This window comes from Flavobacterium glycines (genome assembly GCF_900100165.1).
Taxonomy (GTDB): Bacteria; Bacteroidota; Bacteroidia; order Flavobacteriales; family Flavobacteriaceae; genus Flavobacterium; species Flavobacterium glycines.
Window position 1 is genome coordinate 115343 of sequence record NZ_FNEO01000002.1, and the last position, 115343, is coordinate 230685.

The window sequence follows — 115343 nt, forward strand, 5'->3', positions numbered from 1 at the left end:
TGTTACAACTGGTGACTTTTGCATCATAATCGAAGAATTTTTACAACTTGCCAACGCAAGAAACAGGATACTACAAGATATCGGCAATAGATGTTTTTTTGATTTCATTTTTATCAATATTTTTATTAGTCAAATTTTCACTCAATGTTTCTAAAGAAATTCCTTTGGTTTCCGGCATTAAAAACATTACAAACAACAATTGTAAAACCATCATTAAAGTAAAAATCAAAAACACTACTGATGGACCAATTTCTGAAAACAACATTGGTATTAAAGAAGGAATTATTGCGGCTAAAACCCAGTGAACAGAACTTCCAAATGCCTGTCCTGCTGCACGAATATGATTTGGAAAAATCTCTGAAATAAAAACCCAGATAACTGCTCCCTGACCAATAGCATGAGAAGCTATAAACAAGAAAAGAAAAACCGGTACCGATAAACCACCCCAATTAAAATAGAAAGATGCAGAAACCAATCCTAACGAAATAATATAGCCCAGAGAACCAATATACATCAATACTTTTCTTCCTAATTTGTCAATTAAAGAAACACCTACTAAAGTAAAAATGAGATTAGTAATACCTATTCCTATGCTACTCAATAGTGCGGTATTTTGTCCCAAACCTGCTTCTTCAAAAATTCTGGGAGCATAATATAAAAAAGCATTAATACCGGAGAACTGATTAAAAAAGGCCATTAAAAAAGCCAGCATTAACGGAAAACGATATTTTTTCATGAAAATATTTTCATGCTTTGTTACCCCGTTTTCTCTTGAATCATCTATCAAATCTTCAATACTTGCTAAAGGATCAATTTCAAATAAAACTTTACCAGCTTCGGTATCACGATTTCTGGACAATAGCCATCTTGGACTTTCCGGAATTGTTATAATAAAAAGTATATAAATCAATGATGGTATAGCCTGTACACCGATCATCCATCGCCAGGCATTTTCTCCAATATCTTTTAAAAAATAATTGGATATAAAAGCAATCAAAATCCCTAAAACAATATTGAATTGGTACAAAGCAACCAATCGCCCACGCTTATCAGCCGGAGCAATTTCTGAAACATAAGCCGGAGCAGCAATTGTAGAAGCTCCTACTCCTAAACCTCCAATAAATCTAAATGCGGCAAATACATAAGGATCATTTGCGAAAGCGGCTCCAATGGCTGAAACAAAATATAAAATACCTATCCAAAACAGTGTTTTTTTACGGCCTAACTTATTAGTGGGAATAGCTCCAAAAATAGCTCCTATAACAGTGCCCCAAAGTGCCATTGCCATAACAATCAAACCATGAAATGCATCCGAAGAATGCCAAAGAAGCTGTAATTGTTTATCAGCTCCAGAAATAACAACGGTATCAAAACCGAATAAAAAACCTGCCAGGGCAGCAGTAACAGACCAAAGTAATATCTTATTCATTGTACATGTATTAAAAACGCATTGCTAAGATATTCGCAAAAAAAGCAACTTATTTTTGATGATGTTACAATTAAATTCGAAGATTAACTCTTGTTTGACTGTTTCACTCCTAAGCCTTTGTTTTCAAAGGATTAATATTTTTTAATTATAATTATGTAACCCTGATAGTTTCGATTATTTTACTTTACGTATGAAAATGTTACCTAAAATAAACTCGTTTTTCAAATTACTTACAGGGAAGATTTGAATTCTTTTGGTGAAATTCCAAATTTATTCTTAAAAGCCGTAGAAAAATAGTTTGGTGAAGAAAATCCAAGTGAATAAGCAATCTCCGAAATATTCATTTTATTAGACTTTAAAAGTTCGGCTGCTTTCTCTAATTTGACATTATTTATATGATCACTTATATTAATTCCTATAATTGCTTTTACTTTTCGATATAATTGTACTCTGGATACACTTAGTTTATCCGCTAAATCTTCAACAGAAAATTTAGGGTCTTCAATATTCATTTTAATGATATTATTCATTTTTGTAATGAACAATTGCTCCTGATTTCCAAACCTGGATTCAGGTTCTACCCGATAAATGTTATTGGTATAATAATATCGGAGTTTTTCTCTATTGAAAAGCAAACTGGATATAGATTGTTTTAAAATCGAAAGACTAAAAGGTTTTGTCAGGTATTGATCTACACCACTCTGTAAACCTTTTAACATTGATTCTTTATTACTTTGAGCGGTTAATATAATTATAGGAATATGTGAGGTACGTAAATCCTTTTTTAATACTTTGCTAATTTCATAGCCATCTTTATCTACTAAATTAATATCACAAATAATTATATCGGGAACAATTTCCAGTGCTTTTTCAATAGCATCACTACCATCTGAAGTATACATCATGTATTCATTGGATAATTTAGCCTGCAAAAAGAAAACTAAATCATTATTATCTTCAATAAGTAAAACAGAATGTTTTTCTGAATCTGTTACTAAATTGAAGTCTTTAAAATCGGATTCAAGTTCTAAACTATCAGTAATTATATTTTGAGCTATGTTTTTATTTTCTACATTTTCAACAATTTCAGATGCATCTAAATGATCATTTCCTTTCATTAAAGTAATAACAAATTCAGTACCCTGTTTTGATTTTAAATCTATGGTACCATGATGTAACAAAACAAATTCTTTCGATAAATGCAATCCTATTCCTGAGCTGTTTTTATTATTATTCGAAGCTCTAAAAAAGGGTTTAAACACATTAGATAATTCTTTATCCGGTATTCCAATTCCTGAATCTTTAAAACTAATGTTAACTGTATTATCTTGATTTTCGGCTATAGAAATATTTATTTTACCATTATCAGGTGTAAATTTAAAGGCATTTGAAAGCAAATTGAAATAAACTTTATCCATCAAACTTCTATCAATAAACAACTCCAAATTTTTATTTTTACAACTAAGTTGAAAATCAATATTTCGACGTATTGCTTCTCCTTTGAAATTACTCATTACATCATTAGTAAAATCATAGATTTTAATTTTTGATGCTCTTAAAGTAAATTTTTGCTCTTCAACTTTTCTAAAATCCAGTAATTGATTGATTAATCGCAATAATCGGTTAGAATTTTTATAAATCAGTTTCACTTCTTCAATGAGTTTTGTTTCTTTAATCTTATCATTTTCAATTAAAGATTCTGTTGAACTCATAATTAAAGTTAGTGGTGTTTTAAACTCATGCGAAAGACCTGTGAAAAAATTGAGTCTTACTTCATTAATTCGTTTTATTTCCTCTGCAAATTTTTCAATTTCATTTCTTTGACTAATAATCTTAGCGTTTGTTATTTCAAGTTCTTTCTTTTTTCTACTTATTATTATTCGGGAATAAATGCTATGTACCGCAAATAAAAATATAATGAGACTCAAAATAATTAAAGCTTTTAAAAGATTGCTTTGACTACTATATTTTTCTAATTGTTCCTTAATAAAGTGCTGTTGATTTTCTATATCTGATTGTTGCAACGATATTTTATCAAATTGGCTACTCATTATTTCTGCATTAAGAGTATCAATTAATGTCGTATTAAGTTTATTGAGCTTAGGAACTATTTCTTTATTTTTTATTTTTAATGCTAATTTTATTGCTTCAGCTCCACCTGTTGGATACAGTATTGTACCAGCCAAAACACCTTCTTTGACAAGTTCTAAACCTCCATTAGGACCATTTAGCCCATCAACGCCTATGAACTTAATTTTATTATTGGGTTTTTTCTTTTTAGAAATTCCCCAAGCATTGTAAGCGATAAAATCATTAAATGCAAATACATAATCAATGTTAGGCAAACTATCTAAAATCTTAACAAACTTACTTTGGGGAGAATTAAAATCATCTGCGTCTACGCTTATTTTATGTATACCTGGGAACTTATCTAAAATCTGTTTGAATCCTTTACTCCTTTCTAAACCTGGCGTAGTTATCGATTCTCCTCTAATTTCTACAACAGTAGCATGTCCTTTAGATAATGAAACGATCTGTTTTCCAGCAATCTTGCCTACTTCAACATTGTCGGCTCCTAAAAAGGCCGAATAATTTAATGTATTTACTTTTCTATCTACAATAATAAGTGGGATTCCTTTTCTATTTGCTTTTTCAATTACCGGAATAATTGAGTCTGATTCATAAGGTGCAACTATAATTACATCCATATTTTGCTCAATCATTTTTTCGATATCCTGAATCTGTTGTTTTACTTTTCGATCGGCATTATAAATAGTTAACTTAACATTTGGATGAAGTGAAGCCTCAACTTCCATAGCATGATCCATTGATTTTCTCCATAAATCATTATTAATAATTTGTGAAAAACCAATGGATATAGTTTCTTCATTTTCTTTTGACGAATTGCATGAGTTTAACAAATACAAAAAAAATAATATTGCTACAATAGTATATATTCTTGACATAGTTTTGATGATTTTTTTTAAAAGAATATTAGATAATTAATTTAGATGCATATCTAAACAGAAAGATTTAATCCTCCTGAATTCAAATTACTTAATATGAAACTAATAATACTATTTTAAGTAATTGAATCTTGAAGTAACTGTTATTTTGAATTAAAATAACTATTTAGAAACTCTGGTGATAATGACAAATGTATAAAAAAATACAAATTTTTAATATGTATGTACTTTTAATATCATGACAAAATAATTTTTTCCTCATCAACTTAACATGACGCGATTATTTATATAGATATCCTTAAAAAAAACTACTCTTTTAAATCATAAAGAAACTTATTTAAAAACTATATAGTAAGAACTAAAAACACAAAATGCCAAACCGTAAAGTTTGGCATTTTGGGTTTTTTCAAATATTTAGATTATTTTAAAAATTATTACCAAAAAACAGAATAAAGGGCTACTAATACTCCACAAATAATCATTGTACCCACTGCAAAACCTCTGCTTACATTAAACATTTTACTATCAATTTCTAAACCTTTAGCTTTGCTGCCATTTTTTTCATCGATTAAACTAATCATAATCATCAGTAATACACAAATCACAAATACAAATCCCATTCTGTCCAAAAATGGAATTTCATAAACCATCGATTTGTCTTCCTGTTCTACTAATGTTGCAAATCCAGTGCTGCTTAGAAACTCCAGATTCATAATATTAGGCAGGAATTTAAAAATTACCGACAATACAAATCCTCCTATCGTTGCAAATAAAGCGGCATTAGAACTTGTTTTTTTCCAAAAGAAACCTAAAATAAACATGGCAAAAATCCCCGGACTCACAAAACCGGTATATTCCTGAATAAACTCAAAACCTCCTTTTTTATCTATCCCTAACATTGGCGCAATAAGCACAGCAATAAGCATTGAAACTAAAACCGTTATTTTACCTATCTGAACTAATTTCTTTTCAGTAGCATTTACATTTAACTTGTTTTTATAGATATCTAATGTAAAAATGGTTGAAATACTATTTACTTTACCAGCTAATGAAGCCACTACTGCTGCAGTTAAGGCAGCAAAAGACAATCCTTTTAATCCTACAGGCAACAAATTTAATAACACAGGATAAGATCTGTCCGGATTCATAACACCATCAGGACCTAACATTTCTGTTTGTAAACCTCCTTTAGCATAAATAACATATGCTGCTATACCCGGCAATACCACGATAACAGGCATTAATAATTTTAAAAATGCAGCAAATAAAATCCCGCTTCTGGCAGTTTTTAAATCTGCTCCTAAAGCTCTCTGAGTGATGTACTGATTACAACCCCAATAATTTAGATTTACAATCCACATTCCTCCTAATAAAACTGTCAATCCCGGTAAACTTGGGAAATTAGGATTGTCTTTTTTGAAAATCATATGAAAATGATCACCGGATTGATTCATCATATAATTGAAACCTTGAACGATACCATTTTGTCCATTTAATTCGGCTACTTTATCTAAGGCCAAATAAGTAGTTACTAATCCTCCAAAAATCAGGAATACTACCTGAACTACATCGGTATATCCTATTACTTTCATTCCTCCTAATGCAATAACGATGGCAAAAAAAGCCAGACCGTACATACAAAGCGTTAAGTCAATCCCCGAAATACCATTAATTGCCAATGCACCTAAATAAAGAATAGAGGTTAAATTCACAATAACATACAGCAACAGCCAAAATACAGCCATAATCATTGCCACATTTTCATTGTATCTTTCGCTCAAAAACTGGGGCATTGTATAAATTTTATTCTTTAAATAGACCGGAATAAAAAATACGGCTACTATAATTAAGGTCAATGCCGCCATCCATTCGTAAGTAGCAATAGCTAACCCCATTTTAAAACCGTTACCTGACATAGCAATAAATTGCTCTGATGAAATATTAGAAGCGATTAATGACGTACCGATAGCCCACCAGGTTAAAGAACCCTCTGCTAAAAAATAATCGTGAGATGCCGAAATTGATTGTGTTTTTTTTCGAATATAAACCGAATAACCGTATCCTGCTACAATAAAAAAGTAAACAAGAAACACCATGTAATCGGCTAATTGAAGTGAATTCATAAAATTATTGAGTTAAATTGTTTATGGTTTATAAATTTTGAATATAAAAAAGGCATCAGGATTACTATCCTCCTGATACCTTTTTAGGAATTTTGATTCTGACCGTTATTACTATCAAATATATTAGGGTTTCATGCAGCCAGATATTTTTTCGGATGCATCATTCTTACTAATAAAATCCTATAATTCCAGTCTGAATTGATTGTAAATATTTTAAGAGTTTTTATTATTAATTAAAAAGAACAGTATGAGCTTTTGCTACTCTTTCCTTTGAGTTCACTTTTTTAGCAGTAGTATACTCCACGCCGGCATATATCTTTACATTCCCGGTATAGTTCATTGAAAAATCAACATTCTCCTGAGTTGTTGTTAGTACCCCATTTGCAAACGTATTAGCAGTTCCTTTTCCTGAAAAATTCACCTTGTATTGCTTGCCATTTTCGGTTACTGTAAAAACACCTTCAGTAGGTTTTATACTTATACCATTCGCAACACGCAAACCTTTATCCGTTGAAGTGATATTAAGCCCCAACAACGATTCGCCCCAAGGCGTATAGGTAAAAGCCGTTGCTGATGAGTAATCACCAAGCATATAATCCCCTTTTGCAAGTTTCTTATCTACAGAAGAAAACAATTCAAAATAAACCACTGCTGCATCGGTATTTGTACCTGAAAGCGTCTCGGAACGGGCAGAAAAATCAACATTGTAAGCATTTCCTCTTTTGCCGTAATTTTCCAAATACGCTTGTGACAATACGATGGTTTTATCGCCTATGGTTAATGCGCCTCCGTTTGTAGTGCTTTGTGAATCGACTGAATCACTTGAACAAGAAAAGAAAGAGCAAATTAAAACCAGCGAAAATAATTTTACTATAGTATTCATAATAATTCGATTTTTTAAAATCCTTATTTATAAAGCAAAGGAGGCAAAGACAAAAAGCTTCGCCTCCTTACATTATACTTATTTAATGATAAATTTAGTAGACATTCCCGTTGTAGCACTTTGGATTAAATAATAACCTGAAGGCAAATCACCAACTGAAATCTCAGTTTCATACTGTGATGTATTTATTTGTTTTAAAACAGCTCCTGTCATTGAAACAATACTTACATTATCTTTTTCAACTGAAGATTTTAGTGTCACACTATTTTTTGTAACTGTTGGGAAAGCATAAAATTCCTGCAATTTTTTCCAACGTGCATAAACCGACACATTAGTTGTCTGAGTTGCATCAAAACCAGTGATTTCAAACATATGCTCGGCATCAGTAAACCAACCCATGAAACGATATCCTCTACATTGTGGATCTAACAACTTGTAAGTTGTTCCGATTTCAATTGTTTTCAAATTAGAATTAATTGCCAATTTAGGCATATTTAAGTATGATACCGTATAAGTTGTAGGCGCCGCATTGATTGGTCTATTATTACCGCCATCACCCCAAAAAGCATACAAGGTTTGTGTTCCTGTAGCAGTTGCTGCAATCGATTTTATTACTCCAGGTACTGTTGGCGAATTTGACCAACCAAAGAAGATATAGCCATCTAATACCGGAGTTGGCAATAATGTTACACCACCTTGTCTGTATTCTACCGGTACAAGACCTGTTATAGGCTGCCCATCAATTGAATTTAAATAGGTAATTGGAGAAAATGTAGCCGTTGTTTTTAACCATCTTGGATCTCCAATAGCTCCAGCTGTTGAAGAAGCCGTTGCAAGAGGTGAATTTTTAGAAAAACTAAAATCTCCTAAAGCTGGATTTGGAAACACCAATGCAGTAAGTCCTAATCCACTAACTGTTTTCACATTAGTTTCTGATTTAGTAAGAGTCCCTTTTACTAGAACAGAGGTAACCCCATCCACTAAATTATTATCCAAAGTAGCTGTTCCTGCCCCACTAGCATGGTTTGAATAGAACATATAAGTTGCTTTTGGACTATCCAACTTTTGTTGCATCACATTATTCTTGAAATTATAGACAGAAGCCGAAGCATAAGGATTATTCACATACACTAAAGCATTCGTATCCATACTACCTACATTGTAAATGGTATTACTTTCTACCTGAACATTGATTGCTTGAGCTGTATTGGTACTGTTTTGCAATACAATGAAGTTCAATGCTTTATCAAAATTGTAAATCGTTGAATTTTTCACTGTGATTGCTTTTACCAAATGTGCATCCGGTTGGATAAAATTATACCCATTTACAGCCAATCCGTCAATAATACAATTGTCAATAGTTACAGCATCAATTACATTTTCGCTATTCCCTTCGGTTACTAACAAACTTTGCTTAATTCCTTTGATTGTAGCATTTTTGATTTCAAAAGAAGAAAGACTGGCACCGTTCTTAAACTGTAAGAAATTCGAATTGGCATTAGTCAAATCGATCGCTACCCCATCAAAACTAAATCCAGCTTTTGTTATAGTTGCATTGTCTGTATAGAATGTAGTTGCTAAAATTGGCTTAGCACTTCCATCTGGTACAAAACGATATTTATTATTTGTAATAACCAATGGCGTTGTCGAAGTATAAGTCCCTGCTGCCATAATAAATTTACTACCATCTTCAGCTTTATTGTATTTCTCAACAAAGTCAGTTGGATTAACATAAACATCTAAACTACCGTTTTGATTATCTGTTATAGTTTTTACAATTCCGTTTAAATACACTTCTAAATTAGTATATTTTCCATCAAGGGTTGTTAAATTACCATCTACAGCACTGTTTGGATTTAAACCTTTTTCGGTTTCCCAGCTATCAGGCATCCCATCCCCATCAGTATCCACAGGTGCAGGTGCCGTAGGTAAAACCGGCCATCCGCCCGCTGCTGATGGTGTATCGATATAACCATTAGTACTACCGTTACCACCATTCATAATAGTTGCATTTCCATTACGGGTATCATTTACAGCTCTTTGATCAACCTCATCTCTATATAAGCTTGCTCCAACATAATTTAAAACTAATTCATAGGCCTTAGTTGCACTATGAGTCGTTACCTCACCTGGTGCATGAGGAGTATCAGTACGCATAGCTGCTTTATCAGCATCACTAACTGGTAATTGACTACCGTGAAACTGATTATACACTCCATAAGTCCAGTTATCCTGAGTAGCCCTTTGTGAACCTACTACATAATTACCATCAACATAAAATTTACCCCAAATACCATACAAAGGAGATGTAGGATCTAAACTTCTACCGGTAGACAAAATACGTTCAGTAGTTGAACTGGAAGTACCTGGTCCCGGTTTCCAATAATTATTTACCAAATTCACATTCATTGCATCACCACCATAACAGCTATTCAATCCCCAGTTGTAAATAACATTATTACGCACATCTAATAAACCTTCCAGCGGCACTGTTCTTCCGGCATATTCTCCTAACCTAGGATTACGGCTATCGTGGTGTGCTAATAAATTATGATGGAAGGACGCTTTTAAACCTCCCCAAATTCCACCATATCCATGAGCTCCCTTAAAGTGAACTGAATTACGCAAACTTTCAGAAATCACACACCATTGCATCGTGAAATTTTTATTTTCATAAAATGATGCCGCTTCATCAGTAGACCAGCTCACCGAACAGTGATCAATCATAATATTCTCTTGGAAACGACCACCAAAGGCATCATTTTCTACAGCGTGAGTATCTCCCATTCTAAAGCGCATGTAGCGCACAATGATATTATTACCACGAATTTTAACATTGTAATCCTGCAAACAGATACCTCCACCAGGTGCTTGTTGTCCTGCAATAGTAGTATTGTCGTAAATACTCAATTCACTTAGTAATTTAATATTTCCGGAAACTTTGAATAAAATAATTTTTGGACCACTTGTATTAATCGCTGCACGTAAAGAACCAGCACCAGAGTCATTCAAATTAGTTACATAAATCACTTTACCGCCACGACCTCCGGTTACATATTTCCCATAACCTTCTGCTCCCGGGAAAGCAGGAATTGTTCCAACAACACCACCTGTGTAAGCTGACGTAATTTCAATTTTTCCATCACCAGCGAAGTATTCCGGATTAGTTGTTTTGTCAAAAGAACCCGAAGTATAATCCACTCCATTAAGTGTCAACTTTTGAACATTCAAGATCGTATTTAATACTGCTTTACCATTAATTATATTTAATTTTAAATTAGCTCCAGCAGCTCTTTCATTACTAAAAATCACATAATTCCCTTTGTCAATATTAATAGTTCCCGAACCAAAAGCATTAACTGATGATCCTTCAATTACACTAATATAATCAAGAGCTGGATTAGAAGTATTCTTTTTAGTTAAATCCCAAGTACCATTAAATTCAGAGTTATCTCCTTTTAAAAATAATACACCTGTATTTGGAATTGTACCTTGTCCCGTATTCAAACATATCACATTACCATTTCCGGAAACAGGCCCCATCAAAGTCATTGTTGTTTGATCAGGAGCACTAGACATCATTTCGAATTTCACATTTCCTGAAGTCACAATAGGAGCTTCTAAAGACATTCCCGTAGTACCACTGTAATAATAAACGCGAGTACCTTCTTTAAAAATTAATTTACCCGTTGCCTTATGAGACCCTCTTAGACGTAAAGTTCCTGAACCAGAGAAAGTAATATCCCCTAAGAAAATAGTAGGAGTCGTTTCAATTTCTTTAGTCACAGATACCTGTTTCCCTGCTTCCGGGAAAACAGCTGGATTAAAATTGGTAGCTACATCCCAGCTTTTACTTGTTGTAGCTGTATATACATAATCAAAATTTGTTGGAGGAGTAACAGGATCTGCCTGATTGTTACCACCTACTCCCCAAAAAGCATAAAAAGTTTGCGCACCTTTAGTAGTAGTTGCAATTTCTTTGATTGTATTTGGTACAGTCGCAGAAGTTGACCATCCATAGAAAGTATATCCTTGCATAGCCGGGGTTGGTAGTGTTACCGCTACACCTTCTGTATAAGATACAGGAGATAAATTAGCGATTGCTACATTTCCAACTGAATTCATATACGTAATAGTTGATGTCACTGGGCCACCAACAGTAACTTTAGATAAAGCACTTAAACCACCATATGCATTGGCTGCCTGAACCGTATATTCATGAGAACCTGTAAGTGTTTCAGTATCTGTATAAGTAGCATCTGTTGTAATAGCTAAGAATTTTCCATCTCTACAAACCACATAACAAATTGCATATTGATTAGCATTCCAAGTCAGTGTGTTATTTTGTCCGATTACCAAATTTACAGGAGCAGCAATTTGTTCTACTATTTCAAGCGGATTCCATTTATCAGTACCACTTAACACATTTTCAATCGTGTAAACATCGGCTTGCTCTTTTGTCAAAACGGGATTATAATTTCCTGTTGTTGGAACTCCATTTACAGTAAATACATTGGTTCTGTTATCGGTATTTACCTTTACTCCACTTCCATTAACACTATTGTATTCGGCAAAAATAGCAGGAACTGTACCCATACTTGCCCAACCAGCTGTATTTGGTTCTACTAACATCTTTGTATTTAAATACACAGCTCTTGGTGAATTTTGCCAAGGACGCCCTAAATAATAACTGGTTGCTGCCGAAATAGTACAATTATTAAAAATATAACCATATTTTGTATTTGCATCGTGATTTGGAGCTACCAGATAACCTGCAGCTACCGAAACCAAATTACATTGCTCATACCAATGTGTTCCTCCTCCACAAATAAAATCAACATCTCCTTCAATGGTCGAATTATAATAGAACGTTCTGTTACCACCTGTAACTTCTGTATCCTGCTTACTTCTTAATCGTACACCATTATAAACATTACGGTCACCCGCTGGATTTATTGCAGGACGTTGCCCTGATGTAGTAATACCATCTTTGTGTTCGATGGTTACATTTTCCATGTATAAATCGTTAGCCTCAATTGCCAAAACTGCATTTTTAATTCCCCATCCCGGATTCCCCTGAAGAATAACCTTATCTTTTGACTGTGCAATTAAGGAAACATTATTTTTACCAGAAGGCAGTGTTAATAACACGCTTTGCGGATTGGTTCCGTCACCACCTAAGTTATAAGTCCCATTAGTAATAAAAACCAGATATCTGGTTGCGGAATTACTCGGAGCTTTAGTAAAAGCTTCTGCTATAGTTTTTACATATTTTCCTGAAGCTACCTGATCATCAGTTGCATTAGCATCTACAATTAAATCAAAGTTACGCTTAGCAGGGATTGGTTTCTGCATCGTTGTAAAAGATAGATTTACAGCTGCTGCATTGTTAGCTGATAAATCCTTAACAAATCCCGCAGGTAAACTAAAAGTATATTGTTTGTTATATTCTAATCCGAAATAACTAAACTTTACCGTTTTGTTTACAAACTCAGCGGTCAGATTTTTTCCATTTAAAGTTGCTTGTCCAGTACCTAACTGAACTGATTCGTCATAATTTAATATAATTGTTCCACTGGCACTAGCTGTTGTAGCACCTTCAACAGGAATACTCGATTGTAATACCGGAGCAGTAGTATCCACTACTAAAACCTCATCGGCTTTTACTATAATGTTAGAAATAACTGTAGCTGTTACATCTACTGCACTACCATGAGTTGGTCCATTAACATTAGGAAACCATCTCAAATAAATTTTTTCTTTTCCTTCAGCTTCAGCTGGAAGTACACCCCCTATAGAAGTAATAGAATTGGTATTGATAGTTGTCAAACTGGAAACATTGACAAAATTTGTACCATCCAATGAATATTGAAAAGTCCATTGATCTGCACCATAATAATAACCTATTAAACCAGAAGACACATTAATATTTTTATAGCCTACTGTAGATAATGTAGTCATAAAATAAAAAAACTGTCCACGGTCAGAATTCCAAACTGAAAAACCATTTTTTCCACCTCTGTTTTGTAATCTCACATTAGCTGCTAAAGTGTTATCAGAAACATGGTAACCAAAAAGTTGTGGTCTGTTTTCCACCTTAGAATACAATTCAGCAACCCTTGGATGTGCGTATTGATCATCTTTAAATGTCCAACCCGCAATAAAAGGCACATTAGCATAATTAGCCGTAACTGTTGAATTGTTATTCATGGTTACTACTTTACTCGTAGTAGTGGATCCATCATCCCAATTACTGAATTTTATCACATCATTTTCTACCGCTGTAATTGTTACATCTGTTCCTTTTTCATAGACAGCAAAAGCGCCGTCTTTTCCTGCAGGGCTAATGGTATAATCTCCTAAGCCATAAGCTCCTGCTTTATTTACAGTTAATGTAAAAGTCTCTAAAGTTTCATATTCGGCCACTAAAGTAGTGTTTGCCGTCATAGTAAATGTATATGGATTAGCTGTCGAAATTGTAGTCCCGTTAGCATCTTTCCATCTTGTAAATTTATAACCAAAGTTTTTGTTAGCTGTTAATGTTACTGCTGTACCCTGATTAATTTGAGTTCCCCCAGGGTTTGCTGTAATTGAACCTCCCGCAGTTGGACTCACTGATGTTGTAAGAGTATAAAGTACTGCATTAGGGTCACTTGTTACTTTTTCAAAATAATCTACATTAAATAAATACCCCGTACTAGTAGGGTGTTTAAACACAAGATACAAATCATGAGTACCTGTCGTAGAAGTGATACTGGTCGAAAAAATTTTATAATCACTAAAAGAGGTACTTCCGGATACGGTAGCCGTTCCTATTAAAGTTCCATCTACGGCATCCAATCTAAATTCGATTGTACCACCAGTAGCACCTGCCGCTTTTACATCAAAACGGCTATCGTATTGATTAAAAACATGCCCGGTAAACTTAATCCAGGTGTTATTTTTAATATAACCCACATTTCCGGTTCCGGAAAGCGTTGCATTAGTTTCTGCCCTTGCTCCCGAAGCCTGATTAAAAGTCTCGGCTTCAATACGCTGAACAGTCTGCGAAAATCCCATTACTGAAAACAGTATCAGTAATAGGGAGATAAAGTATTTTCTTTTCATTTTTTGGTTTAGTTTAGTTAAATAGTTTTTATTTCCTCCTTAATTAAAAATTTGAATGATTTCAAACTGATACTAAAGGTTCATTAACTTAGTTTAAGAGTTTTTTTTAGTTCATATATTTAAGTTTTTAAGAGTTAGTAATTTTTTTTATTATAAAAACCTTCTAAAGCAATCCAACAGGACTGTTTTACTGGATTATTTTCACCTGGTTTTTAACGGATTCTTCTAATTTTACTTTATCAAAAACAATTTTATTAGCAGTTGATTGCAACGAAATGGCTTTTGTTTCAGCTCCTCCTACCCAGAATAATTGGTTTTCTCCGCTGGCTTTAAAACTTTCAATTTTTACATTTTGACTATTAGAAATACTAGCTGCAATTCCCGGTTTGTCTAATCTTAAATCGATATTTTCAAAATCAATTTTATTGGTATAATTCATTTGGATACCAATATCTGAGCGAATAATCATATTTTTAAATTGCAGATTTTCAACAGGCATTTCCGGAATTCCCATAATTTTCAAAGCTTGTTTGGCTCCGTTGACATAAATGTTTTTGAAGTACATATTTCTAAATGCCGGAGTAGTTTCTGAAACTGGCATTTTTTCAACAGTCACTTCGCCTGTTTGCGGGTCTTCGTCAATGGCTTTTCCAAAATAGTACAGATTGAAATTGATAGCATCGGTTGGGATATTGTTCATTCGGATGTCTTCCATCCAAATATTTTCAACCACGCCTCCTCTGCCTCTGACGGACTTAAAGCGCAAGCCACAATCAGTACCGTTAAACGTTAGATTTTTAACAAAGAGGTTTTTAACTCCTCCTGACATTTCACTGCCAATTACAAAACCACCATGGGCATGATAGACTACACAATCCTTAATGACAAATAACTCAGATGGTTTTCCTCGTTCCCTGCCTTCTTTATCTTTTCCTGATTTGATGCAAATGGCATCGTCACCAACATCGAATCGACAATTAGTTACTGTTCCTACTCGACAGGATTCTATATCCAGTCCGTCACCATTTTGCGAATACCAGGGATTACGGATCGTTAGATTGCTTAAAGTCAAATTTTCACACATCAGCGGATTGACATTCCAGGCCGGGGAATTTTGAAAAGTTACACCATCCAACAACAGCTTTTTGCAATTAACAAGACTTACCATTACGGGACGCAATGATTGTTTATACGGTTGCATATTTTCAACAGTAGGCATTTTAGGCAATTTATTTTTTTCTTCATTGCCGATATATGCACCTTCTGATGGATACCAAATTTTACCGTCCTTAGACAAAACACCTCCAGATTTGATCAATTCTTCCCATTGGCCTGCGGTCATTTTACCAATTTTAACCGGACGCCAGGCAGAACCATTTCCATCAAAAATACCCTGACCGGTAATGGCTATATTCTCTAAATCAATTCCCATGATAGGAGATTCACAACGAAGCACCTTATTTCCCTCAAAATAAGATTCTATTAGTTGGTACTGATTTAAATCACTGGTAAATGAAATGAATGCACCGTTTTGGGTATGCAGATTCACATTGCTTTTCATTTTTATAGGACCGGTAGTCCATAAACCGGCAGGAATAACAACTACTCCACCACCGGACTCCGAGCATTTTTGGATGGCGTTATTAATCGCTTTGGTGCAAAGTTCTTCGGTGTTTGGAATTGCCCCAAAATCAACAATATTCAAAGTATCCGCTTTGAACCTTGGAATCTGTACCTCAGGCATTTCAAAAGGAAGCTTCGTGGCTACAATTGACAGAGTACTTTTGGGCTTAGCTGTATTTTGTGCAAACATCTTATTGCTACCGGAAATAGCCGAAAACAGTACTGTACCAATAAGAATTGTTGTTTTAATTTTTTTCATATATAAAAGTTATTTTCCAGCAGTCAAATTGGTTTTTGCTTTGTTATTTATTGCTTTTTGCTCACGCAAATTTGTTGACAATGCTGTTTTCTTAACTTCATTATCACTTTCTACCCTAAACCAATCATAATCAGCATAACTGCTATCGTTAATAGCTTTAGTTCCCGTGGCAAACAGCCCTATTTTTGCTCCTACCCAACGCCCTGCACGTGGCGTAAATGTTTTTCCAAATGCTTTGAAAGTCTTACCATCAGTACTGTAATAAAAAGTGACTTTTCCATCAAATGGTTCTGTATTTTGCAGCATTTCAACCTGAGTACGGAAATAAATATTTTTTTGGTCAATAGCAACAGAAGCTATTTCGGTTTCCAAATCTTTAGAAGTACGGGCATCTTTCAATAAACGCTGCACCAATTTCAATTTACCGGCTGCATCCTGTTCAATAGCGATATAGGCGTAATCTTCACCAAAAACAATCAACCCTGTACCGCATTCTTTTGCATCGGGATTGTTTTCAAATGTTAATTTGGCTGTAGCTGTAAAATTATCCCCGGGAAACTTTTGCAATAACAAGTTGGGCATATTCCACATCGTTTTCATATTCTCCTGACGCGGAATACAATTCAAACGCATGAATCCCAAATTAGCCGACAGCCATCCCCATTGTTCACTTGGATTTTGATTAGCCTGCCATTGCCATTGCAAACCGTATCGATGTCCGTTGAATTCATCAGAAGATACTAAAGGCGTAGCCGGATAATTTTTGCCAACATTGGGTTTTGTCCATTCAGCAACCGGCTCGCCGATACCGTCTTTATTTTTATCGGTTCCCATAATAGGCCACCCCCCTTTCCAAGTAACGGGTTGTAGATTAACAATACGGCCAAATGCCCATCGATCCTGAAAATGGATGAACCATCCATCCCCATTTGGCGTTTCAATATAGCCCCCTTGATGTGGCCCGTTCATAGAGGTATCGCCCTGATGTAAAACTATTTTAGACTCATAAGGCCCCCATACATTTTTAGAACGCATCGCTAATTGCCACCCCGGTTTTACACCTCCCGCAGGAGCCATAACCCAATAGTAACCATCACGCTTGTACATTTTAGAACCTTCAACAGTAGTATGACCATTATGTCCATCAAAAACCATCGCCGGATTACCAATTAGTTTAGTACCATCTGGCGCAAGTTCTGACAACATCAAAACGGTTTTCACATTGGCGCGACTGCCTGCAAAAGCGTAAGACAAATAAGCCTTACCGTCTTGATCCCAAAACGGACAGGTATCAATATAGCCCTTACCACCTTTGACTAATACCGGTTCATCCCAAATACCCGCAGGATTTTTAGTTTTTACCATATAAATTCCAAAATCAGGATCGCCCCAATAGATATAATATTCACCATTATGGTATCTAATTGATGGAGCCCAAACCCCATCACCATGTCGTACAGCACGATAATGTTCTACCGGAACCTGATTTTGTAATGCGTATCCAATTAATTCCCAATTGACCAAATCTTTAGAATGAAGAATAGGCAACCCGGGAGAGCTATTAAAACTGGAAGCAGTCATGTAATAACCATCCTCGCCTGCACATACATCCGGATCAGAATAATCAACATGCAGAATAGGATTTTTGTACTTCCCATTTCCTAAATCGGCATTCCATCCCTGAGCATTTGCCCCTAGCGTACAAACTGTCAAACCTAATAACAGTAGTAAGTGTCTTAATCTCATTTTAAAAGTTTTTTAATCAAATAGGCTTAAAGGAGTATCCATTACGGATACTCCTTTTTAAACCTATTCTATTTAGAAATTGTTAATCGTTCATTTTAAGGCAGCCATCTGGTATCTCCTACTCTGTTTGTAACAATTGGAGAATTCGCATCCTTAATCATTAAATTTCCTTGGGTTGGATTTACAAATAAATCCTGCGCACTAATTCCCAATTCTGTTCCCTGAATAGCTGAAGCACCCAATAAATAATCGGTTGTAGTATAATTATTTCCGTACGTGGTAGTTGTATTTGCTGCAATAGCCTGAATGACCTTACCGCAGGCAGAAGCCAACAATACATTCTTAAAAATCAAAGTTGAACCTACGGCTGCCGGAATATTAATTAACGACCTGTTATAAGCATAATCATAAATGGTAATATTTTGGTATTCCAGATGAATTGGGTAGGCCGAAGTACCGTAATCAAATAAGTTTTTGAAATTTCGATTTTTATCAGTGGTTCCATAATAATCTCTCATGAAAGTACAATTAGAGAAAACGGCACTTTTAATATTATCAGCTCCGGCTGAACCACAAACAAAAGTACCATAAGGTCCGCTATGTCCTCCTACCTGATCTAAAGTTGTATAGCTCATCTCAAAACTACCAATTTCTTTGTATTTACCACTTCCCTGATGTCTCCAGAAACCTCGTTTAAAATAATTGAATACACAATTGTAAATAGAGATTTCACCTACGGTCCATGAATTTCCACTATTGAAGAAATAACTGGCATCGATGGTTTGATAAAAACGAATATTTTCAAAAGAAATACTAGAAATCACTGATCCTTGTGCAATATTCCATGCTCCATTAAGTTCAATTTGTGGTTTTTCTCCTTGAGTCCCTCCTGTTAATTTAAATCCTTTAAGAATTTCAAAAGGAGTCACCTTAAACAATGAACCTGCTTCTAAAAAATATTCCGTTCCTTCCGGGATAGCAGGATCTGAATTATTTTTACGCAAAAGAGCATCTAAATCCATATCCGCAGTTACAATAATTGTTTCAGCCGAAGGACCAGCTGTACGGAAACTTACCTGGTTATAAGGTTTATCGTAACGTCTTGGCTTATTATTATCAAAAACATTCAAATTGTATAGCGTATTTTTTTCTAAACCTGTCAACGTAGCCTCACCAGTCAATTTTTCTTCTGCGGTCAAATATCGTCCTATTGCCGGTATATCTTTATTTATAGCCGGTTCTACAGAAATACTATCCACAGGATTCTGAGCATCAATTTTCCAACTTACTTTTACTGAATTCTCAGTAATATTAATTTTTTCAACTTTGTTTAAAATTTCTGCAAAAGGCGGACGTGGTTCTGTTAAAGCACTGGTATAAGCCCATTGTGAATTATGCGCCGCATCGGCATGATTAGCTCTGACACGGATATAAAATTGGGTTTTATACGGAATATCATCCATAAAAACCTGAGTATCTGTAACTGTATAGGATTTATACAAACTTTTATAATAATTATCTGTGTGTAATTCTACCGTATAAGATTCGGCATCGTTTATTTTATACCAAACCAAAGCAATGGAATTACTTTTCACCAAAGGAGCTGCTAACACAAATTTTGGTGAAAATAAATCGTCCTGATTATTGTAGATTAAATTATCTGCCTGACAGGATTTTAACATTACCCCCATTAGCAATAAGCTAATGAAGGATAAAATTTTAGTTGCTATTTTTGAACTTTTCATAATCTATAGGATTTAATAGTTAAAACCATAATAATTCTTAATGGCACCACGATGGTCCGTAATCACTTTGGATGGATAAGGACATAAATAACGAAGTGGCTCATTAGGAGATATACTCGAAGCATTATTGAAGTTTATGAAACCTCTAAAACTCCATTTAATATCATTTCGTGGTTCATAGGATGCGGTTTCATTATTGAGTGCATACCAGCTTGTAGCAAATACCAACTCGGTATAACCTGCCGGACGGGCTTGTAAGATTGGGTCAATTCCCTGAATATCTAAAATTGTTCGGGATGCATTATTAGGATCCGGAATATTTTTCCAGTAAACACTTCCCGGAACCTGATCAATACCTGGCACATAAGCACCATTGGCTACACGTCCCCAATTCAATAATTTGTAATATTGATTATAAATTACTTCACCAAATTTATTCCAACGAGCCAAGTCAAATTTACGTTTGCTTTCCCCTCCAAATTCCCATGCGCGCTCATCCATAATAGCTTTGAAAAAAGCTTCTTTGGTAGTTTTAGAACTCACATAATTTTCTACTTTTTCAGACCAATTAGTTTGTGCAAAAGCCCTGCGTCTAACACGTTTTAAACATTCCTGAGCATCATTGCGAGGCCCAAAACGTTCATTTACTGCTTCGGCATACATCAACAATACATCTGCAAAACGCATCCATGGATAATTCACACCGGTTCCTTTGCTACTGGTACTTCCCAATGGATCGTCCATATAGAGTTTAGACCATTTTGCCACAGCTACGCGTGCCAAATCCAAACGAATTACCTGGTTTAAATTTTCATTATAAGAAAAAGGCGCACAAGTCATATCACGTCTTAAATCGGTTTTATCAAATGAAAACAAATAGGTTCCGCACAAACTAAGATTTCCTGAAGCACCTCCGTAAGAATGATTCCCTTCAGTAATAGGAATACCAATACTATAACCATATTCTCCCGTAGAATTTTTCAAAAGCGGTAATGAAAACAGCACATCATCATCAACAGGTGTTACCCAGTTGTTCTGCTTTATCCAAAAATCACGATAACCCAATTTTAAATCATGATGTTGTTCCTGGATAACTTTGCCTAAATAAGTAATCGCAGTGTCATAATATAGTTCATAATTGTCTCCTCTTACCATTTGACCAATACTTGCCGGATTATCTGTATCCGGACGTAAACTCCATCCACCACGAGTTAGGGCAAGTAATCCTATTAATCCCTGGTTGAAACTTCTTGAAGCTCTTTCTACACCATAATCTAATTGATTAGCATATTGCATTAACGGCTCCACCGATTTCAAATCATCAATCAAAAATTCAAGAATATCATTTCTGTCTGTTACCCCTACAGCAAAATTTTCATCTCCGGTAGAAGATTTAGTTCTAAATACTACATCACCCCAAATACGAATCATGTCCAAATACACCATGGCACGAATAGTTTTTACTTCTCCATAAAGTTGAGTGACTGCTGAAGGTGTGTCTTTACTTGCCGATTTATACAAGTCTGATTGTTCTATTCCTTCAATCACATCATTAGACAGGTTGATAATCTTGTACATCGCATTCCAGGTAGAATTCAATGTTGTCCAATAAGGTTTTGGTTCATAACAAGCCAAATCCGAACCGTTCACATTGACTGTGTTTGTGGTCACCCCTGACATTTCCACATCAGTATTCATATTAAAAACAAAAGCAAGACGATTAGAATAAGCATCATCAGTAAGCATTAGTGTATAAACTCCTGCAACTGCCGATTGGATATCTTTCTCTGTTTTAAAAACTTCCGCCGTAGTAAAACCAGTATCTGGTTGCACATCTAAATAATTTTCGCAAGCTGTAAAGAACATTGCAAAACTTAACAGAAGACTGTATAATATCTTTTTGTTCATCTTTTTATAATTTAATTTCATTAAAATGATAACTGTGCTCCAAAAGTGTAATTTCTGGTTCTTGGATAGGCGTTATAATCGATATTAGGCGTTAAACCGGTTTCTAAATTAACTTCCGGATCATAACCTGAATAATTAGTCCAAACGAATAAATTAGAACCTGTTGTATAAAAACGAGCTCTGCTGATTCCAATTTTCTTAGTCCATTTTTGAGGAAGAGTATAGCCAATTGTAAGCGTATTTAATCGTAAAAATGTCCCTTTCTCAATTGCATAAGACATAGCGATAGGACGACCAATTGAAGTAGGATTCCACATGGTTGCATTCTCATTAAATTTAGCCAAAACTTCAGGTTGGTAACGGATTTCATTTCCCATATCGTCATAGTTTCTCCAACGCTTATCTAAACCTACTTCCATTCCTAAATTGTTTTGGTTATTTTGATACCAGGAAGTCATCATAATTTTATTGGCGTTGTACACATCAAAACCAACTATAAAATTGAAAAAGGTTGAAAAGTCAAAATTTTTCCAAGTAGCGTTCAAACCAAAACCTCCTGAATATTTTGGATTGGTGTTACCAATAACTTTTCGGTCTTTATCACCTATTACGAAAGTATTCGGATCTGTTAAATCAATAGGAGTCAATTTTTTGAACTTAGCATTCCCCGGACGAGGGTCTCCCGAAAGATTTTTCGAATTCACAATTCCTTCTTTCAATTTCCAGCTTTTGGTAAGTGGATCAAATGATTCAAAATCATCCATAGTATAGAATCCATCATTCACAAAACCATAGATTAAACCTTTTTGTCCACCTACATAAGCGCGATAATCATCATCATTCAACAATTGTGTTCCTGCCCATCCTGAACTTAAAATCCATTCTTCTTCTCCACTGGCCAGTTTATCAATTTTGTTTTTGTTAAATCCAATATTGAAATTCAAATCCAATTGAAAATCTTTTTTCTGAATTACATTAGCATTGACAGCAAACTCCAATCCTTTGTTAGATGTTTGACCAACGTTTTTCATGATTTTTGTAAATCCTGAAGCACCTGGAATATCAGAAGGAACTAATAAATCTTTAACTGTATTTTTATACAACTCTAAATTTCCACTAATACGTCCTTTAAAGAATCCAAAATCAAAACCTAAGTTTCTGGTATAAGTAGTTTCCCATTTTACATCCGGATTATTTAAGAAATTAGTGTTATAAAAATTATAATAATAATGATTCTCTTCTCCCCAACCTACAGAACGATCACGTGAAACACCATAATATTTAGCATACAAATCACCATTAATTCTATCGTTACCGGAAACTCCGTAACTCAAACGAACTTTCAAATTTGAAATCACCTTACTGTCTTTCAAAAAGTCTTCATTAGAAACTCTCCAGGCCAAAGCTGCTGCCGGGAATACACCCCAACGATTTCCGGGACCGAACTTTGTCGAACCATCTGTACGAGCTGTAAAAGAGGCTAAGTATTTATCATTATAACCGTAATTTACACGACCAAAAAATGACGATATACGGTTTGGAGATCCTGCTGAAGAACCATTTTCAAATGGTGTTCCTAATGCTAAATTATTTAAAGCTTTAGCTCCTGAGATGTCTTCCGGGAAATAACGAGTACGATAATACTTGCCATAGCTTTCCTGATTTTTCATCTCCTGCCCTAACATCATTTGAAAATCATGAACCTCTTTCCATTTAAAACTATAATTCAATACATTATTTAATTGCCATCTTGGGCTTTGAGCCATCGACCAGTAGGTAACAGGAAGATTATTATTAGCATTTGCAGTACCAGTATCTGTTCCCCAAAAACGACCGTCTTCACTGTATTTGTATTCATATCCGAACATACTACGAAGACTTAAGCCATTGATAATATTCCATGTTAAAGCTCCTGTAGTATTGAATGTACGGGTATTACGCTTACGATAATTTTTTTGAGCCTCTTGTATAGGATTGAAACGTACTGTTGGCTGATAATCTTCCGGATCAAAATAGGTATCATCTTCCGGTAAAGTCATGTATTCTTCTAAACCTAAAGTTGGTGCCTGACGTAGCGCATTTAATAAACTAACACTTTCTGTACCTGAACCATCAATAGTTTGATTGATTAAACGAGTTTGAAATTCAAATGAAAATTTATCAGATAGTTTAGTAGTCATCATGAAGTTTAAGTTGGTTTGTCTTAAAGCACTTCCAATTAATACTCCCGGCTGATCCTGATTAACCAGCGCAAATTTGTACTTAGTACTTTCATTCCCCCCACTTAAGCTTAGATCAGTATATTTAGCAACCGGATTGGTTCCAAAAATTTCATCCTGCCAATCGATTCCTTTATTTCCCTGATAAATATATAATTCGTTTGCACGACCGTAACGATTAAAGAAAGCCGTTGGATTTGAATTACGCTGACGCTCATATTCGTACTGCATCATTACAAATTCATAAGGATCCATAACATCCAAACGATTTGCCAAAGTTTTCATTTGCATATAGCTGTTCAGATTCACTGAAATTCTTCCTGCTTTTGGTTTCTTAGTGGTTACTAAAACTACTCCGTTAGCTCCACGGGCACCATAAATAGCAGTAGATGCGGCATCCTTTAAAACCTCAACCGATTCGATGTCTGTTGGAGGAATATCATTTAAATTGGCTACCTCAAAACCATCCACTAAAATTAAAGGGGAATTATCCTGAGTAACAGAACCACCACCACGAATACGAATCATGATTTCGGCACCAGGAGAACCGTCGGAAGATGTTACCTGAACCCCCGGCAATTTCCCTACTAAAGCTTCTGCCACAGAGGCAGTAGGTACTTTTGCCAATTCAGAACCTTTTATACTCGAAATAGCTCCGGTAAGGTTTCCGCGTTTTTGGGTACCATATCCAATTACTACCACTTCATTTAATTCGCTGGTAGATTCTTTCATTTGAATATCAATTCCTGAAGTACGTCCTTTCAAAGGTAACGTAACATCATTCATCCCAATAAATTTAACTAATAAAACAGCAGTTTTAGGATCGTTCACTTTTATGGAAAATTTTCCATCGATATCAGTAGTAGTATTAGTATTTTGATTCAATACAATAACTGTGGCCGATGGTATAGAGCCTGTTTTATCTCTTACCACACCAGTTACAGTTACCTTTTCCTGAGCATAGCTGTTAAAGGCTAAAAGCAAAACAGCTAAAATGCTCACGATATGTTTTTTTATCGTCATAACTACAATATTTATTTAAATTTGTTTTTAAGTCTGTTTGTTATTGTTTCTGATTGATTTTTTTTGCTGTATAAGCTTCACCATTAACAGTCGCCACATAATTTTGTATCACCGGCGTATCAGGATCATTCAAATTGAGGTTAATCTGAGTCACTCCGTTAGCTAAAATTGGAAAAGAACCTGAAATTTCTTTTGTACTAACCACCTCCATATTATCCTTCAAAAACTGAATCCGAATACTTACTTTATTAGCGGCTTCATCTGTTTGAAACAGAATAAAATCATCGGTATAATTGATTCCTCCTGTGGTTGTTTTTTTAGTCCTTGAAACCTCCATATCCTGCTGAACAAAAGTTTCGTCAGCCACTTTATATCCGTTGCGTTTTACTTTAACAATAGTTTTAATATAAGTATAAGCCGGATCAGCTGTTTTATCCATTGCTTTTAATCGTAAGATTCCTGATCTGGTCAAAATGTTCATTGTAAGCGTATCTTTAAATGGCGACACATAAGGCATTGCTGCTGAAATTTTGACCGGCTGATCAGCATTAACTGCCTGAGGAATAATCAAATCATTCAAATTTACCGGAGATGGGACCATTTGTTCCGGGATATCGGTAGCAATAAACTTATATGCGCCATTATCAAGAGCAAAACGATAATGAGAACTGTAGTTTGCAAAAAATTCACCATCATTTTTATAAATAAAAATTGGTTTTGTAGAGATTCCTGTATTCAAACTCCAGGGCTCACCATTTAACTGAATTTGAAAATCTTTAACAACCGCGGTATCGTATTTCACCTCATCATTACTACAAGCATTTATTAACATAAGTAGTGCTCCATATCCCAGAATCCTATTTAGTATCTTTTTCATCATAATACAATTTTAAAATTGAAATTGGTTAAAGAAGACAACAGCGGCTACATAAACATTAGCCACAGGTATCAATAGATTAGTGACTGTTGCAGTTGCGAATTTTAAATTGAGATTTCGCTTTCCTCCACATTCTAATGAAGGAATCAATTGCCTCAGTTCATTACTTTGACAGCAATACACTATAAACATCCCTGGCAGGATGAAAGTGCCCATTTGTTTCATAAGCTTAATTTTTTAGTTAGTTAAATAGTTTTATAATCCCAGGAGATTATTTTGGTTCGGATGTAAAACTAGATATCGTAAATTGCAAACCGGTAGATAAATTACTTTTCAAATAGGGTGAAATTGCTAATAAAACAAATAAGGCTTTCCAGTAACTTAAAGAGGTAGAAAAATTAATAAACAACAGGGGGTATTTGTCTAAACCGACAGAAAAACACATTGATTTTTAACTTCAAAACAAATTTAAAAACACTAAAAACCAAACACTTAACACTTTAAAACCATCCTCCTTGTCGGACACGACTTTAAAATATCAGAAACTTACTAATGTCCTTTTATAATTCTCTAAAAAACGTCTTATTAGAATATTTAACAAATGAAAAATGGATGAAAAAGAGTATCAAAAAAGCAATATTAGTTTTTGAAAAATAAAAAGGTCAATAAACAAGACGAACAATAATTTCTTCTTGCTTATTGACCAAATAAGGTATTTCTATTTGAATATTTATCTAACGATACAAACGACGGTATTCGGCAGGAGTGTAATTGAATTTTGCTTTAAAACATTTTCCAAAATATTTCAGATCACTAAAACCTACCTCAAAGCAAATTTCCTTTATAAGCATATCTTCATTTTTAAGCATCTCGGCAGCCTCATTCAATCGTATATCACGAATGAAAACTACAGGTGATACTCCGGTCAAATCCTTTAATTTATTAAAAAAACTGGCACGCGACATGTACATTAGTTTTCCTAATTCTTCCACCGAAAAGTCGGTTTTAGACACATTGTCCTTGACTAATTTAATGACCTGAAACATAAATTTATGATCCTGATTTGAAATTTGTAAAGGTTCTTCGACCGAAATCTCAGCTATATTTCCACTGGAATAAAGGAGTTGCAGTCGTTTGCGCTGTTCCAAAACATTTTTTACACGGGCTCTTAAATAACTCACATTAAAAGGCTTAACCATGTACTCATCGGCGCCATATTCCATTCCTTCTAATTTATTTTCTATTGCAGTTTTAGCACTTAGCAAAATGACCGGAATGTGGCTTGTTGCAATGTTTTTCCGGATTAACTTAAGCATTTCAATACCATCCATTTGTGGCATCATAATATCGCTAATAATAAAATCAGGACACAATCTGGCGGTTTTTAAATGACCTTCAATACCGTTCTCAGCAACATGAATGGTATAATCCTCTTCTAAAACCGATACTATAAAATTCCTTAATTCAGGATCATCCTCCACGACTAAACCCAGCTGTTTTCCTTTGCTGTCCGTTTCCGTTTTTTGTATAACAGCTTCATTTTCATTTTCTGTATCAACTGTTACATCTTCATCGGATTCCTCAAATACAATATCCACATCTTCATTAAAATGATGAAAACCTTTTAAGAAACAAAGCTGGAAACTACTCCCTTTACCCGCCACACTATCTACCAGTATAGTTGCCCCATGTTTATCGGCTAAATCCTTCACTATCGAAAGTCCGATTCCCGTACTCGGATTATTTGGGTTTTCGTTATAATTAGTAAAACGTACGAACAATCGCTTTTGAATTACCGGATTAATTCCCGGACCATTATCGCTCACTTTTACCAAAACTTGTCTTTCTGTTTCCTCTACAACTACTTCCACTGTATCACCTTTATGGCAATACTTAAAAGCATTTGAAATTAAATTAACCAAAATTTTATCCATACTATCGGCATCGGCCCAAACAATAGGAGTTGCAGCATTTACTTTTAGCTCCAAACGTATCTTGCTCTGTAAACTTATTTCTCTGAAGTTTTCACATACTTTAGCAGCAAATTCACCTAAATTAATAGCTCTAACTTCTAATTTTCTATTTTGAATTTTCCTTAAATCTAAAATCTGATTGACCAAATTCAACAAACGATTACTGTTTCTCTCAATTCCCTGAAGTTGCATTTTTACTGATTCCGGTATATTGTTATCCGATAACATTTTCTCAACCGGAGCGGTAATCATGGTAAGCGGCGTTCGAATTTCATGTGAAATATCAGTAAAAAACTTCATCTTTAATTCAGATACCTGTTTCTCAATCTGAACATCGTTTCGCAATTTCAGGATAGTAGAAAAAGTACGTCTGATAAAACTAAAAAGAGCGATTGCTAACAAAATATAGCAGATTATTGCCAAATTAGTCCACCAAATTGAAGGCAGAATTGTGATTTTAATTTTTCGCTCATTATTCACCCATAAATTATGATCGTTAGTAGATGCTATCAATAGGGTATAGTTTCCCCTACTCAAATTAGTATAATTAATAGACTGCCCTCCTTTGATATAATTCCACTGATTATCGACCCCTTCTAATTTATAACGATATAAGATATTTTCATTTTTCACATAATCCAATGCCGAAAATTGAACCCTGAAAAAATTCTGGTCGTGTTCCAGCCTGACTTCCTGTAATAAATCAGGATTAGCAGGCGTTTCAGGATTTATTTCATGCAACTCCTTATTATTGACGGTGAAATTACTAATTGCCAAATAAGGTCTGAATCTATAAGGTTGAATATTCTCAGGTTTAAAAACCACGGCTCCACTGGAATAACCCGATACAATTTCTCCATTGGGAAGACGGCATTTAGTAGCTTCGGAGAATATTTCGTTGCCAATAAGGGATTTTATTTCAGGAAAAGTTTCCGAAGAATTATTCTTTGGATCAAATCGCACAATCTGATTGCTTCCCATAAGCCATATTTTCCCCAATCGGTCCTCCTGCATCGACACAACACCATCAATAGGAAATCCAATGGTTTCTTCACCAAAAGATTGCACTTTCAACTTCCCTTGTTGATTCAAATCGGCCAACAGCATCCCTTTTCCATTAGTGGCTAATGCTAACTTATTTTCTGAAGTTACCAGCATATCCAGGATATCATTTCCTGAAACTTGTGGGTATTCCTGAAATTGTAATGTCTTTAGGGATTTATTTTTTCCTGAAAAAGAAAACAGCTTATAAGAAGAAATAAAAAACAGCTGATGATTTTTACTTTCAACAATAGAGCGAACTCTGTCGGCCGATTTTATCGGGTAATTTTTCAATTCATTTCGATAATTAATAAAATAAATTTTAGAATTGGACTCCCTGATTAAATTGACACCTCCGCCCCAGGTAGCCAAATAAATCTGCCCTGAACCAGCCTGAAAAATTCTATAAATATCATCCGAACTAATACTGTAACGATTAGCCTCATTGTACTTATAATGAATTACTTTATAATTGAATGCTTTTGCTGTTGGTAGCAAACAATACAATCCGTTACCTCTGGTACCTACCCAAATTCTGCCTTTATTATCCTGCAACATGTGGTAAATATCAGCTCCCCAGCCAGGACCTCCCGGAGACAAAGTTCCATCGGCTCCCAAAACGCCTATCTTTATTTTTTTAGAATCAAATAATGTAATTTTATCCGTACGACTAGCCACCCAAAGATTGCCTTTTCTGTCTGACATTAAACCTCTGACATTATTTTTTTTACTGCCTTGAGGCAAATTCAATTTTAAAGTTGAAAAACGCTTATTGTCAAAAATCATTAAATCCAGTCCTTGCCGATAAGAACAAAACCATAAATTCCCCAGTCTGTCAAATGTGGCTGCGTGCATAACATCTGAAACTAGCTCTGCTGACTCTTTCATAGCATGCGATATCGACAACAACTTATCTCTTTTTTTATCCCAATAAGCCAATGCTCCCCCATTGGGCTGAACCCAAATACTTCCATCAGGAGCCTTAATCAAAAATGTTTTTCTTGGTACATTTACTGCCGCAGGATCACTGGAATCAACTTGCAAATATTTTAATTTTCTGCTAATTAAATCAAATCGATAGACTCCTGGTCCTGTTGTGGTTTCAAACCAAAAATATCTCGAATGCGTCAATCCCAAATACTTAATATTAGCATCCGGAAAACCTACTGTGAACTTACTGTTATATAAATCCAGTTTAGCCGTTTTTATATCATAATAACCAATTCCATGAGTCTTGGTTATGATAATCACCTTACCTCCAGACACATATTTCATTTTGTCAATATCAGCGTTTATTCCTAATTGAACATCGAAAAAAGTACTGGACTGTTTAGAATAACGGGTTAGCCTACCAGCAGTTCCTGCAAACCATAACTCGTCTTTAGTTTCCATAACCGAATTATAGGAATACGATTTCCCCGAAGGTCTCGTCATATTAAAAAAGAAATATTCAGGAACCTCAGCTGTCTTTTTTAACCTGCAAATACCTTTGCTTGTTAAAAACCAGGTAGTCCCCATGCCATCTTCATATACTTCCTGAATTCCTCCTCCCTTCAATTTAGCCCGGTCAAAATAAATAGGTTTGATTTCCTTATTCGTTTCAAAAGCAACTGCTTCGTTTTTATTATCCGAAAACAACCAAACTCTGCCCGAAGACATCAGCCTATATTGCTTGAATGAATTATTGGAATATTTTTTAGAATAAGCTTCTAAAGGAGAATGATAATTTAGATTCTTAATGTCAAAATAATAAATTTCGTCCTGCTCTGATTTGATCCAAATGCGTCCGTTTTTATCAAATTTAAAACTTGAAACCCTATTGGATAACAGATTTAATTTTCCTCTTTGTTGTACTTCAAAATTTTGAAAAGTATTACCATCATACCTAATTAAGCCAATATAAGTCCCTAACCAAATAAATCCTTTTTCATCTTGTTGAATATCTAAAATACGCGACTGACTTAACTTGGCATCAGCAGTAAAACGTTTCAAAACCCCAAATGGCTGAGCCAAAGAGAATCCTGAAATCAGACAGAAAAGGGCAACAATACTATTTCTTTTTAAAATCTTCATAGTTACAAAAGTATCAAAATTCCGGTCCGAACCTAAAACGACTACTCTTCCTAGCTAAACACCCCTTCTTAAATAGCAATTTGTCTACCATTTAGGTATTCTCCAAAATTTAAAAAAACAGCTTCTAGCTTTACGACATCCCTCAAATAGCGATTTACCCCAACAGAATAAAACACAATCATCTAATTTTGTTTTACTTGTGTTTAAGTAAGCAAAAACATTTCTATATTAGAAAAACAATTATTGAAAATTAAAGAACCTAAATATTAATCTCTAAAAAAAATGATATGAAATCGCCATTAACAAAAGATATACAAAGGCGACACCATATTACGACCACTAAAAAAACAAATTGTACATCTATGAAAAAAATAAACTCTTTAGTGTTTATTATTAGTCTCACAACAATAACCACATTTGCACAGCAGGACTTCAAGTTTACCAATACTGCCCTGCCCATAGAAGAACGGGTAAATGATTTAGTATCCAGAATGACTGTTGATGAAAAAATCAATCAATTAATGGATTCCTCACCTGCTATAGAACGCCTTGGTGTACCCGAATACAACTGGTGGAACGAATCTTTACACGGGGTTGCCCGTGCCGGATATGCCACTGTTTTTCCGCAATCTATTTCGATAGCCTCTTCCTGGGATCGACAATTAATTTTTGACGTAGCCAATGCCATTTCCGATGAAGCCCGAGCCAAACATCACGAATATTTGAGACGAGGACAACACGGCATGTACCAGGGATTGACATTTTGGTCGCCTAATGTCAATATTTTCCGTGATCCGCGTTGGGGTCGTGGTCATGAAACCTATGGTGAAGATCCTTTTCTTACCTCACAATTAGGACTTAATTACGTGAATGGCCTTCAGGGAACGGATAAAAAATACCTGAAAGTTATTGCTACCGCTAAACATTATGCAGTACATTCAGGTCCGGAACCATCACGCCATCAATTTAATGCCCAAACCAGTGACAGGGATCTTTACGAAACCTATCTTCCTGCTTTCCGAACTTTGGTCAAAGAAGGTCATGTTTACTCGGTAATGGGAGCCTATAACCGTTTCAGAGGAGAATCTGCCAGTGCCAGTCCTTTTTTATTTGATATTCTTAGAAACAAATGGGGATTTAATGGTTATATCGTATCCGATTGTGGAGCGGTAACCGATATTTGGAAATGGCACAAAATTACTCCTGATGCAGCAACAGCCTCAGCTTTAGCTGTAAAAACAGGACTTGATTTAGAATGCGGTAGCAGTTATAAATCATTAAAGGAAGCCCTTGACCGCAAATTGCTGACAGAAGCCGACATTGATATTACCTTAAAACGTTTGTTTACAGCCCGTTTTAAACTGGGAATGTTTGACCCTGAAGAAATTGTTCCTTATGCGCAGATTCCTTTTTCAGTAAATAACAACGATGCTCATAACTATCTGGCCAGGGTAGCTTCGCAAAAAAGTATTGTTCTTTTAAAAAACCAGAATCAGACACTTCCGCTTTCAAAAAACATCAAAACGGTTGCTGTAATTGGGCCAAATGCCAATGATGTGCAATCCTTATGGGGAAATTACAGTGGTATACCAAGCAACCCAATAACTGTATTAAAAGGAATCCAAAACAAATTAGAGCCCAATACAAAAGTCTTGTATGCCAAAGGTACCGATCTTGCTAAAGGAGTCCCTGAAATGAATGTTATTCCGTCCGTTTATTTTCAAAATGAAAACGGCACTCAGGGTTTAACAGCGGAATATTTTAACAATAGCAAATGGGAAGGAAAACCTTTATTTACAAGAACAGACGATAATATTGATTTTCATTGGGACATTGACACTCCTGATTCCCGTTTAAAAATGGGAAATTACAGCGTGCGATGGTCTGGTTATCTTGTTGCTCCAAAAACAGGAACTTACTCCATTTCGGAATGGTCAAAACCCTTTATGACTGTTGAAATTGAAGGTGGAAAAAGTACCGGCGGAAAAAACAATCATAGCCCGCGAATTCGTTCACAAAAAATACAATTAGAAGCTGGAAAAAAATACAGAATAGAGGTAAAATACCAAAACTTCTATGGCGATGCAATAGCCCAACTTTTATGGGCCGAACCACAAGAAAATGTATTACAGCAGGCTGTTCAGGTGGCTAATCAGGCGGATGCTGTAGTTCTTGTATTGGGATTAAATGAGCGCCTGGAAGGCGAAGAAATGAAAGTAGAAGCTGATGGTTTTGATGGCGGAGACCGCACCAGTCTTGATTTGCCGTCCAATCAGGAAGAATTAATGAAGGCTATGGTAGCAACAGGAAAACCCGTAGCTTTAGTTTTAATCAATGGTAGTGCGCTTTCTATCAATTGGGCTAATGACAATGTCCCTGCTATTTTAACTGCCGGATATCCAGGACAACAAGGTGGTAATGCCATTGCCGATGTACTTTTTGGCGACTACAATCCTGCAGGCCGACTACCGGTTACCTATTACAAATCTGTCGACCAACTTCCTTCATTTGAAAATTATGACATGAAAGGGAGAACTTATCGTTATTTCGATAAAAAACCTTTATATCCTTTTGGATTTGGTTTGAGTTATACCCAATTCAAATACAGTAATTTGCAAATTCCTGCCAATATAAATGCTGAAAAAGATTTTGAGGTATCAGTTGATGTAACTAATATAGGCGACCATGATGGAGATGAAGTAGTTGAATTGTATCTAAAAGACGAAAAGGCATCCACACCACGACCTATTGTTCAATTAGAAGGTTTTGAGCGCATTCATCTTAAAAAAGGTGAAACTAAAACGGTTCATTTTACAATTACACCAAGACAACTTTCTTTAATTGATAAAAAAAGACAACGTATTATAGAACCGGGATGGTTTACTATTTCAATTGGAGGAAAACTACCCGATAATTCTCATGATAATCAAAATGCACGATTTAAAATTAATAGCAAATCTTTATTACTTGAAAAATAGGTATTCCTTTTTGTTTTTCCTCTGCTTATTCCTAATAAAAATGCTTTGAACACTATTATTGTAATAGACAAAATGCCAAACTTTACAGTTTGGCATTTTGTATTCTGTATATTTTCTAAATTAAAAATGCATTAATCAGAATCTTAATATTTGATTTTTCTATTAACATTCAGTTGTTCTCCCAATCCTAAAATACTTTCTATTTATAACCACTTAGCTGAATAATTTTTAGCAAAGTAGCCAATTTAATTACCAAAAAACAGTATATAATGCTACTAATACACTACAGATAATAAATGACCCAATTATAAATTCTGAAGAAACTTTAAACATTGTTGTATCTACTTCTATCTTGTGTTTTTCATGTTCAAGAACTGGCTCTGGTCTTAAAAGACTGACTCCAATCATAATTGCTACTATCATAACAAAAGTGATACTCATTCTGTCCAGGAAAGGAAAATCGGGAAAAGCGCCGTTTGTCCATACTGGTAAAAACTTTAACACCGTAGCAATAGGCACCGTTAACAAAGCACCTGCAAGTCCCGCATTAGCAGTGGTTTTCTTCCAGAACATTCCTAACATAAAAATCGCCAATACACCTGGTGAAAAGAAACCTACGTATTCCTGAATGAACTGATAAGCCTGATCTAAAGATTTTAACGAAGGAGCAACAATTGCACCAATAAACATAGCCACTACGACAGCCAATCTTCCTACACGCACCAATTTTTTTTCAGATGTCGTTTTATCGAAATATTTTCTGTAAATATCCAAAGAAAAAATCGTCGAAATACTATTGGCTTTACCCGCTAAAGAAGCCACAATTGCAGCCGTTAAAGCAGCCAAAGCAATTCCTTTTAAACCTGCTGGTAATAAATTCATCAAGGTAGGATAAGCGCGATCCGGTTTTAAAACTCCTGCGGCATCCAGCATTTCGTGCTGAAACATACCATTTTGATGCATCACATACATGGCAATACCCGGTAAAACGGCAATAACCGGAACTAATAATTTTAAAAAGGCAGCAAACAAAATTCCTTTTCGTGCTGTTTTTAAATCGGCTCCCAAAGCTCTTTGAACGATATACTGATTGCATCCCCAATAAGCCAGATTATTAATTAGCATCCCTCCTACAATTACCGACATCCCTGGTAACTCTGTATAATGTGGGTTTGATTTATCAAATATCATTTGTAAATGTCCCGGTGCTTTATCAGCTATGATTGACAATCCTTTAAAAATATCTTTCCCAAATCCGAACTGTTCTGAAAGTAAGGTTAATGCTAAATAAGTAGTTACCAAACCACCCAATATCAATACAATTACCTGAAACATATCGGTATATCCAATTACTTTCATTCCTCCCAAAGTAACGATAACCGAAAACAAACTTAATCCTATAACACAAAATTCAAAACTAACCGGTGCTATCGAAGAAATGGCTAAAGCTCCTAAATAAATAATCGAAGTAAGATTTACAAAAATATAAATCAAGAGCCAGATCACCGCCATAATTGCGCTTACGGTATCATTATATCGTTTTGCCAAAAATTGTGGCATGGTAAAAATCTTGTTCTTAAGATATACCGGAAGAATAAACATAGCCACTATAATCAATGTCGCTGCCGACATCCATTCGTAAGAAGAAATTGCTAATCCAAGTGCAAAACCTGAACCACTCATTCCAATAAAATGCTCCGCTGAAATATTAGAAGCAATTAGTGAAGCACCAATGGCCCACCAGGTAAGTGATCCTTCTGCTAAAAAATAATCATTTGAACTTGTAACTGCATTTTTCTTACTTCGGTAAATATACATTCCATAAGAAGTGACAATAACAAAATAAATAAGAAAAACAATGTAATCTGCGGTTTGTAATGCATTCATAATTTTGAGTTGGTTTGGTTTATTATAGCCAATAGCAAGACTATCTACACAAAAATAGAATCTAAACGAAAACCAAATATGGATTATTTATGCTAATGCATGGATTGTTTTTACAGAAATAGCTAATAATCAATTTAATTAGCCTGAAAATCTGCTTCGCCTGAATATTTATTATAACACGGTCTTACTTTTAACCCTAAATAAAAAATGCCTCCCGAATTGAGAAGCATTTTTTTATTTACAATAACTCTTTATGATAATATTATTCTTTGAGTGAAACCATATCAATTACAAAACGGTATTTGACATCGCCTTTTTCCAAACGCTCAAAGGCATTGTTTACATCTTGAACTTGAATCAATTCGATATCAGCGGTAATGTTATGTTCAGCACAGAAGTCAAGCATTTCTTGGGTCTCGACAATCCCTCCGATATTGGAACCAGCAAAACTTTTTCGACCCATTACCACATTGAAAGCACCAATTTCTAATTGTTCCGGTGGCAAACCAACTAAAACAAGGGCACCGTCGTGCTTCAAGAGATTCAGATACGAATTAATATCGTGTTTAGCAGAAACGGTGTCAATAATAAAATTTAGTTTCCCCGTATATTGGCTCATTTGGTCTGGGTCAGTAGATAAGACGGCATTATGCGCACCAAGACGTTTGGCATCTTCTACTTTGGATTGCGAAGTGGTAAATACTGTTACTTCAGCCCCCATGGCTTTTGCTATTTTGATGGCCAAATGACCTAATCCACCAATTCCCAAAACACCCACTTTTTTCCCCGGTCCGGCATTCCAATGTCTTAAAGGCGAATATACCGTAATTCCCGCACATAATAAAGGTGCTGCTGCAGCCAAATCTAAATTTTCAGGAACATGTAACACGTACTTGTCTTCGCAAACATAAGTTTCGGCAAAACCACCATAAGTGACTCCACCCAAATATTTGTCAGGAGAATTAAAAGAAAAAGTTGGGAATTGGTCACAAAATTGCTCCAAACCTTCGTGGCAGCTCTCACATTCCTGACAAGAATCGACAATACAACCCACTGCGGATAAATCCCCAACTTTAAATTTTTTAACATGGCTACCCACTCTGGTAACTCTTCCCACAATTTCGTGTCCGGGAACAATTGGGTAAGCTGTCATTCCGAAATCATTCTTGATTTGATGTAAGTCGGAGTGGCAAATTCCACAATACAGGATTTCCATCTCAACATCGTGAGCCTGCAGTTCCCTGCGATTGATATTTATTGTTTCTAAAGGCTGGTCGGAAGCCTTAGCTCCAAAGGCTTTTACTGTTGTTGTTTCCATAATATTTTTTACTTTATTTTTTTAATGGTAAGACTTCATTCAAACAAGTAATTGCATTCAATGTTCGTGGATACCCCACATATGGAATGAGTTGTGTCATCAAATTAATAATGGTTTGTCTGTCGTTGCCAACATTGGCATTGCCTTGAATGTGTCCTTTAATTTGACTTTCGGTTCCCCCCATAGCAATTAGAAATGAAAGCGTAACCATTTCCCTTGTTTTAACATCCAAACCATTTCTGGTAATATAATCCCCAAAACAATTGGCAGACAAATACTGTTGAATATGTAATAAATCTTTGGGAGCGTTTTTGTACATATCCTCCACTCTATTACCTATAATTTCCTTTTGTTTTGCCAAACCTTTTTCCATTCTGGTTTCAGCGGTGGTGGTAGATTGACTTTCTAAAGGCAAGGAAATATTTCTTTCAATAAAAATCTCATTGGTGGCGTTTATAAAATCAATCACTTTAGAAATTCCCACATAAGGTACTGCCTGATATAGCACTTCTTTGATTGCTGTTGGCGAAATCCCAACATTCAAGGCTGCATTAACAAACATCTTGTATTCAATTAAAGCCTGACTACCAATAGTGGAAGCCATAATAAGCAACACACGGGTTTTGGTTTCCATTGCATCGTGATTAATGACCTCATCAAAAGCAAAATTATCAAACACTTCTATCAATTCCGGATCGGTTTCCTTGACTTTTGAAACATAATTAGGCCATAATTCTTCGTGATTCATTATTGCAGCGGGTGTTAAATTATTCTCTACTTCATACACTGGAACTTTAAAACCATCATATTCTACATCGCTTACAACTTCTAACCATTCCGTTTTATCCTTGTCAAATTCCGGAATAAGGGCAATGTGTCGCATCAAACTGTTGTGTGAAGCTCCATGCCAATGTTCAACATTTTTTGGAATTTTAATCACATCTCCTTTTTGTATCAATTGAATTGGCTTGCCTTTTTCCTGATAATAGCCAATACCTTCAATCACAAATAAAATTTGCCCTGATTTATGAGTGTGCCAATTGGTTCTGGATTTGGGTTCGAAAGTTACAGTTCCCATATTGATGTTATAACCTTCTTCGGGTTTCACATTCATATTTACCCACACCGTTCCTTTAAAATATGCTGCGGCTGCTGCAATTCCCTTTTCTGTAAATGATGTCATACTGTTTGATTTTATCTTTTGCTGTGCAACTATTAACTGATTAAATAGTACCGTAAGAAGTATGGCTGTAAAATAGTTGATAATTTTCATTTTGTGTTTAGCCTATTATTTCTTTAGCAAAGATCTGATGAATTCACAAATGCAAAGTATACAGATTACGGTGTTACTTACCATTTTTACGGATTGAGAATTTGTTCTTTATTTATTAAACAAAAAAAGCTGAAGTAATTACTCCAGCTTCCTTAAACAAAAATGATTTCATTTACAATCCAAAAACGTTTTCTAAATGCTTCGGAAAGTTTTCAAGATCTTTTGCAATATCCTGATTTTTAAAAATATCGAAACAATTATAGTCCGCTACAATTTCAACACCGCAAAAACGATAATTACTGGTTATCGGAAGAAAAAGATCAGCTGTGCTTTTTCCTTGCATCAATTGTTGTGCAGGATTATCAAAAGCTTCTGCTGGTGCATTCCAAGTGGCTGAAATCATAAACTTTTTACCTTGTAAATGTCCGCCTGTTCCATATTGTTTGGTTGCATCTTCTCTAGTTCTTCCGTCATCCGAAAGAAACTTTTTGCTAAACAAACCGCTATTAAAAACTTCGTCCACGTATTTTTTATAAATCCAGGGTGCTCCAAACCAGTTTACAGGAGTTTGTAACATTACAATATCTGCTTCGAGGTGTTTATCGACTTCTTCGTCCGGATTGTATCCTTCTTCAATTTTTGTTTCTAAAATTTCAAAATCTTTTGCTTCAAAAAAATCTTTTGCTTTTTGAATAAAGGAATTGTTCAGTGTTCCTTCTGTCCAATTTGGATAAGTTAAATGGGTATTGATAAGCAATACTTTTTTTGTTTTTTTCATTGTTTGCTGTTCTTAAATGATAAAACAAAAGTAGCACCTTGCAAAACGACCAAAAGAAACAGACTACCAGAAAAAAAGAAACAAATTACGGACAATCCAAAAACGACCTCTTTCGAAGGCGCTGCTGTCATTGATTTTAAAGTTTAGCAGTAAATTGTGAGCGATATTCTTTGGGACTTAATCCAACTTGTTTCTTGAAGAATTTTGAAAAATAGTTGGGATATTCAAACCCCAATTCATAAGCTACTTCTGTGGCATTCATTTGGGTGTTTTGTTCCAATAATTCTTTTGCCTTTTTAATCACAAAATCGTGTATATTTTCAAGAGCCGATTTTTGAGTAAAATGTTTTACAATGTCACCCAAATAATTGGCTGTTAATCCTAATTTATCAGCAAAATATTGAACATTTGGAAGTTGTTTTACAGGCTGATTGTAGTAGTCTTTTAAACTTTGCTGAAAACCAGTTATAATCGGATTGTATTCTTTTGGATTGGTAGAAAATTGTCTGTTATAAAAAGCCTCCACCAATGAAATCAATACGTTTACATAAGAAAGCAAAACAGCAAAATATTTTTTATCGCTTTCATAATATTTCACCATCAATTGAAAAACAGCACTTATTTCCTGTACTTCTTCTTCGGTTAAATGCAAAGCTTCGTGTAGCCCGTAGTCCAGATAAGTTTTGAATAGAAAGCGATTTTCTTCTATTATTTTTTTAGAAAGTTGCAAATACATACCTGTGTAAGTGGGTTCTACGTCCCAACCGGATGTTGCTGCTAAATTAGGGCTATTAAAAAAAACAGCTGTAATGGGTGCTGAATTTGGCACACTATTATTTTTAACATTGATTTTAATAGAAATTCTATAGAAATCAACCATTACTGGATCTGACTTCAAAAGCATATTAGGAGGATCATAATAGCCCACATCAATATCATTGTCCAAAGGTTCAGACAAACCAATGTATGCATTATAAGATTTGAAGTCATTGAATGTTTTCATTTAGTAAAGATATCAATTTTACTTTTCCTCTAAATTATTGAATCGATGATTGCTCTATACATTTTTTGAATATTTATTTCCCAACTCTTTGTTGCAAATGAGCTGGGTAACGGTCTCCTTGAATGTTGATTTTGGCAAAAGCAGCATCAATTTCCTGAATGTCAGCGGCAGATAAAACAATTGAAGCACCTCCAATATTTTCGGTCAATCGATGTGATTTTGTAGTTCCCGGAATAGGAACAATCCAAGGTTTTTGTGCCAATAACCATCCCAAGGCAATTTGTGCCGGAGTAGCATTTTTTTCTGAAGCAATTGCAGCTAATAAGTCAAGCAATTTTTGATTGGCTTTTCTATTTTCTTCGCTAAAACGCGGCACAATATTTCGAAAATCGGAAGCATCAAATTGGGTGTTTTCATTAATGGCACCCGTCAAAAATCCTTTCCCCAAAGGGCTGAAAGGCACAAAACCTATTCCGAGTTCTTCCAATGTGGGTAAAATTTCCAATTCGGGTTCTCTCCACCAAATGGAATATTCACTTTGTAAAGCGGTTACTGGCTGTACTGCATGCGCTTTTCGAATGGATTCAACACCCGCTTCCGAAAGTCCAAAGTGTTTTACCTTTCCTTCCTGAATCAAGTCTTTAATCGTTCCTGCAACATCCTCCATTGGAACGTTGGGATCGACTCTGTGTTGGTAAAATAAATCAATCACATCCGTTTTTAATCGTCTTAAAGACTCTTCGGCTACAGCTCTAATTCGTTCCGGTCGGCTATCTAGTCCTTTAGTGGCATCACCATCCTTAAAACCAAATTTGGTGGCAATAACGACTTCTTTTCTAAAAGGAAGCAATGCTTCGCCTACTAATTCTTCATTGGCAATGCCGTAAGCTTCTGCCGTATCAAAAAAAGTGATTCCTTGTTCATAAGCTTCTCTGATTAATTGTATCGCTTTTTGTTTGTCTGTAGCAGGACCGTAACCAAAACTTAATCCCATACACCCCATTCCCAGAGCGGAAACTTCCAATCCACTGTTTCCTAATATTCTTGTTTTCATGATTTAATTTTTTAAAATGTAGTTGCAACCGATTTCAGGATAATCCATTTCCCGTTGCGTTTTTCAAGTTGCATTGTCTGTTGCAAACGCCAGTTATTTCTTGTCCCCCAAATTCGGGCATCGAGAAGATTCTGACCAACAAATATGGCTTTGTCTCCATCAATTTTTACTGTAATTTTTACTTCTTTATATGAATAATATTTCATTCGCTCACTTTCGATCTCGGAGAACCATTCCTCTTTTGGCTGCACATATCCAGTAATATGAGTAAGTGTGAAATTGGCATCTAAAATCTTGTTCATTGCTGCCGTGTTCTTGTCAATCATCAACTGTGTCAGTTGGCGAGTTACATCCAATACTTGCGATTTATCATCCTCTATACTATCCATTTTCATAGTAGTAATAATTGATTATATTTCATTTTTCTTATTTCTGAATCTGATGAGTATCTCGAACACTGCTGAATGTTAAAGCTAATAATTTCCATTCTTTAGCTTGTTTTTGATACGTTTCTGTTACAGTAAATTCAGTCACTACTTCACTTCCTCGAACTATAGCCTCTAGTGTAATTCGGTTCCATAAAATGGCTGTTTTTCCAAAAAGTTCTACTGCTACATCATGCACTTTAACATTCTTGTACCAAATTCTTCCTGTTTTTATAATATCGAGTTCCTCGTCTTTTTTCCAAGTACCACTCATGTGAACAAATTTTGATTTGTCATCAAAGAGAAGCTTCAGTTTGTCTACATTTTTATCAGCCATCCATTGCCATTTATCTTTAGATAGTTGAATAACTTCCTGCTCAGTAGCTGTGTAACTCTTAGCCGCCGTATTTGTTTTATTTTCTTGAGCAAAGGAATATTGGAAACTTGCTACAGCTATGAGACTCATGATTAATGTTTTCATTTGGAATAATTTAAAGTTAAATTGTGATTGTAATTTTTAATTTTACTACTTCTTAATTGGTGCTTCTACTCCTGAAAAAGCCAATACTCCGGCAGGCAATCGTTCCCCTACAATTTGAATGGCATCTAATTGTTTATTGAATTCCAATAATTCAGCAGCAGTAAATTTCACATCAGCTGCTCCAATATTTTCCAGCATGTGAGCCATTTGTGTTGTTCCGGGAATAGGCACAATCCACGGTTTTTGCGACAGTAACCAAGCTAGTGAAATTTGAGCAGGAGTAGCTTGCTTTTGTGCACTCCAGTTTTTTAACAAATCAACCAATGCCAAATTTTTAGGTAAATTCTCTGGTGAAAACCGGGACTCAACAGCTCGAATATCACCTTGAGCGAAACGTGTATTAGCATCAATGGCTCCGGTTAGAAAACCTACACCAAGCGGACTCCACGGAACGAAACCAATCCCAAGCTCTTCACAGAGTGGAATAATCTCTTTTTCAGGACCACGCCATAGCAACGAATATTCGTTTTGAATAGCTGTAACAGGATGAATAGCATGTGCTCTTCTTACGGTTTGTACACCCGGTTCTGAAAGTCCGTAATGCATCACTTTTCCTTCCTGAATTAAATCTTTTATAGTGCCAACCACATCTTCAATTGGAACATTTGGATCCACACGATGTTGGTATAACAAATCAATTCGGTCGGTGCGAAGACGTTTCAACATTCCATCCACTACTTTTTTAATATGTTCTGGTTGGCTGTTTAATCCCGGTAATCGCTTTCCTGTTTCCTGGTCGATATTCCAGCCGAACTTTGTTGCAACAACTACTTTATCACGAAAAGGAGCAATACCTTCTCCCAGAATTCGTTCCACCTCATGAGGTCCGTAAGCCTCGGCTGCGTCGAAAAAAGTAACACCTTTATCAAAAGCAGTTCGGATGATATTGAACATTTCTGGTCGCGAAGGAATCGTAGTTTGATAGGTACGGCTCATATTCTGAACACCAATACCCACACTGGAAACTTCAAGATTATTACCTAGTTTACGTCTACCGGAAAGGGGTTTCAAAGCATTATTTTTTTCGAAAAGACTGGATTCTGAATTTATAGATTGAGCGACAGAAGAGAAAGGCAATATTGCACTTCCAGCCATTGCTAAACCTGCTGTTTTTAATAGATTTCTACGGTTCATAATTATATTTTTAGATAAATGTTTCGGTTAATAGGAACTCTTTAATTATAAATCCAGTTTTCTTTCGCTCAGCCATTTAACCATTTCCGGATTTCTGTGGTCAAAAAACAAACTTTGATTAGTGTCCAATGCGGCTATGGCTTGCAAATCATCTGCTGACAGTTCAAAATCAAAAATGTTAAAATTCTCGATCATCCTTTCTTTGCGAACTGATTTTGGAATGGCAACCACGCCTCTTTGAGTTAACCAACGAAGAATAACCTGCGCTACTGACTTATTATACTTGCCACCAATGGCAGCTAGAACTTCATTTTGAAAAATATTATTTTTCCCTTCGGCAAACGGGCCCCAAGATTGAATTTGTACATTATTTGTATCAAGGAAAGATTGTGTTTCAATTTGTTGACAAAAAGGATGAGTTTCAATTTGGTTTATTGCAGGCGTGAAACCACTATTTACTATCAAATCCATTACTCTGTCTGGTTGAAAATTAGCAACGCCAATGGCTTTTACCTTACCTTGATGATACAATTCCTGCATTGCCCGCCAAGAACCAAACACATCTCCATAAGGTTGATGAATTAGGTATAAATCCAGGTAATCCAACTGTAACTTTTTTAATGATTTTTCAAATGCTTTCAGTGTATTTTCGTAACCCGCATCTTGAACCCAAAGTTTGGTCGTAATAAAAAGTTCCTCTCTGGCCACACTACTTTTTTTAAGGGCCTTGCCAACTGCTTCCTCATTCATATATGAAGCCGCTGTATCGATTAATCGGTAACCGATTTCAATAGCATCTATAACCGATTTTTCGCATTCAACTGCATCTGGAATTTGGAAAACACCAAAACCTAAAAGAGGAATTTCAATTCCGTTGTTTAATTTTATACTTTCCATTTTATATCTTTTTTATTTTTCTGATGAACCTAATAATCCTTCATTCAATGTTGTTACTTGGAAGGTAATTGTTGCCTATCCATTCTCAATTTCTTTAGAATGGGACAAAGTTCTTCCAATAATCGTTGTTGATTAGTATACCTATTACGGATGTTAGTACCATTTTTACTGATTTAGGTAAGCGATATAACTTACTAACAATCTGAGTAGTATATTTGTATTATAAATTTAATGAATACCAAGATGGATACTATTATAAAACTCGAAAAAATTGATCAGTACAATAAACTGAAAGGTATTGAAACACTGCATCCTTTAATCAGTGTTTTTGATAATACAGATACCGAAAACCTGCCTAATAATAGCCGTATCCACTTTGGTTTATATGCTATATTCTTAAAAGCCGGACACTGTGGAGAGTTAAGATATGGCCGCAACAATTATGATTATGATGAGGGAACTTTGGTTTTTGTTGCACCAGGGCAAGTTATAGAAGTTAACAATACCGATAATTACAAACCTACAGGATTGGCACTTCTTTTTCATCCAGATTTAATAAAAGGAACAACACTCGGAAAAAACATGAGTCAGTACTCCTTCTTTTCGTATGATTCGCACGAGGCGCTGCATTTGTCTTTAAAAGAACAACAAATTATAAAAGATTTATTTGGCAAATTAGAATATGAACTAGGACAGTCTATTGACAAACACAGTAAAAGTATCATAACCAATAATATTGAGTTGTTGTTGAATTACTGCGTCCGATTTTATGACAGACAGTTTGTAACCCGTGAGAACATCAATACTGATATTTTATCCAAATTTGAAAACTTATTAAATGATTATTTCGTTTCTGAAAAAGCACAAAATTCAGGACTTCCTTCTGTAGGCTACTTTGCAGATTGTTTGCATCTTTCTCCGAATTATTTTGGTGATTTAATCAAAAAAGAAACCGGAAAAACAGCTCAGGAACACATTCAATTGAAATTAATCGATTTGGCCAAAGAACGCATTTTTGACACTGAAAAATCGGTTAGTCAAATAGCCTTTGAACTAGGTTTTAAATATCCGCAACATTTTAATCGAATGTTTAAAAAGAATACCGGCTATACTCCTAATGAATACAGAAGTTTAAACTAGTTTTTTTATGAAAATAATTGCTACAAATTTGTAAAAAAAAGAATGCCGTCTCTATTGAAACGGCTTCTTTATAAAATTATATTTGTGAAATTTTTATTTAGAATAAGCTACAGCAACTTGTTTACTTGTACCTAAGCCTTCTATTCCTAATTCGATAACATCACCTGCTTTTACATAAATAGGATTTGGTTTAATTCCTAAACCAACTCCCGGAGGCGTTCCTGTACTGATAACATCACCTGGTAGCAAAGTCATAAACTGACTTAAATAATGTACTAAAAATGGAATTTTAAACACTAAGTTAGAAGTGTTACTGTTTTGGAATTTTTTACCATTAACAGACAACCACATTGGAAGATTGTTTACATCGGCAATTTCATCCTGAGTTGCTAAGTAGGGTCCAAGTGGCGCAAAAGTATCACAACCTTTACCTTTAGCCCATTGTCCTCCCATTTCAATTTGGAAAGCTCTTTCACTATAATCATTTAACAAGCAATAACCCGCTACATAATCTAAAGCTTCAGCTTCTTCAACATAACTTGCTTTTTTACCAATAACAAAAGCCAATTCTACTTCCCAGTCTGTTTTTTCACTTCCTTTTGGGATAATTACATTATCATTTGGCCCACACAAAGAAGTAGTCGATTTGAAGAAAATAATTGGTTCTGTTGGGATTGGTGCATTTGTTTCATGACAGTGATCCACATAATTCAAACCAATGCAAATAATTTTTGAAGGTCTGGCAACAGCTGAACCCAAACGAACATCAGCAGCAACTTCCGGAAAAGAAGTTCCGCTTTCGATAGCCGCTTTTAATTTTTCTAAGCCATTATTTTCAAAAAAAGATTCGTTATAATCAGTTACAATCGAAGAAACATCATATCTTTTTTCTCCCACTAAAATTCCTGGTTTTTCGCTGCCTTCTGCTCCAAAACGTATTAATTTCATTTCTTTATATTTTAATTTTTATTTTTTACTTCTAAAATTCTGAACTGCTAAGGTACTGAGCTTTTTGCAAAAAACCTTAGCGCCTTTTTAGTTATTCAATTTAATAAATCCTCCGTCAATAGGATAATCCGAACCTGTAATAAATCCAGCTTCCTCACTAGCTAAAAACAAAGCAAGTGTTGCAATTTCTTCCGGTTTACCCATTCTTCCTATAGGTTGTGATTTTGATAATTTATCGAATATTTCAGCCTCATTTCCAGGATAATTTTTAGCAATAAATCCATCCACAAATGGTGTATGAACACGTGCAGGAGAAATTGAATTACAACGGATATTCTCGTTGATATAATCTCTGGCAACTGACAATGTCATAGACATCACAGCACCTTTCGCCGTAGAATACGCAAAACGATCCGAAATCCCTACCCATGAAGCAATAGAAGCCATATTTACAATCGATCCACCTCCCGATTTACGGAATTGAGGAATTGAAGCGAACAAACAGTTGTAAACTCCTTTTACATTTACGTCCATAATTCGGTCAAAATCAGCTTCAGGAGTCGTATCCACTTTACCTACGTGAGCAATCCCGGCATTGTTAACCAAAATATGGATATTACCAATTTTTTCAAAAGTAGCTACCACCTCATCATGTTTAGCCACATTACAAGCATGAGCAAAAACTTTCCCTCCTTCGGCAGTAATTTCATCAACGGTAGATTGTGCACTTTCGGCTGTTAATTCTATAATATGAACCTCAGCTCCTTGCTTTGCAAATAACACAGAAATAGCTTTTCCAATTCCGCTTCCACCACCTGTTATGATTGCTTTTTTATCTTTTAATGAGAACATTTTAACGTAGTATTAAATTATTATAAATGATATTTTATTTTAAAAAGGACAAATTTATAAATAAATGCTTCGTTTTCAATTGATAAAATAGCACTAATTTGTTGTATTTTTTCAAATAAGAATTCAATTCCCTCACAACATCTAATCCAGTACCTTTTTATTTATCAATTGATTACGACATTTTTACATAGCAAAATATAAAAAAATAAAGGTACTGTGCCATAACCCTAAATAATAATTCGATTTTATCCTTATCTAATTATTATTTATCTTTGAAGCCTGATGAAACTAGAGAGAACTAAAATATCGTCTTACCTAAATAGCGCCATTTCTGTGCATGCCAGAGAGGAATCTTTCTTTCAGGCACCCTTTCATTCCCATCCCGAATTGGAACTGGTCTACGTAAAAGAAAGTTTTGGCAAAAGAATTATAGGCAATTCTGTTGATAATTTTGAATCTGGCGACATGGTTTTTCTGGGTTCCGATATTCCCCATGTTTGGTTAAACGATGAGATTTATTATCACAACATCAATAAGCTTAAAGCTAAAGCCATTGTAGTTTATTTTAACAAAGATATTTTCGGTCCTGCTTTTTACGAATTAAAAGAAGCTCAAAAAATCAACAGTCTTTTTGAAAAAGCAAAAAAAGGACTTTCCATTAAAGGAAAAACAAACAAACTCATCGCTGAAAAATTAGAACAACTCGTTATCAAACAGGATTTTGAAGTTATTATCGGACTTTTTGAAATTTTATCTGTTTTATCAGCTACCACTACTGATTTAGATTTCATAAACAGCGAAACCTATTCACCTACTAATGATTCTATTAAAAAAGACCGTCTTTCGGACGTTTACCAATACATCAAGGACAATTACAAAAAAGAAATTTCACTGGATGAAGTGGCTCAAATTGCCAATCTGACACCTACTTCTTTTTGCAGAATGTTCAAATCAAGAACCAAAAAGAATTTTATTGAGTACCTGAACGAAATACGCATTTCAAATGCCTGCAAACACCTTATAGAAACCGATATGAGTGTTTCGGAAATAGCTTATGAATGTGGATACAAAACCGTTTCTAATTTCAATAAACTATTCAAAAAAAACACGGGAAATACTCCTAAGGAATACAAAAACAAAATAGCCCGTTAATTAAAAGTATAAACGGCATTGAAACCTCCATAATAATTCACAGGATTTCCTGAGTAATAATAACGGGCCGGAGCAGTTCCAAAACCAACAGCATTAGGCAATACACTCGCAGCATATTTCTCATTCAATACATTTTGAACTCCTGCATTCATTTCCATTTTTAACTTTTTAAGAATATAAAAAACATAGCCGGCTTTTGCATCAAGAAGTTGGTATCCTTTTGTTTCCTTCAAATTGGCATCATCAAGATATCTTTTGCCTGTGTATCGATAAGAAGCAGTAAAACTCAAACCCATTGACGTCACTAAATCCAATCCGGCATTCAATTGCACATTAGGCACAGCCGGCAGTAATTTTCCTGAAAAATCAACGTCTCTGTCTACAAAATCTTTAAATTTAAAACGAGTAATTGTTCCCGAAAAATAAGGATTCAACTGAAGATTTGCATTAGCATCAATTTTATAATTTACTAAGAATTCCATTCCCTGATGCGAACTTTCACCTGCATTAATTCCCACATATTGATCTTCGGCAACCCTGCGTGCCACTAATAAATTCTTGATTTGCGTAGCATAAAAAATCAATTCCGTATAAAGTTTCCTTTCTAAAAAATTCCCTTTAAAACCTACTTCATAATTCACCCCTATTTCAGGTTTTAAATCGGTATTAATTTGTCCTTCGGCTGTTAATGTTTCGGCAACTACAGGAATAGAAAATCCTTTACTCAACGATGCGTAAATATTTTTACCATCGGCTATTTTATAAGACAAACCCAATCGAGGCGACCAAATGCTTTCAAAGCTGTAATTTTGCTTTGTTCCTGTTTGCGAAAAAATATCTGCCTGATCGTAATGAGTCGTATTGAATGCAATTCCGGATTCCAAATTGAGCTTTGTTGAAAGCTTGGTTTCCATTTGAAAAAAAGCATTCCAATAACGTCTGTTTTGTTTCATTTGAGCAAATCTATCACCTTGTAAACTTCCTTTTCCTGAATTGGATTGGTACAAATTTCTAAATAATGAGAATCCATAATTCTCTGTTATAAATTCAGTCCCAACACTGACAACATTAGGTAAAGTGAATAAAGAAGCCGAATAATTTACTTTGGAACGAAAACCTACTGATCTGGTTTTATCTTCCAATATATCAAAAGGCCGTGTTTCGTAAGCGTTTTTCAAATTAGTAAAAAGACTGCTATCCATAAACCAATTTTCAGAAAACTGATGTTCAAATCCCAAACCGGCTAACAATTTATCATAAGATTCATAGCCTTTAGCAGCGAGCCAAGTGGCAGCCGCTGATTTTGGATTGTTATTAAAAGCGTTCTCGCTTATCGAACTCGGAATAAATGCTTTTAATCGGGTGGCAATCCCAAAAAACGAAAGCGAACTTTTATTGGAAAACTGCTGTTTGCCAAACAAATTCAGGGTTTTTCGATTATAATTACTATTAGCTCTGTAACCTTGCTGTTCCAAATTACTATAATTAGCGAAAACAGTTGATTTTGAATCGTTATAACCCGTTGACAGAACTTGTTTCATCAACCCAAAACTTCCAAAAGTACTTCCTGATTTTGCAAAAGTAGTCGCCGCATTTAATTGCTTTGCCTTCAAACTGATGACACCTCCCAAACCGGCACCAAAACTGGTTGAATTAGGTCCTTTTATAATTTCGATTCCGCCCAAAGCTTCCAAATCGATATCTTCTAAAACAGTTTCTCCTTCAGCATCCGAAAGCGGAATTCCTTCAAAATAAGCCTTAATCCTACTGGTTCCGTATTGCGTTCTCGCTCCGATACCACGAATAGTAATTCGATTGGTATTCAGAGCGCCTTGCTGCATAAAAACACCCGGAATTTTGTTTAAAACAGGAGTCAGGATTACGCCGTCAGCCTGATTGATTTCTTTTTCGGTTATAATTGAAACGGCCGCAGCTGAATTTTGAATTGTATTACGAATAGGGGAACTTGTTAAAACTAATTCCGACAAAGAAACAGTGTCTTTTTTAACTTGCCCAAAAACGGAAACACCAAACAATAAAATCAATACAGAAATTGAGCAAGCGGACTTTTTTATATGAAACATTAACTTATCTTTTTATTACCAATCCAGTTTAATTAAAGCTACAGCTTGCCTTTTTAATTGCAATACAACATTTGCTTTTCCTGATTTTACGGCTATTTTTTTATTCGAAATTGACTCTAATTTTCCTGACTTTTCTAAAGTGGCAATTTGTTCTGAAGTTGGATTTTGAGGCGAACCCATTTTTTTCCAAACTTCATACGAATTACTATGATCCTGATCGATAATAAAAATTTTCAAATTGGCGTTTTTGACAGGAATATTGCTAAAAGTTACATCAACAGCTTCGGCAGCTCCCTGCTCATCTTTATCATGGTAATTCCAAACCATCACAGCCGTAGATTTTTTATCTGCACTGGCTAATACCCCAATATCGGATTGATTTTCACGAATGCTCTTTTCAAGCACCGTTTCTAAAGGATACATTCGGTTACTTACCGCTTCAATTCTATTCCCCTTCATCATTCCAAACATTCTAAACACATTCAAAACCGGTTTATCTACTCCGTTTGTTGCTAAATCCCTGAAACCATAAAACCAGGGTTGATTTTCAAATTCGAATGACCAGGAAACAGCTCCTAAAAAGTTAGCTTTGGTTTTATCCGCTAATAAATATTTACGAGCAAAGGAAGCAGCGGTATAACTGGAATACATGGTTCCGTTTCGGTACGCATTTTCAGGATTAGTTGCCATGCCACAAGCGGCACAACCCTCAGGATCTGATTCTCCAATGATAACAGGCAAATTCTTCGTCTCGGGATAAGAAGTCGCAATATTAAAACCTGCCTGAATATCCCTCAACTGTGGCGCCATATCCATGATAACTGTGCCATCCAATAATCTCGGGCGACCTTTAGCATGAAAAAGAATCGCTTCTAACGGACTACCTGTTTTTCCCGTGGCATAATTAGTTCCCGAAATACAATGTTTAATAAAATTATTAGTCCAACTCATAGCGCCTTTTCCTGAAGTCCCCGCAATATTCAAACCACCTATTTTAGCTGTTGGCAATGCTCTTTTCAATCCATCAGCTGCATAATCATATAGTTTAAAAAATTCTTCCTGTGTACCTTTCCAATAATGTCCGTTAGCTTCATTCCAAACTTCCCAATACCAACTCTCTACTTCTTTTTTACCATAACGCTCAACGGAATGTTTTACCCATTCGTAAACGAGATTACGCCATTTATCATAATCCTTTGGCGGATAAGCCCAACCCGTAATAATATCAGTATAAGGATCACCGGGTTTCCAGTAATGCCTGTACGGACTCGGATGCGTTGATAAAGCTTCGGGCATAAAACCTATTTGTGCCAAAGGCTTCATTCCTCTTTTTACATAAGTGTCGAAAATACTATCCACAATTTTCCAATTATACACCGGATTTCCATTAGCATCTTCGGTATAAGCATTAGTAGAACCCCATTTTAAAGCGGCAACACCATCCCCACTCACTAACAAACTATGCGTACGCACATAAACCGGAACAGGACTCAAAGCTGCTATTTCTGAAAGTAGCTTTTTACCATCTTTCATATAGGTATAATTAGGCTCATCATAGCCAAACCAAGCCCAAACGGGTTTCATTGGAGCGATTTCTTTTTTTAAATCAACTGTTATTAAAGCTTTTTTTTCCTGCTGTGCCTGAAGAGATACACACGAAAGAGAAAACACTGCCACTAAGAAGTAATTGGATAATTTCAGCATAGTTAAATTGGTTTTGGTAGAATAGAAAACTAAAATAGTACTTTTTAATTGAACTCTTAAAACATTTGAATATTAATCCATTACAAAATCAATTTCTTTAGATAAAAAACAAAAAAAACTCCGGATTACTCCGGAGTTCTATATTTCGAAAACAGAAAATTCTATTTTATCATTTCAATTTTTTGTACTTCTTCTTCGTTGATACTGTCAAAGAAACCTTGTTCGTTCATCCAGTCGTCACTGAAAACCTTACTCATATAACGAGAACCGTGATCCGGGAAAATAGCGATTACATTACTGTTTGCATCAAACTCTCCTTCTTCGGCATATTGTTTTATAGCTTGCAAAACTGCTCCTGAAGTATAACCTACAAACATTCCTTCTTTTCTGGTAATCTCTCTTGCGGAATGTGCACTTTCTTCATCTGTAACCTTCATAAATTTATCGATAACATCAAAATCAGTGGCCGATGGGATTAAATTTTTACCCAAACCTTCAATACGGTAAGGATAAATTTCGTCTGTATCAAACTCTCTTGTTTCGTGGTATTTTTTCAATACTGATCCAAAAGCGTCTACTCCCAGAACTTTAATATTAGGATTTTGCTCTTTTAAAAATTTAGCTGTTCCTGAGATTGTTCCTCCTGTTCCGCTACAGGCAACTAAGTGAGTAATTTTACCATTGGTTTGTTTCCAAATTTCCGGTCCGGTAGTATTGTAGTGGGCATCAATATTCAACTGGTTAAAGTACTGATTGATATAAACGGAACCTTTTGTTTCTTCGTGTAATCTCTTAGCGACACTGTAATAAGAACGCTCATCATCAGCCGAAACGTGTGCCGGACAAACATAAACCTTAGCCCCTAAACTGCGAAGCATGTCTATTTTATCTCTTGATGATTTTGAGCTTACCGCTAATATGCAATTATATCCTTTTATAATACTTACCATAGCCAGACTAAAACCGGTATTCCCGGATGTAGTTTCAATAATGGTGTCTCCAGGAGATAATATACCTTTTTTTTCTGCTTCTTCGATAATGTACAAAGCGATTCTATCTTTTGAGGAATGTCCCGGATTAAAAGCTTCTACCTTAGCATAGAAATTACCTTCTAAATGTTCGGTCACTTTGTTTATCTTGATAAGAGGGGTATTCCCTATCAATTCTAAAACATTATTATAAGCATTTATTTCTTCTTTCATAAAAAAATAGTTAATCAAGATTAAGTTTTATTTAACCTGGATACGCAGCAAATTTAACAAAAAAAAACTAATTAGATTTTAATTTTTTCCAAATCTAGTAAAAAACTGAATTCTTTCGCTAATTCTTTTAACGCTTCAAACCTCCCGGAAGCACCTCCGTGGCCTGCTTCCATGTTAGTATCTAAAAACAAAACATTGTCATCTGTTTTATACACTCTCAATTTTGCCACCCATTTAGCTGGTTCCCAATACTGTACCTGTGAATCATGTAATCCGGTAGAAACATACATATTAGGGTAATACTGTTTTTTAACATTATCATAAGGAGAATACGATCTCATGTATTGATAGTATTTTTTAACATTTGGATTTCCCCATTCGTCATACTCACCCGTTGTTAAAGGTATAGTATCATCCAGCATCGTAGTCATTACATCCACAAAAGGAACCTGAGCAATGACTCCGTTATACAATTCAGCTGCTTCATTGATAATCACCCCCATAAGCAATCCTCCTGCCGAACCACCTTCGGCATACAAATGTGCTGGGGAAGTATATTTTTGTTCGATTAGGTGTTTAGAACAATCAATAAAATCAGTGAACGTATTTTTTTTATGAAGCAATTTTCCGTCTTCATACCAATGTCTTCCTAAATCTTCTCCACCACGAATGTGTGCAATGGCATAAATAAATCCTCTGTCTAACAACGACAAACGCGTTGACGAAAAATAAGCATCCATAGAATGACCATAAGAGCCATAAGCATAAAGTAATAACGGATTTTTCCCGTCTTTATTGAGCTCTTTTCTGTAAACCATCGAAATAGGAATCTTCGTTCCGTCCTGAGCTGTTGCCCAAACACGTTCTTCGGTATAATTATTCTTATCGAATTTGCCTCCTAAAACCTCCTGCTCTTTCTTGATTTCTTTTTCTTTTGTACGCATATTGAAATCAATCACCGACGAAGGTGTTGCCATCGATTGATAGCAGTAACGCAGAATTTCGGTTTCAAAATCAACATTGGTAGACGTATAAGCCGTGTAAGTTTCGCTGCCAAAAGGCAAATAATATTCTTCTTTTCCGTCCCAAGTCATGATTCGAATTTTATTCAAACCTCCTTCACGCTCTTCAACAACCAAATAATTGGCAAAAATTTCAATATCTTCCAGTAAAACATCTTCGCGATGCCCAATAATTTCAACCCAATTTTCGACTGATGTCGTATCTTCATGGGTTTTCATCAGTTTGAAATTTTCGGCATCGTCCTTATTAGTCAAAATATAAAAACTGTCTTTATAGTGGTTGATGCTGTACTCTACGCCCCTTTTTCGCTTTTGAAAAATCTTGAATTTCCCATCCGGATTATCGGCATTTAAAATACGATATTCCGTTGTTAAAGTGCTCCCTGACTCAATGGCCAAATATTTTCTGGATTTCGATTTGGAAATATCAACATTAAAAGTATCGTCTTTTTCAAAATAAACCAGCACATCCTCTTCCTGTTTTGTTCCTAGTTTATGCTTGAAAATTTTATCCGAACGCAAGGTTTGTTCGTCCTGTTTCGAATAAAAAATCGTTTTATTATCATTAGCCCAAACTGCCGAACCCGTAACTTTTTCAATTTTATCTTCCAGAATTTCACCGGTTTCTAAATTTTTAACCTGAATGGTATAAATCCTTCTGCCAATAACGTCTGTACTAAATATTGCCAGCTTATTATCGGGACTGATACTCATTCCACCTAGCTTGAAATAAGCCTGCCCTTCGGCCAATACATTACAGTCAAAAAGAATTTCTTCTTTTGCCGTAAGACTTCCTTTTTTTCGGGAATAAATAGGATAATTTTTGGCAGTTTCAAATCTGGTGATGTAGTAATAACCGTTGTATAAATAAGGAACTGACTCATCATCTTCTTTAATTCTGGCTTTCATTTCCTCATACAATTCCGTTTGGAAATCCTGCGTATGAGCCGTCATCTGTTGGTAATACTCATTTTCTTTGTTGAGATAATCTATAACCTCCGGATTTTCGCGATCTTTTAACCAAAAATAATTATCGATTCGTACATCACCAAACTTTTCAAATTCGGTAGCTATAATTTTAGCAACAGGCGGTTGTAATTTTTCTATCATCTGGTAAATCTTCACATTTATGTAAAGCTCGCACAAAAATAGTCGAAACAAGCTCTTGTTCAAAAACGTTTTTCATCAATTTTAACATTGTAATAAATGTAAAAACAGTAATTTCGTGAACTATTAATTTAAAAAGAACAAATGGATTTAATGGGAATGATGGGGAAACTAAAAGAAACCCAAAATAAAATTGAAGCAACTAAAAAACGTTTGGACACTGTTCTTGTTGACGAACAAAGCACTGATGGTTTATTAAAAGTAACTATTACTGCCAACAGAAAAATAAAATCCATCACTATTGCCGATGAATTATTAGAAGACAAAGAACAACTGGAAGATTACATGATTTTAGTGCTTAACAAAGCTATTGAAAAAGCTACTAAAGTAAACGAAGCAGAACTGGATGCTGTGGCTAAAATGGATATGCCTATGATTCCGGGAATGGATAATCTGTTTAAATAATTATGAATTGTAAATTATGAATTATGAGTTTCTATCTTGTAAAAACTCATAATTCATAACTCATAATTTTACATTTTAGACAAAGTTTCAACCACATAAGTGTGCATCACTTCACGATAATCTAAATGGGTAACGATACGTAATTTTCGATCTCCAATAGTACTAATCGAGATGTTTTTCTGTTTGAGTTTTTCAATCAAAACGTCTTCACTGTATCCTGGTATCAAAGAAAAAATCAAGATATTCGTTTCAACCGGTTCAATAGCTTCAACCCATTCTTTTTTCTTCAGCACATTGGCTAATTCTTTCGCACGTCGATGATCTTCAGTCAATAATTTAATATTATTTTCCAAAGCATAAATGGCTCCCGCAGCCAAATAACCTGATTGACGCATAGCACCACCCAATACTTTTCTTATTCTCAAAGCACGCTGAATTGTCTTTTTATCACCCAATAAAACTGAACCTACAGGCGCTCCTAATCCTTTTGAAAAACAAACCGAAATAGTATCAAAAATTTTTCCGAAATCTTTTGGGTTTTGTCTTTTGGCTACCAAAGCATTCCAAATACGGGCACCATCCAAATGTAATTTCAAACCATTTTGATCACAAACAGCTTTAATTTTTTCCAATTCCTCCATTTCATAGCAAGCTCCTCCTCCTATATTGGTCGTGTTTTCTAAACATACTAGAGTAGTTAACGGACTGTGGAAAAAATTAGGTCTATTGATAGCCGCTGCCACTTGTTCAGCAGTAAGCATTCCCCTGTTTCCATCAATTAAACAGCAGGAAACGCCACTATTAAAAGAAACCCCTCCGGCTTCGTAATGGAAAATATGTGCATTTTTATCAGCAATTAATTGGTCTCCGGGTTGCGTATGCAGTTTTATAGCTGTTTGATTTGCCATAGTTCCCGATGGAAAAAACAAACCTGCTTCCATCCCAAAAATGGCAGCCACTCTTTCTTCCAGTTCAATAACCGTGGGATCTTCCTTGTAAACATCGTCACCCACATCAGCATTGAACATATATTGTAACATTTCGTAGGACGGCTTTGTTACCGTATCACTAACTAAATTTATTTGCATTTTTATATTTTTTATCCAGACCCAAATAACGGTAGTCCAACTTATTTTTTACTATTTTTGCGCAACAAAATTACATAATTTATGACAACTACCGAACAAATTAAAGGTATTGTGGAACGCCTTGGTGCGTTGAGGAGGTATCTTTGACGTTGATGCCAAACTTATCGAAATTTCTAACGAAGAAGAGAAAACCTTTGCTCCCGACTTTTGGAACAACGCCAAGGAAGCGGAACTTATTGTAAAAAATCTTCGAAACAAAAAAAAGTGGATTGAAGACTACGACAAGGCTGTTGCTTTGAATGATGAACTACAATTAGCTTACGAATTTTACAAAGAAGGAGAACTCACAGCCGAGGAATTAGACGAACAATACCAACTAACCGAACATCATATTGAGGGTATCGAATTTAAAAACATGCTTTCGGATGAAGGAGACACTCTAAGCGCTGTTTTGCAAATTACTGCCGGTGCTGGTGGAACCGAAAGTTGCGACTGGGCTTCGATGCTGATGCGTATGTACATGATGTGGGGCGAAAAATACGGTTTCAAAATAAAAGAACTGAATTATCAGGAAGGTGATGTTGCGGGAATCAAAACCGTAACTTTAGAATTTGAAGGCGATTATTCTTTTGGTTACCTCAAAGGCGAAAATGGCGTTCATCGTTTGGTACGTATTTCTCCGTTTGACAGTAATGCCAAACGACATACTTCATTTGCTTCCGTTTATGTATATCCGTTAGTGGATGACAGTATCGAAATTGACATTAATCCTGCCGATATCGAGATTACCACTTCGCGCTCCAGCGGTGCCGGAGGACAGAACGTTAATAAGGTGGAAACCAAAGTACAGCTGTATCACAAACCTACAGGAATCCAGATTCAGTGTTCCGAAACCCGCTCGCAGCAGGACAACAGACAACGTGCCATGCAAATGCTTCGTTCGCAATTGTACGAAATCGAACTGAAAAAGAAACAGGCACAGCGTGCCGATATTGAAGCCGGAAAAATGAAAATAGAATGGGGTTCGCAAATCCGAAATTACGTGATGCAACCTTATAAATTAGTCAAAGACGTGCGTACCGGTTATGAAACCAGTAACGTTGACGGCGTAATGAACGGCGAAATCGACGAATTCCTGAAAGCCTATCTAATGATGATGGGACAAAAGGAAGAGGAATAGTCTGAGATTGCAGATTTCAGAATGCAGAATTTAGATTTTTAATCGCTGTATTCTGAAATCTAAAGTCTATAATCTAAAATTAGAACAATGACCGAGTATTTCTTTGACCAACATTACCACAATATCCGCTACGGTCAAGAAACCCTCAACCTTAAAGAATTTGAATCTTGTACGTTTACCAATTGTAATTTTTCCGATTGCAATTTGATAGGTGTTACTTTTATCGATTGTCAATTTAACCACTGCGTTTTTAATACCGCTAAAATTAACCACACAGCATTTCGAACGACATATTTTAATAATTGCCAAATTAAAGAAGTCAATTTTGCCATGAGTGACAAACTCATTTTTGAAATACATTTTGACCATTGCTCCTTAGATTTTTCGAAGTTTTACGCCTTAAAACTCAAAGGCATCACTTTCAATAATTCCAGTCTGATAGCCGTAGATTTCATGGCTGCCGATTTAACAGGAGCACAATTCTACAACTGCGATTTATACCGTGCCGAATTTGAAAAAGCCATCGCCAATAAAGTTGATTTCAGCACCAGCCGCAACTACACCATAGACCCCACAAAAACCAAACTTAAAAAAGCACAATTCGCCCTCGAAGGCGTAAAAGGATTGCTTTATAAACATGAAATAATAGTTAAGTAATCTTTACAAAAGCCTCTATATTTTGTAAGAAAAATTATTTTACAAAACAATAAAGTAAGAATATTTTTAATATATTTGAGATGAAATCAAAAACTATAAACAAAATCTATTTTATTTCATGCCAGCATTAATTAGTAAGTACCGAATATTTTTAGCATCCCCCTCAGATTTAACAGAAGAAAGATTTGCACTTGATGAGGTTGTTTCAGAACTAAACTTAACTTATGGAAATCCAAACAATATAGTTATTGAATTATTGAAATGGGAAAAAAACTCAGCACCAGGAGCTAGCAGTATTGAAGTTCAATCTTTGATTAACAATGACATCCCTGAATATGATTTATTCATTGGACTACTTTGGTTAAGATTTGGAACACCAACAAAAAATTTTGGCTCAGGTACTGAAGAAGAGTTTGAAATTGCTTATTCAAAATTTTTAAATGAGCAAAATTCAGTTCAAATCTTATTTTATTTTAAAAATGCTCTCCCTAATTCTATAAATGACATTGACCCTGAGCAATTATCTAAAGTTAAAAAATTTAAAAAGTCTTTAGGAGAAAAAAGCATCCTTTTTTGGGACTTTGAACATAAAGAAGATTTATGCAGATTTTTAAGAACACATATTCCTACAAGAATTGAAAATTTACGTAAAACATCTAATTTAAAAACAATTAATCTTAAAGAAAAACCAAATATTAGCTCAATTATTATTGAAACGGAAGATGAATATGGAATTTTAGATTATCAAGAATTCATAGAAGAATCCTTGGAAAACTCCAACCAATCTTTATCAAAAATTAATGATGCAACCGAAGTTATTGGAAAAGAAATAAACAAAAAAGCCGAAGAAATCAATAGACTAGTTGCCAATAATCATAATCAACCAATTGGTGCTAAAGTTCAACGTAACATTTTCGTAAGGACTGCTAATATTGTTAATGATTATGCAAATAGAATTGAACCAGAAATTCCTATTTATATGTCAAATTTTGAGCGTGGAATAGATGCATTATCTAAACTCATTAACATATATAAATCTGATTTCGAAGACAAAAACAAGGAATTAAATGAAATAAAACTTCAACTAAAATCTCTTATAAACAACTTACCAGGTGCCATCGAAAACACAAAAGGATTCCTAGAAGCTTTAGAATCATGGCCGAGAATGTCAAAAGAGCTCAATAATTCACGTAAAAATGCAGCTGAAAAATTACGAGAATTAATTAGTAAAATAGAAACGAGTCACACAATAGCTGTTGAAGTTTACAAAAGCATTTAAAACAAAGTATAAACAAGAAAACATAAAACCAACAAAGTTGTGTTTTAAATAGCATTATTAAGTTTTCTGGAAAAATATTTAGCTAGGGCAAACGCCCTGTTTGTGCTACCCATAGATAGTTTCAAAATAACTTAAACCTTCTAACCATGAAAAAACTACTTATCCCTCTTGTATTCATTGTAATTGCTTGCTCTGCTAAGAAAAAAATAACCGCCAACGAAGATAAAGGTGTTGGAGACACACGAACTAAAGCAGTAGAACTTCTGGATAACAACACTTACTTACTAACCGAACAAAGTGATGATAAAACCTATGGCTTCGACAAATCGAATCCTATAAAAGTAGGTGGTGTAAAAACCAATGAAGGACCTGTCAACGAAAGAAGATTTCTAAATGCGTTATTTGGACCTGGAAATAAAAAAATGACTTATTTCAGAGCCGGAAGTTGCTGTCCTTTTAAAAGTCCGAATGGTTTTATCAACAACGTGGGAATGCTTGACAGATACCGAGTAACTGAAATTGGAAGTAAAGACACATTAGACATTTATATCAACATGTATGATACCGGCGATTTGAAAATCCCTGTTGGTTTGAAAGCAAAAGTGAAAAAATAATTTTCTTTATATCGAAAGAAAAAATCAACTCTCAAACATTATCAATCAATAATATTCAAAATGAAAAAAATTTTAATACTAACCATCCTTCTTATTTTTTCAAAATCATTTTCACAAAGTAAAAACTTCATCGATCAAGCCTATTTAGAAACTGAAGTAGAAGTTGACACATTGATTGTTCCAGACAAAATTTATTTGACTATAACATTGAACGAATCAGACACAAAAAATAAAAAATCGACAGAAGAACTTGAAAATTCAATGCATAAAGTATTAAAATCTTTAAATATTGATACTGAAAAAGATTTAAGCTTAGTTGACTTTAGCAGTGACCTAAAAAAATATTTATTCAGTAGTCAAAACATACTTAAAACAAAAATGTATTCCTTACTCCTTAGGGATGCTGTTACAGCCGGAAAAGTATTGGCTGAATTAGAAAAATCAGATATTTCAAATGTCTCAATTGAAAAAACAGAATATTCAAAAGCGGAACAACTTCTCCCTGAATTAAAAGCTAAAGCAATAATAAAAGCTAAAGAATCTGCTGAAAAAATGGTTAAACCTTTAAATCAAAAAATTGGAAAAGCAATTTACATTTCAGATTTAACTTTTTCAATTTCAAATCAACTTCAAGGAAAAGTAGCAGGTATACAAATTAGAGGAGCATCCAGTATTTATGGCGCTAGAGAAAGCGAACCTATTTTGATAGAATTTAATAAAATAAAATTTTCTTCAAAAGTAAGTGTTAAATTTATTCTAGATTGAAATAACAATTTATATCATTAAAACATGAAAACATTTTTAATTTTATCCTTGACGCTTTTATCATGCTTGTTTATAAATGCTCAGGAAATTACCGGACAATGGAATGGCGTTCTCAAAGTTCAGGGAATGCAGTTAAGACTCGTTTTTCATGTTACAAAAACAACTGACGGTTTTACGGCCACTATGGACAGTCCGGATCAAAAAGCTAATGGAATTCCTGTAACGAAAACTACTTTTGAAAACCCGAAGATAAAATTTGAAATTGCAGCTATTAATATGGAATACAATGGCGAATTAAAAAAGCAGGAAATCATTGGTGTTTTTACACAAAACGGTCAGCAATTTCCTTTAAACTTATCCCGAAATACAATAGAAAAAACAGCTTTAAAAAGACCTCAGGAACCTGCAAAACCCTTTCCTTATTACGAAGAGGAAGTGACTTTCTTAAATCCGAAAGCCAACATTTCTTTGGCTGGAACTTTAACATTACCTAAAAAAGAAGGTATTTATCCTGCTGTTATTTTGATTTCAGGAAGTGGTCCTCAAAACCGAAACGAAGAACTAATGGGACACAAACCTTTTTTAATTATTTCTGATTATTTAACGCGCAACGGAATTGCTGTTTTAAGATATGACGACAGAGGTTTTGGAAACTCAAAAGGTGATTTTAAATCGGCTACAACAGCTGATTTTGCAACTGATGTTGAAAGTGTTCTAGCCTATTTAAAAACCAGAAAAGAAATCAATCCAAAACAAATTGGCTTAATTGGTCACAGTGAAGGCGGCATCATTGCTCCGATAGTGGCTTCAAAATCCAAGGATGTCAATTTTATTATTCTGCTCGCCGGAACCGGAATTCCGGGAAATGAATTATTGCTGTTACAACAGGAAAAAATGGCAAAAGTTTCCGGTATGCCAGATGATGAAATACAAAAAGCATCAGCCTACAACAAAAAACTTTTTAATTTGATGTTGCATTCGACCGACATCGAAAAATTGAAATCGGATTTAAGAACTGAATTAACCGAAATAATAGACAATGATACTGCTGCCAAAATCCCTAACGGTATGACCAAAGAAAAATATATCGATGGACAACTAAACCAACTTACTTCTCTCTGGATGCTTTATTTTACAAAATTCAATCCCGCCACCGCATTGGAAAAAGTCAAATGTCCTGTATTAGCTCTTAATGGTGAAAAAGATGTACAGGTTCCTCCCAAAGAAAATTTGACTGCCATAAAAAATGCCTTAACCAAAGCCGGAAATAAAAAAGTCACAACGATAGAATTTCCCAAGCTAAATCATTTATTTCAGGAATGTAAAACAGGCTCACCTGAAGAATACGCAACTATCGAACAAACATTTGCTCCTGTTGTTTTAGACGAAATGCTACAATGGATAAAACTACAAATACATTAAGCTGTATGCGCTAGCTATTGACTATCTTATAACCAAAATTGACTACTTTTAGAAATCTGTCAATTTTCACATTATATACTAAAAATTGCAGACAATACTATTAACTCAAAATAACTATTAAAAATATTTTTATGCCTATCCTCTTAATCCTTTTACCTTCACTTTTTCAAATGATCTTCGGCCGTAAAGCAGTCGGAGAGGATATCAAACTGGGTTTTGGTGCCATCTGTTTAATTAGTTTTTTGAGTCAAATTGCGGTTTCGTTTATTGCTTTTTTCATAATGGCAAAAAAACTTCAAAATGACCATTTCGTTTGTGGCCTTCCATTACTTGGAATTGTTATGTGTTCGTTATTTTTTACATTATGTTTATTTATAATAATGATTATTCAGTATTTTATTAAAAGATCTTACGAAAGAAAATGAATTAAATCCAATCAATTTCTGTAAATCTGTGTAATCTGCGGTTAAAAAAAACGCAATTTTTCTTCCCTTAATTTTGGATTAAATTAACAACTGTACGACTTAAGAACTCAACATTTTTAAGTACTTTTGTGGCACTTTTAAAAAATGTAATCCTCTACTAATGGATAAAAAAATATACTCTTTTTTATTTTCTACCCGCTTAATGGCTTTTCTTTTTCTGGCTTTTGCAATAGCGATGGCAACAGGAACTTTCATCGAAAGTAAATACAATACAGATACCGCCCGAATTTGGGTCTACAACACCTGGTGGTTTGAAGGAATTATGGCTGTTTTTATGCTTAACTTCTTCGGGAATATCAAACGTTATCAGTTATTAAAAAAAGAAAAATGGGCTACTCTTCTACTCCATTTGGCGTTTATTTTAATTCTTTTAGGAGCTTTTATTACCCGCTACATCAGTTTTGAAGGTGTGATGCCTATTGATGAAGGCGCAACCGAAAGTCAGTTTTTTTCAGATAAAACATTCCTGACTGTTTTTGTAGATGGAGAATACAAAGGCGAAATGAAACGTCGCGTTTTTGAAAAACCGGTACTGCTTTCGCCTGTAACCAATAATGATTTTGCAGTTTCGGGAGAATTTGATAAAATACCTTTCGAAGTGAAATACAAAAACTTCATTATGGGGGCAAAGGAATACATCAAACCCGATGCTAACGGAACTTTGTACATGAAACTGGTCGAAGCCGGTTCGGGAGGTCGTGAGGAGCATTTCCTGAAAGAAGGCGAAGTTCAAAACATTCACAATGTGCTTTTTTCTTTAAACAAACATACCGATGGCGCCATTAACATCACTTTTGATGGTAAAAATTATACGATCGAAACCCCATTTGAAGGAAACTTTATGCGTATGGCAGATAAGTTGCAAGGCGCTGTCAGCAAAGACAAAGTACAACCATTGATGATGCGTTCTTTGTACAGCATTGGCGATATCCGAATTGTTTTCCCTGATCCGGCTACCAAAGGAGTTATTGATTACGAATCCAAAAACGACTTCAAAGCTAAGGAACACGAGGATGCTCTTGTTGTAACTGTTAATGCCGAAGGACAGCAAAAAGAAGTGACACTTTTAGGCTCAAAAGGAAAAGTGGGTGAACCAAAAACAGTGAAAATTGGCAATATCGAATACTCATTATTCTACGGAAGTAAAGCCTATATTTTGCCTTTCAAAATAAAATTAAACGATTTTATTGCTCAAAAATATCCTGGTACAGAGAAAAGTTATTCGTCTTTTGAAAGTCAGGTAACGGTTCTGGATTCTGCCCAAAAACCATTTGACGCCCGAATTTACATGAATCACGTTTTAGACCACAAAGGCTATCGTTTTTTCCAATCTTCTTTTAAACCGGATGAAAAAGGAACGGTTTTATCCGTAAATCACGATTTCTGGGGAACTTACATTACTTATACCGGATATTTTATTTTATTCTTTTCATTAATGGCGATTATGTTTACAAAACATTCCCGTTTTGCCGATTTGAAACGCAAATTGGAAGTAGTTAAAGAGAAAAAAGAAAAATTAATTACGATTCTGATTCTGTTCTTAAGTTTTAACGGTTTTGCGCAAATGCGCAATCATAATCACGACCATGAGCATGATCATGCAAACGAATCAAAATCTAAAACTCATCAAAGAGTAGCGCCCACAGAAAAGGAATTAGATTCTTTAATTAATAAATTCAAAGTATCCGAAAAACACGCGGCTCAGTTTGGAAGACTGATTATTCAGGATGCCGGAGGAAGAATGAAACCTATCAATACTTTTTCTTCTGAATTGCTGCGAAAAGTAAGTCATGCTAACGAATACAAAGGCTTAAATTCAGACCAGGTTTTCTTATCCATGTCTCAATATGGTCAGCTTTGGATCGAAGTTCCTTTGATTTACATCAAAAGCGGAAATGACAGTATCCGAAAAATTATTGGTATTGATGCTAAAGCCAAATACGCACCTTTCATTGCTTTTTTTGACGGAGAAGGGAATTACAAATTAGGTCCTTACTTAGATGCTGCTTATCAGGCTGCTAATCCGAATCAGTTTGAAAAAGATTTCGTAGAAACCGATAAGAAAGTAAATTTAATGGAATCAGCATTGAGCGGAACTATTTTGAAAATTTTCCCTATTCCAAATGACCCTAACAACAAATGGATTTCGCTAAACGAAGTTCAGAAATCAGGTTTAAAAGGCATGGATTCTACCTATACGGCCAGCGTTTTACCATTGTATTTTGGTTCTTTAAATAATGCTGCTATTAACGGAGAGTATAAAAATGCTGATGATTTATTAGAAAGTATTCACGGTTTCCAAAAGAAATTTGGAGCTAAAGTATTGCCTTCAGAAAGAAAAGTAGATTTAGAGATTTTATATAACAAATACGACGTATTCCAAAAATTACCTTATTGGTATTTGACAGCAGCAATTCTGATGCTTTTATTTACCATTATCAAAATATTTAAAGAAACAAAAACAGTAAATTATTTGGTTAACGGAATGCACATCATCATCGGATTGTTATTTGCATTGCATACCGCAGGATTAATTGCCCGTTGGTACATTTCAGGTCACGCACCTTGGAGTAATGCTTATGAGTCTATTGTTTATGTTTCCTGGGCTACGATGTTCTTTGGTTTGGCTTTCGACATTAAATCCAAATTGACTGTTGCATCTTCCGCTTTCGTAACAGCGATGATTTTAATGGCAGCTTACATGAACTGGATTGATCCGGAAATTGCCAACCTTCAGCCTGTATTAAATTCTTATTGGTTAATGATTCACGTAGCGGTTATTGTAGCGAGTTACGGACCATTTGCACTGGGAATGATTTTAGGTTTTGTTTCCTTGTTGTTAATCTTTTTTACCAACGATAAGAACAGAGCCAAAATGGATTTAAACATTAGTGAAATCACGTACATCAACGAAATGGCTTTGACCATTGGATTGATTATGCTGACTATTGGAAACTTCCTTGGCGGACAATGGGCTAATGAAAGCTGGGGACGTTATTGGGGTTGGGATCCTAAAGAAACCTGGGCATTAATCAGTATTATGATTTATGCTTTTGTAATTCACGCTCGTTTTGTACCTCATTTAAGAGGAAAATGGGTTTTCAACTTAATGAGTATGTTTGCTTTCGTTTCTATTTTGTTTACCTATTACGGAGTAAACTTCCACTTAGTAGGATTGCACTCTTACGCCAGCGGAGAAGCACATTCACTAAACTGGATTTACTATACTCTGGGATCGATTGCTTTAATTGGAGCATTAACTTATCCAAAATATAGAAAATACTACAAGAAATAATAAGGTTTAAAACACATACCTATAAAAAAATCCGTTCACTTTGAACATGCCCCAAAAAGTTAGACACTATTTGGGGCATTTTTTATGGAAAGAAAAGTTAAGTATGATTATGCATTTAAGTTAGAATGCGTAGAAATAATTTTAACAGCAAACATTTCTAAACTTTGCTGTTATAGTAGATTCGGCTACTTCATTTATTTTTTCAATTTTGAAGTTCCTTCCTCTAGCCATTTGTGAAAAGTAGCTACATCAGGCGTGTAACCTACAGGCTCTATAAGATTATTTTCTTCATGATCCATTAATACATAAAATGGCTGAGAATTGGCTTTGTATTTTAAAGTCTGTAATTCGCTCCATTTCTGACCAATATATTTCAACTTCTTACCCGGTTGTAATTTGGATTCTGTAATTTCATTTGCTTCTAATGGACGTTTGTCATCAACATATAACGAAATCAATACCACATCGTTTTTAAGAATTTTCAGAATTTCCGGTTTCGGCCAAACATTTTGCTCCATTTTTCTACAATTCACGCAGGCCCAACCTGTAAAATCAAGCATAACAGGCTTTCCTGTTTTTTTGGCATAAGCCAAACCTTTATCATAATCATTAAAAGCAATGATGTCGTGAGGTGCTAATAAATGAGCTCCTTCCGGTAATTCGGTTTCAGCAGTACTGCCTCCACCCGCTTTTGTATAACCTACTCCATAAGGTGATTCACTATATTCCTGTGGAGGTGGAAAAGCACTAATTAAGTTCAAAGGCGCTCCCCACAGTCCAGGAATCATATAAATCGTGAAGGATAAAACGATTAAACCTAACCCTAATCGCCCTACAGAAATATGCGTTAAAGGAGAATCGTGAGGCAATTGTATTTTTCCAAAAAGATAAAAGGCTAAAGTTCCAAATATTGCAATCCAAATTGCCAGAAATACTTCTCTCTCCAATAAATGCATTTGCAATACCAAATCAGCCTGAGATAAAAATTTAAAAGCCAATGCTAATTCTAAAAATCCTAACACCACTTTCACGGTATTTAGCCATCCTCCTGATTTTGGTAAAGAATTCAGCCAACCCGGGAAAGCCGCAAAAAAAGCAAATGGTAAGGCAATAGCGATTGAAAATCCTAACATTCCGATAATTGGTGCTAAACCTCCTTTAGAAGCTGCTTCTACTAATAAAGTTCCAACAATTGGTCCTGTACAGGAAAAAGAAACAATTGCCAAGGCTAATGCCATAAAAAAGATACCTGCCATACCTCCTCTGTCTGCCTGCGAATCGACTGTATTAGCCCAGGAATTGGGCAACACAATTTCAAAAGCACCCAAAAAGGATATTGCAAATACCACTAACAAAATAAAGAAAATGATATTAAACCAAACATTCGTAGCCAAAGCATTTAAAGCATCTGCCCCAAAAATAGCCGTTACAGCCGTTCCTAGAAGCACATAAATCAATATGATGGAAATTCCATAAACAATTGCATTTCTAATACCAACCGCTTTGTTTTTACTTTGTTTAGTAAAAAAACTCACTGTCATAGGGATCATAGGAAACACACATGGCGTTAACAATGCGGCGAAACCGGATAAAAAGGCAATAAAAAAAATAGACCAAATTCCTTGTTTTGAATCGGCATCTTTAGTTTTTATATCTTTAACTTCTGCAACTTTTTCAGCACCACCGGCAACTTTTTCTTTAACCGTAGTTGCTGCTGTAATATCAAAAGATAATTCAACTTCTTTTGCCGGTAAACCTTTCACAGCATTAGCTGCGACATATTCAACATAAGTTTGGATGGATGTTACTTTACCCGAAACTTCTATTCTTTGTTTAAAAACGGCTTCATTCTCAAAAGACGTCAATGCTAATTTAAAGAATGCATCTTCGTTTTTTTTCCCTCCTTCTTCTAAAGTATTTCCTATAATTTTAAAATTTCCGGCACTGTCATCATAGGTAAAAGTGGTAGCTGTAGGTCCTCCCTCAGGAACATCCTGCGAATAAATATGCCAACCGGAATCAATGGTAGCTTTTGATACCAAATCATATTCCGTAGCCGAAATCTTTTCTACCGATGTAGTCCATTTAACCGGATCAGGATTTTGAGTATGTCCCGCAGTTACTAAAAATAATCCTGCTAATACATAAAGGAACTTTTTCATTGATGTTTGCTATTTTATAGTGAATTCCAAATCTTGTTCGGTAGGTGGTAAACATCTACTGTTGTCACACACCATAAATTCAACTGTTCCTTTAATTTTTAATGGAGCTTTTCCTTTTAATTTGATTCGTTGTTTGAAATTAGCTTTGTTTTCAAAATACTTAATTTGCATTTCAAAAATCGGATCATGAACTGTATGTCCTTTTTCTTCTACAGTATTTCCTTTTTTAAGATATTTTGAGTTACCTGTAAAAACAAACTTTGTTGGTTGCGGTCCGTTTTCCGGTATATTTTGCGAATACAAATGCCAGCCCGGTTTAATGGTTGCTGTAGCCACTAATTCATATTCAGTAGCCGAAATTTTAGTAACTGATGTAGACCATTTTACAGGTTTTAACACCTGAGCTTGCCCAATAAAGGCAATCATAAGAGCAAAAAATAATAGTATTTTTTTCATTTGTTATAATTAAGATTGTTTGTTTTTAATTTAATTCTTTTTAGGATATCCAATTTTGCTAGAATCTATCCATTAATAATGCCATTTACAGTTTTTGACCATTCTTTTTTTCTATAGTAATTCATTTGACCATTTTGACAACTGAAACCAATAAAAAAACAGTTAAAAGTTAAATCATCTATTAAAAATGGTACTTCAAAAAGCAATATTCGATTGACAGAAACCAGACAAATAGTATCATTGCTCAAAAATAAGCTTTTTTAAAATATTTTACCACAGAGCACAAAACCTAAAAGATCTTTCATTTTTCACTTAAATTCAAGATCACACACCTAATAATTGCTATTTTAGTACTTAAACAAAATAGTGCAACTTTCAGATACTAAAGGAGATGTAATAATTTCAAAATAAATCATTTGAAACGATTAAATTACCAAAATTAGCTAAGATAATTTTCCCAAAAAAAACCTAAATTTTTTAAAGTTAGTTTCCTGATATCAATCCAATCCGCTACTTAATATTTTTTTGTTAATTTTACCCTTATGATTAAAGTAAGTATTATTGGTTCGGGAAATGTTGCACAACACCTCATCACTACATTTCAAAATCTTGAAAAATCGATAAACAAAATCGAATTGGTTCAGGCATTTGCCAGAAAAAAAGAAAGTCTCAGCCATTTACTCCCTCAGGAAAAAATCACGGATGATTTGAATACTTTAGCAGAGGCCGATTTGTATATTATTTCGATTTCTGATGATGCCATTGCCACCGTTTCTGATGCACTTCCGTTTAAAAACCGTTTGGTCGTTCATACTTCGGGAAGCACACCATTTACTATTTTAAACGATAATAATCGTAAAGGTGTTTTTTATCCTTTACAAACTTTTACGAAAGGAAAACCTGTTGATTTCAAAACAATTCCTCTTTGTTTAGAAGCCGAAAATCCAAGTGATTATCAAATACTCGATAAAGTTGCTAAAGCCATTTCGGACAAGGTTTATGCCATCAACTCCGAACAACGAAAAGCTTTGCATGTAGCAGCAGTTTTTGTAAATAATTTTACCAATCACCTCTATTCCATTGGAAACGATATTTGCCTGGAGAATCAAATCCCTTTTGATATTTTAAAACCTTTAATGGAAGAAACACTTCAAAAATTGCAAAGCCTTTCACCTAAAGAAGCACAAACAGGCCCTGCAATTCGTCAGGATCAAAAAACAATTGCAGCGCACGAAGCCTTTTTAAAAAATGAAAATCAATTAAAAATATATAAAACCCTAACACAATCTATACAAGAGAATGGCAAAAAGTTATAAAGAAATAATGAATGACATCACAACCTTTATTTTTGATGTCGATGGAGTACTTACTGATGGTTCTGTATTTGTAAACAATGAAGGTGAAATGCTCAGAACCATGAATATCCGCGACGGTTATGCTTTGAAAGCTGCTGTAGAAAACGGATACAATGTTTGCATTATTTCAGGAGGAAGTAATGAAGGTGTTCGGGTGCGTTTGCGCAATTTAGGAATTACAGAAATCCATTTAGGAACACCGGATAAGGTGGAAACTTTTGACGAATACATTGAAAAACACCAAATCAAACAGGAGAATATTTTATACATGGGCGACGATATTCCGGATTATCATGTGATGAAATTAGTAGCATTACCAAGCTGTCCTCAGGATGCCTGTCCGGAAATCAAAGGAATTTCAAAATACATTTCGCATAAAAACGGAGGTCAGGGTGCCGTACGTGACGTTATCGAACAGGTGATGAAAGTTCAGGGGAAATGGATGAGAAGTTTTGACGGAAAACACGATTAGATAGTTGATTTCAGAATTTAGATTTTAGAATTTAGATTGTAAAATAAAAGTTGATTTTTCAACTAACAACCAACAACGGACAACTCATAACCCATAACTCATAACTCAAGAATGAACTTCCTGAATCTCATCCGCTACCAAAACCTATTAATGCTTGCTTTCATGCAGCTTATTTTCAGGTATGGTTTTTTAAAATTACAAAAAAACGATTTGGCACTGGCTGACTGGCAATACGCTCTATTGGTTTTAAGTACTGTTTTAATAGCTGCTGCCGGTTATGTTATTAATGATATTTTTGATCAGGCTACCGATTTAGAAAACAAACCCGACAGAGTCATTGTTGGTAAAACTATTTCTGAAGCTACAGCTTATAATAGCTATGCTTTTTTAAATGTTAGCGGAGTTGCGATTGGCTTTTATTTAGCAAATGTGATTATGAGACCTAATTTTGCGGCAATTTTTGTTTTCACAGCAGCAACCTTATATATCTATGCCACAAGTTTAAAACAAATGATGCTTATTGGTAATATTGTTGTGGCTTTATTATTAGCAGTAAGCGTACTTATTATAGGGGTTTTTGATATTTTCCCGGCAACCAATTCTGGAAACCAGGAAATAATGGGAAGTTTATTTTCAATACTTTTGGACTACGCCATTTTTGCTTTCATGATTAATTTGCTTCGCGAAATAGTGAAAGATTTAGAAGACTTAAAAGGAGATTACAAAGTAGGCATGCGTACCTTAGCTGTAATTTTAGGAGTTCAAAAAACAACAAAACTTCTTTTTGTATTGAGTTTTTCCCCTATCCTGGCACTTTTATTTTATACCAATAATTATCTCATTCCTAATCATTTAATTGTAGCAGCCATTTACAGTTTACTTTTTGTTTTAGGTCCTCTAATTTATTTTAGTATCAAAATTTGGAGTGCCACTTCAAAAACTGACTTTTCTATTTTGAGCAAAGTTCTCAAATGGATTCTATTTTTCGGAATTTTATCCATTCTAATTATCTCTTTAAATATAAAACACAATGCTTCGTAATAAACTTAAAAAATACCAAATCATTTTAGCTTCAGGTTCGCCACGAAGACAACAATTTTTCAAAGATTTGGATTTGGATTTCGAAATTCGCTTAAAAGAAATTGAAGAAGTTTTTCCTCCTGAATTGAAAAGAGAAGCGATTACCAATTATTTAGCCGAACTAAAAGCCGCAGCTTTTGAAGGTGAACTAAAAGACAACGAAATATTAGTCACAAGTGATACTTTGGTTTGGCATAATGAAAAAGCATTAGGAAAACCAAAAGACAAGCAAGAGGCATTTAAAATATTAAAATCATTATCGAATGCTACTCATGAGGTAATTACATCGGTTTGTTTTAAAACCAACACAAAAACAGATGTTCTATTTGAAATTACCAAAGTTACTTTTAATGAATTAAGTGATGATGCAATTGAATATTACATCGAAAATTACAAACCTTTTGATAAAGCGGGAGCTTATGGCATTCAGGAATGGATTGGTTTTATTGGCGTAGCTAAAATTGATGGCTCTTATGCAAATGTAATTGGACTTCCCGTAGATAAAGTATATCAATATTTGAGTAACTTAGCTTAAAATGAAACATATGAATTTCTTTAATCATTTTACAACCGAAACAATTGCAAGTGGCATAGTAATATTAGTACTTATTATTTTACGAATTATATCCACAAAATTAGTACGCAAATTTGCCAAAAGCACTCATATAATTGAAAACAGAACCAATTTAGTTATCAAATACATTCACCTGTTGATCAATATTCTGGCGGCTATTGCTTTCATTTTTATTTGGGGAGTAAGTTCTAAAGAAATTATTTCAGGTATTACTTCAGTTGCAACAGTAATAGGTGTAGCCGGTGTTGTTATGATTGCCCAATGGTCTATTTTAAGTAACATTACCTCAGGAGTCATTTTGTTTTTCTCCTTTCCTTTTAAAATAGGCGATATAATACAAATTCAGGATAAAGATTTCCCTATTATTGGTGAAATTGAAGACATTGGCGCTTTTCACGTAACGATAAAAAACAAAGAAGGCGAAACGGTTATTTACCCAAACAATCTTTTTTTTCAAAAAGGAGTTTCAATACTTCCAAATATGCATGAAGACAAAGAATTTACCGATTAATATCTCCTTACAACTCAACAAAAAAAGGATTACCACTGATTAATACACACAAAATCAGTATATTTATAAAAGAACTGGATTTTTAATTTAATTTTTTTAATTATGAAAAAACTAAGCTTTTATTTAATCGCCTTAATTCTATCATTAAGTGTGCTCCCTGTGAATACTTATGCAATAGAAAAACACCCGACAGAAACTCCAAAAGAAATTCCTGTCGAAATCCAAAAAATGCTTAACAGACTCAATGAAATTAAAGAAATGGACAAATCTAATTTGTCTTCTTCAGAAAAAAAAGAACTACGAACAGAGGTTAAAACCATTAAAAAAAATTTAAAAAAATCAGGACAAGGGATTTATTTATCAGTGGGAACGATAATTATCATCCTTCTTTTATTAATCCTACTACTTTAATATTCAACAATATAAAACCATAAAAAACAGCTCATTTCGACAGAATGAGCTGTTTTTTTTTAATGCTAATTAAATCTTAAACCTCTATTTTGGCACAGTAATTGGCTTAAGATTAGTAAAGTTAAATGTCTAACATAAAAAATAGAAATCATGAAAACTTTAAAATTTATTATCGCAGCCTTAGTCTTTTTTACAACGACCACTTACACACATGCTCAAGTATCCGTAAACGTTAATATAGGAACACCTCCGGCCTGGGGACCTGTAGGTTATGCAAATATTGATTATTATTACCTGCCTGACATTGAATGCTATTATGATATTCGTCTTTCTCAATTTATTTACTTTGGAAACGGAAGATGGATACATTCAAGATACTTACCTGTACGATACCGTAATTATGATTTGTACCACGGTTATAAAGTAGTTTTAAACGATTATCATGGCAGAACACCTTATGTATATTTTAAAAATCACAAAGCAAAATATTACAAAGGATATAAAGGAAGACCTCAACAAACAATAGGCTACAGAAATTACGATAAACACGATAACGGACGAGGCAATAAACATGATAACAGACATTGGGACAATCACAATTCCAATCATGGTCACAAAAAACATTAATTTTTTAAACATCTAAATAATAAAGAAACGCTAATAGCGTTTCTTTTTTTTAGGGTTATTAAAAAAGTTAAAATAAAGTTAACAAAATTAAGACTGGCACACTAATTGGAATAATTATCTCAAAAAACTTTTATCAAATATTAAATTCAAAAATTATGAAAACTATAAAATTAATCCTTGCCGGAATAGTATTATTTTTAGGTAGTAACTCCCAGGCTCAGGTATCTGTAAATGTAAATATTGGAACTCCTCCCGCATGGGGACCTGTAGGATATAGTAATGTTGAATTTTATTATATTCCGGACATCGAATGTTATTATGATATTCGTTTTTCACAATTCATTTACTTCAACAACGGAAGATGGATTCGTTCAAAACACCTCCCTAACCCTTACAGAAACTATGATTTATATCATGGACACAAAGTTGTTTTAACCGATTACCATGGAAGAACACCTTATGTATATTTTAAAAATCACAAAGCAAAATATTACAAAGGCTATAAAGGAAAACCTCAAAAATCAATAGAAAAAAGACAAGATTACTATAACGGTAATAAAAACAACAAATTCGAAAACAAACATAACCATGGTAATAATGGCCTTGGAAACGGAAATAAAAAACATTAATTTTTTTCTCTGAAAAACAAAAAGAAACGCTTTAAGCGTTTCTTTTTTTACCTATTAAAAGTTAAAATAAAGTTAATTATTTTTTTTTGGCACACTAATTGAAATACGACTAATACAGTTAAAAAATAAACTTAACAAAACCCCCAAAGCAACTTTAAAATATAGAAATCATGAAAACCTTAAAATTAATCGCAACAGGAATTATTTTATTTGCAGCTGCCAGCACTTCTCAGGCACAAGTTTCAATTAATGTAAATATAGGCACACCTGCAGTAGTAGTCAGACCGGCCTGGATACCTCAAAATCATGTAAACGTAGATTTTTATTACATACCTGAAATAGAATCTTATTATGATGTAAGTGCCGGATTGTATGTTTATTTAGACAACGGAAACTGGTGTCGTACAAGATACGTTCCGGTACGATACAGAAACTATGATTTGAATCATGCACGCCGAATAGAATTAAGAGGTTACCATGGAAGCAGACCTTATACTTATTTCAACTGTCATAATGATAACTATTACAGAAACAATCGCAATTACAATAATAGATATGTAGAAGGTCGTTATTATGACAACCGTCGTTATGATAATCGTTACGACAACCGTTACGCCGACAATTACAGAGGAAATCACGACAGAGGAAATCATTACGGACACAGAAACCGTTAACAAACTGAAATTCAAACGAAAAAAGCCATCTCTAAAACAGCTGAGATGGCTTTTTCTTTTTTTACAAACTATATTAAAAAAAGCTTTTACAATTCTTTTCTTCCCAAATAAAATTTAAAATAGTACCAAACTATTCTTATTTCCGCCCGGAACTATTAAAATGTTAGGTTTATCAGTTTAGAATCACTTTATTTGAGCCAATTATATTAACTAACGCACCAAATCAAACCATGAAATCCTATTCAATTGAAGAAATAAACAATGTCTTAAAAGGTATTATTTGCGGTACAACTTTGCAAAACATTACTGCAGCTGAACAACTTGAAGTCGCTTCCCAATCTGAAATTTCATTTATTGGAAACAAAAAATACGAAAAACTCTGGGCCACTTCAAAAGCCAGTGTTGCTGTTGTAAACGAAGACATATCGATTGAACCAGGAGAAAACAGAGCTTTTATAAAAGTTAAAAATGCCGACTTAGCTATGTCGCAAATTTTGGAACTTTTTGCACTTCCGATGCCTGAATTCCATGTTGATATTCACCCTAAAGCTGTAGTTGATAAAACAGCAGTCATTGGTACCGGAACTAAAATTGGAGCCGGAAGTTATATTGGTCCCAATGTAAAAATTGGAGAAAACAGCACTATTTATCCAAACGTAACTATACTTGACGAATCAACCATTGGAAAAAATACGGTAATTTGGTCTGGTACAGTCGTCAGAGAGCGTTGCCACATAGGCAATAATTGCATCATCCACCCTAACGCAACTATTGGAGCGGATGGTTTTGGATTTCGCCCTTGCCCGGAAAAAGGTTTAGTAAAAATTCCCCAAATTGGAAATGTGATTATTGGCAACAATGTCGAAATAGGAGCTAATAGCTGTATTGACAGAGGTAAATTCAGTTCAACCATTTTAGGTGATGGTTGCAAAATTGACAATCTGGTTCAAATAGGACACAATAGCAAACTGGGGCAATTTTGTATTATGGCAGGAAATAGTGGTCTTGCAGGATCTGTAACCTTAGGTAATGGCGTAATCATTGGCGGAAGCGCTTCTATTAAAGACCATACTTCCATAGGTGATGGTGCGGTAATTGGGGCTGGTTCTGGGGTTACCTGTGATATTCCTGCCGGAAAAACCATGTTAGGCTATCCCGCTTTAGAAGCTCGGGACGCCTTAAAACAATGGGCAATCCTAAAAAGACTTGTTAACGATTCTAAAAAATAACATTACTTTTTTTTATTTTTTTTCCGCAAGTACGCAAATTATTTTTTTGTGTTCTTGCGGTTCTTTTTTTATCCCAAAGCTAATTTGAAGAACAAAACTTAAATAATACTGTTCTTTAAAGCTATATAAACAAAAGCAAAAAAAAACAGCTAATACCAATCTCAGCATTTTTACTGCAAATAAAACCGATTCTCACAAATTAATAAAACTTATATTGACTTAGCTTTTGACAATAAATCAAACCATAAAGCTTAAATAACTTATATACTTAAAAAAAACTTCAGGTTGGTTTTGTATTTTAGCCTTAAATTTTGGAAAACACAATTACAACATGGATTTGAACTTCAACAAAAACGAAGACCACAATAAACTTTTACTTTCAGATTTAAGACAAAAATTCGCCAAAATAAAATTAGGAGGAGGCGAAAAACGCATTCAAAAATTGCACGCCGAAGGAAAAATGACTGCTCGTGAACGCATTGATTATTTACTCGATGCCAATGCCGAAAGTATTGAAATTGGTGCTTTTGTTGGAGATGGCATGTATAAAGAACATGGCGGTTGTCCATCAGGCGGTGTTGTGGTAAAAATAGGACACATCAAAGGCAAACAATGCATTGTAGTTGCTAATGACGCTACGGTAAAAGCTGGTGCCTGGTTTCCTATTACAGCTAAAAAAAACCTACGCGCACAGGAAATAGCGATGGAAAATAAAATTCCAATAATTTATTTGGTAGATAGTGCCGGTGTTTATTTGCCTATGCAGGACGAAATTTTCCCTGACAAAGAACATTTTGGTCGTATTTTCAGAAACAATGCCATTATGAGCAGCATGGGAATTACGCAAATTTCAGCTATAATGGGGAGTTGTGTGGCCGGAGGAGCTTATTTACCTATTATGAGTGACGAAGCCATTATTGTTGATAAAACAGCCAGTATCTTTTTGGCCGGAAGTTATTTGGTAAAAGCTGCTATAGGTGAAAATATTGACAATGAAACACTGGGAGGAGCCACAACACATTGTGAAATTTCAGGTGTAACCGATTATAAAGCGAAAGATGACAAAGATGCTTTAGATAAAATAAAAAATATCGTTGACAAAATAGGCGATTATGATAAAGCCGGCTTTAGTCGAATTAAAGCTCAAAAACCAACCCTGAACGAAAAAGAAATATACGGTATCCTACCAAAAGCCCGAACCGAACAATACGACATGATGGAAATCATTCTTCGTTTAGTTGATAATTCAGAATTTGAAGCGTATAAAGAAGGTTACGGACAAACCATCATCACCGGTTATGCCCGAATTGACGGATGGGCAGTAGGTATTGTAGCTAATCAACGTAAAGTAATCAAAACCAAGAAAGGAGAAATGCAATTTGGCGGTGTGATTTATTCCGATAGTGCCGACAAAGCCACCCGTTTTATAGCCAATTGCAATCAGAAAAAAATCCCTCTGGTTTTTCTTCAGGATGTAACCGGATTCATGGTAGGTTCCAAATCCGAACAAGGCGGAATTATAAAAGACGGAGCTAAAATGGTCAATGCAGTAAGTAATTCGGTTGTACCTAAATTTACTGTGGTAGTAGGAAATTCTTATGGTGCCGGAAACTATGCTATGTGTGGAAAAGCCTATGATCCAAGATTAATTATAGCCTGGCCAAGTGCCGAACTGGCGGTGATGGGTGGAACTCAGGCAGCTAAAGTATTGGCACAAATAGAAGCCTCATCTTTGAAAGCCAAAGGCGAAGAAGTTAACGAAGCCAAAGAAGCTGAATTATTTGCTAAAATTAAAGCACGTTATGACGAACAAACTTCACCCTATTATGCTGCTTCACGTCTTTGGACTGATGCTGTCATCGATCCTCTGGAAACCCGAAACTGGATTTCTATAGGAATTGAAGCTGCCAACCACGCTCCTATTGAAAAAGCATTTAATCTGGGTGTTATTCAGGTATAAATTTGGAAAAACACAAAAAATTAAACTAAGTGAATAAAAAAACAAAGCACTTAATAAATTCAATTCTATTCGGAACAACTTCAATCATATATTTCTTTTTAGCATATATTGGATTTAGCAAACAAAACATCGACCTTTCTAAATACCGACAATATGAAAATATAATAATTGATAAAGGAATTGATATTCATTACAGCAGCAAAGGACATGAATCTGATGTGTTTTATATCTCATTAAAAGGACTTGATGAAGATTTGGGAATTTATAGAATGTCAAAAAACTACACTGATTTATTAGAACAATTAAATATTGGCGACAAAGTAACAGTATACTACAGACCTTCAAAAAACAAAGAAAACATCAATATTGATCTAATACAAGTTGAGAAAAACAATAAAATAATAATTGATAAAAACGAATACGAAAAAAAAGAAAGCTCTTTAATTTACATTGGAATTGTAGCAGGTTTAGGCACTTTATTAATGGCTTATAGGTATTACAAATTTGGGAGTATATTTTAAATTTAAGTTGCTGGTTAATTAGTTACATTCAGAAATAAACTAACCTTTGAAAATAAACAATAAAAAAATGACCGATTATGATATTCTCCATCGGTCATTTTTATTTATTCTTAAATAAGAACAAATTAATTACTCATCTTTACTTTTTTTTCTTTTTTCACGTTCCTGAGCATCAACAACAGCTACAGCGGTCATGTTTACAATTTCATTGACACTTGCGCCTAATTGAAGAATATGAACGGACTCACTTAACCCCATCATAATAGGTCCAATAGATTCCGACTTATTCAATTCCTTCATTAGTTTATAAGTGATATTGGCTGATTCCAGATTTGGAAAAACAAGTGTATTTACTTTTTTACCTGCTAATTTTGAAAACGGAAAAGTCTTTTCTAATAATTCGGTATTCAAAGCAAAATCGGTTTGAATATCTCCATCAACAACTAATTCAGGATTATTTTCATGCAAAATACTTACCGCTTTTCGCACTTTTGCAGAATTAGCATGGGTTGATGAACCAAAATTAGAATAGGAAAGCATCGCAATAACAGAATCGAAACCAAAAGTAGTAGCTACATTGGCCGTCATTTGGGCAATATCAGCTAATTCCTCTGATGTTGGGTCTATATTGATTGCGGTATCAGCTAAAAACATTGGCCCTCTTTCAGTTGCCAAAATATTAACTGTAGCCGCTTTTTTCACATTAGGAGCTTTCCCAATCACTTCAAAAATAGGCTTCACCACCGTTGGATAAGCTCTGGTATAACCCGAAATCATTCCATCGGCATCTCCTTCCAAAACCATCATCGCTCCATAATAGTTACGCTCTCTCATTTTTGATTGCGAACTGTATAATGTGGCTCCGCTTCTTTTTCTTTTATTCCAATATTTCGCTGCGTATTGCTCTCTTTTTTCCTTAGATGAAGCATCTTTAGAATCAATAATCAAAACATCGGCATTAAAATCCAACTCTTTTTTAAGTTCCAAAATAGTTTCTTTATTACCCAATAAAATAGGCTGGGCAATTCCTTCTTCATAAACAATTTGGGCTGCTTTTAAAACATCAAATTGATCTGCTTCGGCAAAGACAATCTTTTTAGGATTCGTTTTTGCTCTGCTGTGAAGCATTCGAACCACTTTATTATCATTACCGGAACGCAGTAATAATTCTTCTTTATAATTGTCCCAATCTTCAATAGCAATTCGGGCAACCCCGCTATCCATTGCTGCTTTGGCAACAGCTGGTGGAATCGAATAAATCAATCTTGGGTCAAAAGGTTTTGGGATAATATAATCACGACCAAAAGCCAAACGCGTTTCACCATAAGCAATATTTACCTGCTCAGGAACGGATTCTTTTGCCAATTCAGCCAAAGCCGTAACGGCAGCCATTTTCATTTCTTCATTAATCTTTGTTGCTCTGACATCCAATGCTCCTCTGAAAATATATGGGAATCCCAATACATTATTCACCTGGTTAGGATGATCTGAACGTCCTGTAGCCATGATGATATCCTTTCTTGTCTGCACCGCTAAATCATAAGCAATCTCAGGATCGGGATTTGCCATTGCAAAAACAATCGGGTCTTTTGCCATCGTAAGCAACATTTCCGGATTAACAACATCGGCAATAGATAAACCAATGAAAACATCGGCATCAACCATCGCTTCTTCCAGAGTATCAATCTTTCTGTCGGAAGCAAATTCTAGTTTCTCAGCAGATAAATTTTCTCTGTCCGTTCTGATTACACCTTTACTGTCGAGCATCACAATGTTTTCGGCTTTGGCTCCAAAAGCCTTATACAATTTCGTACAGGAAACAGCCGCAGCTCCCGCTCCGCTTACTACAATGCGTACTTCTTCTATTTTTTTATTGATCAGTTCCAAGGCGTTCAACAAGGCAGCAGCCGAAATAATTGCAGTTCCGTGTTGGTCGTCATGCATTACCGGAATATCCAATTCTTCTTTCAATCTTGTTTCGATTTCAAATGCCTCCGGCGCTTTGATATCTTCCAAATTAATTCCGCCAAAAGTAGGCGCCATAATTTTTACCGTCTCAATGAATTTATCCACATCTTTAGTATCCAATTCGATATCGATACTGTCAATGTCAGCAAAAATCTTAAACAATAACGACTTCCCTTCCATTACCGGTTTAGAAGCTTCGGGGCCTATATCTCCCAATCCTAAAACCGCAGTTCCGTTTGAGATTACGGCAACCAAATTTCCTTTAGCAGTATATTTATAGACATCATTAACATCTTTTGCAATTTCTAAACAAGGCTCGGCAACTCCCGGAGAATACGCCAGTCCTAAATCACGTTGTGTAGCATAAGGTTTGGTAGGTACTATTTTTATTTTCCCGGGCTGTGGTTCAGCATGGTATAATAAAGCGTCTTTTTTCAATTTTTCTTTGCTCATAAACTCAATTATAAAATTTAATAAATCGTAATTCTAATTTGTTCTTTTGGTAGTGAAGTGATTATTAATCTGTATAAAAATAACTATTTTAAAAACGCCTCCAACATTAAAAAAATAGTTTATCTAAAATATTACAATAATACCGTTTCTAGTGTTGGTCCTGAAGCAACCAAACGTTTTCCTTCCTCGGTATCTGTATAGCGTTCAAAATTTTCAATATAACGAGAAGCTAAATCTCTCGCTTTTACTTCCCACTCATTTACATCAGCATAGGTATCTCTTGGATCCAGGATTCCTTCACTCACATCGGTCAAGGAATTTGGTACCGTTAAATTTAAAAAAGGAATTTTTGTAGTGGCTGCCTCTTCAATTTCACCGTTAATGATGGCATCAATAATAGCTCGGGTATTTTTAAGTGAAATTCTTTTTCCCGTTCCATTCCAACCTGTATTTACCAAATAGGCTTTGGCTCCATGCTCTTTCATTTTACTGATAAGCGTTTGAGAATATTTGGTAGGATGCAAAGTCAAAAATGCTTCTCCAAAAGCGGGCGAAAACGACGGAACCGGTTCTGTAATTCCTCTTTCTGTCCCCGCTAATTTTGAAGTGTAACCGCATAAAAAATGGTATTGCGCCTGATCTTCGTCTAAAATTGAAACCGGAGGTAAAACTCCAAAAGCATCAGCCGACAGATAAATAATTTTATTGGCGTGTCCCGCTTTTGAAGGCAAAACGATTTTATTGATTTGGTAAATTGGATAAGAAACTCTTGAATTTTCTGTTATCGAGTGATCGTAATAATCGACTTCGCCATATTCATTAACAATCACATTTTCTAATAAGGCATCCCTTTTAATGGCTCTCCAAATATCAGGTTCGTTTTGTTCGCTTAAATCAATCACTTTAGCGTAACATCCGCCTTCATAATTGAACACTCCATTTTCATCCCAACCGTGTTCATCGTCACCAATCAAATATCTTTTTGGATCAGCCGAAAGCGTAGTTTTTCCCGTTCCCGAAAGACCAAAGAATAGTGCCACATCGCCTTTTTCACCTACATTAGCCGAACAATGCATCGATGCCAAACCTTTTAAGGGCAGATAATAATTCATCATCGCAAACATGCCTTTTTTCATTTCGCCACCATACCAGGTTCCTCCAATAATCTGAATCTTTTCGGTTAGATTGAACAACACAAAATTCTCGGAGTTTAAGCCCTGAGCTTCCCAGTTAGGATTCGTCACTTTAGAAGCATTCATCACCATAAAATCAGGTTCTCCAAAATTTTCCAGCTCATATACCGAAGGTCTGATAAACATATTGGTCACAAAATGAGCCTGCCAGGCTACCTCCATCACAAAGCGAACTTTAAGACGTGTATCGGCATTGGCACCACAAAAAGCATCCACGACATATATTTTTTTAGAAGTCGAAAGTTGGTTCAAAACCAATCCTTTCAAATCATCCCAAACTTCTTTAGTGGTTGGAAAATTAACTTTATCATCCCAATAAATAGTGTCTTTCGTAACTTCATCCAGCACGATATAACGATCTTTAGGAGAACGCCCTGTAAAAACTCCCGTCTTTACCGCCACAGCTCCCGTATCCGTTATCGCACCTTTTTCATATCCTTTACTGTCGTGTGAAATTTCGGCCTGGTATAACTCGTCATAAGATGGGTTATAGCATACTTCATAATCACCCGTAATTCCTAAATTGTGTAAATCCTGAATAACTTTACTGTTTTTCATAGTATTCATTTTTAAAAACAATTATTTTATTGATTATAAACATATTAAAAACAATTATAAAACTATAAGCTTAAGTATTTTATGCGATAAAATGAAGCAAAAAAAATCCTGTCTGCCATAGGCAGAAATCGAAAACCATATTTGATAAATTACTTTAACGGATTAATAATCTACTTTACATTTACATTTTCGATAATCACTGCATACCCCATTCCTACTCCAATACACATGGTACAAAGAGCGTATCTTTTATTTTGTTTTTGAAGTTCGATGGTAGCGGTTTGCAAAATTCGGGTTCCGGACATCCCCAGTGGATGCCCTAAAGCAATGGCTCCTCCATTTGGGTTGATTCTGGGATCATTATCTGCTAGACCTAAAGCTCTGGTACAAGCCAGCGATTGCGCCGCAAAAGCTTCATTTAATTCTATAATATCGATATCTGCCAATGTCAATCCTGCTTTTTCAAGTGCTTTTTGAGTTGCTCCCACAGGACCAATTCCCATAATTCTGGGTTCCACTCCCACTATTGCCGAAGCTACGATTCTGGCTTTTGGTGTTAAATTGTATTTCTTAATTGCCTTTTCAGAAGCCAAAAGCATCGCCGCCGAACCATCGTTCAAGCCCGAAGCATTTCCTGCGGTAACCGTTCCGTTTTCTTTTTTAAAAACAGCTCTGAGCGCAGCTAATTTTTCTAAAGTGGTATTTCCTTTTACAAATTCGTCTTTATCGAATACTGTAACAGTTCCTTTTTTATCTGTAAATTCTATAGGAACAATTTCTTCAGCCAATCGCCAGTTTTGTTGGGCTGCAAAAGCTTTTTGTTGGGAATTGTATGCAAATAAATCCTGATCTTCACGACTTATATTGTACATTTCAACCAAATTTTCGGCGGTAACTCCCATTGCATCGGTTCCATACATTGCCTGCATTTTCGGATTTACGAAACGCCATCCAAAACTGGAATCAAACATTTGGGCGTCATTCCCAAAAGGCTTTGACGTTTTTGAAATTACCCAGGGACTGCGGGTCATGTGTTCCATTCCACCGGCAATCATAATTTCGGCATCGCCCACCTGAATACTTCTCGAAGCATCAATAACGGCCGACATTCCCGAAGCACAAAGACGGTTGACCGTTTGAGCAGGAACCGTAAAAGGCAATCCAGCCAATAACGACGCCATTCTTGCTACATTTCTATTATCTTCCCCAGCCTGATTATGATTCCCCAGAATTACCTCATCAATCATTTCAACAGGGATATTGGGATTTCTTTTTACCAATTCTTTAATGGTCAAAGCCGCCAAATCATCAGCTCTCAAAGTGGATAAACTTCCTCCAAAACTCCCTATTGGCGTTCGGATTGCATCTATAATATAGGAATGGTTCATGTCTTTATAATTTATTTTAAATCTGAGTAACTATCAAAAAACTCAGAGGGAGTGTATTTTGTGTGAATGAAGTAACTTCATCACTATTCAAATGAATACTATACAAAGGTAAATTTTAGTCCCGTATCAGGATATTCAAAAAAGAGGCTTTACTATTCAAAATAACGCATCCTCAATTTATTTTAAGTCAAAAAATCGTTTGAAACCAAGTTGCAGTTAATCTAAATCAACACTGAACTGTGCCGTTGTTTTTAATTTTATTTCTTCTAATGAACTTCCCGGCATAATTTCGATTAAAGTTAACTGACCTTCGTTAAACGAAAAAACAGCCAAATCAGTAATAACCAAATCTACCACAGCTGAAGCCGTAAGCGGTAAAATACATTTTGGGACAATTTTAGAAGAACCGTCGGGGTTGGTATGTGTCATGGTTATGATTAAACGCTTTGCTCCTTTAGCCAAATCCATGGCTCCACCTACACCTAAAAGCGGTTTTCCCGGAACAGCCCAGTTAGCTAAATTCCCAAATTCATCCACTTCCAATCCGCCCATAATAGCAGTATCAACATGACCTCCGCGAATCATCGCAAAAGAATCAGAGCTGTCAAAATAACTGCTTCCTTTAAGAGCGGTCACGGGAATTTTTCCCGCATTCACCGGGTAATCCATTGCTCCGCCTCCATCACTTGGCACCGGACCTACGCCTAACATTCCGTTTTCGGTATGCAGGATAATTCCATGTTCGTCAGTAATTAAATCAGCTACCAAAGTTGGAATTCCGATTCCCAAGTTTACGACATCCCCTTTTTTCAACTCTGCCAAAGCACGCTTCGCCATATTCATACGGCTTTCGTCCACTTTTTTAGAAGTCGAAACCGAAGCCGAACTCCCTAAATCTTCCAATGTAATTTTGGCTTCCACCAAATAATCCACAAAACAACCCGGAGTATGAACAAATTCAGGAGCAATTTCGCCCACAGCAACAATCTCTTCCACTTCGGCAATCACCAAATCGGCAGCAGTTGCCATCGCTTTATTGAAATTATTTTCGGTCATTCGGTATTGCAAATTCCCCGCTGTATCGGCTCTCCAGGCACGAATAAAAGCTACATTCCCGCGAATCCCTTTAACAAAAACCTGTTCTTCACCATCAATAATTTTGGTTTCCCTGCCATCAGCAATCAAAGTTCCTGCGGATGTAGGCGTATAAAAACCGCCTATTCCGGCACCTCCGGCTCTAATGGCTTCGGCAAGAGTTCCCTGTGGTAACAATTCATAATCAACTTCGCCCATTTGTGCCGCTTTTACCGCATCAGGATTGGATGTAAAAAACGAACCAATCATTTTTTTCAACTGACCATTTCGTAACAATCTTCCTCCGCCAATTCCGGCTTCACCTGTATTGTTTCCGATAAAAGTGAGTTCTTTTGTTCCAATTTCTGCCAAAGCATGCATCAGATGAACCGGATTTCCGGTCATTCCAAAACCTCCCTGAAGCAAAATATCTCCATCCTTAACCATGCTGGCTGCTGTATGTAAATCTATTATAGGCACTTGTTTCATTTTTTTTTATTCTAAATATTATTATAAATACCCATTAGGTATAATTAGTTTTTACGAATTTTCTTTTTTGCTTGATCAAAAAAGAAACAAAAAAATCAAGTCTGCACTTCCTCGTCGGTCAAATTAGTTTTCGAATACTAAAAGAAAAGAACTCGCTGCGCTCAAACAGCTTTTCTTTTTACGTATTCTTCAAACATTTGACACTCGACTGCGGAAGCTAAGGACAATTATCAAACTCAACGATTACATTTATTTTTCTATTCAAAAGCTTCAAATGGCATTCCCACATAATTTTCGGCAACGGTTTTCTGATAGGCTTCGGACATTCTCAAATAATCAAATTTTGATTTTTGAAGCCTGCTTTCAAAAGTTCCTTCTTCTGATTGTTTGTGGCACAAATAGGTCATGAAGTTTGAAAAATCCAGTGAACGCCAAACTCTCGCTAAACATTTTTGGGTATAATTATTCAAATTATCTTCATTCCCTGTTTGGTAAAATGAGATTAATGCTTTCGCCAAATTATTAATATCGGCAATAGCCTGATTCAATCCTTTAGCACCTGTAGGCGGTACAATATGAGCTGAATCTCCAGCTAAAAACAGGCGGCCAAACTGCATATTATCAATCATAAAACTGCGCATTGGCGTAATGCTTTTTTCGAAAATATCACCACGATTTAATGCAATTCCCAAACGTTTTTCCAGTTGATCCCAAATCTTCTCATCCGACCAATTTTCTACAGCATCATTATTATCAACCTGTAAATACAAACGGGAAACTACCGGAGAACGCAAACTGGCCAATGCAAAACCCTCTTTGTGATAGGCGTAAATCAGTTCATCATAAGTTGGAGCCGCATGAGCCAAAATACCCAGCCAACTAAAAGGATATTCAATTTTGTATTCTTTATAGGAATCCTTTGGTAGAGTTTTACGAGCAATACCGTGAAAACCATCACAACCACCTACAAAATCACAGCTGATGCTTTTCTTTTCGCCATTTTGTGTAAAATGAATAATCGGTTTTTTGGTTTCTACTCCCTCAATTTCAGTCGCATCAGCTTCAAACAAAACAGGAATTCCACGTTCTTCACAAGATTGAATTAAATCCTTTACCACTTCCTGTTGAGCGTAAATAGTTACCTGTCTTTTGGTATGTTTTTCAAAATCGATATGCTGGCTCACCCCATTAAAATTAATGTAGCATCCATGATGCACCAATCCTTCTTTATGCAATCTTTCGGAAACACCTAAACTATCAAAAACTTCTACTGTATTGTGTTCCAAAAGTCCTGCGCGAACACGATTTTCAACATAATCACGAGAGCGATTTTCAATAATTATTGACTTTATTCCTTGTTTTTCAAGCATCAATGCCAATGTAAGTCCCGATGGACCCGCACCTATAATTCCTACCTGAGTCTCTAAATTTTTCATCTCTCTAACTAATTTTTAAATCTTTAAATACTTCTTCCGCTGTATGAATAGCATCATTAGCAGCCGGCAATCCGCAATACAAGCCCGATTGCATGATTACTTCCTTAATTTCATTTTTTGTAACGCCATTGTTAAAAGCCGCTCTGATATGCATTTGTAATTCTGCTTTTCGATTCAAAGCAATCAACATCGCAATGGTAATCAGGCTTCGATTGTGTTTGGACAATCCTGGTCTGGTCCAGATTTCACCCCAGGCATAATTCGAAATGAAATTTTGAAATTCACCATTAAATTCGTTGATATTATTAGTGGCTCTGTCAACATGCGCATCCCCTAAAACGGTTCTTCTGACGTGCATTCCTTTGTCGAAAGTCGTTTCTCCAACAATAAACTGAATCAAAAGCAAAGCAAATTGCTCCGGTAATTCCGTAGCCGATAAATGTCGGGCAGGAAGAATACTCAGCGTCGCATCAGGAATTTGTTTTACTAAAAACTCTGCGTGTTCAATATTAGTCACTGTATCTTCATCACCCGTAATCACAAGGATTTTAGAAGTAATTTTATGTAAATCCGCTCTAAAATCGGCATCTCTAACGGCGGCACAGCAATTAGCATATCCCAAAACATCAGTATTTAAAAACATTGCCTTAGTTTCGGAAACACGTTTTGGATTCTTGGCATGAAAGCCTTTTGTAAACCATCGTTCCATAGTGGCAGCAACAATGGCTTCTAATCCTGATTTATTGATAATTTCAATGCGGGAATTCCAGGCTTCAGCGTCACCAATTTTTGCCGCTGTATTGGCTATTATTATTTTCGAAAATCGATCCGGATGATGAATCCCTAACCACTGTCCAATCAAACCTCCCATCGAAAGTCCGCAGAAATAAGCTTTTTCAATTTTCAATTCATCCAATAAATCAATCACATCCTGCCCTAACAATGCAATGGTGTAAGGTTCTGTGGTAATTTCGCTTCCTCCATGACCGCGGCTATCGTATTGCAAAACCTGAAAATAAGGCAGCAAAAAAGGAATAAGTTCATCCCACATACTGTTATCAGCACCTAAAGAATTAGAAAAAACTAAAACCGGACTGTTGGGAGTTCCTGATATTTTATAATTTGTCTTCATTATTTTTATAAAACAGCTGATTATTTAAAACGAACAATTTCGTATTCTTTTAAAACCTGATTTACCAATTCTAAACTCAAACCAATGGAATTTTTAGTGTCGAGTAAATTATCTAAATCATCGACTTCAATGTTCATTTCCAGAACAACTTCCTTTAAATGTTTCTTTTCCTGAATGGCAATCTTACAGGCTTTTTCAATTAATTCATGAGCTGAGGCTTTGCCTATTTTTCGGGCTAAAGCCAAACTTAAATTTTCAGCATAAATCAAGCCGTTGGTCAATTCTAAATTTTCCAGCATTCGGTTTTCGTCTACTTCCAATCCTTCAATTAAACTGATACTTTTTTCAATAGAACCTGCAGTTAATTGCATGATTTCAACCAAAACTTCCCATTCAGAATGCCATAATCCTACCGAACGTTCGTGCTCTTGTGGCATTGCCGAAAGTATTGTCGCAGCCAAATGAGGCAATCTATTGGTATTGGCTAAAATAGCGGCGCAACTTACCGGATTGCGTTTGTGTGGCATAGTACTCGAACCACCTTTTCCTTCGGCAGCTCCTTCAAAAACTTCTGCAACCTCTGTTTGCATTAGCAGCGAAACATCTTTGGCAATTTTACCAATACTACCGCCCAATATGCTCAGAACACTTGCAAATTCAGCTAAATTATCACGGTTGGAATGCCAGCTAAACGAAGGTTTCAACCCCAATAATTCAGCAAATTCATTTTGTATTTCAGTCGCAATAGCAACATTTCCATTTCCAACAGCTCCTCCTAACTGTACTACTAAAACTCTTTTTTGAACAGCAAGTAATCGTTGTTTACTTCTTGTAATAGCTGATAACCAACCCGCCGTTTTACAAGCAAAAGTGGTAGGCTTAGCGTGCTGTAAAAGCGTACGCCCAATCATAATTGTTTCTTGATGTTGTTGAGTTAAAGCAATTAATTGTTTCTCTAAAACATCTATTTTAGTATTTGCCCAGGCAATGAATTCCTGAATTTGCAATACCAAAGCCGTATCTACAATATCCTGACTGGTAGCTCCCATATGAACATATTTTGCTGCTTCTGCATCTTTCCTAGCAACAATTTTTGTCAATTGTTTTACCAACGGAATGGCAGCATTTCCGCCTAACGGAATAGCATTTTTAAGCTGTTCTATATCAATTTCAGTTACATTACAATTAGTTGAAATAACATCAGCTATCTCTTTAGCAAACAAATCTTTATTTGCCTGAGCCCGGGCTAATGCTGCTTCTACACGCAACATTTTACTGATGGATTCCGAATCGGAAAACATCGCATTTACTTCTTTCGAATAAAACAATTGGGTATATAAACTCATGTTTTTTTTAGTTTTTAAGTTTCTGAGAGGCTGAGTTTCTAAGATTTTTTTTTTAGTTTTAACTCTTTAGCCACTTAGTAGCTTAGAATCTTAGTAACTCAAATAATTATTTATACTTCGAAGAACACCGTTTCGTTTTCGCCCTGCATGTAAATATTAAACTCGTAAACGGATCCTTTTTTTTGTGCAATGATGGTATTTCTTCTTTCTTCGGGAACAGCATTTAAAACTGCATCCTGTTGATTCAAAATTTCTTCATCCGAAAAATAAATGCGGGTGTACGAATGAATTAATTGTCCGCGCATGAAAACAATTAAACTCACATAAGGAGCCTGACCTTCAACCGATTTTGGTTTTATAGTTTGAAAAACAAAATGATTTTCAGTTTCCGTACCTGTACCAAATCGACCAAAGAATTTATTTTCTCCGTCATTTTGCCACAACTCAATCATAGCATCCGGAATCGAATTATTTTCTCCGTCAAAAACTTTCCCTTTAATCGTAATTATTTCTTTTCCCTGGGGTATATTTTCCAAAACATTTGTTGCCAAATTTTCAAAATCATAGCCATATTGTTTCGATGTAAGACCGTAAGCAAAATAAGGACCTACAGTTTGTGACGGTGTTTGTAACATTTTAGTACTCATAATTTCTTATCTGTTTTCAAATGGTGTTGCCTGATTTCCTCTCAATACAATATCAAAACGATAGCCTAAAGCAAAATTAGGTTCGGTGATATCTAAATCAAATTTGGATATCAACAGCTCTCGGCCTTTAGCTTTCACCGCTTTATAAATAGGGTCATATTCTAACAAAGGATCTCCGGGAAAATACATTTGAGTCACTAATCGGCTTACAATTTGGTTTCCAAATAATGAAAAGTGAATGTGATTTGGTCGCCAGGCATTGTGATGATTTCCCCAAGGGTACGCACCTGGCTTTATAGTGTAAAATTTATAATTTCCCTGAGCATCCGTCATACAACGTCCTGTTCCTAAAAAATTAGGATCTAAAGGAGCATCATGCTGATCTACTTTATGCACATAACGACCAGCAGCATTAGCTTGCCATATTTCTAAAATGGTATTGGGAATGGGTTCGCCTTTCTCGTTTCTAACCGTTCCATGAACCACAATACGCTCTCCTAAAGGTTCTCCATTTTTTATCGAATTCTTAGTTAAATCATGATCTAAAGCGCCCAAATTAAAATCTTGAAATAATGGTGCTGTTCGCTCTGTTAGTGATTTCTTTAAAAGAATCATCGGCTTGCTTGGAGCACGCAAAATAGTAGAAGTATATTCAGCATATAATTTCGGAGGATGCACTTCAATATCTAATGGAGTTTCAATAATATCACTCATAAGCTTGCTTTTATAATTAATCAAAATCTTCTATTACAAAAGTATCGGAGCAAATTGTTTTAATCTTGGATTAAAAACACGCATTCTTGCACAAAACAAACATTTTTATTTTTTAATTATAAAAAAACGAGTATTATTGTTGAATCAAAAAATAAAATGAAAAAAAATCTCCTAAACTACAAAGGACTGTATGGTGACAATGCCCAGCATGAGTTGAGCGATTTTGTACACCATGAATTATTGGCTACCAGAAGTAAATTATACAATTGGGAAATCAACGAACATTTACATACCGATTTATTTCAAATTTTCATCATCTCATCCGGCGAAGGAATACTGATTCAGGACAATAATAAAATAATACTGAAGGCTCCCTGCTTCCTGTTAATCCCTTCAAATACTTTCCATGGATTTGAATTCCAATCAGATATAACCGGAGAAGTGCTTACCATTTCAGAACAATTCATGGAAACCATTTTTACAAACAGCCCTCTGATACTCTTAGAATTAAACAAGGCCAAACAGTACAGTTTTAATCTGGAAAACCAAGACGCCTTAAATGACTTACTGTACTTAAAAAACAAAATCGTAAAAGAAATTACAGAAAACAACACCTATAAACAGCTCTGTTTGCAATCCTTATTTCAATTGTTTTTTGTTGGATTACATAATCTGAATACTTTTGAAAATGAAAAAGAAACCGCTAACAACAGAACACTTACTTATTTTCATAATTTTCAAAAACTGATTAAAAAAACATTACCCGAATCTAAACTCATTAAAGAGTATGCCAATGATTTAAGAATCACTCCGGTGCATCTCAATAGAATTTGCCAATCTTTAGTACAAAAATCGGCTTTACAGGTAGTGCATGATTATGCTATTACCGAGGCCAAGAAATACCTGGTTTATACCTCTTATTCCATTTCTGAAATCTCCTATTTATTAAATTTTAAAGATCCAGCCTACTTTTCGAGATTATTCAAAAAGCAAACCGGTTTTTCTCCTAATCAGTTCAGAAGCAGTACTATTCGAAATGTTTAAAGACCAATAATTACTAGCAGGTATTAACTATAAAAAAACATGCCTAATTTTTAGATGAAACTAAAACTAGGCATGTTCTTTTAGCTATAAACAATAAGTGTAAAGAAAAATTATTATAATGTGTTAAGATTTATTTATAAAAATAAAACTGAGTTTATTTTTTCAACTTTTGAAAATAAACAATGAAGTAATTTAATTATACCTAACATCATAAATCATAAAATATTTTTATAACAGGTTAAAATTGTTTATTACTATAATTAATTTGCATCATAGACTATAATAGCTGGATCATATCCTATTCTGTGTGCATTCACAAGTAGTTTATCTCCTGCTTCGAGTTGTATTAAATTGTTCGTATAAACTTTCCATGGACTGGACACCTTAATAGATTGTCCATTCTTTATTTCACCAACAGTAGTAAAAATACACCATGAATTAACGATACGTTCAATAGGATTATCGTTTTCTCCTTTTTTCAATATTTTATAACCAATTGAAGCCCCATCAGTTGCACAACTAATATTAAAACCACTTTTGGTTTTAACTACCTTAGGAATTGCCGTATGTGGACGTTCATCAGCACCACTCCACATCTGCTTAATCATATCCAATTCTTGCATTTTACCCAAATCAGGATATTTTTTATCCCAATCCTGTAAAGATTCCCTAAATTCATTAATCATACCTTGGAGATCTCTATCGTTAATTAAATTATTAAGTTGATACGGGTCATCAGAAATCCTATAAAATTCCTCTACAGGCTTTTTATTAAACCAACTCATGGGTATTGGGTCAAGTTTTCCTTGATCTCTTAATTCTAACATTTCGTTCAAAGTTGCTATTTTTTTCCTAAACTCAATATCTTGATAATATGTACGATCAGGGAAATAATTATAAATGTATTGATAATCTGCATTTCTTACCGATCTAACCCTATCATATTTACCATCCATCCTATCACGAGTTGCAAAGACATATTTTCGAGGTGTTCTACTTTTATACTTTCCGAGAAAACATTGTCCCTGCAAATAACTAGGTGGTTCAATTGAAGCCAGCGAAAGAACAGTTGGGGCAAAATCAATTTCACTAATAAGCTCATTATTTACGGTTCCTGCTCTATCCCCTTTTGGAAATTTTACAAGCATAGGAATATGAGTACCTCTTTCGGTAATTTCTCTCTTATACCAAGGCATAGCCCCACCATGATCGCTGTAAAAAAAGATATAACTGCTATCATAAACACCATCTTCTTTTAAACGTTTAATTAATTCCCCAATCTGCTTGTCTACAATTTCAACATTAGTTAGTAATCTAGCTAAATCCTTATGAACCGTTGGCGTATTTTGAAATATAGTTGGAACTATAACATTGTCTGGAAAAACTGTAAGTGGTTTACCTTCTCTCATAAACAACTGACTTTCATGTGTAATTCCAAAATTAAATATAGAGAAAAAAGGCTGACCTTCTTTCCGGTTTTGATAAGTAGCTGCCGCACTGCTCTCATCCCATGCAGTTACTGGGGGAACAAATTGATAATCTTCTTTTTCATTATTTGCACAATAGTATCCGTTCATTCTTAAATATTCTGTAAAACATTTCACATTCGGTGGGATTACAGCTGAATAAATCGGCAGCAGTCCTTCAATTTTTGATGGTATATTTTTGTGCCATGTTAATATACTATGATTCTGAGTACCAATGGATGTAGGATACATTCCTGTAATAATCGCAGAACGACTTACTGAACAAACTCCTGCTACAGTATGAACATTCATGTACTTTACACTTTCGGCTCTCAACGCATCTAAATTTGGAGTTTGAACCAATTTATTACCATAGAATCCGAGAAACTCAGGAGACAAATCCTCGATTGTAATCCATATAATATTGGGTTGGTTTTTCTTTTCATTTTGTCCTTTGAGTGTTGAATTGCATCCCGAAAAAATCAGAATAAATGATAACATCAAGTATTGATTTAATTTAATAAATTTTCTAATTTTATTTGTCATAATTTTTATTTTGAACATTATTATTTTTTTTAAAAACTGAAATTATTTTTTAGAATTGACTTTCTTGTATTTTGTTTTCATTACCTACAAAAGGTTTTTCATTAATAAGCAGTTGTTGATCCTTTAAAGGATTTAAACTTAATTCTTTCTTTCTCATTATTAAATATTTTCTTCAGTATCCATAAAGATTAAGATAACTATAAGACATCCTTTTATTTTCATTACCCCATATTTACTCGAAATCACTTTAAAATTTTATAATAAACTACCTCGAGGCAGAACCCCAGAGATATTAGTTAAATAATAACCGTAGATTCACAGATTTTTCTGAACTCTTTTTTTAATCTCCGAATCTGTCGTAAAAAAATCGAAACAGAGCCTCGAGGAATTAAACCTAAAAGAGATTAAAAAAACTATTTAACACATCGAAAACCAATATGGTTTGCCGATGACCTTATTTCTCCATGACCTCGAGAACCCACTAAATATCTTGAGCAATATTCATCTGTACATAAAAATGATCCTCCCCTGTGAACTTTTGTCAATGCGTTAGGTTCAGCAGAATAATTACTGGATTCCGGTCCTTGTGGATTTCTGGTAACTTTACCAGATTTTGCTAAAACCTGATAATAATCCTCACTATACCAATCATTTATTAATTCCCATACATTACCTGCCATATCATACAATCCATAGCCATTAGGCTCATACTGAGCCACAGGAGCCAATCCTACAAAACCGTCTTCTCCAGTATCCCCTTTGTCTACCGGAAATTCTCCCTGATAAATATTGGTCTGAAATTTTCCATTTGGTTTGAAAACATTTCCCCAAGCATACGAAGCCCCTGTCTTCCCACCTCTGGCAGCAAACTCCCATTCTGCTTCTGTAGGCAATCGTTTATCTGCCCATTTAGCATAAGCAACCGCATCTTCATAGACAATCTGTACAACAGGATAATTATCCTTTCCAATTATATTACTATCAGGACCTGTGGGATGTCTCCAATCAGCTCCCCCTACATATTGCCACCATGCCAAATAATTATTTAAATCCACTTTATTAGAAGTCGGTGTAAAAACGGCTGATCCAGCAATTAATTTATCTAAGGAAACTCCCGGTAACTCTTCTGGGAGTGGTTTTCTTTCAGCAACTGTTACATAGCCTGTAGCTTTTACAAACTTGGCAAACGCTTTATTACTTACCTCGGTTTTATCCATCCAAAAACCATCCACATAAACCCTGTGAATGGGTCTGGCATCATTAGTTATTCCTTTGATACTACATAAACTCTCACTATCAAAGTTACTTCCCATTGAAAATTCTCCTCCCGGAATCCATACCATACCCATAGGCGCTTGTTTGGGTTTATTATTTTTATTCTCAATTGTAGGTTTATATGTTGGATTAACATCACTATCAATAACTTTATTCGATCCCTCAACAACTCTTTCTTTTGATGCAACTGAAAAAAGATACGCAAGACCAATTGCAAAAATGACCACTACAGAAATGCTCCATATTTTTTTGTTTTTAATCATCATTATATTTTTTTAATTTACAATTAACAAATTTAAAATAAACTACCTCGGGGAAGCCCTCTAGAGGTATTAGCTAAATAATAACCGTAGATTCAGAGATTTTTTGAACTCTTTTTTTTAATCTGTGAATCTGTGGCAAAAAAATCGAAGCAGAGCTTCGAGGAATTAAACCTAAAAGAGATTAAAAGACCTATTATCTTTTAGATTAAATTAATAGCCAGTCATACCTTCTCCAAATTTAAAAAACTCATATCCTTTAGCCTCTAAATATCCAGGAACATCTGGTTTTTGATTCTGCGCTGCTTCATCGGTAACAGGGGTGGAAAACGGCATTTTCCCTGTTGGTTTAAATTTCCCAGTAACAATATCCAAAACTGCTTCGGGCGTTGTTCCAAAAGTGGCCATTACGGCTTTTATGTTTCCTGAATCACCTTTATAAATTTCATCAATTGCCCATGGGTTTGTATAATTTACAACCAAAATAGTAGGCTTAGAAGCAATCTGATTTACATACTTTACATCTATGCCATTATTCGCTAAATTCACATGCAGAGGAGAGCCATCAGAAGCAAACATCGATTTTCCTTTTGGTATCAGCCAAAGCAATACCACATCAGCTTTATCCGGGGTACTTACAAATTCTACATCCCAAGTGTTTTTAGCTGTTTTAAAAACAGTAGAAGGCGTATTACCTTTATTTGGCGAATAAACCTCAAAATAAACTTTTACTTTAGGTTTAACCGGAAGGATATTTTCCTCATTTCTTAGCAACACAATAGACTTTCTCATCGCAAGATCTGCTGTTTCTTTAAACGTGGCATTACCTATAATTTGGGTTGCCGCTTCAACGTTGACATAGGGATTTTCGAATAAACCCAAATCCAATTTCTCCAGTAATAATTTATAAACCGACTCATCCATTAAAGCGGTTAATTCAGGATACTTTTTTAGAGTTTCTATTAGTTTACCAGGATCTGCTGTACCTGAAAAAAGATTCACACCTGCTTCTAAGGCTTTTTTATACCTTTCTACAATAGTCAATTTTTCAACTCCCCAAGGCATCATTTCAATAGGTCCTGTATCTGAATTAATAATTCCTTTAAACCCTAATCGTTTACGCAAAACTTCTTGCAAGATTCTTTTATTATAAGCATAAGACACCTCTTCATATTCGGTATTTACAGGATAGGAATAATAAGGCATAATGGATGATGTACCTGCTGCAATGGCGGCTTTGAATGGCATGAGATTATTTTCAAACATTCCTCCTTGAAAAACCTCTCTTTTACCCCATTCAAAATGAGGATCTTGCCCGCCTTCAGTTGCTCCTCCTCCCGGAAAATGCTTTGTTGTTAATGCTATCGAATTGGGATTTACTTTCTTTCCCTGAAACCCGAAAATCACCTCGCTAATCATATCGGCTGCTAATTTTGAATCCTCTCCAAAAGTACCTTCTACCCGTTGCCAACGAGGTTCAGTAGCCAAATCAGCCATATACATATAGCCTTTTCTAATTCCGGCGGCAAGCCATTCCTGCCTGCAAATATTAGCAAACTTTCTCACTAACGGCATGTCTCTCATGGCTGCCAGCCCTAGCTCTCCTGGAAATGTCGTAAAAGGCGTTTCGGAAACATTTAGACCTATGGCTACATCTGTGGAAATATGATTGCGCGTATTAGAAGCTATTAAACCCGGAATTCCCAGACCATCACTTTCGCATAAAGCCTGTAAATTATTTGCCCATTCCGCTAAAATTTTCGGACTAGGATTTGCTCTTAGAATAAAATGTCTTTTGTGAAACTCCTTTACATCTTTAGTCGTTCCAGCCGCTGACATAATTGGGTAGTCTAAATCTTTTCGGGTAAACATATTGGTCGTACTGACCAAATCCTTTTCGTTGAAACCACTAGTTATAGGTTCCGAATTCTCCGGTTTACCAAAAGACCAGTCATTTTCTAAACGCGTCGTACTGATAAGCATAAAACCTGCCTTTTGTTCTAAACTCATTTTAGAAACCAAATCCTTAGCTCTTACTTCATGAGACAAACGCCAATCTTCATAAATATCTAATGTATTGTTTTTGTTAAGATCCTTAAACTGATACCCATCTGTTTCGATAAGTTTTACAGAACGATAACCCAATTCAGCTTGACTATTTTTTCCTCCTTTGTTTTTAGTTGCAACACATGAAGACAGGCTAACTACCGTAGTTAACCCTAACAAAATCATTTTATATAAACTTATGCTGTTTTTCATTTTCTGTCTATAATTACCTTAATCCTCTATTAACTCAACAATATATGGAATTCACTTTCTAAAATCACATAGTATTACTTGGTAAAAATAGACCAAGCAATAAATACTCGTTAATCAAAAACATTCTCTTACTATTCAAAATCAAGAATAAGCATTTTTAAATAAATCCATTGAAGGCTAATTCCAACCAAGCTTTAAAAATAAATTGATTTTTAAAGAATAAAAAACAAACAGCTAATTGTATTAATTCCCTCTCATCAAGTTACAATATTGAATACTACAAGCATACAAACCATGTTTTAAACACTTAAAATGATTGATTTTGATTAATTCTGTCGTTTTAATGATTGTTTTTGTATTTCTTTTTTTGTGAATTTTGTAAAAATAAAATTGATTAATTACCAAATACGTAAAAAATCAAACAATTAATTAGTATATAAATTCATTTTAACCTTATTCTACAAACATGATTTTAGAAATAGCAACTTTTGACATCAAAGAGCAATCACAAACTGCTTTTACAGCTGCTTTTCAAGAGGCAAAATTAGTGGTTTCAAAGTCTAAAGGATTTCTTGGACTGGAATGCCAGCATTGTATCGAAACACCAACAAAATTTGTGGTTTTAATACATTGGGAAACACTTGAAGATCACACTATCGGGTTTAGAGAATCTGATTTATTTGTTCAATGGCGAGCGCTACTATCTCCTCATTTTCAAAATCCTCCTGTTGCTGAACACTTTGAAATTATCACTAAAATATAAATTACATAGCACTAAAAAAAGACATAATGAAAAGAATAATTAAAGAAGGAATTGCTCTATTTGAAGCAGAAACTAACGATAAAAAGGTAAGAGAAATTGTTGAAAACCTTATCGAACAGGTAAAAACAGAGGGCGATAAAGCCTTATTTGAATTGTCTGAAAAATTCGATAAATGGTCACCGGAAAGCTTTCGTCTTTCGGCCAATGCTATTGAAGAAATTATCAACAGCGTTCCTGCACAAGTAATTGAAGACATCAAATTTGCGCAAGCACAAGTTAGAAACTTTGCTCAACATCAAAAAGATTCGATGCGTGATATTGAGGTAGAAACACTACCCGGTGTTTTCTTGGGACATAAAAACGTTCCCGTAAACAGCGTAGGTTGTTACATTCCCGGAGGTCGTTATCCAATGGTAGCCTCGGCACACATGAGTGTTTTAACTGCAAAAGTAGCAGGCGTAAAACGCGTAGTTGCCTGTACACCTCCTATTAACGGAAAAATCCCTGCTGCAACTATCGCTGCAATGGCTATGGCTGGTGCCGATGAAATTTACATTCTTGGCGGAGTTCAGGCTATTGCTGCTATGGCACTTGGAACGGAATCAATTGAAAGCGTAGACATGATTGTAGGCCCTGGAAATTCTTATGTGGCTGAAGCCAAAAGACAATTGTTCGGGAAAATAGGAATCGATTTATTGGCTGGACCAACAGAAACTTTGGTAATTGCCGATGAAACTTCTGATGCAGAAATTTGTGCGGTAGATTTATTGGGACAAGCAGAACACGGCCCAACATCTCCTTCCATTTTATTGACTAATTCAGAAAAATTAGCCTACGAAACCATCGCAGAAATAGAAAGACAACTTAAAGTATTACCTACAGCCGATGTAGCCAGTATTGCCTGGAAAGATTATGGTCAAATTATTTTAGTGGATACAATTGACGAAATGGTAGCCGAAGCGGATCGAATTGCAAGCGAACATGTTCAGGTAATGACTGCCGATCCAAGATACTTCCTTAAAAACATGACCAATTACGGTGCTTTGTTCTTAGGGAAATACACTAATGTAGCTTATGGTGATAAAGTTATCGGAACTAATCATACCTTGCCTACTAAACACGGTGCTAAATATACAGGCGGTTTATGGGTTGGTAAATTTTTAAAAACCTGTTCGTATCAGGAAATCAGAACACCTGAAGCCAGTGCAATGATTGGAGAATACTGCTCCCGTTTGTGCGAAATTGAAAATTTCTACGGACACAAAGAACAAGCTGATATTCGTGTTAGAAGATACGGTTCTAAAGAAGTTGAAGTAAAATAATTTTTTTACCTGTTGGATATAATTAATTTTTGAGGATAATTTTTCGTCAGTTCGAGTGATCCCGCTTTTGGGCGGGATTGTATCGAGAACAAGAAAAATTTCATTAAAAACGATTCTCGATACATTTTTTGTTCCGTTTCACTGCACAAAAAACACTCGAATAGACGTTTTTAATAATTACATCCAACGTTTTTTTCCTCACATTAAAAAAATAAAACGATGCGTAAAACGGTAGTAATAACAGGAGGATCTGGCGAAATCGGTTCGGCAATCAGTCGGAAATTTGCAGAAAACGGATACGACGTAATCATATCTTACAATTCGAATTCAAAAAGAGCTACTGATTTCATAGCCACTTTGCCCGAAGGAAATCACGCTGTTTTTCATGCTCCAACAACGGATTCCGAAAAACTAAAAGCCTTTAGTGAATTTGTTAAAGACCAATACGGAAAGCTGGATGTTTTAGTAAACAATGCCGGAATTACAACTCCCGTTGCTCACGACAATCTCGACGAATTGAGCGATGAATGGATTGACAAAATCATGCAAACCAACTTTAGAGGTTCTTTTGCCATGGTGAGAGCATTTAGAGATTTATTGGAAAAATCTACCGAAGACACGGCACTCATAGTCAATATTTCCTCCATTGCCGGAATTTTCGGCATCGGCAGTAATGTAGCTTATTGTGCCTCAAAAGCGGCTTTGGATTCCATGACCCGTTCATTGGCAAGGGTTTTAGCTCCAAAAATAAGAGTCGTATCTGTATCACCCGGTTTTGTCGAAGGCGAATACACTGTCAATATAGATCCTGCTTTTTTAAAAAGCCAAAAAGACAGCACCCCACTGGGACGATTTGCCCTGGGAGAAGATGTTGCCAATGCCGTTTTATCAACTGCTACTCTGTTAAAATTCTCAACAGGAACAATTATAACAGTGGATGGAGGAAGACTTTTGAAATAAAAAACAAAAAGGAACACAGATGACACAGATTAGACAAATAAAAACAGATTTTTTGTATTTTTTTTCAATATCAATCTGTGATAATCTGCTAAAATCCGTTTTATCTGTGTACTAATTTTATACAATAGTAATTAAATATAAAAAACACAAATCATGAAAATAATTGATCTTTCAGTAACCATATCAGAAGAGATAAAAGAACCGCTACCAACTACAATTGTATACGAAGACCATAAGGAAGGTGCTAAAAAAATGGGAGGAAAACTCTTTGAAGGATTGACCGATGTTTTTATCGAAGACAATGGCCCAGCCGGAGAATTACTTACCGTTACCAGTCATTGCGGGACTCACGTAGATGCTCCTTATCATTATTTCCCTACCTGCGAAGGAAAACCTTCCCGCACGATTGACCAGATGCCTTTAGATTGGTTTTTCCATGACGGTGTGGTCTTGGATTTCACCGACAAACCGGATGGCTATATGTTTGAACCGGAAGATTTGATTGAAAAATTAGCCGCAATCAATTACACCTTGAAACCTTTTGATATTGTTCTTATCCGCTGTGATGCTGACAAACGCATTCACAATGACGATTTTGTACGCATCCATGTGGGCGCTTCCGCAAAAGCAACTCATTGGCTAATAGATCAGGGCATCAAAGTAATGGGAACTGATGGCTGGGGATGGGATATACCGTTACACATTCAGGCAGAAGATTATAGAAACAATCCACGTCAGGGAATCATTTGGCAGGCACATTATGTAGGGATTGAAAAAGAATATTGCCAAATTGAAAAATTAGCAAATCTGGAAGCCTTACCTCCTTTTGGATTTAAAGTAGCTTGTTTTCCTGCAAAAATTAAAGGAGCAAGTGCCGGTTGGACAAGAGCGGTGGCTATAATTGAATAAATTAAAACCATATATTTTTTAAACCATTAAGAAATTAAGCAGCATTTAGATTACTAATAACTTAACCCATTGGGTGTAATTATCAAAAACGTCAGTTCGAGTGTTTTTTGCGTAATAAAATGAAGCAAAAAATGTATCGAGAACCGTTTTTGATGATAAATTTTCTTGTTCTCGATACGATCCCGCCCAAAAGCGGGATCACTCGAACTGACGAAAATTTACAATCAAAACACAATTTCACCAAACGAGTTAACTTAATAAAAATCAACCACTTAATGACTAGTTGAATTAAAATACATTTCTTTGAAAATGTGCCGGGAATCTATATTTAAACATTATGGTTTCTGGTACATTTTTTTTCTACCTCACTTTTCGTTTTGCACGTGCAACAGATAAATTTTGTAAATTTATAATAGTATAGTAATAAAAGTAAAATTTCAAAATGTCTAATAAAGAATACATCCCAACCTTGATTCCATCCGAAATGGATCGTTTTCATGCAGATAGTACCAACTGGACGCCAAATATTTCCAATCCTATTAATCCGGAATACCATATCAACAAATTAGATATTATTGCACAAAAATCTTCTTTTCAGGTATTGCCCCATCGCAAAACTGTACATGATTTTATTTTTTTAAAAAAAGGAAATTCCAAAAGAAGTAAGGGGTTGAATAAATATGAATTTGGTCCTTCATCCATTTTTTTATTACCTGCTTACCAAATCACGCAACACGAAATGATTAGTGACGATGCTGAAGGTTTTTATTGCCATTTTGACGAAAAACTTTTCGAATTTTTGCCTAAAAACTATCTAAGTGAGCAATTTTCGTTTTTTCAATTCCAGTCCAGTCCGGTAATCCAACTATCGGAAGAAACGGTAAACAACATAGAGTTTATTTTGAATAGATTGTTAGAAATTTACAAAACTGGAAATCCCGAAAACAAAAACCTTATTGCTTATCATTTATTAGTGATTTTTGAAGAATTAAAAAAAGAACTTCCATTCCAGGAAAAGAAAACCAAAAACTCTTTTTTTGACATCACAGAGCGTTACAAAAACAAATTAAGTCAACACATTTACAAATACCAAAATATTTCAGATTACGCTAACTTACTGAACATTACACCCAATTATCTCAACAAATGCGTAAAAACATGTACCAATAAAACCGCACAGGATTTACTTAAGGAAATGATTATTCTGGAAGCCAAAACATTATTAAAATATTCCGATTTACACATTTCAGAAATTGCCATCAAACTCTGTGATCAAAATCCAAGCAACTTTGCGCGTTTTTTCAAAAAACAAACGGGACTCACACCAATGGAATACCTCCAAAAGTATTGATTTTGAATACTTATTCCCTTTTTTTGATTCACAAAAATCCACAAATAACACCAAATTTGTATACTACTACTTTTATGAGTAGTTCTCTTTTTGAAGCAAAAATCAAATATTAAAAATTTGTATATGAAAAAAATCACAGGAATTGTTTCCTTATTTTCTTTGATGTTAGCTTGTAACGGAAGTTATGCGCAAGGCACCAACAACTTGTTATGGAACGATTTTAAAAATCCACCTAATTCGGCTAAACCAAGAGTTTGGTGGCATTGGATGAATGGCAATATTTCCAAAGAGGGTATCACTAAAGATTTGGCATGGATGAACCGCATCGGAATTGGTGGTTTTATGAACTTTGATGCAGCCATGATGACTCCGCAAATTGTATCCAAAAGATTGTCCTATATGGATCCGGAATGGAAAGACGCATTCAAACTTACTACTAAATTAGCCGATTCATTGCGTTTGGAAATGGCTATTGCCGGTTCTCCGGGCTGGAGCGAAAGTGGTGGTCCCTGGGTTTCTGCCAAAGATGGTATGAAAAAATTAGTTTGGAACAAAGTCATTGTAAAAGGTGGACAAAAATTCTCAGGAGCTTTACCTAGTGCTATAAAAACCACAGGAAACTTTCAAAATATCCCGTTTTTTGATGCACTATCTGATGGCTCTCATTCAGCAACTCCTCCGGAATATTATCAGGATATTGCGGTTATGGCTTATAAATTACCCAAAACAGATAAAACATTAACCGAACTAAAAGCTAAAATCACTTCCAGTGGCGGTAATTTTAATGTCACACAACTGACCGATGGAAATCTTGCTGCTACTAATCTTTTACCGGCAACTACTAATGGAGAAAATGCCTGGATTCAATTTTCTTTTGACAAACCACAAACCATCAAAGCCGTAACGGTTGTAGGCGGTGGCGATAAAGGTCCTTTTGGAATGTTTGGAGAAAAGGCGGACACACGCAGTATTGAATCCAGTGATGATGGCGTACATTTCAAGCAAATTTCATTTATTCCTGCAGGAGCGGTTTTACAACAAACCATCACCATTCCTGCCACTACGGCTAAATATTTCAGAGTTACTTTCAAAAATCCGCCACCTCCGTTTAGCCTTGCTGCTATGATGGGACAAGACACAGGCGCACCAAAAGCTTCTCCGGGAACAGAAATTGCCGAAATAGTATTACACACCGAAACCCGAATTGATCGATTTGAAGAAAAAGCAGCCTTTGCTCCTTCGGGCAATATTAATTTAAAAGGAACACCAAATACAACCGAAGGAATTGCACTAACAGATGTAATTGATTTGACGGATAAAATAAACAAAGACGGAATTTTAAATTGGTCAGTACCAAAAGGCAATTGGACTATTGTACGCTTTGGATATTCTTTAATTGGGGTTACTAACCATCCTGCATCACCCGAAGCAACAGGATTAGAAGTCGATAAATTAGACCCTGTAGCAGTAAGAGCTTATTTTGAAAACTATCTGGATCAATACAAAAGTGCCACTGCCGGATTAATGGGCAACAAAGGTGGTTTACAATATGTAGTAACCGATAGCTGGGAAGCCGGAGCACAAAACTGGACTGCTAATTTACCGACTGAATTTGCTAAAAGACGAGGTTACAGTTTACTGCCATGGATGCCCGTATTAACCGGACATATTATAAAAAGTTCTGAAGACAGCGAACAATTTTTATGGGATTTCCGTAAAACCATAAGCGAATTAACAGCTGAAAATCATTATGACAACTTAACTAAAATTCTTGACGAACACGGTATGAAACGTTACTCAGAATCGCATGAAAACGGTCGTACAATAATTGGTGACGGTATGGAGGTAAAACGCACAGCTGCCGTTCCTATGTCGGCGATGTGGACTCCGGGAGGATTGTCCGGTGGCTATGTTTTACACGAAGCGGACATTCGTGAATCGGCTTCAGTTGCTCATATTTACGGACAAAATTTAGTAGCTGCCGAATCATTGACCGCTATGGGAAATTCATTCGCTTATTCGCCGGAAATCCTGAAACCTACAGCCGATATGGAATTAGCGAGTGGTTTGAACCGTTTTGTAATTCACACTTCGGTACACCAGCCTTCGGATGACAAATTCCCGGGATTAGGACTAGGACCTTTCGGACAATGGTTTACCCGTCATGAAACCTGGGCTGAACAGGCTAAATCCTGGACTGATTATCTGGCAAGAAGTTCGTATTTGTTACAACAGGGAAAATTTGTAGCCGATGTAATTTATTATTACGGAGAAGACAACAACATCACTTCTCTTTTTATGAAAAAATTGCCGGAAGTTCCTGAAGGTTACAATTATGATTTTGTCAATGCCGATGCTTTAATCAATGTGCTTTCTGTTTCGAATGGGCAAATTGTAACTCCAAGCGGAATGCAGTATAAAATTTTAGCTTTAGACAAAAACAGTCAGCAAATGACTTTAAAAGTGGCTAAAAAAATAAAAGAATTGGTTGAAGCGGGCGCTACTGTAGTTGGTCCAAAACCAATTGACACTCCAAGTTTAGGCGATGATAAAGCTGAATTCAATTCGATTATAAATGAATTGTGGGGAACTGAAAACACGGTTAAAACTATTGGAAAAGGAAAAGTGTACACCGGACAAAGTATTCAGGAAGTATTGAACAAATCGAATATCACTCCAGATTTTGAATACACAAAACCACAGCCTGATACTAAATTACTCTACGTTCACCGCTCATTACCGGAACAGGAAATTTATTGGGTTAACAATAGAAACAACAGAGTTGAAAATCTGGAAGCAAATTTTAGAGTTACCGGAAAATCAGTTCAAATTTGGCATCCGGAAACCGGAAAAACAGAAGATGCTTCTTATTCGTTTGCCAATGGAACTACAAAAGTTGCCCTGCATTTAGAACCAAATGACGCCGTATTTGTAATCTTTGGCGAGGATACAACCCAAAACACTAAAACAATTGCTGCTCCAACAGAAACCAAGATTGCAACAATTGACGGAAATTGGAATTTGAGTTTTCAAAAAGAACGCGGCGCACCAGATGCTATTACCATTGATAAATTAGCTTCTTGGACTGAAAATACTAACGAAGGTGTTAAATATTTTTCAGGAACAGCAACTTATACTAAAACCATCGAAGCTCCTAAAAACTGGTTCAAAAAAGGAACTCAGTTATGGATTGATTTAGGAGAAGTAAAAAACCTGGCCGAAGTAATTTTGAACGGAAAATCACTGGGAGTGGTTTGGAAAAAACCATTTAGAGTGAACGTTAGCGAAGTTTTAAAACCGGGTAAAAACACCTTAGAAATCAAAGTAACTAATCTTTGGGTTAACCGACTTATTGGTGATGAACAAGCCAATGCTAAAAAAATAACCTATACCACCATGCCTTTTTACAAAGCCACTTCTCCTCTACTGCCTTCCGGTTTATTAAGTGAAGTAACTATTTTATCCCTAAAATAGCCCACATAAAAATAGTTTTTAGTTTTTGTTTAAAAAAGGGTGAATCCAAATTTCAGGATTCACCTTTTTTTGTGCTATTTCGGTGTTATTTTTTAACAAAAAAAGACCTAACTTTAATATAGATTATATCTATTTAGCCAAATCTCACCTACTACAAAGAAAATTTCGTTTAGAAGAGAATTTATTTTGAATAGCTTATCAAAACACGGTTAAAGCGAAAAACATTTCATAAATACAGCAACTCATAACTTTTAATATTTTTCTAAGCAGAAGGAAAAACATAAAGAAAAAAACTAAACATAATCATTTAAAATACAGTAATATATATTCAAAAAAAGGACAAACTAATCTAAGTAAATCATTTTGACAGAATTCGTTTTTGAGTGTACTTTCTAATCAATATTAAAATAAAATACAAAACTCAGGATGCGATTAAAAAAACGATTGATTTTTCTGCTTTTTTAAGAAAAAGTATTGATTTTGAATAGTTGTGGCCTTTTTTTGATTCACTAAAGCTGTTTTTAATTCCCAACTTTGTCTTGTAATAATTACGATATACCTATTTAATCAAACCAAAAAAAACTAATCTAATTAAAAAAAGTGCAATTTTATGAAAACATCACAATTCATTAGGATCCTAATCCTGACTATCAGCACCAGTTTCTTTAGCTTAAGCATTTATGCTCAGGAAGGAAAAATCCAAGGAAAAGTATCCGATTCAGGTGGAATAGGATTAGCAGGAACTTCCGTAATTATTGAAGGAACAAATAAAGCTCAGAATACTGATTTTGATGGAAACTTTACTTTAACTGGAATAAAAAACGGAACCTACCAAATTATAGTTTCGTTCATGGGTTTTAAAACACAAAAAGTTAGTGTAAAAGTACCACAATCAGCACCATTAAACATTAAATTAATTGACGATCAGGCAGTACTGGATGAAGTAGTAGTAACCGGAGTTTTTGACAAACGTACTAAAATGCAATCCTCTGTAGCTATTTCTACAATGAATGCAAAACAAATTGAAAGAACTGCTGCTACCAGTGCGGGTGATTTATTAAAAAACGTACCGGGTGTTTATGTAAACCAAGCCAGAGGTGAAGTAATGAATACCGTATATTCAAGAGGAATTTCGGCTGGATCCGTTGAAAATGCTAATGGATATTATTACGTTTCCATGCAGGAAGATGGTTTACCGGTTACTAACCTGAATTTAAATGTGGATTATTACCTGAGAGCCGATGCAGGAACAGCAAGAGTAGAAGCCGTAAGAGGAGGAACTGCCTCTATTTTAGGAGCTAATGCTCCGGGAGGTATCTTTAATTATGTATCTAAAGAAGGAGGAAAAACTTTTGGTGGAGAAATCAGAACCAAATTTGGATTAGAAGGAAACCTAAAAAACCCTTATTACAGAACCGATCTTAACTTAGGTGGAGCTATGAACCAATCAGAATCATTAACTTATAATGTAAGTGGTTTTTACAGAGAATCTGACGGAGCAAGAGCTTTGGGGTACCCAATGAATAATGGTGGGCAAATCAGAGCCAATATTATGAACAAATACAAAACAGGAAGCGTAAAAATATCTGCTAAAGTATTAGATGATAAAAATGCTACTGCCGAATTTACACCAACAGTTGGATGGAATGATCCAAAAATTCCTGCCGGTTTTTCAGCTACTGATTCCTACTATCTTCCTAAATTAACAATGCAAATCCCTATCAATGATACGGATACAAGAACATTTAATTCTGAAGACAAATCGCATTCAAGACAAAAATCAGTAAGTATTAACTGGAATCAGGATCTTGGTGCAGGATTTAAATTAAAAAATGATTTCCGTTTACAAAAAATGAAATATGATAGCAATTCACCTGCTGTTGTTACTCCATTTGCCACAGATAATTTATTATTTTATGCTATCGGACACACCTTAGGAAAATTTGGTACTTATACTTTTACGGATCGTGTAAATGGTCAGGTTTTAGGAACAGTTACCCAATCTCCTAATATCATCAACGGAAACTTTGCAGGATTTAATTTTACTCCGGGTCCAAATAATAATTTCCCTGGCAGCAATGTACAAGCCAACTCTTTATTCTTTTTGCCTCTTTTCTACACTGAACGTAAAACGAATGAGTTCATGGATAATTTCAGCATCAGCAAAAAAGTGAAAAACATGAATTTCATTTTGGGTGGTTTTTATGCAAATTCTCAGATGAGCAGAATTGGAGGATCTCAGGATTTTGGTTTTGCTGTAGGAACTATGGAAAACAAACCTCATTTAGTAGATATTACTTTAGCTGGATTTGATGGAAAAACCTATCAAGTAACTGATCCTAACGGAGTACAGCTTCCGGGAAGTGCAGGAGCAAGCTCTGCATCATTCAGACAAATACAATCTGCTGCCTACTTTGGACACGAATGGAATATTTCTGATAAATTAATTTTTGATTGGGGTATTCGTTATGAATCATTACGTGCTTATGGTTATAATTCACAACCTGTAGCCAATGCTGAATCAGCAGGTCTTGACAACAATCCATTGACTATATATGACAATTTTGGAGGAACAGCAGGCCCACGTTTAAATGTAGACAAAACAGTGAATACCGTTTCATTTTCAGGGGGGGTAAACTATAAACTGGCTGATGACCAAGCTGTGTATGTTCGTTATTCTAATGGAAAAAAATCTCCAGATATTAATTTTTATTTAGCTCAAACATCTCAATTTCTGATTGACAACTCTAAACCAAATGCTCAAAAAATAGAACAATTTGAAGTAGGATATAAAATAAGTACTCCTAAACTTAAAGTATTTGCAACTCCTTTTTACAGCACATTGAGTAATGTGTCTACAACACAAACGTTCTTAAATACCGACGGAACCTATTACAACCCTGGTAACCAATTCAATGCATATAGAACTTATGGTCTTGAACTAGAAACCAACTATTCTTTTACTGATCAATTGGCTTTAAAAGTGGGGGCTACAATACAAAATTCTAAAGCAACAACTTATAAAACATGGATTGCGAATGCCAGCGGACCTAGTGATGACGTACTACAGGATTTATCAGGAAACGAAACGGATAATAATGCTAAATTAATCTTTAACATTAGTCCAAGCTATAATATAAACAAATTCTACAGTTCTTTAAACCTTAGTTATATGGGGGCCAGACAGGCTAATGTGCAAAACGCATTCAAGTTACCTGCATTCACAACAGTAGACTTAGCGATGGGCTATGATTTCAGCAAAAAATTCGGACTTCAGGCCAACGTAAATAATATTTTGAATACTTATGGAGTAATGGGGTGGTCCGGTACAGGAGGTTTCCCTGCTGCCTTAGACCGTCAATCAGTTACAAAAGAGTTTGTAGCAGCTAATCCTAATGCAGCTTATTCTACTCAGGGAAGTATGCCTAGAGCATTTTTCTTAACTGCATCTTATAAATTCTAATTAAATAATTTAATCCCCCTTTTTTTGAAGGGGGATTTATTCTTTTCTAATTATGAAAAACAAATTCTTCACTTACGAAAACGGAATGGTAAGCCTAATGGCTTTAGTATTTGGTTGTCTTTTTTTCGATCGTTTAGCACTTAATTTCCTGATGCCTTATATAGCAAAAGACCTGTTATTGAATGACACCCAAATAGGATTACTAGCTGGGTCTCTTTCATTAGCCTGGGCTTTTTCAAGTTATTTTACAGTGGCATGGGCAGAAGTCAAAAACCGAAAAAAACTGGTATTTCTGGTGGCCGTAATCACTTTTTCGCTGTGTTCTTTCGGTTCCGGAATTGCTCTTTCCTTTGCAACCTTATTTTTAGCCCGATTCATCATGGGATTTTCCGAAGGAGCTGTTATTCCGCTGGCGCAAAATTTTGTAGAAAGAGAATCCTCTCCAAATCGTTTGGGACTGAATGCCGGAATTCTGCAAGGTGTGGGTTCGGCGCTTTTCGGATCTATCCTTGCCCCTGTTATTTTAATAGCTATTGCTGAAAACATCGGATGGAGAAAAGCTTTTTTTGTGGCTGGAATTCCTGGGATTATTTTAGCATTACTATCCTGGCGTTATATCAAAAAATCAACGGCTGAGAGCACTGAAAAAAAAGCCGATACTACTGTAAATTTCACCGAACTTTTGCAATACAACAACATCAAATGGGGAATTCCTTTGGCCTGTTGCGCCTTTGGATGGTGGTTTGCCACGCTTCCTTTTATTTCTAAATATTTTATCGAGGCACAAAACATGAGTCCCGATGAAATGGGAAAAACAATGGGAATTTTAGGTCTATCCGGTTTAATCGGTTCGATAATTGTTCCGGGGCTTTCGGATAAATTTGGGCGCAAACCCATACTGTTTATTTTTATGGCTTTAGGAACTTTATATCCTTTCGCAGTCTTCTTTTTAAAAGACACTATCATTCAGCTACCTTTAATGTTTATCAGCTATTTTGCTGTGGGCTGTGTGGCAATGGCAGCGGCTGTTCTTCCTTCAGAAGCGGCACCAGTTCATTTAAAGGCCAAAGCCATGGGACTGGTAATGGGAATTGGAGAAATTGTAGGTGGTGTTATTATTCCGGCAATAGCAGGTATACTGTCTGATAAAACAGATCCATCTGCCTTTTTATGGGTTGCTGCTGTAATGGCTGCATTAGGTTTGTTTTTTGTTTCTAAATTACTGGAAAGCAACAAAATCGTTAGCAAAAACAAAGCCTTCGTTGAAGTCGAAGCGGCTCTATAACTTTTTCAAATTATAAAAAAAATAATCAAAAAATAAACCAAATGACTAGACGTATCTCCATTCTTTTGATTGCAATAGTAAGCATTATGGGCTGTAAAGAAAAAACAACAGCTCAAGAACAAAAACCTTTTTTATGGGGAGTAGCCTCTGCTGCCTATCAGGTGGAAGGTGCTTACCAAGCTGATGGAAAAGGCGAATCGAAATGGGATTTTTTGACTAATAAAGTTGGGGTTACTCAATTTATAATTGGACAAAAACAAACAGGAAACGTAGCTATCAACATGTACGATAGAACACAATATCTGAAAGATATCCAATTGATGAAAGAATTAGGGGTTAACTCCTATCGTTTTTCATTAGACTGGAGCCGTATCATTCCTGATGGCATTGGTGCTGTGAACGAAAAAGCATTAGCCCACTATGACGTTCTGATTGATGATTTAAAAGCGGCCGGAATAGAACCTGTAGTTACCCTTTATCATTTTGATTATCCTTTTGCTCTGGTACAAAAAGGAGGTTGGGGAAATCCGGAAATGATCAATTGGTATAAAAATTATGCTCAGATTGTTTTCAAACGTTATGGTAAAAAAGTAAAACATTTTATCACGTTCAACGAACCTTATATCGAATTCTTTGTTGCGGAATTCCTTATGAACATGGAACAAAGTAAGGAACCGGCTGTTACCCGCTTTGCCAGAGGAATGATGAAAGCACACAGAGAACTTGTGGCCAGTGCCGAGGTAATCAAAATGTACCACAAAATGAATTTGGGCGGTAAAATAGGTATGACGTTCAATTTTTCTCCTTGTTCCCCACTCGATCCTAACAATCCTAAAGATGTACAGGCGTCGGCATTACAGGAAAAATTATTAAATACGGTTTTCCTTGATGGCTATTTCAAAGGTACTTATCCAAAAGAAGTGGTCGATCTTTTCACCAAATATGATCCGGCATTCCAGCCAGCAGCTGACGACATGAAAATTCTGGCTGCCAACAAACCCGACTTTTTAGGAATTAATTTTTATGCCCCTGCCCTGGTAAAATACGATCCTTCTGAACCGTTTGAAATGAAATGGATGGATATCAATACAGACAAAATTAAATCCCATAACGGACCTGTAAGACCGGAAGAACTGTATAAATTCCTTGTAAAAATTAAAAAAGAATACAACAATCCTGAAATTATGATTACCGAAAACGGAGCCGGTTTTGAAGGAGAAGACATCAAAGCAACTCCAATCGTTAAAGACCCTCTAAGAGCGGATTATATCAAACGCCATGTTGAAGCAGTAGATAAGGCTAAAAAAGAAGGCGTTAAAATGATTGGTTATTTCCCTTGGAGTGGTTGGGATAATTTCGAATGGGTTTTTGGCTACACTAAACGCTTCGGATTAATCTATGTTGATTTTGAAACTCAGGAACGCATCCCAAAGCAAAGCTTTTATGAATATCAAAAAATAATTAAACAGCATAAAAAGCAGTAATTATTTACCTAAATACAAACCCTAATTTTTGAAGTATCAATTGGATATTATTCGCTTTTAAATAATATCCAATACACTTAGGCTACCTATAAGTGTTTAAAATCCAGGAATCTTAAAAATAGGCTCAATGGACTTAGACTTCTTAAATAGGTTAGATTTTCACATCATTAAACTTAGCTTATCTAATATCATTCTCATGAAAAAATGTCTCCTTTTTATATGCTTACCTTTCTTTAGTCTGAGTGTTGCTGCTCAAACTAAAGAACCGCTACAATTAAACAAAACGAACATAAAGCAAGTCGTAAAAGCTTTGACTCTTGATGAAAAAGTAAAATTAGTTGTGGGCATGGGTATGCATATTCCGGGAGCTTCGGCAGGTTTATTACCGCCTAATGATCCTGAAGACGACAAAATAACACCAAAAGTTCCGGGGACATCAGGCAGAACGCACGCCATAGACCGTTTAGGAATTCCCAGTCTTACCTTATCAGACGGACCTGCCGGAATTCATTTTATGGATTTAACAGCTGCAAAACCAAAATACGCCACAGCCATTCCAATAGGTACTTTATTAGCCAGCACCTGGGACACTATCATGACAAAAAAAGCGGGCGAAATATTAGGTCGTGAGGCTAAAGATTATGGAATTGATATTGTATTGACTCCTGCTTTTAACATTCAGAGAAATCCTTTGGGAGGTAGAAATTTTGAGTACTATTCTGAAGATCCTTTTCTTTCCGGAACTATTGCTGCTGCGGTTACTAATGGAATTCAAAAATACGGTATTGGCGTTTCGGTAAAACATTTTGCTGCCAATAATACCGAAACCAACAGAATGAAACTGAACACAATTGTAAGTGAACGTGCTTTAAGAGAAATATACCTAAAAGGCTTTGAAATAGCTGTCAAAAAATCAAATCCATGGACATTGATGACTTCATACAATCTGATAAATGGAACTTATACATCCGAAAGCAAAAACTTGCTAACCGATATTTTGCGTAAAGAATGGGGTTTTAAAGGTCTGGTAATGAGTGATTGGTTTGCTGGTCAAAATGCAGCAACTTCACTAAAAGCCGGTAATGATTTACAAATGCCGGGAAGACCGGATCAGGTACAAACTATTATTAATGCGGTAAAAAATGGCTCGCTTGCTATGAGTGATTTAGACGAAAGTGTGGAACGCTTTTTAAATCTTGTTGTAAAAACAGGTACTTTCAACAATGTTCCTTATTCTAATAAGCCTGACTTAAAAGGGAATGCTGCTGTTTCCAGAACAGTCGCTTCCGAAGGAATGGTTTTATTAAAAAATGATCATGCTTTACCATTATCAAAATCAAGTACTGTAGCCTTATTTGGTAACGCATCTTATGACATCATTGCGGGAGGAACCGGCAGTGGCGATGTGGTAAAAAAATATACTGTTTCTCTTGACGAAGGTTTAGTAAATTCCGGATTCAAACTGCAACAAAACAACAAATCAGCTTATGAAAATTATATAAAATCAGAAAAAGCAAAGAAACCGGCTCCATCCTTTATGGACGTTTTTAATCCTTTTGTGATTAAAGAAATGGAAGTTAAAAATGAGATAATTACAGCATCGGCAGCTAATTCAGACGTGGCAATTATCACTATTGGCAGAATCTCCGGCGAATCGAAAGACCGTAAAGTAGCCGATG

79 protein-coding genes (2 of these 79 running past the window's edge) are annotated in these 115343 nt (G+C 35.2%); 34 read left to right on the forward strand and 45 right to left on the reverse strand.

Annotation, left to right across the window (positions count from 1 at the left end; genetic code table 11):
- The 14 genes from BLR17_RS08980 to BLR17_RS09045 all read right to left on the reverse strand — a co-directional run.
- Window positions 1–27: the beginning of a glycoside hydrolase family 32 protein gene (locus BLR17_RS08980; protein ID WP_245683130.1), read on the reverse strand. 1494 nt of this gene lie to the left of the window's left edge; 27 of the gene's 1521 nt are visible here — the first part of the coding sequence; it begins with the start codon at window positions 25–27; its stop codon lies beyond the left edge, outside the window.
- 43 nt (window positions 28–70) lie between these two features.
- The gene (locus BLR17_RS08985) at window positions 71–1429 is read right to left on the reverse strand and encodes a sugar porter family MFS transporter (protein WP_066329840.1); all 1359 of its coding nucleotides are present in this window, start codon (window positions 1427–1429) and stop codon (window positions 71–73) included.
- A gap of 230 nt (window positions 1430–1659) precedes the next feature.
- The gene (locus tag BLR17_RS08990) at window positions 1660–4395 is read right to left on the reverse strand and encodes a hybrid sensor histidine kinase/response regulator transcription factor (RefSeq protein WP_066329839.1); all 2736 of its coding nucleotides are present in this window, start codon (window positions 4393–4395) and stop codon (window positions 1660–1662) included.
- Between the two features lie 434 nt (window positions 4396–4829).
- Window positions 4830–6518 (reverse strand): sodium/sugar symporter, encoded by a 1689-nt coding sequence (locus BLR17_RS08995; protein WP_066329837.1) that lies wholly within the window; start codon window positions 6516–6518, stop codon window positions 4830–4832.
- Window positions 6519–6747: 229 nt separating this feature from the next.
- Window positions 6748–7401 (reverse strand): hypothetical protein, encoded by a 654-nt coding sequence (locus BLR17_RS09000; RefSeq protein WP_066329835.1) that lies wholly within the window; start codon window positions 7399–7401, stop codon window positions 6748–6750.
- Window positions 7402–7479: 78 nt separating this feature from the next.
- A complete protein-coding gene (locus BLR17_RS09005; protein WP_083189563.1) occupies window positions 7480–14508 on the reverse strand; it encodes a pectinesterase family protein in 7029 nt (2342 codons plus the stop codon).
- 187 nt (window positions 14509–14695) lie between these two features.
- The gene (locus tag BLR17_RS09010; RefSeq protein WP_066329830.1) at window positions 14696–16390 is read right to left on the reverse strand and encodes a glycoside hydrolase family 28 protein; all 1695 of its coding nucleotides are present in this window, start codon (window positions 16388–16390) and stop codon (window positions 14696–14698) included.
- A 9-nt stretch (window positions 16391–16399) separates the two neighbouring features.
- A complete protein-coding gene (locus BLR17_RS09015; RefSeq protein WP_083189560.1) occupies window positions 16400–18136 on the reverse strand; it encodes a glycoside hydrolase family 43 protein in 1737 nt (578 codons plus the stop codon).
- Window positions 18137–18231: 95 nt separating this feature from the next.
- Window positions 18232–19881, reverse strand: coding sequence for a DUF5123 domain-containing protein (locus tag BLR17_RS09020; RefSeq protein WP_066329828.1), 1650 nt, complete (start codon window positions 19879–19881; stop codon window positions 18232–18234).
- A gap of 12 nt (window positions 19882–19893) precedes the next feature.
- Window positions 19894–21789, reverse strand: a complete 1896-nt coding sequence (locus BLR17_RS09025; protein WP_066329981.1) for a RagB/SusD family nutrient uptake outer membrane protein — start codon at window positions 21787–21789, stop codon at window positions 19894–19896.
- 20 nt (window positions 21790–21809) lie between these two features.
- The gene (locus tag BLR17_RS09030; RefSeq protein ID WP_217635894.1) at window positions 21810–25031 is read right to left on the reverse strand and encodes a SusC/RagA family TonB-linked outer membrane protein; all 3222 of its coding nucleotides are present in this window, start codon (window positions 25029–25031) and stop codon (window positions 21810–21812) included.
- Window positions 25032–25071: 40 nt separating this feature from the next.
- Window positions 25072–25908, reverse strand: a complete 837-nt coding sequence (locus BLR17_RS09035; protein WP_139068406.1) for a hypothetical protein — start codon at window positions 25906–25908, stop codon at window positions 25072–25074.
- 12 nt (window positions 25909–25920) lie between these two features.
- Window positions 25921–26133, reverse strand: coding sequence for a hypothetical protein (locus BLR17_RS09040; protein WP_074517168.1), 213 nt, complete (start codon window positions 26131–26133; stop codon window positions 25921–25923).
- Between the two features lie 509 nt (window positions 26134–26642).
- Window positions 26643–30995, reverse strand: coding sequence for a hybrid sensor histidine kinase/response regulator transcription factor (locus tag BLR17_RS09045; RefSeq protein ID WP_066329824.1), 4353 nt, complete (start codon window positions 30993–30995; stop codon window positions 26643–26645).
- A gap of 362 nt (window positions 30996–31357) precedes the next feature.
- Here BLR17_RS09045 and BLR17_RS09050 point away from each other — a divergent pair, with 362 nt between their 5' ends.
- A complete protein-coding gene (locus tag BLR17_RS09050) occupies window positions 31358–33973 on the forward strand; it encodes a glycoside hydrolase family 3 C-terminal domain-containing protein (protein WP_066329823.1) in 2616 nt (871 codons plus the stop codon).
- 249 nt (window positions 33974–34222) lie between these two features.
- Here the strand turns inward: BLR17_RS09050 and BLR17_RS09055 are convergent, their stop codons facing one another.
- From BLR17_RS09055 to BLR17_RS09105, 10 genes are all read right to left on the reverse strand, one after another.
- Window positions 34223–35860, reverse strand: a complete 1638-nt coding sequence (locus BLR17_RS09055; RefSeq protein WP_066329821.1) for a sodium:solute symporter family transporter — start codon at window positions 35858–35860, stop codon at window positions 34223–34225.
- Window positions 35861–36122: 262 nt separating this feature from the next.
- The gene (locus BLR17_RS09060; protein ID WP_066329820.1) at window positions 36123–37178 is read right to left on the reverse strand and encodes an NAD(P)-dependent alcohol dehydrogenase; all 1056 of its coding nucleotides are present in this window, start codon (window positions 37176–37178) and stop codon (window positions 36123–36125) included.
- 13 nt (window positions 37179–37191) lie between these two features.
- The gene (locus BLR17_RS09065; protein WP_066329979.1) at window positions 37192–38361 is read right to left on the reverse strand and encodes a cupin domain-containing carboxymuconolactone decarboxylase family protein; all 1170 of its coding nucleotides are present in this window, start codon (window positions 38359–38361) and stop codon (window positions 37192–37194) included.
- Between the two features lie 262 nt (window positions 38362–38623).
- Window positions 38624–39229 (reverse strand): NAD(P)H-dependent oxidoreductase, encoded by a 606-nt coding sequence (locus BLR17_RS09070; RefSeq protein WP_066329819.1) that lies wholly within the window; start codon window positions 39227–39229, stop codon window positions 38624–38626.
- Window positions 39230–39365: 136 nt separating this feature from the next.
- Window positions 39366–40232 carry a helix-turn-helix domain-containing protein gene (locus BLR17_RS09080; protein ID WP_066329817.1) on the reverse strand — a complete coding sequence of 289 codons (867 nt, stop codon included), beginning with the start codon at window positions 40230–40232 and terminating at the stop codon, window positions 39366–39368.
- A 73-nt stretch (window positions 40233–40305) separates the two neighbouring features.
- Window positions 40306–41286 (reverse strand): aldo/keto reductase, encoded by a 981-nt coding sequence (locus BLR17_RS09085; protein ID WP_066329816.1) that lies wholly within the window; start codon window positions 41284–41286, stop codon window positions 40306–40308.
- A gap of 11 nt (window positions 41287–41297) precedes the next feature.
- Entirely contained in the window at window positions 41298–41675 is a 378-nt protein-coding gene (locus tag BLR17_RS09090) for a nuclear transport factor 2 family protein (RefSeq protein WP_066329978.1), read from the reverse strand.
- Window positions 41676–41712: 37 nt separating this feature from the next.
- Window positions 41713–42192 (reverse strand): nuclear transport factor 2 family protein, encoded by a 480-nt coding sequence (locus BLR17_RS09095; protein WP_066329815.1) that lies wholly within the window; start codon window positions 42190–42192, stop codon window positions 41713–41715.
- Between the two features lie 45 nt (window positions 42193–42237).
- Complete coding sequence (locus BLR17_RS09100) at window positions 42238–43386, reverse strand: aldo/keto reductase (protein WP_066329814.1); 1149 nt, start codon at window positions 43384–43386, stop codon at window positions 42238–42240.
- A 45-nt stretch (window positions 43387–43431) separates the two neighbouring features.
- Complete coding sequence (locus tag BLR17_RS09105) at window positions 43432–44283, reverse strand: aldo/keto reductase (RefSeq protein ID WP_066329809.1); 852 nt, start codon at window positions 44281–44283, stop codon at window positions 43432–43434.
- A 243-nt stretch (window positions 44284–44526) separates the two neighbouring features.
- Between BLR17_RS09105 and BLR17_RS09110 the strand changes: the two genes are divergently transcribed.
- Window positions 44527–45423, forward strand: coding sequence for a helix-turn-helix domain-containing protein (locus BLR17_RS09110; RefSeq protein WP_066329808.1), 897 nt, complete (start codon window positions 44527–44529; stop codon window positions 45421–45423).
- Between the two features lie 93 nt (window positions 45424–45516).
- Here BLR17_RS09110 and BLR17_RS09115 read toward each other — a convergent pair whose 3' ends face one another.
- Complete coding sequence (locus tag BLR17_RS09115) at window positions 45517–46371, reverse strand: fumarylacetoacetate hydrolase family protein (protein ID WP_066329806.1); 855 nt, start codon at window positions 46369–46371, stop codon at window positions 45517–45519.
- Between the two features lie 87 nt (window positions 46372–46458).
- Entirely contained in the window at window positions 46459–47223 is a 765-nt protein-coding gene (locus BLR17_RS09120; protein WP_066329803.1) for an SDR family NAD(P)-dependent oxidoreductase, read from the reverse strand.
- Window positions 47224–47505: 282 nt separating this feature from the next.
- Between BLR17_RS09120 and BLR17_RS09125 the strand changes: the two genes are divergently transcribed.
- Window positions 47506–48375 carry an AraC family transcriptional regulator gene (locus tag BLR17_RS09125; RefSeq protein ID WP_066329802.1) on the forward strand — a complete coding sequence of 290 codons (870 nt, stop codon included), beginning with the start codon at window positions 47506–47508 and terminating at the stop codon, window positions 48373–48375.
- Here BLR17_RS09125 and BLR17_RS09130 read toward each other — a convergent pair.
- From BLR17_RS09130 to BLR17_RS09145, 4 genes are all read right to left on the reverse strand, one after another.
- Window positions 48372–50459, reverse strand: coding sequence for a TonB-dependent receptor (locus BLR17_RS09130; RefSeq protein ID WP_066329801.1), 2088 nt, complete (start codon window positions 50457–50459; stop codon window positions 48372–48374). The two genes, BLR17_RS09125 and BLR17_RS09130, sit on opposite strands and share 4 nt — an antisense overlap.
- A gap of 15 nt (window positions 50460–50474) precedes the next feature.
- Entirely contained in the window at window positions 50475–52163 is a 1689-nt protein-coding gene (locus tag BLR17_RS09135) for a GH39 family glycosyl hydrolase (protein WP_066329800.1), read from the reverse strand.
- Window positions 52164–52324: 161 nt separating this feature from the next.
- A complete protein-coding gene (locus tag BLR17_RS09140; protein WP_066329799.1) occupies window positions 52325–53365 on the reverse strand; it encodes a cysteate synthase in 1041 nt (346 codons plus the stop codon).
- Between the two features lie 71 nt (window positions 53366–53436).
- On the reverse strand, window positions 53437–55497 hold the full coding sequence (locus BLR17_RS09145) for a S9 family peptidase (RefSeq protein WP_083189558.1): 2061 nt from the start codon (window positions 55495–55497) through the stop codon (window positions 53437–53439).
- Between the two features lie 141 nt (window positions 55498–55638).
- Between BLR17_RS09145 and BLR17_RS09150 the strand changes: the two genes are divergently transcribed.
- Entirely contained in the window at window positions 55639–55959 is a 321-nt protein-coding gene (locus BLR17_RS09150) for a YbaB/EbfC family nucleoid-associated protein (RefSeq protein ID WP_066329795.1), read from the forward strand.
- 68 nt (window positions 55960–56027) lie between these two features.
- Here BLR17_RS09150 and BLR17_RS09155 read toward each other — a convergent pair whose 3' ends face one another.
- The gene (locus BLR17_RS09155; protein WP_066329794.1) at window positions 56028–57047 is read right to left on the reverse strand and encodes a threonine aldolase family protein; all 1020 of its coding nucleotides are present in this window, start codon (window positions 57045–57047) and stop codon (window positions 56028–56030) included.
- Between the two features lie 81 nt (window positions 57048–57128).
- Between BLR17_RS09155 and prfB the strand changes: the two genes are divergently transcribed.
- From prfB to ccsA, 7 genes are all read left to right on the forward strand, one after another.
- Window positions 57129–58227 (forward strand): peptide chain release factor 2 gene (prfB, locus tag BLR17_RS09160; RefSeq protein ID WP_139068405.1). Its coding sequence is split into 2 segments (ribosomal slippage): window positions 57129–57191 and window positions 57193–58227, totalling 1098 coding nucleotides; the frame shifts between segments, so codons are not numbered across the junction.
- A gap of 87 nt (window positions 58228–58314) precedes the next feature.
- Window positions 58315–58884, forward strand: coding sequence for a pentapeptide repeat-containing protein (locus BLR17_RS09165; protein WP_066329792.1), 570 nt, complete (start codon window positions 58315–58317; stop codon window positions 58882–58884).
- A 118-nt stretch (window positions 58885–59002) separates the two neighbouring features.
- Window positions 59003–60163 (forward strand): DUF4062 domain-containing protein, encoded by a 1161-nt coding sequence (locus tag BLR17_RS09170; RefSeq protein WP_066329788.1) that lies wholly within the window; start codon window positions 59003–59005, stop codon window positions 60161–60163.
- Between the two features lie 146 nt (window positions 60164–60309).
- Window positions 60310–60777: a hypothetical protein gene (locus tag BLR17_RS09175; protein WP_066329787.1), complete on the forward strand. Its 468-nt coding sequence runs from the start codon at window positions 60310–60312 to the stop codon at window positions 60775–60777.
- Between the two features lie 60 nt (window positions 60778–60837).
- Complete coding sequence (locus BLR17_RS09180) at window positions 60838–61542, forward strand: SIMPL domain-containing protein (RefSeq protein ID WP_066329785.1); 705 nt, start codon at window positions 60838–60840, stop codon at window positions 61540–61542.
- 24 nt (window positions 61543–61566) lie between these two features.
- Window positions 61567–62964 (forward strand): alpha/beta hydrolase family protein, encoded by a 1398-nt coding sequence (locus tag BLR17_RS09185; protein WP_066329784.1) that lies wholly within the window; start codon window positions 61567–61569, stop codon window positions 62962–62964.
- A gap of 585 nt (window positions 62965–63549) precedes the next feature.
- Window positions 63550–66744 carry a cytochrome c biogenesis protein gene (gene ccsA / locus BLR17_RS09195; RefSeq protein ID WP_066329782.1) on the forward strand — a complete coding sequence of 1065 codons (3195 nt, stop codon included), beginning with the start codon at window positions 63550–63552 and terminating at the stop codon, window positions 66742–66744.
- A gap of 194 nt (window positions 66745–66938) precedes the next feature.
- Here the strand turns inward: ccsA and BLR17_RS09200 are convergent, their stop codons facing one another.
- Complete coding sequence (locus tag BLR17_RS09200) at window positions 66939–68906, reverse strand: protein-disulfide reductase DsbD family protein (protein ID WP_066329780.1); 1968 nt, start codon at window positions 68904–68906, stop codon at window positions 66939–66941.
- Window positions 68907–68915: 9 nt separating this feature from the next.
- The gene (locus tag BLR17_RS09205) at window positions 68916–69362 is read right to left on the reverse strand and encodes a protein-disulfide reductase DsbD domain-containing protein (protein WP_066329779.1); all 447 of its coding nucleotides are present in this window, start codon (window positions 69360–69362) and stop codon (window positions 68916–68918) included.
- Window positions 69363–69904: 542 nt separating this feature from the next.
- Here BLR17_RS09205 and BLR17_RS09215 point away from each other — a divergent pair.
- The 12 genes from BLR17_RS09215 to BLR17_RS09270 all read left to right on the forward strand — a co-directional run bounded on the left by BLR17_RS09215 (window position 69905) and on the right by BLR17_RS09270 (window position 79405).
- Entirely contained in the window at window positions 69905–70678 is a 774-nt protein-coding gene (locus BLR17_RS09215) for a Rossmann-like and DUF2520 domain-containing protein (protein ID WP_066329777.1), read from the forward strand.
- A complete protein-coding gene (locus tag BLR17_RS09220; protein ID WP_066329776.1) occupies window positions 70662–71189 on the forward strand; it encodes a KdsC family phosphatase in 528 nt (175 codons plus the stop codon). The genes BLR17_RS09215 and BLR17_RS09220 overlap by 17 nt, the downstream gene beginning before the upstream one ends.
- 111 nt (window positions 71190–71300) lie before the next feature.
- Window positions 71301–72230, forward strand: coding sequence for a geranylgeranylglycerol-phosphate geranylgeranyltransferase (locus BLR17_RS09225; protein WP_074517171.1), 930 nt, complete (start codon window positions 71301–71303; stop codon window positions 72228–72230).
- Complete coding sequence (locus tag BLR17_RS09230) at window positions 72220–72804, forward strand: Maf-like protein (RefSeq protein ID WP_066329770.1); 585 nt, start codon at window positions 72220–72222, stop codon at window positions 72802–72804. Before BLR17_RS09225 ends, BLR17_RS09230 begins: the two co-directional genes overlap by 11 nt.
- Window positions 72805–72814: 10 nt before the next feature.
- Window positions 72815–73354: a mechanosensitive ion channel domain-containing protein gene (locus tag BLR17_RS09235; protein WP_066329972.1), complete on the forward strand. Its 540-nt coding sequence runs from the start codon at window positions 72815–72817 to the stop codon at window positions 73352–73354.
- A 102-nt stretch (window positions 73355–73456) separates the two neighbouring features.
- Window positions 73457–73765 (forward strand): hypothetical protein, encoded by a 309-nt coding sequence (locus BLR17_RS09240; protein ID WP_066329768.1) that lies wholly within the window; start codon window positions 73457–73459, stop codon window positions 73763–73765.
- Window positions 73766–73915: 150 nt separating this feature from the next.
- The gene (locus BLR17_RS09245) at window positions 73916–74392 is read left to right on the forward strand and encodes a hypothetical protein (RefSeq protein WP_066329766.1); all 477 of its coding nucleotides are present in this window, start codon (window positions 73916–73918) and stop codon (window positions 74390–74392) included.
- A 155-nt stretch (window positions 74393–74547) separates the two neighbouring features.
- Window positions 74548–75021 carry a hypothetical protein gene (locus BLR17_RS09250; protein WP_066329764.1) on the forward strand — a complete coding sequence of 158 codons (474 nt, stop codon included), beginning with the start codon at window positions 74548–74550 and terminating at the stop codon, window positions 75019–75021.
- 170 nt (window positions 75022–75191) lie between these two features.
- Window positions 75192–75695 (forward strand): hypothetical protein, encoded by a 504-nt coding sequence (locus BLR17_RS09255; protein ID WP_066329763.1) that lies wholly within the window; start codon window positions 75192–75194, stop codon window positions 75693–75695.
- 230 nt (window positions 75696–75925) lie between these two features.
- Window positions 75926–76924, forward strand: a complete 999-nt coding sequence (gene lpxD, locus BLR17_RS09260) for a UDP-3-O-(3-hydroxymyristoyl)glucosamine N-acyltransferase (RefSeq protein ID WP_066329762.1) — start codon at window positions 75926–75928, stop codon at window positions 76922–76924.
- Window positions 76925–77255: 331 nt separating this feature from the next.
- A complete protein-coding gene (locus BLR17_RS09265) occupies window positions 77256–78884 on the forward strand; it encodes an acyl-CoA carboxylase subunit beta (protein ID WP_066329761.1) in 1629 nt (542 codons plus the stop codon).
- A gap of 29 nt (window positions 78885–78913) precedes the next feature.
- A complete protein-coding gene (locus BLR17_RS09270; RefSeq protein WP_066329759.1) occupies window positions 78914–79405 on the forward strand; it encodes a hypothetical protein in 492 nt (163 codons plus the stop codon).
- Between the two features lie 129 nt (window positions 79406–79534).
- Here BLR17_RS09270 and BLR17_RS09275 read toward each other — a convergent pair whose 3' ends face one another.
- The 9 genes from BLR17_RS09275 to pcaH all read right to left on the reverse strand — a co-directional run bounded on the left by BLR17_RS09275 (window position 79535) and on the right by pcaH (window position 91803).
- Window positions 79535–81826: an NADP-dependent malic enzyme gene (locus tag BLR17_RS09275; RefSeq protein ID WP_066329757.1), complete on the reverse strand. Its 2292-nt coding sequence runs from the start codon at window positions 81824–81826 to the stop codon at window positions 79535–79537.
- 131 nt (window positions 81827–81957) lie between these two features.
- Window positions 81958–83577 carry a phosphoenolpyruvate carboxykinase (ATP) gene (pckA, locus tag BLR17_RS09280; protein WP_066329970.1) on the reverse strand — a complete coding sequence of 540 codons (1620 nt, stop codon included), beginning with the start codon at window positions 83575–83577 and terminating at the stop codon, window positions 81958–81960.
- 170 nt (window positions 83578–83747) lie between these two features.
- Window positions 83748–84965, reverse strand: a complete 1218-nt coding sequence (pcaF, locus tag BLR17_RS09285; protein WP_066329755.1) for a 3-oxoadipyl-CoA thiolase — start codon at window positions 84963–84965, stop codon at window positions 83748–83750.
- A 216-nt stretch (window positions 84966–85181) separates the two neighbouring features.
- Complete coding sequence (locus BLR17_RS09290) at window positions 85182–86528, reverse strand: 3-oxoacid CoA-transferase (protein WP_074517173.1); 1347 nt, start codon at window positions 86526–86528, stop codon at window positions 85182–85184.
- A gap of 257 nt (window positions 86529–86785) precedes the next feature.
- Window positions 86786–87964 carry a 4-hydroxybenzoate 3-monooxygenase gene (locus tag BLR17_RS09295; RefSeq protein ID WP_066329753.1) on the reverse strand — a complete coding sequence of 393 codons (1179 nt, stop codon included), beginning with the start codon at window positions 87962–87964 and terminating at the stop codon, window positions 86786–86788.
- 4 nt (window positions 87965–87968) lie between these two features.
- Window positions 87969–89096 carry a bifunctional 3-oxoadipate enol-lactonase/4-carboxymuconolactone decarboxylase PcaDC gene (gene pcaDC / locus BLR17_RS09300; RefSeq protein ID WP_066329752.1) on the reverse strand — a complete coding sequence of 376 codons (1128 nt, stop codon included), beginning with the start codon at window positions 89094–89096 and terminating at the stop codon, window positions 87969–87971.
- 20 nt (window positions 89097–89116) lie between these two features.
- Window positions 89117–90442 (reverse strand): 3-carboxy-cis,cis-muconate cycloisomerase, encoded by a 1326-nt coding sequence (pcaB, locus tag BLR17_RS09305; RefSeq protein WP_066329751.1) that lies wholly within the window; start codon window positions 90440–90442, stop codon window positions 89117–89119.
- Window positions 90443–90552: 110 nt separating this feature from the next.
- Window positions 90553–91089: a peptidase associated/transthyretin-like domain-containing protein gene (locus tag BLR17_RS09310; RefSeq protein WP_066329749.1), complete on the reverse strand. Its 537-nt coding sequence runs from the start codon at window positions 91087–91089 to the stop codon at window positions 90553–90555.
- Window positions 91090–91095: 6 nt separating this feature from the next.
- Window positions 91096–91803: a protocatechuate 3,4-dioxygenase subunit beta gene (gene pcaH / locus BLR17_RS09315; protein WP_066329748.1), complete on the reverse strand. Its 708-nt coding sequence runs from the start codon at window positions 91801–91803 to the stop codon at window positions 91096–91098.
- A gap of 156 nt (window positions 91804–91959) precedes the next feature.
- On the opposite strand from pcaH, the gene BLR17_RS09320 reads away from it, so the two are divergent.
- Window positions 91960–92847, forward strand: coding sequence for a helix-turn-helix domain-containing protein (locus BLR17_RS09320; protein ID WP_066329747.1), 888 nt, complete (start codon window positions 91960–91962; stop codon window positions 92845–92847).
- Between the two features lie 260 nt (window positions 92848–93107).
- Here the strand turns inward: BLR17_RS09320 and BLR17_RS09325 are convergent, their stop codons facing one another.
- From BLR17_RS09325 to BLR17_RS09335, 3 genes are all read right to left on the reverse strand, one after another.
- Window positions 93108–94877, reverse strand: a complete 1770-nt coding sequence (locus tag BLR17_RS09325; RefSeq protein WP_066329745.1) for a sulfatase family protein — start codon at window positions 94875–94877, stop codon at window positions 93108–93110.
- 395 nt (window positions 94878–95272) lie between these two features.
- Window positions 95273–96397 (reverse strand): formylglycine-generating enzyme family protein, encoded by a 1125-nt coding sequence (locus BLR17_RS09330; protein WP_245683131.1) that lies wholly within the window; start codon window positions 96395–96397, stop codon window positions 95273–95275.
- 210 nt (window positions 96398–96607) lie between these two features.
- Window positions 96608–98653 (reverse strand): glycoside hydrolase family 3 protein, encoded by a 2046-nt coding sequence (locus BLR17_RS09335; RefSeq protein ID WP_066329744.1) that lies wholly within the window; start codon window positions 98651–98653, stop codon window positions 96608–96610.
- Window positions 98654–99119: 466 nt separating this feature from the next.
- Here BLR17_RS09335 and BLR17_RS09340 point away from each other — a divergent pair, with 466 nt between their 5' ends.
- The 10 genes from BLR17_RS09340 to BLR17_RS09385 form a co-directional block, all read left to right on the forward strand.
- On the forward strand, window positions 99120–99416 hold the full coding sequence (locus BLR17_RS09340) for an antibiotic biosynthesis monooxygenase family protein (RefSeq protein ID WP_066329742.1): 297 nt from the start codon (window positions 99120–99122) through the stop codon (window positions 99414–99416).
- 26 nt (window positions 99417–99442) lie between these two features.
- Window positions 99443–100738 carry a histidinol dehydrogenase gene (gene hisD, locus BLR17_RS09345; RefSeq protein ID WP_066329740.1) on the forward strand — a complete coding sequence of 432 codons (1296 nt, stop codon included), beginning with the start codon at window positions 99443–99445 and terminating at the stop codon, window positions 100736–100738.
- A 219-nt stretch (window positions 100739–100957) separates the two neighbouring features.
- On the forward strand, window positions 100958–101698 hold the full coding sequence (locus BLR17_RS09350; protein WP_066329739.1) for an SDR family NAD(P)-dependent oxidoreductase: 741 nt from the start codon (window positions 100958–100960) through the stop codon (window positions 101696–101698).
- A 153-nt stretch (window positions 101699–101851) separates the two neighbouring features.
- Window positions 101852–102607, forward strand: a complete 756-nt coding sequence (locus BLR17_RS09355) for a cyclase family protein (protein ID WP_066329737.1) — start codon at window positions 101852–101854, stop codon at window positions 102605–102607.
- A gap of 442 nt (window positions 102608–103049) precedes the next feature.
- Window positions 103050–103958: a helix-turn-helix domain-containing protein gene (locus BLR17_RS09360; RefSeq protein WP_066329736.1), complete on the forward strand. Its 909-nt coding sequence runs from the start codon at window positions 103050–103052 to the stop codon at window positions 103956–103958.
- A gap of 123 nt (window positions 103959–104081) precedes the next feature.
- Window positions 104082–107432 carry a glycosyl hydrolase gene (locus tag BLR17_RS09365; protein WP_066329965.1) on the forward strand — a complete coding sequence of 1117 codons (3351 nt, stop codon included), beginning with the start codon at window positions 104082–104084 and terminating at the stop codon, window positions 107430–107432.
- Window positions 107433–108042: 610 nt separating this feature from the next.
- The gene (locus BLR17_RS09370) at window positions 108043–110895 is read left to right on the forward strand and encodes a TonB-dependent receptor (RefSeq protein WP_066329735.1); all 2853 of its coding nucleotides are present in this window, start codon (window positions 108043–108045) and stop codon (window positions 110893–110895) included.
- A 52-nt stretch (window positions 110896–110947) separates the two neighbouring features.
- On the forward strand, window positions 110948–112180 hold the full coding sequence (locus BLR17_RS09375) for an MFS transporter (RefSeq protein ID WP_066329732.1): 1233 nt from the start codon (window positions 110948–110950) through the stop codon (window positions 112178–112180).
- A gap of 41 nt (window positions 112181–112221) precedes the next feature.
- Window positions 112222–113664 (forward strand): glycoside hydrolase family 1 protein, encoded by a 1443-nt coding sequence (locus BLR17_RS09380; protein ID WP_217635895.1) that lies wholly within the window; start codon window positions 112222–112224, stop codon window positions 113662–113664.
- A gap of 196 nt (window positions 113665–113860) precedes the next feature.
- On the forward strand, window positions 113861–115343 hold the 5' portion of the coding sequence (locus tag BLR17_RS09385; RefSeq protein WP_066329728.1) for a glycoside hydrolase family 3 C-terminal domain-containing protein. 815 nt of this gene lie beyond the right edge of the window; only the first 1483 of its 2298 coding nucleotides appear in the window; its start codon is at window positions 113861–113863; its stop codon lies off the right edge, out of view.

Bases quoted from the DNA above. Each gene is read 5' to 3' on its own strand.
- pcaF (WP_066329755.1), bottom strand. From the start codon at position 84,965: ATGAACCATTCCTATATTATAGATGCAATCCGAACGCCAATAGGGAGT.
- BLR17_RS09290 (WP_074517173.1), bottom strand. From the start codon at position 86,528: ATGAAACAAGTGCCTATAATAGATTTACATACAGCAGCCAGCATGGTT.
- BLR17_RS09025 (WP_066329981.1), bottom strand. From the start codon at position 21,789: ATGAACAAAAAGATATTATACAGTCTTCTGTTAAGTTTTGCAATGTTC.
- BLR17_RS09250 (WP_066329764.1), top strand. From the start codon at position 74,548: ATGAAAACTATAAAATTAATCCTTGCCGGAATAGTATTATTTTTAGGT.
- pcaH (WP_066329748.1), bottom strand. From the start codon at position 91,803: ATGAGTGATATTATTGAAACTCCATTAGATATTGAAGTGCATCCTCCG.
- BLR17_RS09035 (WP_139068406.1), bottom strand. From the start codon at position 25,908: ATGAAAAAGATACTAAATAGGATTCTGGGATATGGAGCACTACTTATG.
- BLR17_RS09245 (WP_066329766.1), top strand. From the start codon at position 73,916: ATGAAAACTTTAAAATTTATTATCGCAGCCTTAGTCTTTTTTACAACG.
- BLR17_RS09060 (WP_066329820.1), bottom strand. From the start codon at position 37,178: ATGGAAACAACAACAGTAAAAGCCTTTGGAGCTAAGGCTTCCGACCAG.
- BLR17_RS09115 (WP_066329806.1), bottom strand. From the start codon at position 46,371: ATGAAATTAATACGTTTTGGAGCAGAAGGCAGCGAAAAACCAGGAATT.
- BLR17_RS09145 (WP_083189558.1), bottom strand. From the start codon at position 55,497: ATGATAGAAAAATTACAACCGCCTGTTGCTAAAATTATAGCTACCGAA.
- BLR17_RS09045 (WP_066329824.1), bottom strand. From the start codon at position 30,995: ATGAAGATTTTAAAAAGAAATAGTATTGTTGCCCTTTTCTGTCTGATT.
- BLR17_RS09015 (WP_083189560.1), bottom strand. From the start codon at position 18,136: ATGAGATTAAGACACTTACTACTGTTATTAGGTTTGACAGTTTGTACG.
- BLR17_RS09090 (WP_066329978.1), bottom strand. From the start codon at position 41,675: ATGGATAGTATAGAGGATGATAAATCGCAAGTATTGGATGTAACTCGC.
- BLR17_RS09110 (WP_066329808.1), top strand. From the start codon at position 44,527: ATGGATACTATTATAAAACTCGAAAAAATTGATCAGTACAATAAACTG.
- pcaDC (WP_066329752.1), bottom strand. From the start codon at position 89,096: ATGAAGACAAATTATAAAATATCAGGAACTCCCAACAGTCCGGTTTTA.
- BLR17_RS09230 (WP_066329770.1), top strand. From the start codon at position 72,220: ATGCTTCGTAATAAACTTAAAAAATACCAAATCATTTTAGCTTCAGGT.
- BLR17_RS09350 (WP_066329739.1), top strand. From the start codon at position 100,958: ATGCGTAAAACGGTAGTAATAACAGGAGGATCTGGCGAAATCGGTTCG.
- BLR17_RS09335 (WP_066329744.1), bottom strand. From the start codon at position 98,653: ATGAAAAACAGCATAAGTTTATATAAAATGATTTTGTTAGGGTTAACT.
- BLR17_RS09155 (WP_066329794.1), bottom strand. From the start codon at position 57,047: ATGCAAATAAATTTAGTTAGTGATACGGTAACAAAGCCGTCCTACGAA.
- BLR17_RS09255 (WP_066329763.1), top strand. From the start codon at position 75,192: ATGAAAACCTTAAAATTAATCGCAACAGGAATTATTTTATTTGCAGCT.
- BLR17_RS09355 (WP_066329737.1), top strand. From the start codon at position 101,852: ATGAAAATAATTGATCTTTCAGTAACCATATCAGAAGAGATAAAAGAA.
- BLR17_RS09180 (WP_066329785.1), top strand. From the start codon at position 60,838: ATGAAAAAAATTTTAATACTAACCATCCTTCTTATTTTTTCAAAATCA.
- BLR17_RS09055 (WP_066329821.1), bottom strand. From the start codon at position 35,860: ATGAATGCATTACAAACCGCAGATTACATTGTTTTTCTTATTTATTTT.
- BLR17_RS09050 (WP_066329823.1), top strand. From the start codon at position 31,358: ATGAAAAAAATAAACTCTTTAGTGTTTATTATTAGTCTCACAACAATA.
- BLR17_RS09200 (WP_066329780.1), bottom strand. From the start codon at position 68,906: ATGAAAAAGTTCCTTTATGTATTAGCAGGATTATTTTTAGTAACTGCG.
- BLR17_RS09265 (WP_066329761.1), top strand. From the start codon at position 77,256: ATGGATTTGAACTTCAACAAAAACGAAGACCACAATAAACTTTTACTT.
- BLR17_RS09185 (WP_066329784.1), top strand. From the start codon at position 61,567: ATGAAAACATTTTTAATTTTATCCTTGACGCTTTTATCATGCTTGTTT.
- BLR17_RS09175 (WP_066329787.1), top strand. From the start codon at position 60,310: ATGAAAAAACTACTTATCCCTCTTGTATTCATTGTAATTGCTTGCTCT.
- BLR17_RS09085 (WP_066329816.1), bottom strand. From the start codon at position 41,286: ATGAAAACAAGAATATTAGGAAACAGTGGATTGGAAGTTTCCGCTCTG.
- BLR17_RS09240 (WP_066329768.1), top strand. From the start codon at position 73,457: ATGAAAAAACTAAGCTTTTATTTAATCGCCTTAATTCTATCATTAAGT.
- lpxD (WP_066329762.1), top strand. From the start codon at position 75,926: ATGAAATCCTATTCAATTGAAGAAATAAACAATGTCTTAAAAGGTATT.
- BLR17_RS09215 (WP_066329777.1), top strand. From the start codon at position 69,905: ATGATTAAAGTAAGTATTATTGGTTCGGGAAATGTTGCACAACACCTC.
- BLR17_RS08995 (WP_066329837.1), bottom strand. From the start codon at position 6,518: ATGAATTCACTTCAATTAGCCGATTACATGGTGTTTCTTGTTTACTTT.
- BLR17_RS09080 (WP_066329817.1), bottom strand. From the start codon at position 40,232: ATGAAAACATTCAATGACTTCAAATCTTATAATGCATACATTGGTTTG.
- BLR17_RS09225 (WP_074517171.1), top strand. From the start codon at position 71,301: ATGAACTTCCTGAATCTCATCCGCTACCAAAACCTATTAATGCTTGCT.
- BLR17_RS09220 (WP_066329776.1), top strand. From the start codon at position 70,662: ATGGCAAAAAGTTATAAAGAAATAATGAATGACATCACAACCTTTATT.
- BLR17_RS09125 (WP_066329802.1), top strand. From the start codon at position 47,506: ATGAAACTAGAGAGAACTAAAATATCGTCTTACCTAAATAGCGCCATT.
- BLR17_RS09325 (WP_066329745.1), bottom strand. From the start codon at position 94,877: ATGTTCAAAATAAAAATTATGACAAATAAAATTAGAAAATTTATTAAA.
- BLR17_RS09130 (WP_066329801.1), bottom strand. From the start codon at position 50,459: ATGTTTCATATAAAAAAGTCCGCTTGCTCAATTTCTGTATTGATTTTA.
- BLR17_RS08990 (WP_066329839.1), bottom strand. From the start codon at position 4,395: ATGTCAAGAATATATACTATTGTAGCAATATTATTTTTTTTGTATTTG.
- BLR17_RS09070 (WP_066329819.1), bottom strand. From the start codon at position 39,229: ATGAAAAAAACAAAAAAAGTATTGCTTATCAATACCCATTTAACTTAT.
- BLR17_RS09205 (WP_066329779.1), bottom strand. From the start codon at position 69,362: ATGAAAAAAATACTATTATTTTTTGCTCTTATGATTGCCTTTATTGGG.
- hisD (WP_066329740.1), top strand. From the start codon at position 99,443: ATGAAAAGAATAATTAAAGAAGGAATTGCTCTATTTGAAGCAGAAACT.
- BLR17_RS09310 (WP_066329749.1), bottom strand. From the start codon at position 91,089: ATGAGTACTAAAATGTTACAAACACCGTCACAAACTGTAGGTCCTTAT.
- BLR17_RS09150 (WP_066329795.1), top strand. From the start codon at position 55,639: ATGGATTTAATGGGAATGATGGGGAAACTAAAAGAAACCCAAAATAAA.
- BLR17_RS09140 (WP_066329799.1), bottom strand. From the start codon at position 53,365: ATGAAAGAAGAAATAAATGCTTATAATAATGTTTTAGAATTGATAGGG.
- BLR17_RS09065 (WP_066329979.1), bottom strand. From the start codon at position 38,361: ATGACATCATTTACAGAAAAGGGAATTGCAGCAGCCGCAGCATATTTT.
- BLR17_RS09275 (WP_066329757.1), bottom strand. From the start codon at position 81,826: ATGAGCAAAGAAAAATTGAAAAAAGACGCTTTATTATACCATGCTGAA.
- BLR17_RS09295 (WP_066329753.1), bottom strand. From the start codon at position 87,964: ATGAAAAATTTAGAGACTCAGGTAGGAATTATAGGTGCGGGTCCATCG.
- BLR17_RS09365 (WP_066329965.1), top strand. From the start codon at position 104,082: ATGAAAAAAATCACAGGAATTGTTTCCTTATTTTCTTTGATGTTAGCT.
- BLR17_RS09095 (WP_066329815.1), bottom strand. From the start codon at position 42,192: ATGAAAACATTAATCATGAGTCTCATAGCTGTAGCAAGTTTCCAATAT.
- BLR17_RS09380 (WP_217635895.1), top strand. From the start codon at position 112,222: ATGACTAGACGTATCTCCATTCTTTTGATTGCAATAGTAAGCATTATG.
- BLR17_RS09000 (WP_066329835.1), bottom strand. From the start codon at position 7,401: ATGAATACTATAGTAAAATTATTTTCGCTGGTTTTAATTTGCTCTTTC.
- BLR17_RS09340 (WP_066329742.1), top strand. From the start codon at position 99,120: ATGATTTTAGAAATAGCAACTTTTGACATCAAAGAGCAATCACAAACT.
- BLR17_RS09030 (WP_217635894.1), bottom strand. From the start codon at position 25,031: ATGACGATAAAAAAACATATCGTGAGCATTTTAGCTGTTTTGCTTTTA.
- pcaB (WP_066329751.1), bottom strand. From the start codon at position 90,442: ATGAGTTTATATACCCAATTGTTTTATTCGAAAGAAGTAAATGCGATG.
- BLR17_RS08985 (WP_066329840.1), bottom strand. From the start codon at position 1,429: ATGAATAAGATATTACTTTGGTCTGTTACTGCTGCCCTGGCAGGTTTT.
- BLR17_RS09105 (WP_066329809.1), bottom strand. From the start codon at position 44,283: ATGGAAAGTATAAAATTAAACAACGGAATTGAAATTCCTCTTTTAGGT.
- BLR17_RS09375 (WP_066329732.1), top strand. From the start codon at position 110,948: ATGAAAAACAAATTCTTCACTTACGAAAACGGAATGGTAAGCCTAATG.
- BLR17_RS09360 (WP_066329736.1), top strand. From the start codon at position 103,050: ATGTCTAATAAAGAATACATCCCAACCTTGATTCCATCCGAAATGGAT.
- BLR17_RS09235 (WP_066329972.1), top strand. From the start codon at position 72,815: ATGAATTTCTTTAATCATTTTACAACCGAAACAATTGCAAGTGGCATA.
- pckA (WP_066329970.1), bottom strand. From the start codon at position 83,577: ATGAAAAACAGTAAAGTTATTCAGGATTTACACAATTTAGGAATTACG.
- ccsA (WP_066329782.1), top strand. From the start codon at position 63,550: ATGGATAAAAAAATATACTCTTTTTTATTTTCTACCCGCTTAATGGCT.
- BLR17_RS09370 (WP_066329735.1), top strand. From the start codon at position 108,043: ATGAAAACATCACAATTCATTAGGATCCTAATCCTGACTATCAGCACC.
- BLR17_RS09320 (WP_066329747.1), top strand. From the start codon at position 91,960: ATGAAAAAAAATCTCCTAAACTACAAAGGACTGTATGGTGACAATGCC.
- BLR17_RS09165 (WP_066329792.1), top strand. From the start codon at position 58,315: ATGACCGAGTATTTCTTTGACCAACATTACCACAATATCCGCTACGGT.
- BLR17_RS09120 (WP_066329803.1), bottom strand. From the start codon at position 47,223: ATGTTCTCATTAAAAGATAAAAAAGCAATCATAACAGGTGGTGGAAGC.
- BLR17_RS09040 (WP_074517168.1), bottom strand. From the start codon at position 26,133: ATGAAACAAATGGGCACTTTCATCCTGCCAGGGATGTTTATAGTGTAT.
- BLR17_RS09330 (WP_245683131.1), bottom strand. From the start codon at position 96,397: ATGATTAAAAACAAAAAAATATGGAGCATTTCTGTAGTGGTCATTTTT.
- BLR17_RS09170 (WP_066329788.1), top strand. From the start codon at position 59,003: ATGCCAGCATTAATTAGTAAGTACCGAATATTTTTAGCATCCCCCTCA.
- BLR17_RS09005 (WP_083189563.1), bottom strand. From the start codon at position 14,508: ATGAAAAGAAAATACTTTATCTCCCTATTACTGATACTGTTTTCAGTA.
- BLR17_RS09100 (WP_066329814.1), bottom strand. From the start codon at position 43,386: ATGAACCGTAGAAATCTATTAAAAACAGCAGGTTTAGCAATGGCTGGA.
- BLR17_RS09010 (WP_066329830.1), bottom strand. From the start codon at position 16,390: ATGAAAAAAATTAAAACAACAATTCTTATTGGTACAGTACTGTTTTCG.
- BLR17_RS09020 (WP_066329828.1), bottom strand. From the start codon at position 19,881: ATGAAAAGTTCAAAAATAGCAACTAAAATTTTATCCTTCATTAGCTTA.
- BLR17_RS09135 (WP_066329800.1), bottom strand. From the start codon at position 52,163: ATGCTGAAATTATCCAATTACTTCTTAGTGGCAGTGTTTTCTCTTTCG.